Raw genomic sequence first — 113,447 nt, 5'->3', positions numbered from 1 at the left:
TGCTGGCCGAGGTTGCACTCGCCCTTGACGCCCTCGCAGTACATGCCGGCCCCGTCCATGGCGCGGCGGATGTCGTGCAGCAGCGGCTCCATGCGGGTGGAGGCGAGCAGCGCGTAGTCGACGTTGTAGTCGGTCGCGGGCGTCAGGCCCTGGTACCGCCTGCTCCAGGCCTCGCGGTACGTGTCCTCGAACACGATGAACTCCAGCTCGGTGCCGACGTACGGCACGAAGCCGCGCTCGGCGAGCCGCTCCACCTGGCGCTGCAGGATGCGCCGCGGCGACTCCTCGACGGGCGAGCCGTCGAGCCACTGCAGGTCGGCCGTGACGAGCGCCGTCTTGTGCAGCCAGGGCGCGGCGCGCAGCGTCGTCAGATCGGGGATCATGGCCATGTCCCCGTAGCCGCGCTCCCAGCTGGAGATCGCGTAGCCCGAGACGGTGTTCATCTCGACGTCGACCGAGAGCAGGTAGTTGCAGCACTCGGCGCCGTGCTCCATGACGTCGTCGAGGAACAGCCGCGCGCTCACCCGCTTGCCGACCAGGCGGCCCTGCATGTCGGTGAACGCGACGATCACGGTGTCGATCGCGTCGCCGTCGATCGCGTCGCGCAGCTGCTCGGGCGTCAGGAATCCGGTGGGCGGGGTCATCCGGAGCCTCCTCGGTCATTGGTGGGAGATGGCGACCATTGAACCACAGCCGCGGTGGCGGGTGTCGGCGGATCCATGCGGCGGATCGAGGCGTGTTTCGCTCGCGTAAAACCTGGCGCCTGGGCGCGAGAAAGGCATAGCGCCCCGACCATTTCGGGCCCTATAGTGCTGGCCACGCGGTGACCCGTTCCACCGCGCCCGCTCCGCGCTCCGGCGAAAGGAACCCGAACCCATGGCCAAGGACACGCTCAAGGTCTCCGGCGTCACGTACACGACGGCCGACCAGGACTACTACGCCAAGCGCCGGCTCAAGCGCAGCGCGGGGGTGTGGGGCCTGTGGGGTCTCGCGGTCGCGGCGGTCATCTCGGGTGACTTCTCCGGGTGGAACTTCGGCATCGACTTCGCCGGCTTCGGCGGCATGCTGATCGCGTTCGCGATCCTCATCGTCATGTACTACGGCCTGATCTTCTCGATCGGCGAGATGTCCTCGGCCATGCCGCACACGGGCGGCGCGTACTCCTTCGCCCGCGCGGCGATGGGGCCGTGGGGCGGCCTGGTGACGGGGCTCGCCGAGACCATCGAGTACGTCGCGACGACCGCAGTGATCGTGTACTTCTCCGCGGGGTATGCGGACGGCGTCACGAGCAACCTCATGGGCTTCTCGCTGCCGCTGTGGGTGTGGTGGGTGATCCTCTACGTCGCGTTCATCGCGATCAACGCCGCCGGCGCGAACCTGTCGTTCCGGTTCGCGATCGTCGTGTCGATCATCTCCATCGCGATCCTGCTCGCCTTCAGCGTGATGGCGCTGTTCTCGGGGCATTTCTCCTGGGATGCGCTGTGGGACATCCAGGCCGACCCGGGCCAGAGCACGTTCCTGCCGCACGGCGTGCTGCCGATCCTGTTCGCGCTGCCGTTCGCGATGTGGTTCTTCCTCGGCATCGAGGAGCTGCCGCTCGCGGCCGAGGAGGCGCACGACCCCGTGCGCGACATCCCGCGCGCCGGCCTCATCGCCCGTGCGACCCTGATCGTCACGGGTCTGCTGGTGCTCTTCCTCAACACGGGCGTGATCGGGTCGGAGGCGACGGCCACCGCGGGCGAGCCGCTGCTCGACGGGTTCCGCGCGATCGTCGGGGAGGGGGCGGAGGCGCTCGTCGGCGTGTTCGCCCTGCTGGCGCTGATCGGCCTGCTCGCCTCGCTGCAGGGCATCATGTTCGCGTACGGCCGGAACATGTACTCGCTGTCGCGCGCCGGCTACTACCCGCGCTTCCTGTCGCTGACGGGCAAGGCGCAGACGCCGTGGGTCGCGCTCATCGCGGGCGCCGTGATCGGGTTCATCGCTCTCGTCGTGATCGACGTGCTCGCGGCGATCGACGAGGAGGGCGCGGGCGCGGTCGCCGGCGCGATCGTGCTGAACATCGCCGTGTGGGGCGCCGTGCTGGCCTACCTGATGCAGATGGTCGCGTTCGTGATCCTGCGCCGGAGGTTCCCGAACGCGTCGCGCCCGTACCGCAGCCCGTGGGGCGTCCCCGGCGCGGTGTCCGCGGCGGTGATCGCGGCGCTGATCTTCGTGGGCTTCCTGCTGAACGCGACGTTCCAGCCGGCGATCGTGGCGATCGTGATCGTGTACGCGGTCATCCTGATCGGCTTCGCCGTGTGGGGCCGCCACAACCTCGTGCTCTCGCCCGAGGAGGAATACGCCCTGTCGGGCGGCCTGCACGGCGATCCGCAGAAGGAGGGCTACGGCGGCGCGGTCGAGCAGGAGCTCCTGGCGACCGACGGAGTGGACCCGGATCCGGATCCCGTGCGCTAGTCAGCCGCTCCCCGCGGGGTCGGGCGGAGCCTCCTCCTCCGCCGGCCCCGCGCGCCGGGGGTCCGGCACGGGACTCGGCACCGGTCCGGGCTCGGGAGCGGGTGCGCGCCGCGACCGGTCGCGCACGCGGTCGACCAGCACCCGCCACGGGCCCTCGACCCGCCGCTCGGGCAGCACGGCCTCGTGCGGCTCGCACGTGATGCGGTAGACGTACCGGTCCGGCTCGCCGGACTCGTCGGCGGTCGCGTCGTCCCACGGCAGCGACTCGACGAGCTCGCGCCACTCGCGCCGGTCGGGCTGCTCCTCGACCCGCACCTCCCAGGTGACGCGGATGCCGGCGAAGCCGCCGGTCCGCACCACGATCACGTCCATGGCGGCCAGGCTAGTCCCGGCGCATCTTCTCCCGCACCCGTCCCGGAGCCACGCCGACCTCGTCCCACGCCGCCGTCACGGCCCGAGCCTCCTCGGAGTCGTCGCCGAACAGCTCGGCCGCCACCACGGACGTCGCCGCGGCGAACTGCGCGAACGTCGCGGTCGCCGTGATCCGGTCGCCCGTGAGCGTCTCGTACCAGATGCGGCCGGCCCGTTCCCACGCGTTTCCGCCGAGGGCCTCGGCCAGCACCACGAACGCCCGGTTCGGGATGCCCGAGTTGATGTGCACGCCGCCGTTGTCGTCGCCGGTCTCCACATAGCCGCTCATGTGCGCCGGCTGCGGGTCCTCGCCGAGCACCGGATCGTCGTACGCCGTGCCGGGCGCGCGCATCGACCGGATGGCCGTGCCCTGCACCTGGTCCGTGAAGATCCCGGCGCCGATCAGCCACGTCGCCTCCTGCGCCGTGTGCCCGAGCACGCGCTGCTCCACGAGCGCGCCGAACACGTCGGACACGTGCTCGTTGAGCGCGCCCGACTGGCCCTGGTAGACGAGGTTCGCGGTGCGCTCGGTCACGCCGTGCGCGAGCTCGTGGCCGATGATGCTGAGCGAGCCCGTGAAGCCGCGGAAGATCTCGCCGTCGCCGTCTCCGAACACCATGCGGGCACCGTCCCAGAACGCGTTGTCGTAGCGCTCGCCGAAGTGCACGCTCGCATCGAGCCGCATGCCGGACCCGTCGATCGAGTCCCGCGCGAACGCCTCCCAGAACATCGCGTACGTGTCGCCCAGCCCGTCGTACGCCTGCGTGACCGCGACGTCGTCCGTCGCGGGCTGACCCTCCGCGCGCACCTGGACGCCGGGCAGGTCCTCGGTGCCCTGCGCGTCGAAGATCATCCGGTCGGGGGCACCGGGCTCGGTCGAGCCCGCGACCGGCTGCTGCAGCTCGGGCCGGGCGGCGGGCCGCACGAGCCCCGGAAGCGACTCGCCGGCGCCGCGGTGCTCGCGGAACGGCTCGTCGATGCCGAGCGTGCGGCGTGCGGCCTCGGGGGCGTGGTCGTACGCGGTCTCGTCGAGCCCCGCGATGCGCGCGAGCAGGAAGGGCGGCACGATTCCCCGGCGGTGTCCGTTGCGTGTCATGCCTCGATGCTCTCAGCCGCCGCCGACATCCGCGCCCTCTTGCCGCGGATCCGCCCGGGCGCTAACCGCGCAGCTGCGCGAGGGCCGCGGCCTGGTGCCGGTGCCCGATGGCCTCGTAGCCGACGATCACGACGACCGGCGCGAGTGCGACGATCCCGATCCCGACGGTGAGCGAGGCGCCCGCCGCCACCGCGAGAACCGCGATCGCGAGCACCGCGACGGACCCCGCGAACAGCAGCATGTGGAACGGGTCGAACCGGCCCATCAGCACGGTGTACACGGTGAACAGGCCCAGGAGGAACACGCCGACCGGGATCACGACCGTCAGCAGCGCGGCCACGTCGTCGATGTGGGCCTCGTGGCGGATCGCGTTCGCCGCGACGTGCAGCCCGGCGCCCGTGGCCGCGAGCGAGGCGAACAGCACGATGTGCCCGTAGCCCCACGCGAACGAGCGCGTCCGTCGCATGGCCAGCACCTCGCCCGACGGCATCATGAAGTAGACCCACCACAGCCCGAACGCGAGCGCCGTGCCGCCGAACGCGACGACGCCGGCGGCGAGCGACCACCCCTCCTCCTCGACCACCGCGGAGATCGACAGCACGGTGCCCAGGATCACCTCGCCGAGCGTGATGATCGCCAGCAGCCCGTAGCGCTCGGCGATGTGATGCGGGTGCCACGGGGTGCCGCGGCCGCGCCGCTCGGCGATCATCGGCACGAACATCTCCGCGGTGCCGAACGCGAGGAACAGGGCGATCGCGACCGGCAGGGGCGGGTCGACGAAGATCAGCACGATCCAGCCCGCCTGCATGGCCCCCACCAGCACCGCGTACCGAACCGCCGTCTCCCGGTGCGCCCGGTCGTGCCGTGCCACGCGCAGCCACAGGCCGATGCCCGCGATCCGCATCACGACGTAGCCCGCGACCGACAGGGCGTTGTCGAGGTGATGCCCCTCGTCGATCGAGTGGAACAGCGGCGGCAGCCCGAGCGCCAGGATGATCACGCCCACCATCTGCACGAACGTCGCGATGCGGAACACCACGTCGTCGTTGTCGAACGCCGACGCGAGCCACGAGTAGTTGATCCACGCCCACACGACGCCGAACACGCCCAGGAAGAAGCCGCCGATCGCCGCGGCGAGATGACCGAGCTCGAGCAGATGCGCGGCCTGCGCGCCCGCCTGGCTGAACGCCACGACGAACGTGAGGTCGTACAGCAGCTCGAGCGGCGTGGCCGCGCGGTGGGCCTGCCGGGGGTCCCGGCCCAGCATGCGGCGCGGCCGATGCGGGCGCGACACGTCGTCTGTCACGCGCTCATCGTGCCAGAACCGCCGCGGTCAGCGCCGGGGCGCGGTGCGCAGCCGGCGCCGCTCGCGCAGGATCATCGCGACGCCGAGGACCCACAGCGGGATCTGCGTCGCGAACGCCCAGCGGAACGCCCGGTCCGTGTACAGCTCGGGGCGGGACGCGCCCTGCACGTCCATGGCGATGCCGATGAACAGGATCGCCGTGAGGCCGGCGAGGAAGCCCCCGACGTTCGTGACGCCGGTCGCGGTGCTGAGGCGGTGGGCCGGGTTGTGGGCGCGCGCGAAGTCGAAGGCGACCATGGAGGCGGGTCCGCCCGCCGCGAGCGCGACGACGAGCAGGATCAGCAGCCAGACCGGGACGGGCGCGGGCCACACGAGCACCGCCGCCCACAGCAGCAGCTGCACCGCGACCGCCGGCAGCACCAGCAGCCGGGAGCGGTGGTGCGGATGCCGCGCCGACAGCGTGCCGACCACGGGCCCCATCACGATGCCCGCCACGACGTAGACCGAGGTCACGGCCGCGGCCTGCGCGGTCGAGAGGCCCTCGCCCGCGGTCAGGAACGGCACGCCCCACAGCATCACGAAGGCGGTCCCCGCGAACGGCGTGGTGAAGTGCGTCCAGAACGCCAGGCGCGTGCCGGGCTGCGCCCACGCGGCGCGGATGCCCTGGCGCGTGTCGATCGCGCTGGTGACGACCGTGATGGTGCCGGTGTCCGTGTCGACCGAGACGTCGGCGGGCAGCTCGGGCGGGCGGTTGCGCACGAGCGCGGCGATCAGCACGGCGAACAGGATCGCCCCGCCCGCGAGCGCGCCGAACGCGACCTCCCACGATGTCGCGTGCAGCAGCAGCGGCAGCGGGATGAGCGCGACCACCTGGCCCAGCTGCCCGAAGATCCCGGTGAGCTGCATCATGAGCGAGCCGCGCTGCGCGGGGAACCACGTCGCGATCAGGCGCAGCACGCCGGGGAAGATCGCCGCGTCGCCCGCGCCGAGCAGCATGCGCGCGGCGATCGCCACGCCCACCGTGGGAGACAGCGCCATCACCACCTGGCCGAGCGCCATCAGGACCATGCCCAGCGCCATGATCGGCCGCGCGCCCCAGCGGTCCAGCCAGATCCCGACGGGCAGCTGCATGAAGCCGTAGACCGCGAGCTGCAGCACCGCGAACATCGCCAGGGTCGACGCGTCCGCGTCGAAGCGGTGGGCGGCGTCCACGCCGACCGCGGCGAGGGACGTGCGGTTGGTGATCGCGAGCACGTAGCCGACGACGCCGATGGTCCACATCAGCCACATGCGCCACGACGGGGCGGGAGCCGGCAGGGCCGTCATGCCGCGCCCGCGTCCACGATCGACGCCGCCTCGTCGACCGTGTCGACCAGGTGGATGTGCGCCTCCATGGGACGTCCCTTCGCGAGCGCCTGCAGCAGCGGCCACGCCGGCAGGGTCTCGGTCCAGTGCGCGCGGTCCACCAGCACCATCGGCGCGATGGCGTCCTCGGTCGCGTAGTGGTTCTCGCACGCGTCCTGGAAGATCTCCTGCACGGTGCCGGCCGCGCCCGGCAGGAACACGATGCCTCCCGCGCACACCTGCAGCAGGATCGCCTCGCGCAGCGCGTTGCGGAAGTACTTCGCGATCGCGGTCGCGAACAGGTTGGGCGGCTCATGGCCGTAATGCCACGTGGGCACGCCGAGCGTCTCCGTGACCGGGACGTCGGCGAGGTCGGACAGGACGGATCGCGCGCTGGCGATCCACGCGTCGACCGACGGATGGTAGGAGGGCACCGTCGCGAGCATGCCGAGCGCGTGCGCGAGCGCGGCCTCGTCGGCGCGCGCGAGCCGCGCGCCGAGGTTCGCGGCCTCCATCGCGCCGGGCCCGCCGCCCGTCGCGACCGTGAACCGGCGGCCGAGGAGGCGCCCGAGGCGCGCGGCGCCGGTGTAGTCCGCCGCGCCGCGCTGCAGCGCGTGCCCGCCCATGACGCCCACGAGGCGGCGCGATCCGGTCCACGCCGTCAGGGCGCGGTCGATACCGTCGTCGTGCAGGGCGCGGGCGAGCAGGTCGTCGGGCCCGGCTCCGCGGGATCCCGTGCCCTGCGACCACGCGTAGGCGCGGCCGTCGAGCGTGCGGCGGTAGGACGGATCGTCGTAGAGCTCGTCCGCCGTGTAGAGCGAGTCGCGGTTCGCGTCCACCGGGACCGCATCGACGGCCGGCAGCACGAGCGCACCCCGGGCGGCATGGCGCTCGGCGTCGCCCGGGGCGAACGTGCACCCCGCGAACGTCGTGTGCGACGTGTCCCGCCCGTCGAGCACCCGCGCGCGGTCCCGCAGATCCAGCCCGACCAGGCGCCAGCCCCGCAGCCGGTGCGCGCCCTGGGCGAGGCGGCGGTCGAGCTCGGTGAGCGACTCGATCGTGACGATGCGTCCCGCGCGGTGCCTCACGACGCGGCGCCCCGGCTCAGGGACTTCAGCCGGCTCAGCGTGCGAGGGAGGTCCAGGGGCGGCACGGCCGCGTCCGCCAGGGCCTCGGGGGCGCCCCCCGCGTGGAACTCGATCCGCACGCCGCGGTCGGCCGCCACGTCGACGAGGTTCGCGAAGCGCTGCGCCGCCGACGCGGTCAGGGTCTCGAGCGGCGGCACCTCGAGGATCCGCCAGCGCCCGCGCAGGTCCGCGAGTCGCGCGTAGTCCGCGGCCCCCAGCGGCCGTTCGCACAGGTCGGCGAACGTCGCGTGCAGGATCCGCTCGTCCACCGCGCGCACGACGACGTCGCGCTCGCCGCGGACGACGTGCGAGCCGCCGATCGCGCGCGTCGCGGATCCGGCGATCCAGGTCCCGGACCCGAAGCCGGTCGATCCGCCGCGCGCACGGTGATCCGCGCCGCCGTCGATCGCGATCACGTCGAAACGCGCGCGGATGTCCGCGATCGCGGGCTCGAACGTGCCGTGGAACAGCGGATTCGGCAGCAGCCGCTCGGGAGCGTAGTTCGAGGTGACGACGAGCGCGACATCGCGCGCATGCAGCGCGTCGAGCAGGCGCCGCACGAGCACGCCGTCCGCGACGTCGTGCACGTGGAACTCGTCGAAGCACAGCAGCTCGAGATCGCCGACCAGGTCGTCGAGCGCGGCGTCTAGGTCGTGCCCGTTCCGGAAGATCGCGGCGTGCAGCGCGGGGAAGAACGCGTGGAAGTGCACGCGGCGCTTCCGCGGCGTGCGTGCGGCGGCGAACGCGACGTCCATCAGCCACGTCTTGCCCCGCCCCGCCGGCCCGTGCAGATACAGCGAGCGCGAGGACGCCAGGATGCGCCGGGACGCGCGGCGCTGCGCCTCGTCGAGCGCGAACCCGTCCCGGCGCGCCGCGTCCTCGAACGTCCGCGCGCTCAGCCCCGGGAGCGTCAGGCGCATCAGCGGGGCCGGCAGCTCGGCGGCGGGCGGGGAGGGGAGCATCCCGTCCAGTCTGCCGCACGGCCCGCGGCGCCGGATCGTGTCCCACTTGCGGCCCCTTTCCGGGCCCAGAGCGGCGCGAAGTGGGACACGGATCGCCGCATTCGGGCGCGAAGTGGGACATGCCCCGGCTCTGGTTGACTGGGCGGGATGAGCGGAGAGCCGCAGAGCGGGCCGAGGGCCGCGCTGCGCGTGCCGGCGTACCGCAGGTGGTTCGCGGCCCAGATCTTCTCCGCGTCCGGTTCGGCCACGCAGCTGGTCGGCATGACCTGGCTCATCGCCTCCGCGACCGACAGCGGCGTGGCGCTCGGGGCCCTCACTTTCGCGATCTTCATCCCGGTCCTCGTGTTCGGCCCGTGGGCCGGCCGTGTCATCGACCACGTCGACCGGCGCGTCCTGCTGCTATGGACTCAGCTCGCCTTCCTGGCGATCGCGGTCGCGCTGATCGTGATGGCGATCCTCGGATCCGTGGTGGCGCCCGTCCTCTACGGCCTCGCGCTGGCGACGGGGCTGGTGAACGCGCTCGACGCGCCCGCGCGCCAGGTGTACGTCATGGATGTCCTGCCGCGGCGCATGCTGCCGTCCGCGATCGGCCTGTACGAGGTCATGATGAACAGCGCCCGCGTGCTCGGCCCGGGCATCGCGGGCCTGCTTCTGCTCAGCGGCGACACCGTGCTGTGCTTCGTGTTCAACGCGCTGGGCCTCCTGCCGGCGATCGTCGCCCTCCTGCGCAACCGCGGGCAGAGCAGCCACGCGCCGGACAGGGCGCCGGCGGGAGACCCTCCGAGCATGTGGGCCGGCCTGCGGTGGTCGTTCGCGCATCCGCGGGTGCTGATCGTGCTCGTCCTCGCCGCGACGGGCGGGATGCTGTTCAACCTCGCGCCGACCGTCCCGCTGATGGCGACGCGCTCGTTCGCACTCGGCGGCGACGGCTACGGCCTGCTCTCGGCGGTGTTCGGCGCCGGGGCGCTCCTCGGGGCGCTGTGGGCCGCCTCGCGGCACCGGCCGCCGACCGGCCGTTCCGTGGTGCGGCTCGCGTGGGGGACCGGTGCGGCCGTGGTGCTGGCAGCGGCGGCCCCCGCGTGGGGGCGGTTCGCGCTCGGGCTGGCCGTCGCCGGAGCGCTCGGCATCTGGTTCATCTCCCGTGCCAACGCCTACGTCCAGCTGGCGGCGCCCACCGGGTTGCGCGGGCAGGTCATGAGCGTCTGGAACATGGCCATCCCCGGCATGAACCCGTTCACGGGCCTGCTGGCGGGCTTCGTCGCCGACGCGGTGTCGGCCCGGGTCGGCTTCGGTCTCTCCGGAGCGCTGTTCCTCGTCTTCGGCACGGTCGCGCTCGTCGTCTCCGCGCGGGCCGCGCGCCGGTCCTGACCCTGACCGCGGATGTCGGCGGCGGATGCGAGGGTGGGGGGATGACCGACGACCTGCGCGCCTCCGCCCTCGCCGCCCTGCGCCGCCTGGTCGGGCGCGACGACGCGGTCTTCCACGAGGGGCAGTACGAGGCGATCGAGGCCCTCGTCGGCGGGCGCCGTCGCGCGCTCGTCGTGCAGCGCACCGGATGGGGCAAGTCCGCCGTCTACTTCGTCGCCACGCGCCTGCTGCGCGACCAGGGCGCAGGGCCCACGATCCTGGTGTCGCCGCTGCTCGCGCTGATGCGCGATCAGATCGCCGCGGCCGAGCGGGCGGGGGTCCGTGCCGTCGCGATCAACTCGACCAACGCGCACGAGTGGGGCGAGGTGCTGGCCCGCCTCGACGCCGACGAGGTGGACGTGCTGCTGGTCTCGCCCGAGCGTCTCAACAACCCGACGTTCCGCGACGAGCAGCTGCCCGCGCTGGTGCGCCGGATCGGGATGCTCGTCGTGGACGAGGCGCACTGCATCAGCGACTGGGGCCACGACTTCCGCCCCGACTACCGGCGCCTGCGGGACCTCATCGCGCAGATGCCGCCGTCGGTGCCGGTGCTCGCGACCACCGCGACCGCCAACAGCCGCGTGGTGGCCGACGTCGTCGACCAGCTTGGCGCGGAGGGCGTGACGACCATCCGCGGCCCGCTGGCGCGCGCCTCGCTGCGCCTGGGCGTGCTGCGGCTGCCCGACGCGACCGCCCGGCTCGCGTGGCTGCTGAGCCACCTCGGCGAGCTGCCCGGATCCGGCATCATCTACACGCTCACCGTCGCCGCGGCGGTCGACACCGCGCGGCTGCTGCGCGAGCACGGCCATGAGGTGCGCGCCTACACGGGGCAGAGCGACGCCGACGAGCGCGAGGAGTCCGAGGTGCTTCTGAAGCGCAACGAGGTCAAGGCGCTGGTGGCCACCAGCGCGCTCGGCATGGGCTTCGACAAGCCCGACCTGGGCTTCGTGCTGCACCTCGGCGCGCCGTCCTCCCCGGTGGCGTACTACCAGCAGGTCGGCCGCGCCGGCCGCGCGACCGCGTCGGCCGACGTGGTGCTGCTGCCCGGCACCGAGGACCGCGACATCTGGCACTACTTCGCCACGGCGTCCATGCCCGACCAGGAGCGCGCCGAGCGCGTGCTGTCGGCGCTGGGAGCGTCCGACCGCCCGCTGTCGACCGTCGCCCTCGAGGCGCTCGTCGACATCCGGCGCACGCCGCTCGAGCTGCTGCTGAAGGTCCTGGACGTCGACGGCGCGGTGCGCCGGGAGAAGGGCGGCTGGATCGCCACGGGCGCGCCGTGGGTGTACGACGCGGAGCGGTACGAGCGGATCGCCGCCGCGCGTCGCGCCGAGCAGGACGACATGATCGCGTACGAGGCCACGACGGGCTGCCGCATGGAGTTCCTGCAGCGGCGGCTCGACGACGACTCCGCGGCGCCGTGCGGGCGCTGCGACAACTGCGCGGGCCCCTGGCTCTCGGCCGAGCTCGGGCAGGGCGTCGCCGCGTCCGCCGCGTCGGCGCTCGACCGGGTGGGCGTGCCGATCGAGGCGCGGCGTCAGTGGCCGTCGGGTCTCGATCGCCTCGGCCTGCCGCTGAAGGGCCGGATCCCGGCCGAGGAGCAGGCGGCCGAGGGGCGCGCGCTCGCGCGCCTGACCGACCTCGGCTGGGGCGGTGCGCTGCGGGAGATCTTCCGCGCGGGCGCGGGCGACCAGGAGGTGCCGCCGCGCCTGTTCGAGGCGTGCGTGCGCGTGCTCGCCGACTGGGACTGGGACGAGCGGCCGGTCGCCGTGGCGGCCGTGCCGTCGCGCTCGCGGCCGCGGCTCGTGGGCTCGCTCGCGCGGCGGCTCGCCGAGGTCGGCCGGCTCGAGTGGCTGGGGGAGCTGGCGCTGGATCCCGCGGCCCCCGCGGGCCGCCCCGGCGGCAACAGCGCATTCCGCGTGGCCGACGTGCACGGCCGCCTCGCGGCGTCCGGCCTGCCGGTGCCCGCCGCGCCCGTGCTGCTGGTCGACGACCTGGCCGACAGCCGCTGGACGCTGACTCTCGCGGCGCGCGAGCTCCGCCGGGCGGGCGCCACGGCGGTGCTGCCGTTCGTCCTCGCGCTGCGGAGCTGAGGCGTCCCGGGTTGACACAGCGGCGGTCGGTCGCGCAAGCCCCCCGCCGAAGATCGTCCCGCTGAGAGGGAGTGCTTAGGCTCGGTTCTATGACGGACACGGCATACCGACGCGTCAACGCCCGGGTCACGGGCATCGCGATCGCGGCAGCACTGGGTGGCTTCCTGTTCGGCTTCGACACCGCTGTGATCAACGGCGCCGTCGTGGCCCTCGCCGAGGACCTCGCGGTCACGGGCGCGCTGGAGGGCTTCACCGTCTCGAGCGCCCTGCTGGGCTGCGCGGTCGGCGCGTGGTTCGCGGGCGGCATCGCCAACCGCTGGGGCCGGGTGCCGGTCATGATCGTCGCGGCGATCCTGTTCTTCGTCTCCGCGATCGCGTCCGGCTTCGCGTTCGGCGTGATCGACCTCATCCTCTGGCGCGTGGTCGGAGGCCTCGGCGTCGGCGCCGCGTCGGTCATCGTCCCGGCGTACATCGCCGAGGTCTCGCCCGCGGCGATCCGCGGGCGTCTGGGATCGCTGCAGCAGCTCGCCATCGTGCTCGGCATCTTCGCGGCGCTGCTGTCGAACGCCCTGCTCGCAGGCATCTCGGGCGGCGCCGCCGAGGCCCTGTGGTTCGGCATCCCCGCGTGGCGCTGGATGTTCGTCGTGGCAGCGATCCCGGCGCTCGTGTACGGGCTCATGGCCCTGCGGCTGCCGGAGTCGCCTCGCTACCTCGTGCTGCGCGGCGACGTGGACAGGGCCTCGCAGGTGCTGCTCGACTTCGGCGGCGCGAAGGACGTCAACCTCAAGATCCAGCAGATCCGCGACTCGCTCGAGTCGGAGGAGAAGGAGTCGCTGCGCGACCTGCGCGGCAGCGCCCTGGGCCTGCGACCCATCGTGTGGGTGGGCATCCTGCTGTCGGTGTTCCAGCAGTTCGTCGGCATCAACGTGATCTTCTACTACTCGACCACGCTGTGGCGCTCGGTCGGCTTCGACGAGTCCAGCGCCCTGCTGACGTCCGTGATCACGTCGGTCATCAACATCCTCGCGACCATCGTCGCGATCCTGCTCGTCGACCGCGTGGGCCGTCGCACGCTGCTGCTGGCCGGATCGGTCATCATGACCGTCGCGCTGGGCACCATGGCCCTGGCGTTCTCGTTCGCCCAGGTCACCGGCGGCGAGGTCGAGCTCGAGGCGCCGTGGTCGATCGTGGCGCTGCTGGCGGCCAACCTGTTCGTGATCGGCTTCGGCGCCACGTGGGGACCGGTCGTGTGGGTGCTGCTCGGGGAGATGTTCCCGAACCGGGTCCGGGCGAGCGCGCTGGCCGTGGCCGCGGCGGCGCAGTGGGTCGCGAACTTCATCGTCTCCACGACGTTCCCGGTGCTGAGCGGCATCGGCCTGTCGTTCGCGTACGGCCTGTACGCCGTGTGCGCGGCCGGATCCTTCGTGTTCGTGTGGTGGAAGGTGCGCGAGACCAAGGGCGTCGAGCTGGAGGACATGCACTGACGCGCCCGCTCCCGTGTCGTGAACGCCGGGTCGCCGCAGCCGCCGCCTATCCTCGTTACTGACGGCCGGGAGCGGGAGGCAGGCATGACCGAGTCCGAGCCGCGAGACGCGCGGGGCACGATCCCGCGCTGGTTCGCTCGCCGCCCGCGGTGGGTGCGCGTCGTCCTCGGCACGGCCGCCCTGGTGCTCGGCGCCGTCGTGCTCGTGCGCCCGACCACCTCGTTGGGCGTGCTCGCGCTGCTGATCGGCGCGGGCGTGATCCTGACGGGCGTGCTGGAGCTCACGGGCGGCGGCGATGCCGGGCGTGCGCCGCGGTGGCGCGTCGCGATCGCGGCGCTGTGGATCGGCGCCGGCATCTTCATCCTGACGTGGCCGGGCCTGACCGTCCGGGTGCTCGCGCTCGTCGTGGCGGTGGGGCTCCTCGCGAACGGCGTGTTCTCGGTCGTGTCGGCCTTCTCGAGGCGTGCCTCCGTGGATGCCAGGATCGCGTCCGGCCTGCTCGGGATCGCGGGCGTGGTGTTCGGTCTGCTGGCGCTGCTGTGGCCCGACATCACCCTGCTGATCGTCGCGGCCGTCTTCGGGGCGCGGCTGATCATCGGCGGGGCGCTCGAGATATGGCAGACGCTGCGAGGCCGAACGCGCCGCGCGCCGCGCGCACCCCGGCGCTGGGTGCGGACCACCGCGGCGGTCGTCGCCGTGCTGCTCGCCGGCGGCGCGGCCTCCCTCAGTGCGACGCTGCGCGCCGGCTCGCCCGTCGTCGACGAGTTCTACGCCGCGCCCCGCACGGTGCCTCCGGATCCCGGCGAGCTCATCCGGGCAGAGAGCTTCACGCGGAAGGTGCCGACGGGAGCCCTCGCGTGGCGCATCCTGTACACGACGACGGACGGCGACGGCGCTCCGGCGGTGGCGAGCGGCCTGGTGGTCGTGCCGGCCGCCGGCGAGGGAGACTGGCCCGTGGTCGACTGGGCGCACGGCACCACGGGCTTCGCGCAGCAGTGCGCGCCGTCTCTTCTTCCGGAGCCGTTCGAGTCCGGCGCGTTCTTCCTGCTGGACGACGTCGTCGCCCGCGGATGGGCTCTCGTCGCGACCGACTACATCGGCCTCGGCACGCCGGGCCCGCATCCGTATCTCGTCGGCGAGCCGAGCGGGCGCGCGGTCCTCGACGCCGTGAGCGCCGCCCGCGACCTCGACGAGGCCCGCCTGGGGGCGCAGACCGTCGTGTGGGGCCACTCCCAGGGCGGCGCCGCCGCTCTCTGGGCGGGGGTGCTCGCGGCCCGCGGCTACGCCCCCGAGGTCCCTCTCGACGGCGTCGCGGCGCTCGCGCCCGCGGCCGATCTGCCGGGCATGGTGGGGGAGTTCGACCGGATCACCGGCGGAAGCGTGTTCGCGTCCTTCGTGATCGCCGCGTACGCGCAGCTCTACGACGACGTCGCGTACGGCCGGTACGTGCGGCCGGGCGCCGAGGTCGCCGTGCGGCAGATGGCCGGGCGGTGCCTGGCCGAGCCCAGCACCGGGGTGTCGGTGCTCGCCCTGCTCGGCATGCGACGGGATCCCGACATCTTCGCGGCCGACCCGACAACCGACCCCCTCGGGGCGCGTCTGCGCGAGAACATCCCGCCGGCGTCGATCGCGGCGCCGCTCCTGATCGGTCAGGGAGCGGACGACGAGCTGATCTCCCGTGCGGTGCAGGACGGCTACGTCGGCGGGCTCTGCGCCGCAGGACAGCGCGTGGACTACCGGCTGTACCCGGGCCGCGGCCATGTGCCGCTCGTCGAACCCGGCTCGCCCCTGGTGCCGGACCTGTTCGCGTGGACCGCGGCGCGCTTCGCCGGGGAACCCGCCGAGCCTGGCTGCCGCACCACCGAGCGCTGATCCCGCGCGCCTGCGGCGCACCGGTCTGGGCGCGCCGGGTGTCGCTCCCTGCCTCGCGGGGGTCGGCGCTTAGTCTCGGTACGCCATGATCCGGTTCGAACACGTCACCAAGCGATACCGGGGGACCGCGAAGCCGGCCCTCGACGATGTCGACTTCGAGGTCCAGCGGGGGGAGTTCGTATTCCTGGTCGGCGCATCGGGATCGGGGAAGTCCTCCTGCCTGCGTCTGATCCTGCGCGAGGACACGCCCAGCGACGGCCGCGTGGTCGTGCTCGGCCGCGACACGAAGACGCTCTCGCATCGCCGCACCCCGTACTTCCGCCGCCATATCGGGTCGGTCTTCCAGGACTTCCGGCTGCTTCCGGCCAAGACCGTCTTCCAGAACGTCGCCTTCACGCTGCAGGTGATCGGGTCCTCCCGCGCCTTCATCAAGCAGGCCGTGCCGGAGGCGCTCGAGCTCGTGGGCCTGGCAGACAAGGCCAAGCGCCTGCCGCATGAGCTGTCGGGCGGGGAGCAGCAGCGCGTCGCGATCGCCCGCGCGCTGGTCAACCGGCCGCAGGTGCTGCTGGCCGACGAGCCCACCGGAAACCTCGACCCGGCGACGTCCGTCGACATCATGATGCTGCTCGAGCGCATCAACGCGTCGGGCACCACGATCCTGTGCGCCACCCACGAGGCGACCTACGTCGACCAGATGCAGCGCCGCGTGCTCGAGCTGAAGGACGGTCGCCTGATGCGCGACGAGCGCCACGGCGGCTACGGCGACCGCTCGCACGTCAAGACGCTCGAGCCGCAGGTCGAGCGCGGAGCCGCCGCGGTCGCGGCGCTCACCGCCGTGCTCGAGCTGCAGCGCGAGATCACGGGCAATCCGTCGGGCGCGGTCGAGGAGACCGCGGCCGCCGAGCCCGAGGTGGTCCGGCCCGAGGTCGTCGAGGCCGCGCAGCGTCAGCTCTTCGCCGATCTGCTGACCGACGAGCCCCAGCCCGACGCGCCGGCCGCACCGTTCGCCGAGCCGGCGGAGGAGCCCCGGCCGGAGCCGGCCGCCGCCGACGAGGCGCCGCGGCCCGAGCCGCTCACGACCGAGCCGGCCGCGGACGCCGAGACGCCGGCGCCGCGCACGGGCGTCGTCCCGCTCCCGGACATCCCGCTCTCGGACGCGGACATGGCGGAGCTCGGCATGGCGGATCGCCTCGGGCTGCGCGATGCCGACGACGACGAGGTGGGTCCGACGACATGAGGCTGGGACTGATCCTGTCCGAGGTGCTGACGGGACTGCGGCGCAACGCGTCCATGGTCGTGTCGGTGATCCTCGTGACCTTCGTGTCGCTGACGTTCGTGGGCGCCGCGATCCTGATGCAGGCGCAGATCGCCACCATGCGCGACTACTTCGAGGACCGCGCGCAGGTCGACGTCTACATGTGCTCGTCGCTGTCGAACACCGACACCTGCACGGGCGGCACCGCCACCGAGGAGCAGATCGCCGCGGTGCAGGCCGAACTGCAGGGGGAGACCCTGTCGCCGCTGATCCAGGAGTCCTCGTTCCAGACGCCCGCCGAGGCCTACGCGGCGTTGATCGAGAACTTCCCGGAGAACGCCGAGGTCCTCACGGAGGAGCAGACCAGCGCGGTCTTCCACGTCACGCTGCTCGACCCCACGCGCTCCGACGTGATCGTCGAGGCCTTCAACGGGGTCGAGGGCGTAGAGCAGATCCGCGACCAGCTGCAGTACCTCGATCCGCTGTTCTCGGCGCTCACGATCGCGACGTACATGGCGGTCGGCATCGCGGCGCTCATGCTGATCTCGGCCGTGCTGCTGATCTCGACGACCATCCGGCTGTCCGCCTACGCGCGGCGCCGCGAAGTGGGCATCATGCGCCTCGTCGGAGCCTCGAACCGCTTCATCCAGACGCCGTTCGTGCTCGAGGGCGTGGTCGCCGCGCTCATCGGATCGCTGCTCGCGAGCGGCGCGGTCATCGCCGGCGTGAAGTTCGGCGTCGAGGGCTACCTGACCGAGCGCATGGGCACGATCCCGTGGGTCGGCCTGGGTGACGCCCTGCTCGTGGTGCCCGTGATCGTGCTGATCGGCGTCGTGCTGGCCGCGCTGTCGGCGGGCTTCGCGATCCGCCGCTGGCTGCGTGCCTGACGCCGGATCAGCAGGAGTCCGACCAGACGCGCCGCGGCGCGTCGGCGTCCGTGACGTCGTAGATCGCGTCGGCGGCCCCGCGGGGTGCGTCGTCGCGCACGTACCGCGCGCGCTCGGCGTATGCGTCGGGCGACAGCTCGGGGCCGCCCTCGAGCCAGATCCGGAAGTGCCAGGATCCGCGCAGCCGCAGCTGCAGCAGGAACCGGCCGTCGACGACGAGCAGCGCGTCGTCGGGGACGTCGGACCCGTCCGCCGCCGCGCCGCCGCGGAAGCGGGTCAGCACGTCGCGCACGCGGCCCGCCTCGGCGTCGGAGACGCCGGTCGTCTGGGCGGCGGCGCGGAAGACCGTCCGGTCGCGCTCCCGGAGCGCGGCGGCCAGCGCATCCGCGAACGCCCCGGTCGCGCCGGCCTCGGGGCCGTCGACCGCGATCAGGATGCGGCCGCGGCCGTAGTTGTTCAGGATCTCGGTCACGAGATCATCCAGGACGGATACGCCGATCACGTTCGCGACGCTAGCACCGCGCGGGCGCCGGGTGGCCCGCGCGTGTCATCCGCTCGTCTTGGGGATAGGATGGAGGGCTGTCCGTCGACAACGAGGAGGTGAGCACATGCCCCGCGAACAGGGTGAGAAGGTCGTCGCGACCAACCGTCGCGCGCGCCACGAGTACACGATCGAGAAGACGTACGAGGCCGGTCTCGTGCTCACCGGCACCGAGGTGAAGTCGCTGCGCCAGGGGCGCGCGAACCTCAGCGACGGCTACGCGTTCATCGACGGGGGAGAGGCCTGGCTCGACGCCGTGCACATCCCCGAGTACTCGCAGGGCACGTGGACCAACCATTCGTCCAAGCGCACCCGCAAGCTCCTGCTGCACAGGGAGGAGATCGTCAAGCTCAGCCACGCGGTCTCCGCCGGCGGCTACACGCTCGTGCCGCTGCGGCTCTACTTCCTCGACGGCCGCGCCAAGGTCGAGCTCGGCGTCGCGAAGGGCAAGCGCGAGTTCGACAAGCGCCAGACGCTGCGAGAGCGCCAGGACAAGCGGGAGGCCGAGCGCGCCATGCGCACCCGCAACCGGATGGGCGAATAGCCTCGCGCATGGGCGTGCGGATCGCGTTCGACTCGGAGGTCGTGCGCTGGGACGCGCGCACCGAGTCATGGTTCTTCGTGCACGTGCCGGCCGAGATCTCGAGCGACCTCCGCGAGCTGCCGGCCCCGCCGCGCGGCTTCGGCTCGCTGCGCGTGGAGGTGACGATCGGCGCCACGACGTGGCGCACGTCGATCTTCCCGGGACGCGACACGTACTCGCTGCCGCTGAAGCGCGCCGTGCGCGACGCCGAGGGCCTGTCCGAGGGCGACGTCGTGTCGGTGCACGTCGACGTGCTCGAGCTCTGACGGTTATCCACACCCCGCCGCGCCGGGCGGCGCGGTTTCCCTAGCCTCGTCCCGGAGGCATGGATGAGCGCAACCGCGGTTCTGCTGGCCGCATCGCACGCGGCGCTCCTCGTGGTGTCGCTCATCCTGATCCGCGTCGACATCCGCGAGCACCGCCTGCCCGACGCGATCGTGCTGCCGTCGGCGGTGGGCCTGGCCGGCGCGCTCGCTGTCGCTGCGGCCCTCGCAGGCGACACGACGCCGCTCGGCCGCGCCGCCGTGGGAGGGCTCGCGCTGTTCGGCCTCTACCTCCTGCTGCGGCTCGCGGTCCCCGCGGGGCTGGGCGGCGGAGACGTCAAGCTCGCGGCGCTGCTGGGCCTCCTGCTCGGCTGGCACGGCTGGATCGAGCTCGCCGCGGGAGCCGCCGCGGCGTTCGCGCTGGGCGGCGTGCACGCGATCGCGCTGCTCGCGACCGGCCGCGCGAGCCGCGAGACGCACATCGCCTTCGGTCCCTGGATGATCGTGGGCGCGTGGGCGGGGCTGCTCGCGTAGCGGCATGTCAAGCGCCTGCGCCCGTGCCGGAGCGCCGCTAACGTGAGGCGCATGGCCGGACTCATGGCGAAGCTGAAGGTCCTCATCGCGTGGGCGCTCGCGCGCAAGCTGGTCCGCGCCTTCCTGCTCTACTCGGAGCAGCAGGGCGCGCTGCTCGCCGGGGCGGTGACGTACCGGGCGCTGTTCTCGATCTTCGCGGGCGTGCTGCTCGGATTCTCCGTCGCGGCGATCTGGCTCGCCGGGCAGCCCGACCTCTGGCAGGCGCTGCTGTCGGCCGTGGACAACGTGATCCCGGGGCTCGTCGGCGAGGGCGGCCTGATCGACGCCGACCTCCTGCGCGAGCCGGCGAGCTTCACCCTCGCGGGCATCATCTCGCTGGTCGGTCTGGTGGGCGCCGCGATCGGCGCGGTCGGCGCGCTGCGCACGTCCATCCGGATGATGGCGGGCACGACGCACGCGACGTCGTCGCCGATCGTCGTGATCCTGCGCGACCTGCTGTTCGCGATCATCCTCGGCGTGCTCCTGATCGCCGCCGCCGTCACGACGTTCCTCGGCTCGGCGTTCGTCACCACGGTGCTCGACTGGATCGGCGCGGGGCAGACGGGCATCGCGGTCGTGCTGACCCGCTCGATCACCGTGCTCGTGACGCTCGCGCTCGACGCCATGATGATCGCGGTCATGTTCTGGATGCTGTCCGGCATGAAGGCCTCGCCGCGCAACGTCTGGGCGGGAGCGATCCTCGGCGCGATCGGGCTCGTCGTGCTGCAGCAGCTGTCGAGCCTGTTCGTCAGCGGAGCCGGATCCAACCCGCTGCTGGCCTCGTTCGCCTCGCTCATCGCCCTGCTGCTGTGGGTCAACCTCTCCGCGCAGGTCATCCTGATCGCCGCGGCGTACATCATCGTCGGCGCCGAGGAGCAGCACGACCGCGTGCACGCCCGGTTCGCGGCCGAGACGTTCGCGCAGCGCCGCGTGCGCCGCGCCGAGAGCGGGGTGCAGGCCGCCGTCCTGGAGCTGCGCGAGGCGCGCCAGGTGGAGGACAAGGAGCGCGAAGCGGACCTGCGTCAAGTCCGTGAGAGCCACGAGGCCGAGAGCTAGGGTGAGGAGCATGGCTATCGCACGACTGCACGGCGGACCCCTCGATGGACAGGTCCTGCCCCTGGAGAACGACGACCTCGAGCAGCTGATCCTGCCGTACTCGGAGGGTCAGCTGGTCTACGACCGCGACGGCGGCCCCGAGCACACGGGCGACGACGACGGCCCCACGGAGGTCGCCTTCCGCTTCACGGAGGAGCCGCAGGAGGTCACCCCCGACGACGACGACGTCCGGCCCGGCGAGTGACCCCGGATCCCGTCGCGCAGGGAGAGCCGTCCCGCTCCATCGAGGTCGAGCGCAAGTTCGACGTCGACGCCGGCACGCCCGTGCCGTCCTGGGAGAGCGTGCCCGGCGTCGCCCGCGTGACGGACGGGGAGCCGCGCCACCTGGACGCGCTCTATCTCGACACCGCCGAGGCCGTCCTCGCGCGCGCCGGCGTGGCGCTGCGGCGCCGTACGGGAGGTCCCGACGCCGGCTGGCACATCAAGGGACCGCTGGTCGACGGCGGCCGGACCGAGCTGGGCTGGCCGCTCGGCGAGACGGACGAGGTGCCGGAGGCCGTCGCGGCCGAGGTCGCGCGGTGGACGACGGATCCGCTCACGCCGCTCGCGCGCATCGTCAACGACCGCACGGCGTACGCGCTGCTGGATGCGGAAGGCGGCGTGCTCGCGGAGTTCGTCGACGACCACGTGCGGACCACGGATCTCCGCGCGGGCACCGAGCGCGAGTGGCACGAGTGGGAGGTCGAGCTCGGGCCCGCCGCCCCTGCGGCGCACGAGACGCGTGAGGTGTTCTTCGCGGCGGTCGAGGAGGCCGCGATCGCGGCCGGTGCCCGGCAGGCGAGCTCGGCGTCCAAGCTCGCACGCGCGCTCGGGCACTGACCCGCGGCACGACGAAGGCCTCCGGATGATCCGGAGGCCTTCGTCGTGGAGCCGGGAAGGCTCCTACAGGTTGATCATGTGACCCGCGAGGCCGTGGAAGGCCTCCTGCAGCGCCTCCGACAGCGTCGGGTGCGTGTGCACGTTGCGGGCGGCCTCGAGGGCCGTCAGGTCCCACTTGGCGGCGAGTGTCAGCTCGGGCAGCAGCTCGGAGACGTCGGGGCCGATCAGGTGGCCGCCGATGAGCTCGAGGTGCTCGGCGTCCGCGATCAGCTTGACGAAGCCGACGGGCTCGCCCAGGCCGTTCGCCTTGCCGTTGGCGCTGAAGGGGAACTTCGCGACCTTGATCTCGCGACCCTCGGCGCGCGCCTGCTCCTCCGTGAGGCCGAAGCTCGCGACCTGCGGCGAGCAGAACGTGGCGCGCGGCATCATCCGGTAGTCCCCGAGCGTCTGCGTCTCCGCCTTTCCGATCGTCTCGGCCGCGACGACGCCCTGCGCCTCGGCCACGTGGGCCAGCTGCAGCTTCGCGGTCACGTCGCCGATGGCGTAGATGCCCTCGACGTTCGTGCGCATGTGGTCGTCGATCTCGATCGCGCCGCGCTCGGTGAGCTTGACGCCCGTCGCCTCGAGGCCGAAGCCCTCGATGTTCGGCGCGAAGCCGACCGACATGAGCACCTTGCCGGCCGTGATCTCGCCCGGCTGGCCGTCGCGCGTCTCGTACGTGACGCGCACGGACGATCCGCCGTCCTCGACCGTCTTGACCGCGGTCGAGACCAGGATGTCGATGCCGTACTTCTTGTACTGCTTCTGGATCTCCTTGGAGACCTCGGCGTCCTCGTTCGGCAGCGCGCGGTCGAGGAACTCGATGATCGTGACCTTCACGCCGTAGTTCGACAGCACGTAGGCGAACTCCATGCCGATGGCTCCCGCGCCCACGATCACGACCGACTCGGGCAGGTCGCGCGTGAGGATCTGCTCCTCGTACGTCACGACGTTGTCGCTGAGCTGCACGCCCGGCAGCAGGCGCACCTTCGAGCCGGTCGCGATGATCGCGTTGTCGAACGTGACCTCCTCGGTCGAGCCGTCCGCCTTGGCGACCGAGATGGCCTTCGGGCCCGTGAAGGTGCCGCGGCCGTCGTACTCGGTGACCTTGTTCTTCTTCATCAGGAAGTGGATGCCCTTGACGTGCGTCTCCGCGACCTTGCGGCTGCGGTCGAACGCCGTGCCGAAGTCGAAGTGCACGTCACCCGAGATGCCGAACAGCTCGGCCTTGTGGGTGAAGGTGTGGGCGATCTCCGCGTTCTTCAGCAGCGCCTTCGACGGGATGCACCCGACGTTGAGGCAGACGCCGCCCCAGTACTTCTCTTCGATGATCGCGACATTGAGTCCGAGCTGCGCGCTGCGCACGGCCGCGACGTAACCGCCGGGACCCGCGCCGAGGATGACGACGTCGTAATGAGCCATGGCTCCAGCCTAGCCCGCGGCGGGAGCGCTCAGACCTGGTCGGGACGGTCCTCGTCGGGGGCGTCGTCGTCCGAGCCGCCACGTCCTCGCGTGACGAGCACGGCGATGAGCGCGCCCACGATCGCGATGCCCGTCACGCCCAGCAGGATCCACGGGAGGACCTCGCCGAACGACCGGTCGTGGTTCTCGCTCGGCGCCGGGGCCGCGGAGGCCGTCGTGGGCGCGGCGGAGGGCGCCTCTTTGGTCGGGGTCGGCGTGACCACGGGCTTCGGGGGCGGCGCGGTCTGGGTCTCGTCGTTCTCGGGCGCCACGCCGGTTCCCTCCGAGGCCGTCGTCACCGCGAACGAGTACGACCCCTCGGTCGGATGGCCGTCGCCCGAGACGACGTGCCAGTTGACCGTGTACGCGCCGGCCCCGACCGCCTCGCCGATCGCCTGGCGCACGACCGCGCCGTCGACGACCGCGTCCCCTTCCGACACGTCCTGCCCGGATGGGGAGATCACGTCGACGACGGTGTCCTGCGGGCTCATGGTGAGCAGGGCCGACGAGAATGACAGCGAGATCTCCTCCGGCATGGTCTCCACGGTCGAATCCGTGGCCGGATCCGTGCTGATCAGCGAGTCGTGCGCGGCGGCGGGGGAGGCCGCCAGCAGCACTCCGAGGCCCACGCTGAGCGCGGCGGCGCCTGTCACGACGAGGCGGTGCGGACGGGGGGAGCGTGCGACGGGCATACCGCCACGGTACCCGCGCGTGCTGATCGCGAGCCGCGATATCCGGCATCCGGCCCGTGACCGACTTGTGACCGGCGGAAAGCGATCGGTTAGGCTGGTCCGAAAGGAGGGATGACGCGTGTCACAGAACGAGCACGGCGCCGGTTCGCCGATCCACCGCGACGGCGATACGACGCGGTTCGGCTACGACGGCTCGGGCGATTCGACCCAGACGTTCGGGCACGACTCCGACCTGTCCTTCGTCCCGTTCGCGGGTGAGCTGAACGCCGCCGAGCGCGATGCGATCGCGGCTCTGCCCTCCGGGTCCGCGCTCCTGCTGGTGCGCTCCGGCCCCACGGCCGGCGCCCGCTACCTGCTCGACACGGACGTCACGACGGCCGGGCGTCACCCGGAGGCCGACATCTTCCTCGACGACGTCACGGTCTCGCGCCGTCACGCGGAGATCACGCGCCACCGCGCGTCGTTCGAGATCGTCGACCAGCGCTCGCTGAACGGCACGTACGTGAACGGCGAGCGGGTCGACCGCTCCGAGCTGCGCAACGGCGCCGAGGTGCGCATCGGCAAGTTCCGCCTCAACTTCTTCGTCTCGCCGCTGGATCGTCAGAACGGCTCGGGTCAGAACGGGACCGGATCGGGGCAGGTCGCCTGATGGCGGCGGCCGCCGCCCGCGAGCCTGCCTCCGCTGCACGGAAGGCGCCCGCGGGCCTTCTGAGCATCGGCCAGGTGCTGTCGAAGCTCACGCCCGAGTTCCCGGCCCTGACGTCCAGCAAGCTGCGCTTCCTCGAGGTGCAGGGCATCGTGAACCCGCAGCGCACGTCGTCGGGCTACCGCAAGTTCTCCCCCCAGGACCTCGAGCGGCTCCGGCTCGCGCTCACGCTGCAGCGCGATCACTACCTGCCGCTCGTGAAGATCCGCGACTACCTCGAGGATGTCGACGCGGGCCGCGCGCCCGCGAATCCGCAGGTCCCGCCGCCGTCGATCCACCCGGCCGTCCGGCGGCACACCCGCCAGGAGCTGCTGAGCGCCGCGGGAGCCGCGCCGCAGCTGCTGAACGACGCCGTGAGCACCGGGCTGATGAAGGCCGCCGACTCGTATGACGACCAGGCGCTCGCGCTGCTGCGCGCCCTCGTGGCGCTGTCGCGCCACGGTATCGAGCCGCGCCACGTGCGGGGGCTCCGGCAGAGCGCCGAGCGCGAGGTCGCGCTCGTCGAGTCCGCCCTGTCGGCGCTGCTGCGCCGCACCGACGCGGGCTCGCGCGCGAAGGCCAGCGAGCTCGCCCCCGAGCTCGCGTCGCGCCTGGACGAGGTGCGCACGATCCTGGTCAAGAACGCGCTCGGCCGCATCGTCGGCTGAGCACGTGGGCTTCAGGTTCAGGTCGAAGGTCACTCTTGTGTAACGCGACGGCGACACGCCACCCGGATCACACGGATGTCATTGCCGGGGTGTGGGGCCTCCCATACGGTGGAACTGCAATCACCCGAGGAGGATGGATTTATGAGCGCTGACGATCCCACCGGTCGCGGCATGACCGATCTCCTCTTCACCGACGGCCTGCCCGACCTCGACCCCGAGGCCGGCTACCGCGGCGCCGTCGCCGCCCGCGCGGCGGGCATCACGTACCGCCAGCTCGACTACTGGGCCCGCACCGAGCTGGTCGAGCCCACCGTGCGCAACGCGAGCGGATCCGGATCCCAGCGCCTGTACGGCTTCCGCGACATCCTCGTGCTCAAGCTCGTCAAGCGGCTCCTGGACACCGGCATCTCGCTGCAGCAGATCCGCACGGCGGTCGAGCAGCTGCGCGCCGCCGGCATCCGTGACCTCGCCGGCACCACGCTCATGAGCGACGGCGCGTCCGTGTACCTGTGCACGTCGAACGACGAGGTCATCGACCTCGTCAGCCGCGGCCAGGGCGTGTTCGGCATCGCGGTCGGCAAGGTCCTGCATGAGGTCGAGGCCACGCTGGTCGACTTCGAGGCGACCAGCCCCGACCAGGTGGACGAGCTCGCCCAGCGCCGCGCGAAGCGCACGGCCTAGTCTCCGGCTGCACAGCCCCGCGAGGCGGGGGATGAAACCGCACCGCCCCGCGCAGCGGAGGACTATTCCGCCTTGGCCTCTTCGGCGGGGTCCGTGATGCGGCCGGCGCGCATGATGCGGTCCAGCAGCGCGTCGAAGTCGGCGGCGAGCTCCTGAGCGGACTCGCCGGGCCACACGTGCAGCGGCTTGGCGGCGCCCTGCGCCTGCTGCAGCGACGTGCGCTCGGGCAGCTGCGGCTCGAGCACGAGCGGACCGAACATGTCGCGCAGCTCCTTGATGCGGAACTGGTGCTCGACCGACTGCGGGCGCACGCGGTTCACGACGATGCCGAGGGGCTGCAGACGGGGGGAGAGGCCGCGGCGGATCTCCTCGATCGCGCGCAGCGCGCGGTCGGCGGCGGCCACCGAGAACAGCCCGGGCTCCGTGACGACCATGACGCGGTCGGACGCGGCCCACGCCGTGCGGGTGAGGGCGTTGAGCGACGGCGGGCAGTCGATCAGCACGAGGTCGTACTCCGCCTCGATCGAGGCGAGCGCCTCCTCCAGCTTCCAGACGTCCGCGACCGTGGGGTGCGGGCCGTCGAAGTTGATGGCCGACGGGCTGCCGAGCATGACGTCGATCGTGCCGTCGTGCACGCGCGTCCAGCCGCTCGAGGTGATCGCCTGGCGGACGATCTTCTCCTTGGGGCTGGTCAGCACATCGGAGACGTTGAGACGGCCGGCGATCTGGACGTCCAGACCGGTCGAGACATCCGCCTGCGGGTCGAGATCGACCACCAGCGTGCGCAGCGATCGTGCGAAGGCGGCGGACGCGAGACCGAGGGTCACGGTCGTCTTGCCGACGCCTCCCTTGAGGGAACTGACGCTGAGTACGTGCACAATCCCCAACGTTACAACGCCCTATGCTGAGAGACACTTCAGGGAACACCAGTCCCTGACGCAAACGCTCTGGCGGCCCCCGAGTCGCCGAGGCGACGGCAGCGAGGCCCGGTGACATCCCCACGCGCCGGCGCCCCGACGGAAGGACCCGCATGTTCTCGAAGATCCTTGTGGCAAACCGCGGTGAGATCGCGATCCGAGCCTTCCGTGCGGCGTACGAGCTGGGCGCGCGCACCGTCGCGGTGTACCCCCACGAGGACCGCAACTCGCTGCACCGTCTGAAGGCCGACGAGGCCTACCGCATCGGCGAGGAGGGCCACCCCGTCCGCGCCTACCTCGACGTGGACGAGATCGTGCGCGTCGCGGTCGAGGCCGGCGCCGACGCGATCTACCCGGGCTACGGCTTCCTCTCCGAGAACCCCGAGCTCGCCGCGAAGTCCGCGGCCGCGGGCATCACGTTCATCGGCCCGTCGTCCACCGTTCTCGAGATGGCCGGCAACAAGGTCACGGCCAAGGAGCACGCCATCAAGGCGGGCGTGCCGGTGCTGCGCTCGACCGAGGCGTCGGATGACGTGGACGCGCTGGTCGCGCAGTCGGACGACATCGGGTTCCCGCTGTTCGCGAAGGCCGTCGCGGGCGGCGGCGGCCGCGGCATGCGCCGCGTGGAGTCCAAGGCGGAGCTCGCCCCGGCGCTGGCCGAGGCGATGCGCGAGGCGCAGAGCGCGTTCGGCGACCCGCGGATGTTCCTCGAGCAGGCGGTGCTGCGCCCCCGGCACGTCGAGGTGCAGATCCTCGCCGACAAGTCCGGGGCGACCGTGCACCTGTTCGAGCGCGACTGCTCCGTGCAGCGCCGGCACCAGAAGGTGATCGAGATCGCGCCGGCGCCGAACCTCGACGACGGGATCCGCTCCGACCTGCACCGCTACGCCGTCGCGTTCGCCGAGTCGATCGGCTACGAGAACGCCGGCACGGTCGAGTTCCTGCTCGAGACGGCGGGGGAGCGGACGGGCGAGGTCGTCTTCATCGAGATGAACCCGCGCATCCAGGTCGAGCACACCGTGACAGAGGAGGTCACGGACGTCGACCTCGTGCAGTCGCAGATGCGGATCGCGTCGGGCGAGACGCTCGCCGACCTCGGTCTGCTGCAGGATCAGATCCAGCTGCGCGGTGCCGCGCTGCAGTGCCGCATCACCACCGAGGACCCCGCGCAGGGCTTCCGCCCCGACACCGGCAAGATCACGACGTACCGCTCCCCGGGCGGCGCCGGCATCCGCCTCGACGGCGGCACGACGGCCGCCGGCTCGCAGATCAGCCCGCATTTCGACTCGATGCTCGCGAAGCTGAGCGTGCGCGGTCGCGACTTCGGCGCCGCGGTCGCCCGCGCGCGCCGCGCCCTGGCGGAGTTCCGCATCCGCGGCGTGGCCACGAACATCCCGTTCCTGCAGGCCGTGCTGGACGACCCGGCGTTCGTCGCCGGCGATCTGTCGACCTCGTTCATCGACGAGCGCCCGCAGCTGCTGCGCGGTCGCGTCTCGAAGGACCGCGGATCGAAGATCGTGAACTGGCTGGTCGACGTGACCGTCAACAAGCCGAACGGCGACAACCCGCTCGCGATCGCACCGGCCGCGAAGCTGCCGGCGGTCGACCTGAGCTCACCCGCGCCCGCCGGCTCCCGCCAGCGCCTGCAGGAGCTCGGCCCCGCCGGCTTCGCCAAGGCCCTGCGCGAGCAGACCGCGCTCGCCGTGACCGAGACGACGTTCCGCGACGCGCACCAGTCGCTGCTGGCGACCCGCGTGCGCACGAAGGACCTGGTCGCGGTCGCGCCGCACGTGGCGCGCCTGACGCCGCAGCTGCTCTCGGTCGAGGCCTGGGGCGGCGCCACGTACGACGTCGCGCTGCGGTTCCTCGCCGAGGACCCGTGGGAGCGCCTGGACAAGCTGCGCGAGGCGCTGCCGAACGTCGCGATCCAGATGCTGCTGCGCGGCCGCAACACCGTCGGCTACACGCCGTACCCGACCGAGGTCACGGACGCGTTCGTGCGCGAGGCCGCCGCCAGCGGCATCGACATCTTCCGCATCTTCGACGCGCTCAACGACGTCTCCCAGATGCGCCCCGCGATCGACGCCGTGCTCGGCACCGGCACCTCAGTCGCCGAGGTCGCCGTCTGCTACACGGGCGACCTGCTGAACCCGGCCGAGGACCTCTACACGCTCGACTACTACCTGCGCCTCGCAGAGCAGATCGTCGACGCGGGCGCGCACATCCTGGCCATCAAGGACATGGCGGGCCTGCTGCGCCCGGCCGCGGCCGCCAAGCTCGTGGGCGCGCTGCGCGAGCGGTTCGACCTGCCCGTGCACGTCCACACGCACGACACTCCGGGTGGTCAGCTCGCGACGCTGCTCGCCGCGAGCGCGGCCGGCGCGGACGCGGTCGACGCGGCGTCCGCTCCCATGGCGGGCACCACGAGCCAGCCGTCGCTGTCGGCCCTGGTCGCCGCGCTCGCGCACACCGAGCGCGACACGGGCATCGACCTGCAGGCCGTGTGCGACCTGGAGCCGTACTGGGAGGCCGTGCGCCACCAGTACCGCCCGTTCGAGTCGGGCCTGGACGGGCCGACCGGTCGCGTGTACCGCCACGAGATCCCGGGCGGCCAGCTCTCGAACCTCCGCCAGCAGGCGATCGCGCTGGGCCTCGCGGACGACTTCGAGCTCATCGAGGACATGTACGCCGCGGCGAACGACATCCTGGGCCGCGTGCCCAAGGTGACCCCGTCGTCGAAGGTCGTGGGCGACCTCGCGCTGCACCTGGCGGCGGTCAAGGCCGATCCGGCCGACTTCGAGGAGAACCCCCAGAAGTACGACGTGCCGGACTCCGTCGTGGGCTTCATGGCCGGTGAGCTGGGCGACCTGCCGGGCGGATGGCCCGAGCCCTTCCGCACCAAGGTTCTCGCGGGCCGCGACATCAAGCCCGGTGTCACGCCGCTCGAGGCCGACGACCGGGCCGCGCTGGAGGGCGACGCCGCGACGCGCCGCGCGACGCTGAACCGCCTGCTGTTCCCGCAGCCCACGAAGGCCTTCGAGGAGGCGCGCGAGACCTACGGCGACCTGTCGGTGCTCGACACGGCCGACTACCTGTACGGCCTCGAGCAGGGTGGCGAGCACGTGGTCGAGATCGAGCGCGGCGTGCAGCTGCACGTCGGCCTCGAGGCGATCGGCGAGCCCGACGAGAAGGGCATCCGGTCGGTCATGGCCACGCTCAACGGCCAGCTGCGTCCGGTGTCGGCGCGCGACCGCGGCATCGCGGTCGAGGTGCTCTCGGCGGAGAAGGCGGACACGTCCAAGCCCGGCCACGTGGCGGCGCCCTTCTCGGGCGTCGTGACGCTCAAGGTCGAGGTGGGAGACCGGGTCGAGCCGGGCCAGGCGGTCGCGTCGATCGAGGCCATGAAGATGGAGGCCGCGATCACGTCGCCGCACGGCGGGGTCGTGGAGCGGCTCGCGATCGCCTCCACCCAGCAGGTCGACGCCGGCGACCTTTTGGTCGTCGTCACCACCGGACAGTAATCTTGGGGGGCCCGGCCTGACCGGGCTCCGGGGCGGGAGGGGCTCGCCCGGTGGGGGAGAGCCCCCGTTGGAGTGAAGCCGCAGTGGTGAAGAAGATCACGACCGAATCCGATGACGTGCCGGCGGAGGGCGAGGACCACGGCGTCCTCGCCGACGCGGGACTCGACACGACCGCCATCGGCATCCTGGGCACGCACACCGCCCAGGTGCGCGTGGTGCTGCCGCACCTGACGGAGGAGTCCGACGACGAGGTCGTCGACGACGAGTTCGAGCCGGGAGACGTCCGCGCCGGCGAGATCGTGATCGAGCTGCCCGCCGAGCAGGTGGAGGAGGCGGCCGAGGCCTTCGCGGAGGCCCGCGAGACCGGCGAGGAGCCCGCCCTCACGGGCGAGATCGTCGAGGACGTCGTGGACGCCGTGCGCGATCGCCTGGGCGAGCGCGACGAGCCCGTCGCGGAGGGCGAGGTCATCGACGTCGTCGTGGTGCCCGTCACCTCGCACGAGGACGATCGCGCGCAGGACGACGAGGGCCAGGACCAGGACGACGAGGGCGCGCTCCTCGACGACGCGCACGTCGAGGACGCGCACGACGGCTCGGCGGACCCCGAGCACGCCCCGGAGTTCGTCGAGGAGTCTCCGGTCGAGGACGACCCCGACGAGACGGCCCTCGAGCAGCACGTCGCGGACGAGTACGTCGAGGACGAGCATGCGCCGGGCGCACCCGCGCAGCCCCCCGTGGACGGATGGCGCCTCGCGGCCGCCGAGCTCGCCGCCGAGCACGCCGCGCCCCAGCCGGAGACGGAACCGGAGACCGGGGCCGACGCGGAGGTCGAGCCCGAGGCCGACGCCTCGCCCGTGACCGCGCCGAGCGCCGTGGACAAGGCGAAGTCCTACGCCCGCATCTGGGCCGAGGAGACCGCGGCCCACCGCGCCGCCTCCGCCGAGCTCGCCACCCCGACCGACCCGCAGGGGGACGCGACGCGCACGGATGCGCCGCAGCCCCAGACGACAGGAGCCCTCACGATGACCGCGCGCCGCCTCGAGGATCTCGGCAAGAACGCGGAGCGCGAGTCCAGCGACCTGCTCACCGCCGATCGCGTCCTGAATCCGCACCGGGTCGCCCGGCCCGCGCCCGAGGGCGCCTGGAGCGAGTTCGTCTACGGCCTCACCGGCGGCCGCCTCAACCTCGGCGACAGCCGCAAGGTGCGCGCGCGCAAGGCGCTCGACGCGCGCGTGGCCGCACCGCTCGCGGGCGAGACGCGCTTCGTGCCGATCCTGAGCCGCAAGGGCGGCGTGGGCAAGACGACGGTCACGACGCTCCTCGGCATGGCGCTGGCGAACGGCCGCGACGACCGCGTGATCGCGATCGATGCGAACCCCGACCGCGGCACGCTCGCCGACCGGATCGGCAAGCGCACGGAGAAGACCGTGCGCGACCTCGTGCACCGCTCGGGTGAGATCCGCGGCTTCAACGACATCTCCCGCTTCGTCGCGCGCGACGAGACCCGCCTCGACGTGCTCGCATCCGACCCGGATCCGCGGATCGCGGAGGCATTCGGCGAGGACGACTACCGCACGGTCGCCGACGTCGCCGAGCACTTCTACTCGCTCGTGCTCACCGACACCGGCACCGGCATCATCCACTCCGTGATGAGCGCGACGCTCTCGCACGCGGACCAGCTGATCATCGTGACGGGCCTGAACCTCGACGAGGTGCGCCTCGCGTCCGAGACCATCACCTGGCTGGAGTCCAACGGCTACGAGCAGCTCGCGCGTCACGCCATCGTGGTGCTGAACCAGCAGTCCGAGGGCACGCCGATGGTGCGCCTGAACGAGCTCGAGGTGCACTTCGGCAGCCGCGTGCGCGCCGTCGTGCACCTGCCGTACGACCGTGCGCTCGCGACCGGCGCGGCGATCGTCTACCGCGACCTGCAGCCCCAGACGCGCGACGCCGCCCGCGACCTCGCCGCGCGCGTCGTCGACGGCCTGCGCGAGGGCCGCGCCGCGTGACCGCGCGCGACATCCGCCTCTACGGCGACCCGGTGCTGCGCACGCCCGCGGCCGAGATCACCGCGATCGACGAGGGCGTGCGCGCCCTCGTGCAGGATCTGCTCGACTCGGTCGCGCTGCCCGGCCGCGCCGGCGTCGCCGCCCCGCAGATCGGCGTGGGCGTGCGCGCGTTCAGCTACAACGTGGACGACGTGATCGGCTACATCCTGAATCCGCGCGTCGTGGAGGTGCGCGGCGAACCCGAGCTCACGGGCGAGGGGTGCCTGTCGGTGCCGGGCCTGTGGCACGACACGCCGCGCCACCCGTACGCGCGCGTGGAGGGCATCGACCTCGACGGCGAGCCCGTCGTGCTCGAGGGCGAGGGGCTCATGGCGCAGATGCTGCAGCACGAGACCGACCACCTCGACGGCGTGGTCTACCTGCAGCGACTCCGGAAGGACGAGCGCGCCAGGGCCATGAAGGCCGTCCGCGAGAGCGACTGGTTCTGAGCCGTTTTTCCGGCTTCGCCGGGTAGTGCATCGTGCGTCATCGATCACCTCGCCCGACGCTTCGCGCCGGGACTCGGGATCGATCGCTGTCGCTGCGCTCCATCGACGGGGGATGTCGCGTTTCTTGAGATGGCCGGCATTCGCCTGCGGCTCAACGCTCGCGTCGCTCGCACAGGGGCACATCGCTCGCTTCGCTCGTACGAAACAAGGAGGCCCGATCCGCCCTGCGCGGATCGGGCCCTCTTTCCTGTGGTGATCAGCCGGCGACCGACAGGTTCGTCGTGGCGTCCTTGGCGGCGTAGAGGTCCTCGATCTCGTGCGAGAAGTCCTTCATGATCTCCGCGCGCTTGATCGACATCTTCGGCGTGAGGTGGCCCGTGGCCTCCGTCCACTCGGTGCCGAGGATGACGAACTTGCGGATGGACTCCGCGCGCGACACGCGCGTGTTCGCCTCGTCGATCGCGCGCTGCACCTCGGCGCGGACCGTGGCGTTCCTCGCGGCCTGCTCGAGCGTGAGGTCCCCACTCTCGCCGTGCGTGGCGAGCCAAGCCGGCAGCATCTCGGGGTCGAGCGTGATCAGCGCCGAGATGAACGGCTTCTGATCGCCCACCACGACGACCTGCCCGACGATCGGGTTCGCGCGGATCGGGTCCTCGAGCGCGGCCGGGGCGACGTTCTTGCCGCCGGCCGTGACGATGATCTCCTTCTTGCGGCCCGTGATCGTGAGGTAGCCGTCGGCGTCGAAGGATCCGAGGTCGCCGGTGCGGAACCACTCGCCGTCGAACGCGGCGGCCGTGGCCTCGGGGTTCTGCCAGTACTCGCGGAACACGTTGACGCCCTTGACCTGGACCTCGCCGTCGTCGTCGATGCGGATGCCGACGCCGGGGAGCGTCGGGCCGACCGTGCCGACCTTCAGCAGCTCCGGGACGTTCACGGTCGCCGGGGCGGTGGTCTCGGTCAGGCCGTAGCCCTCGAGGATCTTGATGCCCAGGCTGTGGAAGAAGTGGCCGAGACGTGGGCCCAGGGGAGCGGAACCGGACACGGCGTACTGCACGCGGCCGCCCATGAGCTCCCGCAGCTTCGAGTAGACGAGCTTGTCGAACAGCGCGAACTTGATCCGCAGAGCCAGGCCGATCTTCTCGCCGTCCTGCAGGCGGCGGGAGTGCTCGATGGCGGTGCTCGCCGCGGCGCGGAAGATGCGGCCCTTGCCCTCCGACTCGGTCTTCTGCTCCGCCGAGTTGTAGACCTTCTCGAACACGCGCGGCACGGCCAGCAGCAGCGACGGCTTGAACGAGCCGAGCGTCTTGACGAGGTTCTTCGTGTTCGGCTCGTGGCCGGTCTTCACACCGGAGTGGATGTAGAGCACCGACATGAAGCGCGCGAACACGTGCGCGGTCGTGATGAACAGGACCGTCGACGCGCCCTCCTGGCGCAGGACGCCGGCGAGGGCCGTGTCCGCGTTGCGCGCCGTGTCGACGAAGTTGCCGTGCGTCAGCACGCAGCCCTTCGGGCGTCCGGTCGATCCCGACGTGTAGATGATCGTCGCGACGTCCGTGGCCTTCGCGATGCCGCGGCGGCGCTCGATCTCGGCGTCCTCGACGGCCGCGCCGTCGGCGCTGAGGGTCGCGACCACGCCCTCGTCCATCCGCCACGTGGTCCGGATGAGCGGCAGCTCGTCCGCGACCGTCTGGAACGACGCGAAGTGCTCGGCCGTCTCGAGGATCAGGCCCACGGCGCCGGAGTCGGACAGGATCCACTGGATCTGCGCGGGCGAGCTGGTCTCGTAGACGGGCACCATGGTGGCGCCCGCGTAGAACAGCGCGAAGTCCACGAGGGTCCACTCGTAGGTGGTCTTCGCGAGGAAGCCGATCCGCTCGCCGGGCTGGACGCCCGCGGCGACGAAGCCCTTCGCGAGCGCGACGACCTGGCGCTCGAACTCGGCGGCCGTGACGTCGCGCCAGCCGTCGCCGTCCGGGACGGCGAAGATCGCCTTGTCAGGGGTGGCCCGGACCCGCTCGGCCAGCAGGCCCGCGATGTTCAGGTCGGGGTCGGTGGGGACGATCTGGGGTGTCGAGAATTCGATCACGGCAACTCCTTCGGTACCGGACAGGTCTTTGCGGGTCCGGTCGATTCTAGTGTCCCTCTAGACTCTCCCCGTGTTCTATTGGCTGGTGAAGTACATCGTGGTCGGGCCGATCGTGAAGGCGATCTTCCGTCCATGGATCATCGGCGCCGAGAACATCCCGCCCACGGGCGGCGCGATCCTGGCCAGCAATCACCTGTCGGTCGCCGACTCGGTGTTCCTCCCGCTCATGATCGAGCGGCAGATGACGTTCCTGGCCAAGGCCGAGTACTTCACGGGCAGGGGACTGAAGGGCTGGGCCACCAAGTGGTTCATGAAGGGCACCGGCCAGATCCCGATCGACCGCTCGGGCGGGTCCGCCTCCGAGGCCGCGCTCAACACGGCGCTGCAGGTGCTGGGACGCGAGCAGCTGCTCGGCATCTACCCGGAGGGCACCCGCAGCCCCGACGGCATCCTGTATCGCGGACGCACCGGCATCGCGCGCATGGCCCTCGAGGCGAAGGTCCCCGTGATCCCCGTGGTCATGGTCGACACCGACACCATGATGCCGATCGGGACGACCCTCCCGCGCGTGCAGCGGGTCGGGATGGTGATCGGCGAGCCGCTCGACTTCCGCCGCTACGAGGGCATGGAGAACGACCGCTACATCCTGCGCTCCGTGACCGACGAGATCATGGTCGCGCTGCAGCTGCTCGGCCAGCAGCGGTACCACGACGTGTATGCGTCGTCGGTGAAGAGGCAGCGCGCCGCCGGCGCCGAGGCCGTCGAGCCCCCGCAGGCCGTGGCCGATCCGCCCGAGGCCGTCGTCACGGACTGACGCGCGGTCCTCGGCACCTGCCGTGCGGCACTAGCATCGAGACATGCAAGACACGGCTCTCCTCGATCCGAGCGCTCTGGATGCCTGGCGCTCACTTCCGATCAAGCAGCAGCCGGAGTGGCCGGACTATGCCGAGGTCGAGCGCGTCTCGGCCGAACTCGCCCAGCAGCCGCCGCTCGTCTTCGCGGGCGAGGTCGACAGCCTGAAGGACCGCCTCGCGCAGGCCGCCTCGGGTCGCGCGTTCCTGCTGCAGGGCGGCGACTGCGCCGAGACGTTCGCGGGCGCCACGGCCGACAAGATCCGCAACCGGGTCAAGACGCTGCTGCAGATGGCCGTCGTGCTGACCTACGGCGCCTCGATGCCGGTCATCAAGATGGGCCGGATGGCGGGCCAGTTCGCCAAGCCCCGCTCGAGCGACTCCGAGACGCGCGGCGACGTGACGCTGCCGGCGTACCGCGGGGACATCGCGAACGGCTATGACTTCACGAGCGGCTCGCGCACGCCCGATCCGCAGCGGCTGCTGAAGGCGTACCACACGTCGGCGTCGACGCTGAACCTGATCCGCGCGTTCACGCAGGGCGGCTTCGCCGACCTCCGCGAGGTGCACTCGTGGAACAAGGGCTTCGCCCAGAACCCCGCCAACCAGCGCTACGAGCGCCTGGCCGCCGAGATCGACAGGGCCATCAAGTTCATGGAGGCGGCGGGCGCCGACTTCGACGAGCTCAAGCGCGTCGAGTTCTACACGGGCCACGAGGGCCTGCTGATGGACTACGAGCGCCCCCTCACGCGCATCGACTCGCGCACCGGCACGCCGTACAACACCTCCGCCCACTTCGTGTGGATCGGCGAGCGCACCCGCGACCTGGACGGCGCGCACGTCGACTACTTCTCGCGCATCCGCAACCCCATCGGCGTCAAGCTCGGCCCCACGACCAGCCCCGACACGGCGCTCGCGCTGATCGACAAGCTCGACCCCGAGCGCGAGCCCGGGCGCCTGACGTTCATCACGCGCATGGGGGCGGGGAAGATCCGTGACGCGCTGCCGCCGCTCCTCGAGGCCGTGAAGGACTCGGGCGCGACGCCGCTGTGGGTGACCGACCCGATGCACGGCAACGGCATCACGACGCCCACGGGCTACAAGACGCGCCGCTTCGACGACGTGATCGACGAGGTGCGCGGATTCTTCGAGGCGCACCGCGCGGCCGGCACGTACCCGGGAGGCATCCACGTCGAGCTCACGGGCGACGACGTCACGGAGTGCCTGGGCGGTTCCGAGCACATCGACGAGGCCACGCTCGCGACGCGCTACGAGTCGCTGTGCGACCCGCGCCTGAACCACATGCAGTCGTTGGAGCTGTCGTTCCTCGTGGCCGAGGAGCTCGAGAAGCGCTGACCCGTTCGCGAACGACCGAGGGCGCCCGCTGAGTCAGCGGGCGCCCTCGGCCGTTCGGCGTCAGTCGCGGACGTCGAGTGAGATCTCGACCGGCGTGCCGGCGGCGTGGAGCGAGTCGGCGGGCAGCGTCTGCGACTGCACCTCCGTGAGCTCGTTCATCGCGATGTTCCACGGGAACGGGATGCCCCCGACCTGGAAGTGGGTGGACAGCGCGGCCACCGCCTCGTCGCGCGTCAGGCCGACGACGTTCGGCACGGGGAAGAGCTCGGGGCCGAGCGATTTCACGATCGTGATCGCGTCGCCCGGGCGCCACTGGCCCGGCTCGGCGCGCGGCTCGACGCGGATGATCGAGTCGGCGGCGACGTCGGCGCTGTGCTCCTCGGCCACCGTCACCGTCAGGTGCGCGTCGGTCAGGATCTGCTGCGCCTCGGCGACGGGCCGGCCCGTGACGTCGGTGAGCGGCCCGAGGGACACGATGAAGTCGGCCGTGTCGCCCTGGTGCGCCGTGCACCCGCGGAAGCAGTCGACGCGGTCCTCGGTGCCGGCGGGCAGGATATCGAGCCCGATCACCTGGTCGGCGGGCGCGTCGGTGTAGAGCGAGAGGGTCTCGGCGTCGTCGAACGCGATGTTCTGCGCCTCGAGGAGCGCCTTCGCTTCGGCCAGGGCCGTGCCCTCGAACGACTCGAGCTGCACCTCGGCCGGGCCCGAGGAGGTCACCACGGTGACCTCGCTGCCGCGATCGACGGGCGTGCCGGGGCCGGGCTCGGTGTGCAGCGTGTCGCCCACGGGCACGTCGAGGCTCGGCGCGTGCTCCTCGACGCCCACGAGCTCGAACTCCTCGAGCTGCTGCTGGGCCTCGGCGAACGTGAGACCCGCGACATCCGGCACCTGCACCTGCGAGCCGGGGCCCGAGCCGAACCACCAGCCGGCGGCGCCGGCCGCGGCGGCGAGCAGCAGCACCAGGGCGATCAGGAACCCGCCGCGGCGGCGCCGCTGCGCGGTGCGGCGCCGCAGGCGCGAGGCGTTGTCGGGTCCGTCGGCGGCGCCCCCGTCGTCCACGTCGCCTGTCAGGTCCGCGGTGGCGGGCAGGATGCCGGGCAGGACCCTGGTCGCACCGGCCGAGCCGGCGTCGGTCGGGATCACCCGGGTCTCGAACGCGGGGGAGGCGCGCGTGGGCAGGGGAGCGATGCCGAGCTCGCGCTCGATCTCGCGCAGGCGCTCGAGCATCGTGCCCGCGTCGACGGGACGCTCGTCCGGCTCCTTCTCGGTCGCCCACAGCACGAGCTCGTCGAGCTGCTCGGGCACGCCGGGGTTCTTCACGCTGGGACGCGGCACCGAGTCGGTGGCGTGCTGGAACGCGATCTGCATGGGCTGCTCGCCCTTGTACGGCTGCTCGCCGGCGAGCATCTCGTACAGCAGGATGCCGAGCGCGTAGATGTCGCTGCGGGCATCGGCCGTGCCGCGGGTGACGAGCTCGGGGGCCAGGTACGCGATCGTTCCGAGCAGCTGCTGCCCCGTGGCGGTGTTGGCCGACGATGCGCGGGCGAGGCCGAAGTCGCCGATCTTGATGCGGCCGTCCTCGGCCAGCAGGACGTTCTCGGGCTTCACGTCGCGATGGATGAGCCCCGCACGGTGCGCGGCCGCGAGGCCCGCGAGCACGGCGTCCATGATCGTGATGGTCTGCGTGACCGTGAGGCGGCGCTGCTCCTTGAGCAGCTCACGCAGCGTGATGCCCGGCAGGTACTCCATCACCAGGTAGGCGAGCTCGCCGTCCTGGCCCTGGTCGAACACGTTCACGACGTGCGGATCGGACAGGCGCGCGGCCGAGCGGGCCTCCTGGATGAAGCGGCTCTGGAAGACGCTGTCGTCGCTCAGGTGCCCGTGCATCACCTTCAGGGCGACGCGGCGCTCGAGGCGCAGGTCCGTCGCGACGTACACCGTGGCCATGCCGCCGCGCGCGATGCGGGCGCGCACCCGGTACCGGCCGTCGACAAGCCGCCCGATGAGGGGATCGACCTGCTGACTCGTGCTCACGGTTGAATTCTACGTTCGGGCCACCTGGCAGCTCGGGAACGGCGCACCCACTGGGCGGCCTGCGCGGCTCAGCCGAGCTGGGCGAGCCAGCCGAACGCGGCGCTCTCCCACTGGCCGTAGCGGTTGGGGAAGGCGGAGATCTGCACGGCCTGGGCGGCGTCGGTGAACTCCATCTTCTCCCAGCCCCTGATGTCGTAGAGGCCGCGGGTCTTGCCCTTGTTCGGGTTCTGCGCGCCGCCGAAGAACACGCGCGTCGAGCGGACCCGGTCGCGGATCTGCTCGGGCGTGCCCCAGCCGGCGCTCGGGCGCTGCTGGAACAGGCCGAGGGAGTCGCGGTCGCCGTGGTTGAGGTTGCGGATGCCCGACTCGACCATGGCGGTGGCGAGGGCGATCGCGATGGCGCGGTCGGAGGCGCCGATCTCGCGGCCGACCTGGATGATGATCCGGGCGTTCTCGATCTGCTGGGCGTCCAGCACCGCCGAGCGCTGGATGCGCGGGTCCTCCTGCGCGGCCGCGACGGCGGGCGCCGGGGCGGGCGCGGACAGCTTCAGCTTCTGACCGGGGTAGATGATCGCGCCCTCGGACAGGCCGTTGGCCTTCAGCACCGTGGCGACGCTCACGCCGTGCTTCTGCGCGATGGCCCACAGGGTGTCGCCGGCCTTCACCTCGTGCGTGCGGCCGCCGACGGCCTTCGCGGGGGCGGAGGCGGGAGCGGGCGCCGACACGGCCGCGGGGGCGGGGCTGCCGACGTGGGGCGCGGATCCCGAGACGCGCAGCTTCTGGCCGGGGAAGATCGTCGCGGCCGAGTCCAGGCCGTTCGTCTTGATGAGCGTCGCGACGGTCGTGCCGTGCTTCTGGGCGATGCCCCAGACCGTGTCGCCGGCCTTCACGGTGTAGGTGCCGCCCGTGGCGGCGGCGATCGGCGCGGGCTTGGCGGTCGGCACCGAGGTGGACGCGGCGGGGGCCGCCGCCGGCGCGGCGACGGACGGGGAGCCGCCGCCCACCTTCAGCTTCTGACCGGGGTAGATGACCGCCGCCGAGCTCAGGCCGTTCGCGCGCAGGATGGCGTCGACGCTCGTGCGGTGGTTGTTCGCGATGCCCCAGACCGTGTCGCCGGCCTTCACCGTGTAGGTGCCGCCCGTCGAGGCGGACGCGGCGGCCGCGGGCTTCGCGGCGGCGGGCGCGCCGCCGGGGGTGAGGCGCAGGACCTGACCCGGGTAGATCGTGCTCGACCAGCTGAGCTTGTTCCACGTCAGCACGTCGATCGTGCGCAGGCCCGCGCGGATCGCGATGCGCGTGATGGTGTCGCCCGGCTGCACGACGTGCGTCGTGGGGACGGCCGCCGTGCGGACCGCGGCCTCGACACGCGGAGCGGGGGCCGCCGCGACGGCGTTCGCGCCGTGGACGACGCCGAACGCATCGGTCGTGGGCGTCTGCCCCTCGCGGACGCCGTCACGCATCTTCACGTCCGCATGTGCGGCCGGCGTCGCGCCCAGCGACAGCGCGATGGAACCCGCGATCGCCACCGGGACGGTGGTGAGCAGCGAGCGCATCGGCTGGCTGGCGCGGGCGTGGCTGGCACGTGCGGGAAGACGTCGGTGCACGGTTGGGGTTCCCCTCGGGTCGACTCCGGCCATCGTTCGGCAGAAGATTCGGCTCCAGAAACCGTGTCACGGAAGTGAAATCGTGTCAACCAGTGCTAATTAGAGTGCCCCGTGTTATCGAGGTGTCTGATGTGATTTCTGATACCACTGTTACTGAAGTGAGACCGGTGACCCCGCGCATCCAGGGACCGCGGTGTGAGGGATGAGATAGTTGCATCGTGACCGCCGACGACATCTCCCGGATCCAGACCGAGTGGCTCAGCATCCCCGACGTCGCCGAGGCGCTCGGCGAGACGCCCGGGCGCGTGCGACGCCTGCTCGACGACAACGCGCTCGTCGGGTCGCGCCGCGAGGGGTCGCTGAAGATCCCCGCGCTGTTCCTGGTCGACGGCGAGGTGCTGTCCTCGCTGCGCGGCACGGTGTTCGTGCTGCACGACGCGGGCTTCAGCGACGACGAGGCGATCGACTGGCTGCTGACGCCCGAGGAGTCGATCGGGCTCGCGCCGATCGAGGCGCTGCGCGCGGGCCGCAAGGCCGAGGTGCGCCGGGTCGCGCAGACCCTCGCCTGACGCGGAGCCCGACCCGAGGTCAGGCCCGGCGCTCGACCGCCGCGCGCGCGAGCGCGCGCAGCTCGGCCGTCGCCCCCGGCTCCAGGTCCGCCGCGTCGAGCGCGGCGTCCGCCTCGGCCGCGTAGCCGGAGATCAGGTGCTCGACCCGCTCGAGGGATCCGGTCGCGCGGATCCGCTCGCGCAGCCAGGCGACATCCTGCTCCGTCATCGCGGCGTCGCCCAGCAGCTCGTCGAACCTGACCCGCTCGCCGGGCGTCGCCGCGGCGCGCGCGAACGCGACGAGCGCAGTGCGCTTGCCCTCGCGCAGATCGTCGCCGGCGGGCTTGCCGGTCTCGGCCGTGTCGCCGAACACGCCCAGGACGTCGTCGCGCAGCTGGAACGCCATGCCGAGCGGATGACCGAACGCGGCCAGCGCGGCGAGCCGGGCGTCGTCTCCGCCCGCGAGCGCACCGCCGATCACGAGCGGCTGCTGCACGCTGTACCGCGCGGACTTGTACGAGGCCACGCGCAGCGCGCGATCGGCGTGGGCGTCGTCCGCCGCCGTGCTCCACGCCGACTCCTCGGCCACATCGAGGAACTGGCCCACCGTCACATCGCGGCGCATCCGGGCATACTCGGTGCGCGCGGCGGCGGCCGCCGCGGGGGACCCCAACTGTGCGAGCGACTCCTCGAGGAGGTCGTCGCTCCACGCGACCAGCAGGTCGCCCAGCAGCACCGAGCCCGCGCGGCCGTACGCCTGCGCGTCGCCGGACCAGCCCGCCGCGCGGTGCGCGGCCTCGAGCGCGCGGTGGGCGGACGGGCGTCCGCGTCGCGTGTCGGAGTTGTCGATGAGGTCGTCGTGCACGAGCGCCGCGGCCTGGAAGATCTCGAGCGCGGCGGCCGCGCCGACCACGGCGTCGGCGTCGGGCGAGGCGGCGTCGTCGGTCCCCGCGACCCCGCGCCATCCCCACCAGCAGAAGCGCGCCCGGAGGCGCTTGCCGCCGCGCAGACTGGCGGCCGCATGGTCGAGGAAGCCCCGGCCCTCGTCGCCGAGGTCCGCGGCCTCGTCGCGTCGCCCCTGGGTGAAGCTATCGAGACGCTGGGAGATCGCTTCGACAAGGGGGAGGGAGGCCGTCACGGGCCTAGCCTAGTTCTCCGGCCCGAGACTAGAATGATGCTCAGTCATCACTGAGGGGGACACGATGCCACTCTCCGAACAGGAGCAGCGCCTTCTCGATGAGATGGAACGCCATCTCATGCAGAACGACGCCGATGTCGTGAGCGCGCCCGCGGGCGCACAGGTTCTGAGCTACCGCAATCTGATCATCGGCGCGCTTCTCGTGCTCGCCGGCCTCGGAGCGGTCATCGCCGGCATCGCGCTGTGGCGCACCAGCCTCGCGCTGGGTCTCGTGCTCGGCGTCGTGGGCTTCGCCGCCATGCTCGGCGGCGTGATCCTCGCCGTGACGCCCGTCAAGGGCAGCGCCGCGACACCGCGCGACGGCGGCAGCGGACGCGCGCCCCGCGGGCCGCGCCCGGCCTCCTCCTCGTTCATGGACCGGATGAACCAACGCTGGGAGCGCCGCCAGAACGGCGACGGCTAGCCCGCTCCATAACCCTCCACTCAAGCGCCGACCTTCGGGTCGGCGCTTTTCTCATGCCCGCGTGCGCCCATCCGGCCCCTTTTCGGCCCGCTTCGCGCGCATCTCCCTCCACCGCGCCCCACTGGCGCTCCACCGCGGAATTCTGCGGCTCCTCAGCACGACCCAGTGGGAGGAATCCGCGATTCGCTCTAGACAGTGGGGACAAGTGGAGTAAAGTGGGGGATATCCTCGGACCGGCCGGACGAAGGGGGTGAGAGCCCGTGCTGTTGGGTACCCACACCCCCAAGCTCGACGACAAGGGTCGCGTCATCCTGCCGGCGAAGTTCCGGGAGGAGCTCGCGGGTGGCGTCGTCGTGACGCGCGGACAGGAGCGATGCCTGTACGTGTTCAGCACGGCCGAGTTCGAGCAGGTCCACGAGCGGGTCCGCCAGGCCCCGCTCAGCAACAAGCAGGCGCGCGACTTCCTGCGCATGTTCCTCTCCGGCGCCAGCGCCGAGACCCCCGATGGCCAGAACCGCATCACGATCCCGCAGCACCTGCGCACGTACGCCGGTCTCGAGAAGGAGCTCGTCGTGACGGGCGTGGGAGCGCACGCGGAGATCTGGGACGCGTCCGCATGGAACGCGTACCTGGAGAGCAACGAGGAGAGCTACTCGGAGATGGAGCAGGAGGTGATCCCGGGCCTGTTCTGACGCGAGCCCCCGGTTGTGACTCCCAGCCGCAGCCCTGACGCACTTCCCCGGCGCCAGGTCCAGCGGATGGGGATCAGAGCCGGGGGACCGTCCCCACCACCGCAGACCGGACGCATCATGAACCTCCGCGACATCCACATCCCCGTCCTGCTCGAGCGCTGCGTCGAGCTGCTCGGCCCCGCCCTGCAGGGGGACGGCGCGGTCTACGTCGACGGCACGCTCGGCATGGGCGGCCACTCGGAGGCGTTCCTCGAGCGCTTCCCGGGGATCCGGCAGGTCGGACTCGACCGCGACCCCGACGCCCTCCGCATCGCGGGCGAGCGCCTCGCGCCGTTCGCCGACCGGATCTCGCTCGTGCACACCGTGTACGACGGGATCGCCGAGGCGCTGGCGGCGTCCGGCCACGACCACGCCGACGCGATCCTGTACGACCTGGGCGTGTCGTCCCTGCAGCTGGACGAGGCCGAGCGCGGCTTCGCGTACGCGAAGGACGCCCCGCTCGACATGCGCATGGACCCCACGCAGGGCATCACCGCGGCCGACGTCGTCGCGACGTACGGCGAGGGCGACCTGCGCCGCATCTTCGAGCGCTACGGCGAGGAGAAGCTCGCCGGGCGCTACGCCCGCGCCATCATCGCGGCCCGCCGGGACGCGCCCATCGCGCGCTCCGGGCAGCTCGTCGACATCTTGCAGGCGGCCACGCCCGCGGCGCTGAAGAACGCCGGCCACCCGGCCAAGCGCGTGTTCCAGGCCCTGCGCATCGAGGTGAACGGCGAGCTCGCCGCGCTCGAGCGCGCGATCCCCGCGGCGCTCGGCACGCTCGCGGTCGGCGGTCGCCTGGTCGTGCTGTCGTACCAGTCGCTCGAGGACCGCTTCGTGAAGCGGCTGTTCGCGGAGGCGACGACGTCCACGGCGCCCGCGGGGCTGCCGTTCGAACTGCCCGAGCACGCTCCGCAGTTCCGCCTGCTCGTCAAGGGCGCGGAGCTCGCGAGCGCTGAGGAAGCCGCGCGCAACCCGCGCGCCAAGCCGGTGCGCCTGCGCGCCATCGAACGAGTGAGGGAGGCCGCATGAGTCTCGCAAGCACCGCGGCCGTCCACGCCGCCCCCGCCGTCCGGCCCGCTCCGGGAGGTGCGCCCGGCCGCCGCCTCCAGGCGCTGCCCGCGGCGACGCCCCGCCGGCGGCCCCGCGTCGGCTACGCGATCGTCGCGTTCGCCGGCGCCGTGGCCATCGCGGTCGCGCAGATGAGCCTGTCGGTGCTCACGACCCAGTCGTCCTACGAGCTCGCCTCCCTCAACCAGGAGCGCCGCACCGCGACGCTGCAGGCGCAGGAGCTGCGCGACGAGGTCGCGGGGCTCAGCTCGCCGCAGTACCTCGCGGCGAACGCCTCGGCGCTGGGAATGGTCATCGACGGCGCGCCGAGCTTCCTGCGCCTGAGCGATGGACGGATCATCGGAGACGGCGCGGCGGCGGGATCCGCCTCGACGGTCGATGCCGCCAAGCGCGGCGCGGTCGCCAACGCGCTGCTCGACCGTCGTCCGCTCACGACCGATCCGGAGGCCACCATCGCGGGCAAGAAGGAGGAGGCGAAGGAATCCGCCTCCGCCGAGGAGAAGCCCGCGGCGGAGCTGCCGCCCCCGCTGACCGAGGGCCTGCCGAGCCCCACCACCCGCTGAGACCCGCCGCACACCGCAGCCAGGGAGCCCGATGAACCCGATCGCCAAGCGCTCGTCGCGGCGTCGCACCATGATCGCCGCAGCGCTCGTGCTGGTCGTGCTGGGCGGTTTCGTCGTGCGGCTCGTCGACATCCAGGTGGTGCACGCCGAGGAGCACGTCGCCGACTCCATCAGCACCGGCAACATGGCCGGCAGCGAGACGCTCTGGGGCGCGCGCGGCACGATCGTGGACGATCACGGCGTCGTGCTGGCGAGCACCACGATGCGCTACGACGTCAACATCGATCCCACCCTCGTGGGGGACATCGATCGCGAGGCCGAGGACGGCACGGAGTACGTCCAGACCTGGGACGAGCAGGCGGAGCTGATCGCGCAGATCCTCGGCGCGGACACGGCCGAGGTGCAGCGGATCGTCGCCGACAAGAAGGCGAACGACCCCGAGTCGCAGTGGGCGCAGCTCAAGCGGGGCGTCTCCACCGCGCAGTACCAGGCGCTGCGCGAGCTCGAGGTGCCCTACCTGACGTACGACGCGCGGCCCTCCCGCGCGTACCCCAACGGCGCCGTGGCCGGGAACCTGATCGGATTCGAGTCGGCCGACGGCGAGGCCCTGGCGGGCGTCGAGCGCTGGCAGGACAGCTGCCTCGAGGCGAAGAACGGCGAGGAGACCTATCAGATCGGCGCGACCGACGGCATCCGGATCCCCGGATCCGAGAAGGTCGAGCCCGCCGTCGACGGCGGCGAGGTGAAGCTCACGGTCGACTCCGACCTGCAGTGGTACCTGCAGCAGATGATCGCCGAGGAGACGCAGAACCAGCGCGCCGTCGCCGGAACCGCGACGGTCGTCGACATCCGCACCGGCGCCATCCGCGCGGCCGCGGAGTACCCGTCGATGGACCCCAACGACGTGCTGGCCTCGGATCCCGCCTTCCGCGGCTCGCTCGTGTTCGGCACGACGTTCGAGCCCGGCTCGACGTTCAAGGCGATCACGGCCGCCTCGCTGCTGGAGGAGGGGGTCGCCACGCCGCTCACCACGACTCTCGCGGGGGACTGGGAGCAGTTCCCCAACGGCGCCCGCCTCGGCGACTCGCATCCCCACCCCGTGCAGAACTACACGCTCGCGGGCGGCCTGATCGACTCCTCGAACGTGGCCATGTCGCACTTCGGCGAGCTGCTCGCCGACGAGAAGCGCTACGACTGGCTCAAGCGGTTCGGCATCGGCGGCGGCCCCGTCGTGGGCTTCCCCGGCGAGGAGACCGGCTGGATCGAGTCCCCGGACAAGTGGGACAACCAGCAGCACTACGCGACGACCTTCGGCCAGGGCTTCACGGCCACCATCCCGCAGGTCATGAGCGCCTACCAGACCATCGCGAACGACGGCGTGCGCCTGCCGCTGCGGCTCGTGGAGTCGTGCACGTCTCCCGAGGGCGAGGTGACCGAGGCGGAGAAGGGCGAGTCCACGCGCGTGATCAGCGAGAGCACCGCGCAGCAGCTGCAGCTCATGCTCGAGAACGTCGGCTTCCAGAGCTCGGTCGCCGAGCAGATCAAGGTGCCCGGCTACAGCATCGCCGCCAAGACGGGAACGGCGCAGAAGCCCGCCCCCGGCGGCGGCTACAAGCCCGGCGTGTACTTCACGAGCATCGTGGGGTACGCGCCCGCGGACGACCCCCAGTACCTCGTCATGATTACGCTCGACGAACCGAAGCGGGTAACCTCGTCTGCGGCCACGGCACCCGCCCTGCAGAAGGCCATGAAGTACGTCCTGCAGTCGTACCGGGTCGTGCCGGGTCGCTCGGAGCCCGAGACCAAGCTCCCCGAATTCAAGTGATGCGCGCCCCCGTCAGCGGGAGTGCGCGCGTCACGGAGGTATCCGTCCGCATGATCCGTCCCGCCCTCATGATCGCGCGCACCGCATGATCGCCCTGACGCTCTCGGAGATCGCGGAGGCCGTCGGGGGAGACCTGCGCCTCCACGGCGCCGACACCGCCGACACGGTCGTGTCGGGCGACGTCGACACCGACTCGCGCACCATGGGCCCCGGCACCGTGTTCGTCGCCAAGCCCGGCGAGACCACGGACGGCCACCTGTTCGTCGGCAGGGCCGTCGCGGCCGGGGCCGTGCTCGCGCTCGTGGAGCGGATCGTGGACGAGCCGGTCACGCAGATCGTGGTGCCGGACGTCGTGCTCGCGATCGCGGACCTGGCGCGCGAGGTCGTCGCCCGGGTGCGCGGGGGCGGCGCGCTGAAGATCGTCGGGATCACCGGTTCCAACGGCAAGACGACGACCAAGAACATGCTCGCGACGATCCTGCGCCCCGAGGGCGAGACCGTCGCCCCCAAGGGGTCGTACAACAACGCCGTGGGCGCGCCGCTGACGATGCTGCGCGTCACGCACGACACGCGCTACCTGGTGTGCGAGTTCGGCGCGGACGGCCGCGGCCAGCTCGCGCGCCTGGCGGGCCTCGTCACGCCCGACGTCGGCGTCGTGCTGATGATCGGCATGGCCCACGCGGGCGGCTTCGGCGGCCTCGACGGCACCGTGCGCGAGAAGTCCGAGCTGGTTCGCGCCGTGCGCCCCGGCGGCGTCGCCGTGCTGAACGCCGACGACCCGCGCGTGGCGGGCATGGCGGCGATCGCCGAGGAGCGCGACCTCGCCGTGCGCTGGTTCGGCGAGGCCGAGAGCGCCGACGTGCGCTCCGGGAGCCTCGAGGTCACCGCGTCCGGCACCCACACGACCGTGTCGACCGAGGGACGCGAGCTGCCGCTGCACCTGCGCGTGCTCGGCGCGCACCACGTCAAGAACGCCCTCGCGGCCGTCACGGCCGCCGCTGCGCTCGGCGTGGCGCCCGCCGACGCCGTCGCGCGCCTCGAGACGCTCGAGCTCGCCGAGCGCTGGCGCATGCAGGTCGTCACGACATCGCCCCTGCGCATCATCAACGACGCGTACAACGCGAGCCCCGACGCCATGGCCGCGGCTTTGCGCACGCTGGCCCAGATCAGCGGGCCCGACGAGCGCATGGTCGCCGTGCTGGGCGCCATGAGCGAGCTCGGCGAGCACGCGGTCGAGGAGCACCAGAAGATCGGCCTGCTCGCCGTGCGGCTGCGGATCCGGCGCATCGTCGTGGTCGGGCGGGAGGCGCGCGCCCTGTACCTCGCGGCGATCGCCGAGGGGTCGTGGAACGGCGAGGCCGTGTTCTTCGAGACCGCGGACGAGGCGTTCGCGTACCTCGAGACGGAGCTGCGCCCGGGCGACTCCGTGCTCGTGAAGTCGTCCAACGCGGCGGGACTCCGGTTCCTCGGCGATCGTCTGGGAGAATCGTTCTCGTGAGATCACTCCTGACTGCGGCGGCGATCTCCCTGGCGTTCTCGCTGTTCCTCACGCCGGTCTTCCTTCGGCTGTTCAAGCGGTGGGGCTGGGCGCAGCCCATCCGCGTCGCGAGCGCGAAGATGCTGGCACCGGATCACGAGGTCAAGCGCGGCACGCCCACGATGGGCGGCACGATCTTCATCGTCGGCACCGTGTTCGGGTACCTGGTCGGCTGCTTCGCGGGCGGCAACCCCCCGACTCCGTCCGGCTGGCTCGTGATCTGGCTGATGCTGTCCTTCGGGGCGGTGGGCTTCATCGACGACTACCTGAAGGTCAAGCACGACCACTCCGACGGGCTGAGCGGCTGGCGCAAGATCGCCGGCCAGACCATCGCGATCGTGCCGTTCGCGATCGCGGCGCTGAACTTCGAGAACGCCTACAAGCAGACCCCCGGCTCGGGCTTCGTGTCGCTGTTCCGCGACATCCCGGTGCTGTCCTTCATGGCGCTCGGCCCGGTCCTCGGCTGGCTGCTGTATCTCGCGTGGCTGTCGCTGCTGGGCACCGGCTTCTCGAACAGCGTCAACCTGACCGACGGCCTCGACGGGCTCGCGGCAGGCGCCGGCGTGTTCGTGGTCGGCGCGTACAGCCTCATCGCGTTCTGGCAGTTCAACCAGGCGTGCACGCGCGTCCTGCTCGAGCCCGAGCTGCTGCAGGCCTGCTACAGCACGAGGGATCCGCTCGACCTCGCGGTCGTCGCGGCCGCCGTCGTGGGCGGGCTCGTGGGCTTCCTGTGGTGGAACGCACCCAAGGCGCAGGTGTTCATGGGCGATGTCGGATCCATGGCGATCGGCGGCGTCGTGACCGCGATGGCGGTGCTGACCCGCACCGAGCTGCTCGGCATCCTGATCGCCGGCCTGTTCGTGATGTCGTCGGGGTCGGTGATCCTGCAGCGGCTGTACTTCAAGGCCACGCGCGGCAAGCGCCTGTTCCTGATGAGCCCGCTGCACCACCACTTCGAGATGCGCGGCTGGCCCGAGGTGACGATCGTCGCCCGGTTCTGGATCATCGCCGGCCTGCTGTCGGTCGGCGGCATCGGCCTGTTCTACGTCGAGTGGCTCAGCCGCACATGAGCGAGGAGGCTCCCATGACCTCTGCCGGACGACTCGATGCGCTGACCAGCTGGCGCGCGGACTGGAAGGGCCTGCGTGTCGCGGTGCTCGGCCTGGCGTCGACCGGGTTCTCGGTCGCCGACACGCTCGCCGAGCTCGGCGCGGACGTGCTCGTGGTCACCGAGACGGCGGCCGAGGAGTACGCGCGCCTCGTGCCCGTGATCGGCGCCCGCCTGTGGGAGGGCTCCCTCGCGGACGTGCCGCGGGAGCTCGTCGACTTCGCCCCCGAGGTGGTCGTGGCCTCGCCCGGATTCCCGCCGGCGCACCCGGTGGTGGCGTGGGCCCGCGAGACCGGCGTGCCGCTCTGGGGCGACATCGAGCTGGCCTGGCGCGTGCGCGACAAGGTGCTGCGTCCCGACGGCACGCCCGCCGAGTGGGTCTTCGTCACCGGCACCAACGGCAAGACCACCACGACCCGCCTGACCGCCACGATGCTCGTCGAGGGGGGCCTGCGCGCGGCGCCGTGCGGCAACATCGGCGTGCCGATCCTCGATGCGGTGCGCGACCCCGCGGGCTTCGACGTGCTCGTGGTCGAGCTCTCCAGCCACCAGCTCTGGTATCTGGGGCTGCACGACGGCCCCGGGTCGCCGTCGCCGCACGCCGCCGTGTGCCTGAACCTCGCCGACGACCACCTGCTGTGGCACGGCTCGTTCGAGGCCTACCGCGATGCGAAGGCCGTCGTCTACCGCGGCACGAAGGCCGCCGCCGTCTACAACAAGGCGGACGGGGCGACCATGCGCATGGTCGAGGACGCGGAGGTCGTGGAGGGCGCCCGCGCGATCGGCTTCGATCTCGGTGTGCCCGGCCCGAGCGACCTCGGCATCGTGGACGGGATCCTGGTGGACCGCGCGTTCCTGGAGGAGCGCCGCACGTCGGCCCTCGAGCTGACCACGGTCGCCGCTCTCGCCGAGCGCGGCCTGTCGGCGCCGCACATCGTCGCGAACATCCTGGCCGCCGCGGCGCTCGCGCGCTCGCTCGACGTCGAGCCCGCCGCGATCCGGTCGGCGCTGGAGGGCTTCCGCCTCGACCCGCACCGCATCGAGGTCGTGGGCCGCGCGGGCGGCGTCACCTGGGTGGACGACTCGAAGGCCACGAACCCGCACGCCGCCGCCTCGTCGCTCGGGGCGTACCCCGGCGCGGTGTGGATCGTCGGCGGCCAGCTCAAGGGCGTCGACATCGGCGCGCTGGTCGCGCAGCGCGGCCCCGGGAGCCGCGCGGCGATCGTGATCGGCGTGGAGCGCGGCGAGGTGGTCGCGGCGTTCGCGCGACACGCGCCCGCGGTGCCCGTGTTCGAGGTCGACCACACGGAGACTGAGAGCGTCATGACCCGGGCCGTCGAGCTGGCGGCGGGGATCGCGCGATCCGGCGACGTGGTGCTGCTGGCACCGGCCGCCGCCTCGTTCGACCAGTTCACGGGATACGACGACCGCGGATCGCGCTTCGCCGCCGCGGTGCGCGCACGGATCGAAGGGGGAGCGCCGGATGAGCACGACGACGACGCGACCCCCGAAGGCGTCTGACGGCGGGGAGCCGCCGCGCTCGGGCGCCCTCACGGCCCGCGTCTCGCTGGGGCGCGTCTTCGCGCCCGTGCCGCTCGAGTTCCTGCTGATCGCGTCGACCGCGCTGCTGCTGACGGGCTTCGGCGTCGTCATGGTCACGTCGGCCACGACCGCGTCGGCGCTGAGCGAGGGCAAGAGCCCCTACAACGACGGCATGCAGCAGGCGATGTTCGCGGCACTCGGGCTCGCGGCGATGTTCGTCGTCAGCCGGCTGCCCGTGAGGTTCTTCCGGCGGATCGGATGGATCGCGCTCGGCGGAGCCATCCTGATCCAGCTGCTCGTGTTCGTGCCGGGTCTCGGCGTCGAGGTCTACGGAAACCGGAACTGGATCAGGATCGCCGGGTTCTCGCTGCAGCCCTCCGAGCTGCTCAAGCTCGCGCTCGCGCTGTGGGCCGGCATGATCCTGTACCGCAAGCGCAACCTGCTGACGAAGTGGCAGCACGTGTTCATCCCGCTCGTGCCCGTGAGCATCCTGGCGATCGGCACCGTGCTGGCCGGAAAGGACCTCGGCACCTCGATGGTGCTCGTGCTGATCCTGCTCAGCTGCCTGTTCTTCTCGGGCGTGAAGCTGCGGATCTTCGTGCTGCCCGTGCTCGCGGGCGCGGCGGCGGTCGCGGCGCTCGCGGTGACGAGCCCGAATCGCATGACGCGCATCCTCAGCTTCCTCGACGAGAACTGCGACTACATCAAGGAGTGCTATCAGCCGATGCACGGCCTCTGGGGTCTCGCGGGCGGCGGGCTCTTCGGCCGCGGCCTCGGCAACTCGATCGAGAAGTACAACTGGCTCCCCGCCGCGGGCGACGACTACATCTTCTCGATCGTCGGCGAGGAGCTCGGACTCATCGGCTGCGTGCTGGTGCTGCTCCTGTTCGCGACGTTCGCGGTCGGCGCGTTCCGGCTGATCCGCAACAGCGAGGACCCGTTCGTGCGGATCGCCGCGGGCGGCATCACGATCTGGATCCTCGGCCAGGCGCTCATCAACATCGGCGTCGTGCTGCGCGTGTTCCCGGTGCTCGGCGTGCCGCTGCCGTTCATGTCGGCGGGCGGCAGCTCGCTGGTCGCGGTGCTCATGGCCTGCGGCGTGCTCCTCGCGTTCTGCCGCACGCTGCCGGCTCCGGTGCCGGCACCCGGGCGTGCGGCGCGGGGCGCGGCGAGGCGGCCTGCGCGGGTGGACCAGCCTCGCGCGGGAAGATAGGCAGGTGACGACGTACCTCCTCGCCGGCGGCGGCACCGCCGGCCACGTGAACCCCCTGCTCGCCGTGGCCGACGGCCTGCGCCGCCGCGACCCCGATGCCGTCGTGCTCGTGCTCGGCACGCAGGAGGGCCTCGAGTCGCGGCTCGTGCCGGAGCGCGGCTACGAGCTGCTGATCGTCGAGAAGGTGCCGTTCCCGCGCCGTCCGGATCGGGCGGCCGCCGGCTTCCCGATGCGGTTCCAGCGCGCGGTCGGCCGCGTCCGCGGCTACATCCGCGACCGCGGCGTGGACGTCGTCGTCGGCTTCGGCGGCTACGCCTCGGCCCCCGCGTATGTGGCGGCGCGGCGCGAGCGCGTGCCGTTCGTGGTGCACGAGGCCAACGCGCGCCCCGGACTGGCGAACGTGCTCGGCGCGCGCCGCGCCGCGGCTGTCGGCGTCGCGTTCGCAGGCACGCCCATGCGTCGCGCGGAGGTCGTCGGCATGCCGCTGCGCCCCGAGATCGTCGAGCTCGACCGCGCCGCGCTGCGCGCCGAGGCGGCCGCGCACTTCGGCCTCGACCCCGCGAGGAAGACGCTGCTGGCGTTCGGCGGATCGCTCGGCGCCCTGCGCATCAACGAGGCGCTCGCGGGCTCCTGGCGCGACGTCCTCGACGCCGGCTGGCAGCTGCTGCACATCACGGGCGAGCGCTCGGACCTGCCCGACCCGGGCGTCGAGGGCTACGCGCTGCGCCGCTACGTCGACCGGATGGACCTCGCCTTCGCGATCGCGGACCTCATCGTGTCCCGCTCGGGCGCCTCGACCGTGAGCGAGATCGCCGCTCTCGGCATCCCCGCGGTGTACGTGCCGTACGCGGTCGGCAACGGCGAGCAGCGCCTGAACGCGGCGTCCTCCCTCGCGGCGGGCGCGGCGATCCTGATCGAGGACGCGGCGTTCACGCCCGACCGCGTGCGCTCGGACATCCTGCCCCTGCTGCGGGACGAGGAGCGCATCGCGCGCATGGCGGCGGCCGCCGAGACCGCCGGCACCCGCCACGGCACCGAGAACGTCATCGCCCAGATCGACCGGGCGCTCGGGCGCTGACCCCCGCGCGCCGACGGCCCGTGGACGGGTGTCGCGACCTACACTCGTAGGGCCATGATCAGACCCGACCTCAGCACCCCGATCCCCGCTCACATCGGCGCGGCGCACTTCATCGGCATCGGCGGATCCGGCATGTCGGGGCTCGCCCGGATGTTCCTCGCGCGCGGCGTGACCGTGTCCGGCTCCGACCGCGCGGACAGCCAGAACCTGCGCGACCTCGCGAAGCTCGGGGCGACCGTCCACATCGGCCACGACGCGGCCAACCTGGGTGACGCCGACACCGTGATCTTCACGGGCGCGATCTGGCCCGAGAACCCCGAGTATCTGCTCGCGAAGGAGCGGGGCCTGCCGATCATCCACCGCTCCCAGGCGCTGCACTGGCTGATCGGCGGACGCCGCCTCGTCGCCGTCGCGGGCGCGCACGGCAAGACCACCTCGACCGGCATGATCGTGACCGGCCTGCGCGGCCTGGGCGTCGACCCCAGCTTCGTCAACGGCGGCGTGATCGCGGGGCTCGGCGTCTCGAGCGACACCGGATCCGACGAGCTGTTCGTGATCGAGGCCGACGAGTCGGACGGATCCTTCCTGCTCTACGAGACGTCGATCGTGCTCATCACCAACGTGGACGCGGATCACCTCGACCACTACGGCTCGCACGACGCGTTCGACGCGGCGTTCGTGAGGTTCGCCGACGCCGCGCGCGAGGCCGTCGTGATCTCCTCCGACGACGAGGGCGCCCGACGCGTCACGGCCGGCCTCTCGCACCGCGACGTGGTGACGTTCGGCAAGGCCGAGGACGCGGATCTGCGGATCACCGACATCGTCACGGACGGGCCGGTCTCGTTCACGCTCGCGCACGAGGGTCGCAGCGCGACCGGCCGCCTGGCCGTGCCGGGCGAGCACAACGCGATCAACGCCGCCGGCGCCGTCGCGGTGCTGATCGCGCTGGGTCACAAGCTCGAGCCCGCGCTCGAGGCCGTCACCGCGGGCTTCGAGGGCACCGTGCGCCGCTTCGAGCTGCACGGCGCCGAGCGCGGCGTGCGCGTCTACGACGACTACGCGCACCACCCGACCGAGGTCGCCGCGGCGCTGTCCGCCGCCCGCACGGTCGTGGGCGACGGGCGGATCATCGCGCTCCATCAGCCGCACACCTACTCCCGCACGCAGCTGATGGCGGGGGAGTTCGCGCACGTGCTCGAGGAGCTCGCCGACCACACGGTCGTGCTGGACGTATACGGCGCGCGCGAGGACCCGATCCCGGGCGTCACGGGCGAGCTCGTGAGCGGCGCGTTCCACGACGCCGAGCGCGTGCACTTCGTCGCCGACTGGCAGGAGGCCGCCGACTACACGGCGTCGGTCGCGCGCGACGGCGACTACGTGATCACGCTCGGCTGCGGCAACGTCTACCAGATCATCCCGCAGGTGCTGGAGTCGCTCCGCACGGGAACCGGCGGCGAGTCGAAGTGAGGCGTCCCGGCCCGCTGCCCGCTCCCGCGGAGCGCGCGTCCGAGGAGCGCTCGCGGCGCGCGCTCGCCGATCCCGAGGGCCTGCCGCCGCTGACGGAGGAGCCGAGGCGCCGGGCGCCCGTCCTGCCGTTCCGGCGCACCGGACGTCCGGATCGGGAGCAGCCGGATCGCGAGGAGCTCGCTCCCGAGCCGTATGCCGCCGGTGCCGACGAGCCCGGCGCCGGCGAGCGGAGCGTCCGCTGGGGCGACGTGTGGCGCGCCACGCGCGCCCGGCGGCGCGCCCTGCGCTCCGAGATCCGCCGCTTCACGGCGCGCTCCCGCCGGCGCCGCACGATCCTGCTGGTGACGCTCGCGTCGCTCGTCCTGCTGATCGTCGGCAGCGTCGGCGCGGCCTACAGCCCGCTGTTCGCGGTGCAGCGCATCTCGGTGACGGGCGCGAAGGCCCTCGACGAGGCCGCGCTGCAGCAGGCGCTCGCGGCGCAGATGGGACGCCCCCTGCCGCTCGTCGACGACAGCGAGGTCAAGGCCGCGCTCGTCGGGTTCCCCCTGATCGAGACGTACACGCTCGAGGCCCGCCCGCCGCACGACCTCGTGGTGAAGATCGTCGAGCGCACGCCGATCGGCGTGGTGCGCTCCGATGCCGGCTTCACGGTCGTCGACGCGGCCGGCGTCGTGCTGTCGACGACCGACGCGCAGCCGGAGGGGCAGCCCGTCATCGACGCGCGCGGCGGTCTCACCTCGCACGCGTTCGCGGCCGTCGGGCAGGTGCTGCGCTCCCTGCCCGACTCGGTGCACAGCCTGGTCGCGTCCGCGCGCGCGACGACGCGAGACGACGTGACGCTCACGCTGCAGGACGGCACCGAGGTGCTGTGGGGGAGCGCGGACGACTCGGCCAAGAAGGCCACGGTGCTGCTCGTCGCCCCCGACGGCTATGCGTACTACGACGTGTCCTCGCCGAGCGCCCCGATCGTCCGCTGACGACCCCGCGCATCCGCATCGACGGATTCCGGGCGCGACTCGCGACACGCCCGCGCCCAATCCGGGCATGCGCTCCCGGCCCGCATACCTTCAGTGAAGGAATTGCATACCGGGCAATACTTTAACCCTCATCTAGAACGTGAAGGTTCAGGCGCCCGGATGAGACCAGGGTTCGGAGCAAACGGAGGCCGGCATGAGCCAGAACCAGAACTACCTCGCCGTGATCAAGGTCGTCGGCGTCGGCGGCGGTGGCGTGAACGCCGTCAACCGCATGATCGAGCTCGGTCTCCGCGGAGTCGAGTTCATCGCCGTCAACACCGACGCGCAGGCGCTGCTGATGAGCGACGCCGACGTCAAGCTCGACGTGGGCCGCGAGCTCACGCGCGGCCTGGGCGCCGGCGCCGACCCCGAGGTGGGTCGCCGCGCCGCCGAGGACCACGCCGAGGAGATCGAGCAGGCGCTCGCGGGTGCCGACATGGTCTTCGTCACGGCGGGCGAGGGCGGCGGCACCGGCACGGGCGGCGCCCCGGTCGTGGCGCGCATCGCCAAGTCGATCGGCGCGCTCACCATCGGCGTCGTGACCAAGCCTTTCTCCTTCGAGGGCCGTCGCCGCCAGAGCCAGGCCGAGGCGGGCGTCGCGCAGCTCAAGGAAGAGGTCGACACGCTCATCGTCGTGCCGAACGACCGCCTCCTCGAGATCAGCGACCGCGGCATCTCGATGATCGAGGCGTTCGCCACCGCCGACCAGGTGCTCCTCGCCGGTGTGCAGGGCATCACCGACCTCATCACCACGCCGGGCCTGATCAACCTCGACTTCGCCGACGTCAAGTCGGTCATGCAGGGCGCGGGTTCCGCGCTCATGGGCATCGGATCGGCGCGCGGCGCCGACAGGGCCATCAAGGCCGCCGAGCTGGCGGTCGAATCCCCCCTGCTCGAGGCCTCGATCGAGGGCGCGCACGGCGTGCTGCTGTCGATCCAGGGCGGATCGAACCTCGGCATCTTCGAGATCAACGACGCCGCGCAGCTCGTCAAGGAGGCCGCGCACCCCGAGGCGAACATCATCTTCGGCACGGTCATCGACGACACGCTGGGCGACGAGGTGCGCGTCACGGTGATCGCGGCGGGCTTCGACGGCGGCGAGCCGCAGACGCGCCTGGACGTGCCGACGCACGTGTCGGGCCGCGCGCCGATGCCGACGCTGCCGGGCACCTCGACCTCGTCGGACGAGCCCGCGAAGAGGGACGAGCCCGCCCGCGAGTCCGTCGCGGTCGCCGCGCAGGCCCCTGTGCTGAACGACTCGTTCGACTCGGCGTTCGGCGACGACGACCTCGACATCCCCGACTTCCTCAAGTAAGCGGGTGTCGGACCTCGCTCAGCGCCTCGCCGATGTGGATCTCCGCCTCGGCGAGGTCGCGCGTGCGGCGGGGCGCGATCCGGGCGAGCTCACCCGCATCGTGGTGACCAAGTTCCATCCGGCCTCGCTGGTGCGCGAGCTGCATGCCCTCGGGGTGCGCGACGTGGGTGAGAACCGGCAGCAGGATCTGAGCGCGAAGGCTGCCGACACGGCCGATCTCGACTCTCTCGCCTGGCACTTCATCGGCCAGGCCCAGACCAACAAGGCCCGCGCGATCCGGCGGGCCGCGCGCGCCGTGCACTCGGTGGATCGCGACCGGCTCGCGGACGCGCTCGACGCGGCCGCCGATCCGGACGATCCGGTGCTGGACGTCCTGGTCCAGATCAACCTCACGGACGATCCGGGTCGTGGCGGCGTCGCGCCCGAGTGCGTCGAGGCGCTCGCCGAGCGCATCGCCGCGGCACGCACGCTGCGACTGCGGGGAGTGATGGCCGTCGCGCCGCTCGACGAGCCGCCGGCTCCCGCGTTCGAGCGCCTGGCCGGATACGCCGCGCGCGTGCGCGCGGTCGTGCCCGACGCGACCTGGATCTCCGCCGGCATGACGGCCGATTTCGCCGAGGCGATCGCCTGCGGTGCGACACACCTGCGGATCGGATCCGCAATCACGGGACCGCGCCCGCCCCGGGCGTAGCCTCGAAACAGACGAGCAGACAACGGAGGACGCCATGGCGAACCCGCTCAAGAAGACGATGGTCTATCTCGGCCTTGCCGACGAAGAGGAGTACGAGGATGCGCACGAGCAGCAGCCTCAGCGCGCTCACCGCGACGAGCCGCAGCACGACGACGCGAAGCCCGCGCCCGTCACGCCGCTGCGCCGTCCGGCCGTCGTCCGCCAGCCTGCGGCGGCTGCCGTGAACGAGATCGTGACGGTGCATCCGAAGCAGTACCGTGACGCGCAGATGATCGCCGAGCACTTCCGCGACGGCATCCCGGTCATCATCAACCTCTCGCAGATGAGCGACGCCGACGCGCGCCGCCTGATCGACTTCGCGAGCGGCCTGTCGCTCGGCCTCTACGGTCGCATCGAGCGCGTCACGAGCAAGGTCTTCCTGCTCTCGCCCGAGAACATCGCTGTGTCGGGTGACGGTGGGATCGCGCACGCGGACCCGGAGTCCGCGCCCTTCGCGCAGGCCTGACGCGCCTCGCCTCGTCTGGTCGTGGGTCCCATCGGGCTGATCGCCTCGATCCTCAACGTCGTCGTCCTGCTCTACATCCTCGTGCTGTTCGCGAGGCTGGTGCTCGAGTACATCCCGATGTTCAACCGCGAGTGGCGCCCCAAGGGTCCGCTCCTCGTGGTCGCGGAGGTGACGTACACGCTCACCGACCCGCCGATCCGGTTCTTCCGGCGGTTCATCCCGCCGCTGCGGATGGGCGGGATCGCCATCGACTTCGCCTTCGCGCTGACGATGCTCCTGTGCTTCGTGCTGCTGTCGGTGACGCGCGCGTTCACGGGATACTGAGTTCCGCCGCCACCTCGCCTCTCGCGGGGCCGGAGGGGACGGTTATGCTTGCACACGGAGAAGTGCCCAGGGCTCGGCCCACGGCCACAGACACCCCACGGAAGAGGAGCCACCCATGGCATTGACGCCGGATGACGTCGTCACCAAGCAGTTCCAGCACGTCCGGTTCAAGGAGGGCTTCGACCCGGACGAGGTCGACGACTTCCTGGACGAGATCGTCGTCGAGTGGCGCAAGACGATCGCGGAGAACGACGAGCTGAAGGCGAAGCTCGCCAAGTACGAGTCGGGCGAGCTCGCGCCGGCCGAGGCCGCCGCTGCCGTCGAGGCGCCCGCCGCCGAGGTTCCGGCCGAGCCGGAGCCCACGCCGGCCCCCGAGCCCACGCCGGCTCCCGCGCCCGTCGCGCAGACCGACGTCTCCAGCACGGCCACCAGCGCCGCGAGCATCATCGAGCGCGCGCAGCGCCTGCACGACGAGCACGTCGCCGAGGGCCGCCAGATGGCCGAGCAGCTGGTCGACGAGGCCAAGGCCGAGGCCGACCGCATCCGCGGCGAGGCCGAGTCGAAGCAGCGCGAGCTGAACGAGAAGTACGAGCGCGAGCGCTCGACCCTCGAGGGCCGCATCACCGAGCTGCGTCAGTTCGAGCGCGACTACCGCGCCCAGATGCGCAGCTACTTCGAGTCGAAGCTGAAGGACCTGGACACCGCGGGCTCGACCTCCGGCGACACGCCGGTCTCGGCGATCGGTCTCTGAGCCGGTCTTGACCGACCGCGCACCCCTGCGTACGGCGGCGGCCAGCACCACCATCGCGATCCTCGCGATCCTGGTGCTGGCCGCCGACCAGTTCGCCAAGCATCTCGTCCTGACCTCCCTGCCGCCCGAGACGCCCGTCCCCGTCCTCGGCGAGGCGCTGCAGTGGTACCTGATCCTGAACGCCGGCGCCGCGTTCTCGATCGGCGAGGGCGTCACCTGGGTCTTCACGATCGCCCTCGCTCTCGTCGCATGCGGCATCGTCTGGCTCGCGCTCACGCGCGTGCGCTCGCGCGTGTGGGCCGTCGTCCTGGGACTGCTGCTCGGCGGCGTCCTGGGCAACCTCACCGACCGACTGTTCCGCGAGCCCGGCTTCGCGGTGGGCCACGTGGTCGACTTCATCTCCACGCCCTGGATGATGCCCGCGATCTACAACGTCGCCGACGTGTTCATCGTCTGCAGCATGATCACGATCGCCGCGCTGACGCTGTTCGGGCTCGCGCTGGACGGATCCGGCCGCAAGACGGCCGCCGAGGCCGCGGCCGAGCAGGTCGCCGACGAGGCCGCCGCGGCGGACAGCCCGCGGGAGCCCTGATGGAGTCTCGCCGCCTGCCCGTCCCCGACGGGCTCGACGGATCGCGCGTCGACGCCGCCCTCGCGAAGATGCTCGGCTTCTCGCGCACGTTCGCGGCCGAGGTCGCCGAGGCCGGCGGCGTGGAGCTCGACGGCGTCGCGGTCGGCAAGTCCGACCGCGTGATCGGCGGCGCGTGGCTGGATGTCTCGTGGCGACCGAAGGAGGAGCCGCGGATCGTCCCGGTAGAGGTGCCGGATCTCGGGATCGCGTACCAGGACGACCACATCGTCGTCGTCGACAAGCCGGTCGGCGTCGCGGCGCATCCGTCGATCGGCTGGGAGGGCCCGACCGTGCTCGGCGCGCTTGTCGCCGCCGGCGTGCGCGTGGCGACCAGCGGCGCCGCCGAGCGGCAGGGCATCGTGCACCGCCTCGACGTCGGCACGAGCGGCCTGATGGTCGTGGCCAAGACCGAGCACGCGTACACCGTGCTCAAGCGCGCCTTCAAGGAGCGCACGGTCGACAAGATCTATCACGCGGTCGTGCAGGGGCACCCGGATCCGCTCGTCGGCACGATCGACGCGCCCATCGGGCGCCACCCGAGCCACTCGTGGAAGTTCGCCGTCACGCCCGACGGCAAGGACTCCGTCACGCACTACGAGACCATCGAGGCGTTCCCGGGGGCGTCGCTGCTCGAGATCCATCTCGAGACGGGCCGCACGCACCAGATCCGCGTGCACATGGCCGCGCACCGGCATCCGTGCGTGGGCGACCCGCTGTACGGCGCCGATCCGACGCTGTCGGCCCGCCTCGGCCTCACGCGCCAGTGGCTGCACGCCCACGAGCTCTCCTTCGCTCACCCCGCCACGGGCGACTGGGTCACGTTCACGTCGGACTACCCCGCGGACCTCGCGCACGCCCTGGCGGTGCTGCGCGGGGAGTGACCCCGCCGCGGCAGGCCCGCCCGCCCACCCGCACCGAGACTGCAGCGCCCCGCCGAGACTGCAGCGCCCCGCCGAGACCGCAGGTGGCACGTGCTGTCTCGGCGGGGCGGTGCTGTCTCGCGGATGTCGGCGGTCGGTGGCACGCTGGCGGCATGGTGATCGAGGTGCGGGCGGCGACCGACTTCGAGGGCGTGCGGGTGCTGGTCGGGCCGAGGAACCCCGACGCGAACGTGTGCTGGTGCCTGAGCCACCGCGTGCCGGGCAGGGTGAACTCGTCGCTGGCGGGCCCCGAGCGCGGCGAGTACGTGCGGCGGATGTGCGCGTCCGACCTGCCGCCGGGCGTGCTCGCCTACGACGGCCACGAGCCGGTCGGATGGGCGGGGGTCGCGCCACGCGCCGACACCCAGTTCGCGCGCAGCCGCAGGATCCCGCACGTCGACGACGTGCCCGTGTGGAGCGTGTGGTGCTTCCGCGTCCGCCCGGGGCATCGCGGGCAGCGGATCCTGGACCGGCTGCTGGAGGGCGCCGTCGCGTTCGCGCGCGAGCGCGGCGCGCCGGCGATCGAGGGATACCCGGTCGACAACCGCGGTGCGAAGGTGGATCAGACGATGGCGTTCGTGGGGTTCCGGGCCCAGTTCGAGCGGGCGGGCTTCGCGAAGGCGGCCGACACCGACTCGGTCTCCGGCGGCTTCCCGCGCGTGGTGATGCGACGGGACCTGCGGTAGCGCTGTCAAGACCTGGCCGCCCGTCGCCGCGGCTCGCGAGGATGGCCTCATGGACGACCGGATCACGACGCGCGATGCGACGATCGATCGCTGGACCGCGGGCCTGGCGGAGGCGAACGGCGATCCGGGCGGGGGAGCGGCGGCGGGCGTCATGCTGGCGATCGCAGCCGGGCTGATGTCGATGGTGGCCGGGTACTCCGGGCACGACGAGGTGCGCGAGCGTGCCCGCGCGCTGCGGGAGGCCGCGCTCGTCGCCGCGGACGAGGATGCCGCCGCGTCGGCCGCGTTCGGCGCCGCGTTCCGGCGCGACGACGCCGGACGAGAGGACGCGATCCGCGATGCGTCGCTCGATGCCGCCCGCTCGTCCGCGCTCCTCGGCGACCGCGCCCGCGCGGCTATCCCGGACCTGGAGCACCTCGCCGCGCATGGCGCCCCGGCCCTGGTCGCCGATGTGGCCGTCGCCGCCGCGGCGCTGCGCGGAGCGCTGGCGAGCACGCGCACCAATCTCAGCTACGACCTCGCGACGCTGCGCTCGGCCGGCCTCTCGCTCGACGAGGTGCGCGCCGCGCATCCGGACCTGTGGGCATCCGTCGCCGGCCTCGCCGACGCCATCGCCCGCATCGACGGCCTCACCGCCCGCGTGGACGACCGCGCCGCGCCGACCGACTGATCCGCTTGCCGCGAACTGACGGCGTTCGCGCCTCTGGGGCGTCACTTCGGGGCAAGCGGCGTCACGAATCGTGCATCAGAATGATCCGCGTGAACCGGACCCGCCGATCCAGGCAATACCTGGTGTGAGCACAGACAGCGAGATCATCGCGAGCTCCGTGGGCAGCCCCGGGCTGTTCTCGGAGATCTTCGAGCGGCACGCGACGGCGATCGGAGGGTATGCCCGCCGGCGCGTGGGGCGGGACGCGGTGGACGACGTCCTCAGCGAGACGTTCCTCGTGGCGTTCCGGCGCCGCGGGTCGTTCGACACGCGCTGGGACACCGCGCGGCCCTGGCTGCTCGGCATTGCGACGCGCGTGATCAAGAAGCACCGCGCGACCGAGGCCGCGCAGTGGCGCGCGTTCGAGCACGCCGCGGGCGCCGACGACGGGATCGCCGGATCGCACGCCGGCGAGGCGGACGCGCGGATGGACGCGTCCACCGCGGTCCGAGAGCTCGGACCGCGGATCGCGCAGCTGTCGGCGAAGGATCGGGACACGCTGCTGCTCTACGCGTGGGGCGACCTCACGTACGAGCAGATCGCCGAGGCGCTCGGCGTGCCGATCGGCACCGTCCGGTCGCGGCTGAACCGCGTCCGCCGCAAGCTCGCGCCACCGGGATCGCATTCCGCGACCCGACTGACCTGGATGGCGAAGGAGGAGAGCGATGTCGCTTATGGAACGCGTGCGTGAGATCCGCGCCGACGAGGCGCAGGTGGACGGCGCGCAGCTGAACACCGCGCGGCAGGCGCTGCTGCGTGAGATCGCCCGGGCAGAGCACAAGCCCGCGCGGCGCCGGATCGGATGGATTGGCGCGGGCGGGCTGGTCGCCGCGGGGATCGTCGGCGCGCTCGTGATCGGGAACGTCGTCGCACCGCCGGAGAGCGCGGTGGCGGCGGTCCTGGAGGAGGCCGCCGATGTGGCGGTGACGGGCGAGGCGTTCGAGGTGCCGGCAGGTTCCTTCCTTCGCGTATCCGACAGCGGCGAGTGGTTCGTCCCGTGGGACGCCGACATGCCGGATGAGACGTCGCGATTCAACAACGGGGACGTGGCGGAGGCGGAGGCGGTGCTGCAGTTGCGGGGCACGACGGAGCTGTACATTCCGTCGGATCGAAGCGGGGCGTGGATCCAGGCGAGTGGCGAGACCGACCTGGTCGCCTCGTACGGCGACCAGGCGGAGCAGGCGACCCTCGAGTTCACCACACAGAACGGTGGCCGCTTCGGCGCTGCCCCGTCCGCCCTGAGCGCACCGGGCGGCGCCTACCAGGGGCCAGGGGCGTTCGGCGAGTCCGATCACACGTACTACCTCGACAACCGTGAGTACTGGGCCGACCAGCCGACGGATCCGCGCGAGTTGCTCGCATGGATGCGAACGTCGATGGGGGAGCAGGATCCCGACAGCGCCGCGTCCGACAACTCCATCGTCGAGACGCTCGCCGACAGCATCGGCAACGCCGCGGCGCCTCCCGAGCGTCGCGCCGCGTGGCTGCGCGTGCTGGCGCTTCTGGGCGGCTCGTCCATCGAATCCGTCGACGGCGACGTGACGACGATCCGGTTCTCCTGGTCGACGGAGTGGTGGGACGCGTGGACGCTGATCGAGATCGACACCGCGCGAGGAGTCGTGCTCGGCGTGACGAGGTCGGGTGCGCTGAGCGGGGGCGAGCAGGAGCTCGACGGGCTGCCGGCCTGGGCGAGCCGCTCCACCTTCGCGTACGAGGTCGTCGACTCCGCTCCCGCGCCGACCGACTGATCCAGCGCGCCCGGCGATCCCGACACCCGGGGTCGCCGGGCGCTCGTGTCGGTGGCCGAACCTAGACTCGATCCATGGCCTCCGACTCCTTCGTCCACCTGCACGTGCACAGCGAGTACTCGATGCTCGACGGGGCGGCGAAGATCGGCGCGATGACCCAGGCGGCGGCCGATTACGGCATGCCGGCGATCGCGGTGACCGACCACGGCAACACGTTCGCGGCGTTCGAGTTCTACAAGGCCGCGCAGGCGTCGGGCATCAAGCCGATCATCGGCCTCGAGGCCTACGTCACCCCGGGCACGCACCGCAGCGACAAGTCGCGCGTGCAGTGGGGCTCGCCCGACCAGAAGAGCGACGACGTCTCGGGTGCCGGTGCGTACACCCACATGACGATGTGGAGCCAGACGACCGAGGGCATGCACAACCTGTTCCGGCTCAGCTCGCTCTCGAGCATGGAGGGGTACTACTTCAAGCCGCGCATGGACCGCGAGCTGCTGCAGACGTACGGCAAGGGCCTGATCGCGACGACCGGATGCCCGTCGGGCGAGATCCAGACGCGCCTGCGCCTCGGGCAGTACGAGGCGGCGCGCGCGGCGGCCGCGGAGTTCCAGGACATTTTCGGCAAGGAGAACTACTTCGCCGAGATCATGGATCACGGCCTCTCGATCGAGCGCCGTGTCATGACGGACCTGATCAGGATCTCGAAGGACCTCGGGATCCCGCTCGTCGCGACGAACGACTCGCACTACACGCACCAGCACGAGGCCGACGCGCACGCGGCGCTGCTGTGCGTGCAGTCCGGATCCACGCTGGACGACCCGAACCGCTTCAAGTTCGACGGCGACGGCTACTACGTCAAGACCGCGCAGGAGATGCGCCACCTGTTCCGCGACAACCCCGAGGCCTGCGACAACACGCTGCTGATCGCGGAGCGCTGCGAGGTCGAGTTCAACACCGCGGCCAACTACATGCCGCGCTTCCCGGTGCCCGACGGCGAGACCGAGGACAGCTGGCTCATCAAGGAGGTCGAGGCGGGCCTGCACTACCGGTACCCCGACGGCATCCCCGACAGGGTGCGCAAGCAGGCCGAGTACGAGACCGGCATCATCCTGCAGATGGGCTTCCCGGGCTACTTCCTCGTGGTCGCCGACTTCATCAACTGGGCCAAGGACAACGGGATCCGCGTGGGTCCGGGCCGCGGATCGGGCGCCGGCTCGATGGTGGCGTACGCCATGCGCATCACCGACCTCGACCCGCTCGAGCACGGCCTGATCTTCGAGCGCTTCCTCAACCCCGACCGCGTCTCGATGCCCGACTTCGACGTCGACTTCGACGACCGCCGCCGCGGCGAGGTGATCGAGTACGTCACCCGCAAGTACGGCTCCGAGCGCGTCGCGCAGATCGTCACCTACGGCACCATCAAGTCGAAGCAGGCGCTCAAGGACGCCGGCCGCGTGCTCGGCTTCCCGTTCTCGATGGGCGAGCGCCTCACCAAGGCCATGCCGCCCGCGGTGATGGGCAAGGACATGCCGCTCGACGGCATGTTCAACCCCGAGCACCCGCGCTACAAGGAGGCCAGCGAGTTCCGCACGCTGATCGACACCGATCCCGAGGCCAAGACGGTCTACGACCGCGCGGTCGGACTCGAGGGCCTGAAGCGCCAGTGGGGCGTGCACGCGGCAGGCGTCATCATGTCGAGCGAGCCGCTGCTCGACATCATCCCGATCATGCGCCGCGAGCAGGACGGCCAGATCGTCACGCAGTTCGACTACCCGGCCTGCGAGTCGCTCGGCCTGATCAAGATGGACTTCCTGGGCCTGCGCAACCTGACGATCATCTCGGACGCGCTCGACAACATCCGGCTGAACCGGGGCGAGGAGCTCGACCTCGAGAAGCTGGAGCTCGAGGACCGCGCCGCGTACGATCTGCTCGCCCGCGGCGACACGCTCGGCGTGTTCCAGCTCGACGGCGGGCCCATGCGGTCGCTCCTGCGTCTCATGAAGCCGGACAACTTCGAGGACATCTCGGCCGTCATCGCCCTGTACCGCCCGGGCCCCATGGGCGCGAACTCGCACACCAACTACGCGCTGCGCAAGAACGGCCTGCAGCCGATCACGCCGATCCATCCCGAGCTCGAGGAGCCGCTGCGCGACATCCTCGACACCACCTACGGCCTGATCATCTACCAGGAGCAGGTCATGGCCATCGCGCAGAAGGTGGCCGGATTCAGTCTCGGCCAGGCCGACATCCTGCGGCGCGCGATGGGCAAGAAGAAGAAGTCCGAGCTCGACAAGCAGTACGAGGGCTTCTCGGGCGGCATGAAGGAGCGCGGCTTCGGCGAGGCCGCGATCAAGGCGCTGTGGGACATCCTGCTGCCGTTCTCCGACTACGCGTTCAACAAGGCGCACTCCGCCGCCTACGGCCTCGTGTCCTACTGGACCGCGTACCTGAAGGCGCACTACCCGGCCGAGTACATGGCGGCCCTGCTGACGAGCGTCGGCGACTCGAAGGACAAGATGGCGCTGTACCTCAACGAGTGCCGCCGCATGGGCATCAAGGTGCTGCCGCCCGACGTCTCCGAGTCGATCAACTACTTCGCCGCCGTCGGCACCGACATCCGCTTCGGCCTCGGGGCGGTCCGCAACGTCGGCACGAACGTGGTCGACGGCATCGTGGCCTCGCGCGAAGACGGGCCGTACACGTCGTTCCATGACTTCCTGCACCGCGTGCCGCTGCACGTGGCGAACAAGCGCACGGTCGAATCGCTCATCAAGGCCGGGGCGTTCGACTCGACCGGATCGACGCGCCGCGCGCTCGTCGAGATCCACGAGAGCGCGGTCGAGGTCGCGGTCACCGACAAGCGCAACGCCGCGGGCGGCGCGATCGGGTTCGACTTCGACAGCCTGTGGGACGAGCCTCAGACCGTGCAGAAGGTGCCGGATCGGCCGGAGTGGACGAAGAAGGACAAGCTCGGGTTCGAGCGCGAGATGCTCGGCCTGTATGTGTCCGACCACCCGCTCGCGGGCCTCGAGGTGCCGCTGGCCAAGCACCGCTCCATCACCATCAGCGCGCTGCTGGCGTCGGAGGACCTTCAGGACGGCGACCAGGTCACGGTCGCGGGCCTCGTCACGAGCGCCCAGCACCGCGTGGCGAAGTCGAGCGGCAACCCCTACGGCATGATCACGATCGAGGACTTCGAGGGCGAGGTCACGGTCATGTTCATGGGCAAGACCTACACCGAGTTCCAGCCGGTGCTGCAGCAGGACGCGATCCTCGTCGTGAAGGGGCGCGTGTCGCGCCGCGACGACGGCATGAATCTGCACGCGCAGTCGGCGTTCGCGCCTGACATCGGCTCGTTCGACGAGGCGGGTCCCCTCACGCTGGTGCTGCCCGAGCAGCGCGCGACCGAGCAGATCGTGCAGGATCTCGCGGACACCCTGCGCCGTCACGCGGGGGAGACCGAGGTGCGGCTCAAGATGCACCGGGGCCGCTCGGCCAAGGTGTTCGAGGTGCCGATGCCCGTTCAGGTCACGGCGGACCTCTTCGGCGACCTGAAGTCGCTACTGGGTCCGCAGTGCCTCGGCTGAGTCGCGCGCGCACCGAGCGAACTGCCCCGTGAGGCCGACCTGACCCGCCGGTAGGATCGTCCGCATCCGAGCCGCGTATCGAGAGGATCAGCGTGACCGATCAGCCCCAGCAGCCGCCCGCTCCCGAGCAGGCCCCGGCCGAGGAGTCCGCGGGCGACGGAGCGGCGCCGCTGCACGGCGTCGGGCCGTTCACGGTCCGGGAGGCGATCCTCGTCGGGCTCGCGGCCCTGATCTTCCTGCTGTCCTTCTTCTCGATGTACGACTTCGGGTACGCGCCGATCTGGACGGCGTCGCTCGACTGGATCCTCGCCGTCGGCCTGCCGGTCGCGGCGGGCGTGCTGCTCCTGATCCGCCGGCTCTCGAGCTCGGCGCGCGGGCGCATCGGCTCGCTGTCCGCCGATCAGTTCGCGTCGGTGGCGTTCTCGATCGCCGCGGCGATGTGGCTGAGCACCGTCGGCTACGGCTTCCAGAACATCTTCGACGAGTTCGGCTTCGGAATCACGTGGGTGGTGTGGCTGGAGCTGCTGCTGAGCCTGGCGGGCGTCTTCTTCACCGTCGTGGCGCCGTTCGTGGGACCGTTCAAGGAGGACTTCGCGGGCCGTCCGGAGTCCGCCGCGCACCCCGTCGCGCGGGATCCGCGTCGGGTGGCGCGGCGTCCCCGCCCCGAGCCGCAGGCGCCCGCGCCCCCCTGGGGACAGCCCGCCCAGGCCGCGCAGCCTCATGGCCGGCAGTACGGGCAGCCGCCGCACGGCTACGGTCAGCAGGCGTACGGCGAGTCGCCGCAGGGCCAGGCGCCGTACGGTCAGCCCGTATGGGGCCAGCCGCCTCATGGCCAGCCCGCGTACGGCCAGCAGGCGTACGGCCGTGCGCCGCAGGCGCCCTACGGTCAGCAGCCCTACGGCCAGCAGCCCTATGGCCAGCCGCAGTACGGCGCGCCCCACGGGCAGCCGCCGGCCTACGGCCAGCAGTTCCCGCTCGCGACGGGTCCCGTTGAGCCCTTCCCGGCCGAGCAGCCCGCGACGGCTCCCGGGTACACGTCCGAGGCCGAGGCGATCGCGGAGCAGGTCGTCGACCACACGGCCGCCACCGAGTCGTCCGCGCCACTCGATCAGGCGGTGCCCGCGCCGGCCGGCGACGAGATCGATGACATCACGACGACGGCCGTCCGCATCCCCTCCGACCCGACCGTCGAATACGCGGCCGAGCCCGAGCCCGAGCCCGAGCAGGTGCCCGAGCCCGCCACCGCGCCCGACCCGGTGCTCGACGCCGACGCCGGCGCCGTGACCAACCCCGAGCCCGCGGCGGCCGCGCCGCAGGCGTTCTGGGCCCTCGCCCCGGAGGAACGGGATGTGGTCGACGCCTACGGCTCGCCCCTGTTCCGCATCGGACCGACCGCGTGGGCCCTCGTCATCGAGGACCGCGGCGAGTCGTACGTGGTCCGTCACGACGACGGCCGCATCGGGTACCTGCACGACGTCTCGGGCATCACGCGCGGCTGAGCGCACCCACGGCCCGCACGGCCGACGGAGCGCGGCTGACAGAATAGAGGGATGCGCACCATCGATCTCCGCGGCCGGGCGCTCCGGGTCGCGGAACTGCTCGCCGTCGTCCCTCGCGCCGCGGAGGCCCGCGCGACCGCGCTGCATGTCGCGGCCGAGATCGTCGACGACGTGCGTGTGCGCGGCGAGGCCGCGCTGCGCGAGCAGGCCGAGCGCTTCGACGGCGTCTCGGGACACGCCGTGCGCGTGCCCGCCGAGCACATCGCCGACGCGGTCGCCTCCCTGGATCCCGACGTCCGCGCGGCGCTGGGCGAGGCGATCCGGCGCGTGCGCGAGGCGTCCGCCGCGCAGATCCCGGCACCCCGCGTGACCGAGCTCGCGCCCGGCGCCCGCGTGACGCAGCGCTGGCAGCCGGTCTCGCGCGTGGGCGTCTACGTGCCGGGCGGCAAGGCCGTCTACCCGTCGAGCGTCGTGATGAACGTCGTGCCCGCGCAGGTCGCGGGCGTGCGCAGCGTCGCGCTCGCGTCTCCTGCGCAGCGCGGTCACGACGGGCGGGTGCACCCCACGATCCTCGCCGCGGCGGGCCTGCTCGGCATCGAGGAGGTCTACGCCATGGGCGGCGCGGGGGCGATCGGCGCGCTGGCCCACGGCGTCGCCTCGCTCGACCTCGAGCCCGTCGACGTGGTCTCGGGCCCGGGCAACAACTTCGTCGCGGCCGCCAAGCGCGCCGTGGCGGGCGTCGTGGGCACCGACTCCGAGGCGGGCGCCACGGAGATCCTGATCATCGCGGACGACACGGCCGATCCGCGCCTGGTCGCCTACGACCTCGTGAGCCAGGCCGAGCACGACGAACAGGCCTCCGCCGTGCTCGTGACTCCGTCCGCGCGGCTTGCGGACGCCGTCGTCGCCGAGGTCGAGCGCGTCGCGGCCGCCACGCGCCACCGGGAGCGCGTCGCGGCCGCCCTGGCGGGGGAGCAGTCGGCCATCGTGCTGGTCGACGACCTCGCGGCGGCCGAGGCCTTCAGCAACGCCTACGCTCCCGAGCACCTCGAGATCCACGCCGCGGACGGGGCCGCGTCGGCCGCGCGCTGCACGAGCGCCGGTGCGGTGTTCGTCGGGTCGTACGCGCCCGTGAGCCTCGGCGACTACCTCGCCGGATCCAACCACGTCCTGCCGACCGGGGGACAGGCGCGCTACGCGGCCGGTCTCGGGTCGCACACGTTCCTGCGCCCGCAGCAGGTCATCGAGTACGACCGGGCGGCGCTCGCGCAGGTGCGGGGCGCCATCGTGGCGCTCGCGGAGGCGGAGGCGCTTCCCGCGCACGGCGAGGCGGTCACGGCGCGCTTCGCCGGCGCGGACCTCCCAGGCGCCGGCGCGTAGGCTGTCGCGTTATGCACTGCCCGTTCTGCCGTCACGGCGACTCCCGTGTCATCGACTCCCGCACGAGCGACGACGGTCTCTCGATCCGCCGACGTCGGCAGTGCCCGAAGTGCGGCGGACGCTTCTCGACGATCGAGACCGCGAGCCTGAACGTCATCAAGCGCTCGGGCGCGGTGGAGCCGTTCAGCCGAGACAAGGTGATCTCGGGCGTGCGCAAGGCGTGCCAGGGCCGCCCCGTCACGGACGCGGATCTCGCGATCCTCGCCCAGCGGGTGGAGGAGGCCGTCCGCCAGACCGGTCTGAGCCAGATCGACGCGAACGAGATCGGGCTGGCGATCCTGGGGCCACTGCGCGAGCTCGACGAGGTCGCCTACCTGCGGTTCGCGAGCATCTACCAGGCGTTCGAGTCGCTCGAGGACTTCGAGGCGTCGATCGCCGAGTTGCGGGCCGACCACGCACGCGGCGCGCTGGGCGACGCGGCGGCCGTCGCCGGCGGATCCGACTGACGCCACCGCGACCGATAGCCTGGAGCGGATGTATCCCCTCCTCTTCCGTCACGTCCTGACGCGCTTCGATCCCGAGACGGCCCACCACCTCGGCATGGCCGTGATCCGCGCGGCGGGCATCGCGCCGGTCGCCGCCGTCGCGCGCCGCCTCACGCGGCCCGCACCCGAGCTCGCCGTCGCGGCGCTCGGCCACGTCTTCCCGTCGCCGTTCGGCGTCGCCGCCGGCTTCGACAAGAACGCCGTCGGGGTGCGCGGGCTCGAGGCCCTCGGCTTCGGCCACGTCGAGGTCGGCACCGTCACGGCGATCCCGCAGGACGGCAACCCGAAGCCGCGGCTGTTCCGGCTCGTCGCCGACCGCGCGGTGATCAACCGGATGGGCTTCAACAACCGCGGCGCCGCGGCCGCGGCCCGCCGCCTGGCGCGGCTGCGCCGTACGGGCGCGATCGTCGGCGCCAACATCGGCAAGAGCCGCGTCGTGGATGTGGACGAGGCCACCGCGGACTACGTCGCGAGCGCCCGGATGCTCGCCCCGCTCGCCGACTACCTCGCGGTCAACGTGTCGTCGCCGAACACGCCGGGCCTGCGCGGCCTGCAGGCCGTCGCGACGCTGGCTCCGCTGCTGCGCGCGGTCCGCGACACGGCGGGATCCACGCCCGTCCTGGTCAAGATCGCGCCGGATCTGCCGGACGACGAGATCGCCGCGATCGCGCGCCTGGCCGTGTCCGAGGGCCTCGCCGGCATCATCGCGAACAACACCACGATCTCGCGCGCGGGCCTGCGCACCGACGCGGCCGAGGTCGAGGCGATGGGAGCCGGCGGCCTGTCCGGCGCGCCGTTGAAGGAGCGCTCGCTCGAGGTGCTGCGCGCCGTGCGCGGCGCCGTTCCCGACGACTTCTGCGTGATCTCGGCCGGCGGCGTCGAGACCGCCGCGGACGTGCAGGAGCGCCTCGACAACGGCGCGACCCTCGTCCAGGGCTACACGGCCTTCCTCTACCGCGGCCCGCTCTGGGCCAAGCAGATCAACGACGGCCTGCGGGACCTCCGCGCCGCCCGCTGACCTCGAAACAGAACCGCCCCCGTGCCTCGACAGGCACGGGGGCGGTTCTGCAGGCGAATCAGGAAGCCGGGCGCTCGCCGCGCTTGACCTGAGGCTTCGGCAGGCGCATGAAGCGCATCTGCACCGAGCGCATCGCGGCGTACCAGCCGAGGCCCTTCTCGAGCTTCTCCTTGCCGCCGAACTTCGCGGCGGCCTTCCGCTTGACCGTCGTGGACAGGATGATCATGTCGCCCACCACGAAGAAGATGAACACCCACAGCGCCACGAACGCGTAGTACTGGAAGAACTCCATGGGGATGAACGTCGCGATGATCACCACGATCATGGCGGGCATCAGGAACTCGCCGAGGTGCCAGCCGGAGTCCGTGTAGTCGCGCGCGAAGCGCTTCTGCGGGCCCCTGTCGCGGGCCGGCAGGAACTTCTCCTCGCCGTTGGCCATGCCGACGCGGGCGCGGTCCTGGCGCTCGCGCAGCTCGGCGCGGGCGCGCGCCTTGGCCTCCTTGGTGTTCGCGACGAGCGGGCGGCGGTTCGCGGCCTCGCGCTCGGCGCGTGTCGGAGTCGGCCGGCCCTTGCCGGTGGCGATCTCGCCGATCACCTCGCCGTTCAGGCTCGAGCCCTTGGAGAGGCCCTCAGAGGGGGCGGGGGTCTTGCTCACGTCAATGCACCTCGGATCGGTGGAGGGGGATCGACCTAAGATTACCCGCATGACTTCGGTGCCTCCTGTGGATCAGTCGCTCCTCGACGCAGCGGAAGGAGGCATCCCGGCGGCGCTCGCCGACCTCGGCCGGCTCGTGCGCATCCCGGGCATCGCCTGGCCCGCGTTCGACCAGGAGCAGCTGCAGCGCGGCGCGCGCGCGATCGCCGAGCTCGCGGAGGGCACCGGCGTGTTCGACGAGGTGCGCATCCTGACCGCGCGGATCCCGGGGACGGATGAGCAGGGCCAGCCGGCGATCCTCGCCACGCGGGCCGCCCGCAACGGCCGGCCCACCGTGATGCTCTACGCGCACCACGACGTGCAGCCCCCGGGCGACGAGGCGCTGTGGGAGACGCCGCCGTTCGAGCCCACCGTGCGCGACGGACGCCTGTACGGCCGCGGCGCCGCCGACGACAAGGCGGGCGTGATGGCGCACATCGCGTCGTTGCGGGCGCTGCGCGAGGTCGCCGGCGACGACCTGGATCTCGGCATCGTGCTGTTCATCGAGGGCGAGGAGGAGTTCGGATCCCGCTCGTTCGGCGCCTTCCTCGCCGACAATGCCGACGCCATGCGCAGCGACGTGATCGTCGTGGCCGACTCGGGCAACTGGGACTCCGAGACCCCGGCCGTCACGGTGTCGCTGCGCGGCAACGCGACGTTCCACCTCACCGTGCGCACGCTCGAGCACGCGTCGCACTCCGGCATGTTCGGGGGAGCGGTGCCCGACGCGATGCTCGCGACCATCAAGCTGCTGGCCACCCTGTGGGACGACACCGGTGCGGTGGCCGTGGAGGGGCTCACGGTGCGCGAGACCGAGACGCCGGAGTACACCGAGGCGACACTGCGCGACGAGGCCGGCCTGCCCGTCGGCGTCCAGCCGATCGGCGAGGGCGCCATCCTGTCGCGCATCTGGAACAAGCCGTCGATCACCGTCACGGGCATCGACTTCACGAGCGTCGCGGCGGCGTCCAACACGCTCTCGCCCGAGGTCACCGTCGTGGTCAGCGCGCGCGTCGCGCCGGGGCAGGATGCGACCGAGGCGTACGCCGCGATCGAGGCGCATCTCCGCGCGCACGCGCCGTTCGGCGCGCAGCTCACCTTCAGCGACGTCGACCTGGGCGACGGGTTCCTCGTGGACACGAGCGGCTGGGCGGTCGCCGAGGCCCGCGACGCCATGCGCGACGGCTACCGCAAGGACGCCGTCGACCTCGGCGTGGGCGGATCCATCCCGTTCATCGCGGATCTCGTGCGTCAGTTCCCGGGCGCGCAGATCCTGGTCACGGGCGTGGAGGACCCGCACTCGCGCGCGCACAGCCCGAACGAGTCGCTGCACCTCGAGACGTTCCGCAACGCCGTGCGCGCCGAGACGCTGCTGCTCGGCCGGATCGACGCGCGCACCGCATGATCCGATCCCCTCGCCGCCGACGGGCGGTAGAATCGACGCAACCGACCGCATCCCCGTTAGGAGCGTCATGACCGACACGACACTGTCCGCCGCCGATCTGGCCGGCACCACCGTCGCCGACACGCGCGCTCACGGCGTGGGCCTCACGGACGCCGCGGCGACCAAGGTGAAGAACCTCCTCGACCAGGAGGGTCGCGACGACCTGCGCCTGCGCGTCGCCGTCCAGCCGGGCGGCTGCTCGGGCCTGATCTACCAGCTCTACTTCGACGAGCGCTACCTCGAGGGCGACGAGACCGTCGACTTCGACGGCGTCGAGGTCATCGTCGACAGCATGTCCGTGCCGTACCTGGACGGCGCCATGATCGACTTCAAGGACACGATCTCGGAGCAGGGGTTCACGATCGACAACCCCAACGCCTCGGGCAGCTGCGCCTGCGGCGACAGCTTCCACTGAGCGGTCTCGCGAAGAGCCCCAGCCCTCGTGGCCTGGGGCTTTTTCGCGTGCTCGCGCGGCCTCTCCGGACACGCCCCGGCCTGGGCGGTTGTCCTGAAGACGGTGAGAGGTTGCCCTAGACTGGCATGTGCCTCATCCACGTTCGAAAGGTGAATTCGTGCCGTCGAAACGCCGTCTCCGCTGGGCCGCGATCCCGGTCGCCGTCGCCGCAGCCGTGGCCCTAGCCGGATGCACTCCCACGGAGCTGCACGGATACCTTCCCGGGTTCGAGGTGGACGGCCAGGCCGCAGCGCCTGCGACCAACCAGGTCGAGCGCGTCGCGTCGCTGTGGACCAGCTCGTGGATCGTCCTGCTGGCCGTCGGCATCATCACCTGGGGCCTGATGCTCTGGGCCATGGTCGTGTACCGCCGCCGCAAGGGCCAGACCGGCCTGCCGGTGCAGCTGCGCTACAACATGCCGATCGAGATCTTCTTCACGACGGTCCCGCTGATCCTGGTGCTCGGCATGTTCGCCTTCACGGCGCGCGATCAGACCGAGATCGAGACGCAGTGGCCCGATCCCGACGTCGAGATCACCGCCATCGCGAAGCAGTGGTCGTGGGACTTCCAGTACGACGGCGAGGCGGAGGACAACTCCGACGCCGTCTGGACCATGGGGATCCAGGCCCAGCCCGACGCCGAGGGCGACATCGACGAGTCGCAGCTGCCGACACTGGTGCTTCCGGTCGACCAGAAGGTGACCATCCACCTGCAGTCGCGCGACGTCATCCACTCGTTCTGGATCATCGACTTCCTCTACAAGAAGGACATGTACCAGGGCCGCGACAACTCGTGGTCGTTCACGCCGACGCGCGAGGGCGAGTACAAGGGCAAGTGCGCCGAGCTCTGCGGCGAGTACCACGCCATGATGCTCTTCAACGTCGAGGTCGTCAGCCAGGACGAGTACCAGGACTACCTCGCCGAGCTCGAGGCCGCCGGCCAGACCGGTGACGTGAACGACGCCTACGACCGCCTGGCGAACGCGCCGGGCACCACGGGTGCCGCCCCCGACACGACCGATTCCGAGGGAGAGGGCCACTGATGGCGACCACACTCCAGGAGCACCGCACCACGCTCCCGCCGCGTCAGGCCGCTCTGCTCAGCGCATCGCGCACCGAGCAGAAGGGCAACATCGTGGTCAAGTGGATCACCTCCACCGACCACAAGACCATCGGCTACATGTACCTGATCGCGTCGGTGATGTTCTTCGCGATCGGCGGCGTGATGGCGCTGATCATCCGCGCCGAGCTGTTCGCGCCGGGCATGCAGATCCTGCCGACGAAGGATCAGTACAACCAGCTGTTCACGATGCACGGCACGATCATGCTGCTGATGTTCGCGACGCCGCTGTTCGCGGGCTTCGCGAACGCGATCCTGCCGCTGCAGCTGGGCGCGCCCGACGTGGCGTTCCCGCGTCTGAACGCGTTCGCGTTCTGGCTGTTCCTGTTCGGCTCGACCATCGCGGTCGCCGGCTTCCTGACGCCGTCGGGCGCCGCCTCGTTCGGCTGGTTCGCGTATCAGCCGCTCGCGAACGCGACGTTCTCGCCGGGCGTCGGCGGCAATCTCTGGATGCTGGGCCTCGGCCTGTCGGGCTTCGGCACGATCCTCGGCGCGGTGAACTTCATCACGACGATCATCACGATGCGCGCCCCCGGCCTGACCATGTGGCGCATGCCGATCTTCACGTGGAACACGCTCATCACGAGCCTGCTGATCCTCGTGGCGTTCCCCGTGCTCGCCGCCGCGATCTTCGCCGCCGGCGCGGATCGCGTGCTCGGCGCCCACATCTACGACCCGGCCAACGGCGGCGTCCTGCTCTGGCAGCACCTGTTCTGGTTCTTCGGCCACCCGGAGGTGTACATCATCGCGCTGCCGTTCTTCGGCATCGTCTCCGAGGTGTTCCCGGTCTTCAGCCGCAAGCCGATCTTCGGCTACAAGACGCTGGTCTACGCGACCATCGCGATCGCCGCGCTGTCGGTGGCCGTGTGGGCGCACCACATGTACGTCACCGGCGCCGTGCTGCTGCCGTTCTTCGCCCTGATGACGATGCTCATCGCGGTGCCGACCGGCGTGAAGATCTTCAACTGGATCGGCACGATGTGGCGCGGCTCGATCACGTTCGAGACCCCGATGGTCTTCGCCCTCGGCTTCCTCGTCTCGTTCGTCTTCGGCGGTCTGACCGGCGTGATCCTGTCGTCGCCCCCGCTCGACTTCCACCTGTCGGACTCGTACTTCGTCGTGGCGCACTTCCACTACGTCGTGTTCGGCACGGTCGTGTTCGCGATGTTCTCCGGGTTCTACTTCTGGTGGCCGAAGTGGACGGGCCGCATGCTCAACGAGCGCCTCGGCTACGTGCACTTCTGGATGCTGTTCATCGGCTTCCACATGACGTTCCTCATCCAGCACTGGCTGGGCGTGGACGGCATGGTGCGCCGCTACGCGGACTACTCGTACGCCGACGGCTGGACCTGGGAGAACCAGCTCTCCACCGTGGGCGCGATGATCCTGGGCGCCTCGCTGCTGCCGTTCTTCCTGAACGTGTGGATCACGGCGCGCACCGCCCCGAAGATCACGGTGAACGACCCGTGGGGTTACGGCGGTTCGCTCGAGTGGGCCACGTCCTGCCCGCCGCCGCGCCACAACTTCACGTCGATCCCGCGCATCCGCAGCGAGCGTCCCGCCTTCGACCTGAACCACCCCGAGGCCGGCATCCCGGTCGGCGTGGGGCCGGCGAAGGACGCGCCCGACGCGCCCGTCATCGACGCGGCGGACGGAAAGGTCAAGTAATGCGCTCCAACATCGGCCTGTGGTGGCTGCTGAGCGGCTTCTTCGCCCTGATGGCGATCGTCTACACGATCTGGAGCATCCTGGCCCAGCCTCAGCTGCCCTGGTACCAGGCGATCGAGTGGGCGGGTTCGACCGCGCTGGGCTTCGGCATCTTCATGTCGGCGATGATCGCGTTCTACATCCAGGTGATCCACAAGGGCCAGCACGGCGTGGCCCTGCCGGAGGACCGTGACGACGCCGACATCGACGACGGCGACACGGAGCTCGGCGAGTTCAGCCCCTGGTCCTGGTGGCCCCTCGTGCTCGGCGCCTCGGCGGCGATCATGATCGTGGGTCTGGCCGTGGGCCACTTCCTGATCCCCATCGCGCTCGGCATCTTCGCCGTCGCGATCGTGGGTTGGGTCTACGAGTACTACCGCGGCTACTTCGCCCGCTGACGCGCGCAGCCGACACGGCCCCGGCGGACCTCGGTCCGACCGGGGCCGTTCTGCGCGTGCCTCGTGACCGCTGGCGGCCGCGTACAGGCTCGATGTTGCGGGAGTGAGCTTCTGGGACGCCTGAGCCTGCATCGGGATCAGGCGCCCTGTACACGGGCGATGAATGATGCCGCCCACTCGTCCACAGGATCGCCATTCGCCCGGTCCCATCCACGATCGCGAGATCGGCGGATCCGGAAGGGCCGGATCCGCGACGCTGGGCGCGTGATGAAGCCGATGACGGCGGGGGAGTCCGCTCAGCTGCGGATGTGGACCACCGCCCAGTTGCGTGCGGCGGGCATGTCGAAGCACGACCTCGCGCGGGCGGTCGGCACGGGCGCGCTGATCCGCGCGCGCCCCGGCAGGTACGTGTCGGGGGAGGCGCATCCGGACGTCCGGATCGCGGCCGCGCTGTCGGCGCGCCTCACCTGCGTCTCGCTGCTCGCCAAGCGGGGCGTGTTCGTGCGCGACGCCCCGACCGGAGTGCACGCGCACGTGCCCCGGACGGCCTCCCGGACGCGCTCACCCGCGAAGGGCGTGCTGCACTGGCGCCCGCTCGTCATGGCGGCTCCGAAGGAGCTCTGCGCCGTCAGCGTCCTGGACGCGCTCATCCATGCGTGCGAGTGCCTCGACGACGTCGCCTTCGTCGCGGCGGTGGACTCCGCGCTCCACCTCGGGCTGATCGGCCGGTCGGAGCTCGTGACCCTGTTCGGCGCGATCGCGCCACGGAAGCGGCTGCTGCGACGCCTGGTGGACGGGCGCTCCGAGTCGGGGACCGAGACGATCGTGCGACTGCTCGCGATCGAGCTCGGATTCAGCGTCGAGGTCCAGAAGAGGATCGACGGCGTCGGGCGCGTGGATCTCCTCCTCGACGGCTGGCTCGTGGTGGAGTGCGACAGCAAGGCGCACCACTCGAGCTGGGAAGAGCAGCGCGCGGACCGGCGACGTGATCAGGAGCTCGCGAAGCGCGGGTACGCGACGTACCGGGCGCTGGCCGAGGACATCCTGTTCCATCTCGAGCGCGTCGCGGCGGCGCTGCGCGGATACCGCGAGGGCGGCCGCGCACAGGCTGCCCGGGCGTGATGCAGGCTCAGCGGGCGCAGCAGGCGTCTCCAGCCACATCCGGCCTGTATCCGGGCGCATCAAGCGGCCGACGCGCCCGGAAACGCGGATGCCCCCGGTCCGAAGACCGGGGGCATCCGCGTACGGGGCTCAGTGCGAGTCGTGACCCGACTCGAGCTCCCGCGGGCTGGGGCCGTAGCCGTGCAGCTCGTGGTGCTGGTGCGAGACCGCGGCGTCGAGCTCGGACTGCGAGAGCGGTGCGAGGCGGTCCTCGAAGAACCAGCGCGAGAGTCCCGCGCGCACCTTCTCGCTGAAGGGGATCCGGCCGCGCTCGTTCGGGCGCAGGATGAGGGGAGCGTAGGTCTCCACGTCGACCAGCTTCCAGCGCTGGTACTCGTTGACCGGGCGGTGCACCTCGCGGTACTCGCCGCCGGGCATGCGCACGATGCGACCCGACTCGTAGCCGTGCAGCGCGATCTCGCGGTCCTTCTTCTGCAGCGCGATGCAGACGCGCTTCGTGACGAAGTAGAACAGGATCGGCAGCAGGATCAGGCCGAACTGCAGGAAGCGGATCACGCCCTCCATCGTGAGCATGAAGTGCGTCGCGATGATGTCCGACGAGGCGGCGGCCCACAGGACCGCGTAGAACACGACGCCGGCGGCGCCGATCGCGGTGCGGGTCGCTGCGTTGCGCGGGCGCTGAGCGATGTGGTGCTCGCGCTTGTCGCCGGTGATCCACGCCTCGAGGAAGGGGTAGATCGCGACGAGCACGATGAACAGGCCGAGCACGATGACGGGGACGAAGATGCCCATCGACAGCGTGAACTCGCCGAGCGGGATGTCCCAGTTCGACGGGGCCAGACGCAGCGCGCCGTCGGCGAAGCCGATGTACCAGTCGGGCTGCGTGCCGGCCGACACGGGGGACGGGTCGTACGGCCCGTACGCCCAGATCGGGTTGATCTGGATCTGCGAGGCGATCAGCACGATCACGCCGAAGACGATGAAGAAGAACCCGCCCATCTTGGCCATGTACACCGGCATCATCGGGTAGCCGACGACGTTGCCGTTGGTGCGGCCGGGGCCCGCGAACTGCGTGTGCTTGTTCACGATCATGAGCAGCAGGTGCACCGCGACGAGCGCGATGACGAGCAGCGGCAGGATCAGGATGTGCAGCGTGTAGAGGCGGCCCACGATCTGGTCGCCGGGGAACTCGCCGCCGAACAGCAGGAACGACGTCCACGTGCCGATGATCGGGATGCCCTTGATGAGGCCGTCGATGATGCGCAGGCCGTTGCCCGAGAGCAGGTCGTCGGGAAGCGAGTAGCCCGTGAAGCCCTCGCCCATGACGAGGATGAACAGCACGAAGCCGATCACCCAGTTCAGCTCGCGCGGCTTGCGGAACGCGCCCGTGAAGAACACGCGCAGCATGTGCACGCCGATGCCGGCCACGAAGACCAGGGCGGCCCAGTGGTGGATCTGGCGGACCAGCAGGCCGCCGCGGATGTCGAAGGACAGGCGCAGCGTCGACTCGAGCGCCGACGACATGGCGATGCCGCGCATGGGCTCGTACGCGCCGGTGTAGTGCGTCTCGGCCATGGACGCCTGGAAGAAGAACGTCAGGAACGTGCCCGACAGCAGCACCACGACGAACGACCACAGCGCGATCTCGCCGAGCATGAACGACCAGTGGTCGGGGAAGACCTTGCGACCGAGGGCCTTGACGAAGCCCGAGATGCTCGTGCGCTCGTCGATGTAGTTCGCGGCGGCGCCGACGAACCTGCCGCCCAGGGGCGCGTCGGACGTCGTGGTTCCGGGCTTCTCAGTGACGGTGGTGGTGCTCATCAATGACGCTCCCAGAAGCTCGGGCCGACGGGCTCGGTGAAGCCCATCTGCGCGACGAGGTAGCCCTCGTCGTCGACGGTGATCGGCAGCTGCGGCAGCGGGCGCGCGGCGGGGCCGAAGATGACCTTGGCGTGCTCGGTGACGTCGAACTGCGACTGATGGCACGGGCACAGCAGGTGGTGCGTCTGCTGCTCGTACAGGGCGACGGGGCAGCCGACGTGCGTGCAGACCTTGGAGTACGCGACGATGCCGTCGTACGACCAGGACTTCTTCGACTCCTCCTCCTTGAGCTGCTCGGGAAGCAGGCGCATCAGGAGGACGATGGCCTTGGCCTTCTCCTCGAGGTAGCCGTTGCTGTGGTCGAAGTCGTTGAGCGCCTCGGGGATCACGTGGAAGGCGGAGCCGAGCGTGACATCCGACGCCTTGATGGGAAGGCCGCTCGGGTCGTGCACGAGTCGCTCGCCCTCCTTCCACAGCGTCTGGTTCAGCAGCGCGACCGGGTCGCCCGCGATCGGGTTCGCCGGCGTGGAGTGCGGAGCGAGGCCGCGGAACAGCGTGAGGCCGGGCAGGATCGACGCGCCGACGGCCGCGAACAGCGAGTTGCGGATCATCTTGCGACGTCCGAAGCCCGACTCCTCGTTGGCGATCGTGAACGCCTCGACGGTCGCGGCGCGGGTCGCCTCGGAGCCGCGCGTGGAATGGCGGTCCTCGACGTACTCCCGGTCGCTCATGAGCGCCTTGGACCAGTGGATGGCGCCGACGCCGATGGCCAGCAGCGCGAAGGCGATGCCGATGCCGATCCACATGTTGTTGTTGCGGATCGCCAGCATCGACTGGTCCTCGATCGGGAACAGCATGTAGGCGGCGACCGCCCAGATGCTGGCCGCGACCGAGATGTAGAACAGCGTGTAGACCGTGCGATCGGCCCGGCGGTCGGCCTTCGGATCCTTGTCCGTCACGCGGACCCGGTGCGGCGGCAGGCCGGGGTTCTGCAGGGGGTCGGCAATGGAAACGGCCAGGCCGGGGGAGGGCGTGAACGCCTCCACCTCGTGCGCGTCGCCTTCGTTCGCCATGGTGTTCCTCGTCAATTCGTTCGTCATGCTCAGTGCGCCCGCGTCAGTTCGACTTCGCCGTGATCCACACGGTGATCGCGATCAGCGCGCCGATGCCGAAGATCCACACGAACAGGCCCTCGGAGACGGGGCCGAGCGCGCCGATCGTCTGGCCGCCGGGGGCCGGCTCGTTCTGCTGGTAGAGCAGCGCCGAGATGATGTCGCGCTTGTCCTCGGGAGTGAGGTTCATCTCGTTGAACACGGGCATGTTCTGCGGGCCGGTGACCATGGCGGCGTACATGTGCAGCGCGCTGGTGTCCATGATGTCCGGGGCGTACTTGCCCTCGGTCAGGGCGCCACCGGCGGCGGCCACGTTGTGGCACATCGCGCAGTTGATGCGGAAGAGCTCGGCTCCCTTGGCGACATCGCCGCCGCCGTCGAGCAGGTGCTCCTCGGGGAAGTCGGGGCCCGGCGCGACGGACTGCACGTACTCGGCCATCGCCAGGATCTGCTCGTGCGAGAACTGCACGGGCTTCTGCGGAGCCTGCACGTCCTGGTGCTGCATGGGCATGCGGCCCGTGGCGACCTGGAACTCGACCGCGAGCGCGCCGACGCCGTAGAGCGACGGGCCGTTGTCGGTGCCCTGCAGGTCGAGACCGTGACAAGTGGCGCAGTTCGACTGGAACAGCTTCTGGCCGTCGTCGGCGGTGAGGGCGGTCTGGGCGCTGGTCTCGGACGTCGCGGCGACCGCGGCGGTCGCGCCGGCGTAGACCCCGCCCGTCAGCAGCAGGCCGATGCCGATGAGGGCGGCTGCCGCGAGGGGGGAGCGTCGGCCGTTCGAGCGGCTCTTCTTCTCTCGTGCCATAAGGGTGATGTAGCTCCGCTCTTACTTGAGGAAGTAGATGACCAGGAACAGCGCGATCCACACGACATCGACGAAGTGCCAGTAGTACGACACGACGATGGCGGTGACGGCCTCCTTGTGACGGGCGCGCTTGACCGCGTAGAAGCGGCCGATGGTGAGCAGGAACGCCACGAGGCCACCGGTCACGTGCAGGGCGTGGAAGCCCGTCGTGAGGTAGAACGCCGAGGCGTAGGAGTCGGCGCTGATCGGCATGCCCTCGGTGACGAGCGTCGCGTACTCCCAGACCTGGCCCGAGACGAAGAACGCGCCCAGGGCGAAGGACACCCAGAACCACGGGACGACGCCCCAGCCGACGAGGCGCTGCAGCAGCGGGCTCTTGAACTTCAGGCCCTCGGCCGCGAAGACGCCCATCTGGCACGTGACACTCGAGAGCACCAGCACGATCGTGTTGACGAGCGCGAACGGGACGTTCAGCAGCTCGGTGCGCTGAGCCCACAGCTCCGGGGAGGTGCTGCGGAGCGTGAAGTAGATGGCGAACAGGCCCGCGAAGAACATGACCTCGCTGCCGAGCCAGACGATCGTGCCGACGGCGACAGGGTCGGGTCGCTTGACTGTTCTCGGTGCCGGGGCGAACGTAGCTGGTGCAGTCACCCGTCCATTATTGCCGATCCTGAACGTGGTTTTCGGCAACTTCGACACCGCGTCGAAGTAAGGACCGCCTAAGTGCCGGCTGTGGCCCCCGCGTGAGATCACCGTGAATCCGCCTGACTAGGATCGCTCGTATGGCGGAACCGACCTGGCCGGATGTCCTCACGACCGTTCTCTCGCGCGCGAACCTCAGCGTGTCGGAGGCGACCTGGGCCATGCGACAGGTGATGGAGGGCCGCGCCACGCCCGCCCAGCTGGGCGGATTCCTGCTCGCGCTGCGCGCCAAGGGCGAGTCGGTGGAGGAGATCATCGGCTTCCGCGACGCGATCCTCGAGGCCGCCGTGCCGCTGGACGTCGACCCGAACGTGCTCGACATCGTCGGCACCGGCGGGGACCGCGTCGGCACCGTGAACATCTCGTCGACCGCGTCCATCGTGATCGCCGCGACGGGCGTGCCCGTGGTCAAGCACGGCAACAAGGCCGCCAGCTCGCAGTCCGGATCATCGGATGTGCTGAGCGCGCTGGGCATCGACCTGCGCCTGCCGCCCGAGGCCGTCGCGGGCGTGCTGGACCGCGCGGGCATCACGTTCGCGTGGGCGGCGGCGTTCCATCCGGGCTTCCGGCATGCGGGCCCGACGCGCGCCGAGCTCGGCGTGCCGACCGTGTTCAACTTCCTGGGGCCTCTCGTGAACCCGGCGCGCGCCGAGGCGAACGCCGTCGGCGTCGCGAACGCGGATGTCGTGCCGCTCATCACCGGCGTGTTCCGCACGCGCGGCGCGACCGCGCTGGTGTTCCGCGGCGAGGACGGCCTCGACGAGCTCACCACCACGGGGTACAGCCGGATCTGGGAGATCTCCCGCGGCGACGTGCACGAGTTCGACATCCATCCGCGCGACGTCGGCCTCGCCACGGCGCAGCTCGAGGACCTGCTGGGCGGCTCGCCGGAGCACAACGCCGACATCCTGCGCCGCACGCTCGCGGGAGAGCCCGGCGCCGTGCGCGACATCGTGCTGCTGAACGCCGCCGCCGGCATCGTCGCGTTCCGGCTGTCGCAGGATCCGTCGCAGGTCCAGCGCGGCATGATCGAGCGCCTGGCCGAGGCGCTGGTCGACGCGGCCGCCGCGATCGACGACGGCCGGGCGACCGCGAAGCTCGAGCAGTGGATCGCCGCGACCCGGGAGCTGAGCGCGCAGCACTCGCAGGACTGAGCCGGCCGGACAGGAGGGGCGATGGATCCGATCGAGGCGCTGAACGAGATCGCCTTCCTGCTCGAGCGCGAGCGCGCCTCGAAGTTCAAGGCGAAGGCGTTCCGCACCGCCGCCGCGACGGTCGCCGGCCTCGACGAGGCGACGCGGCAGGATCCGGATCGCCTGCGTCGCGCGAAGGGCATCGGCGCGTCCACGTTCGCCGTCATCGAGCAGGCCCTCGCCGGACGCGTGCCCGACTACCTCACGGCCCTGCGCGAGCGGGTCGGCGACGTCCAGCAGTCGGAGCTGCGCGGCAGGCTGCGGGGAGACCTGCACTCCCACAGCGACTGGTCGGACGGCACGACGCCGATCGATCAGATGGTCGCCGCGGCTCGGGCGCTCGGCCACGACTACCTCGCGCTCACGGATCACTCGCCGAGGCTCAAGGTCGCGCGCGGGCTGACGGCCGAGCGGCTGCGGCAGCAGCTCGAGGTGGTGGCGGACCTCCACGACGAGCGGTTCACGCTGCTGAGCGGCATCGAGGTCGACATCCTGAGCGACGGCGCGCTCGACCAGGAGCCGGAGCTGCTCGACGAGCTCGACATCGTGGTCGCCTCGGCGCATTCCGAGCTGCGGATGGAGGCGCCCGCGATGACGCGGCGGCTGGTCGCCGCGGTCTCCAACCCGCGCGTGACGGTGCTGGGGCACGTGACCGGTCGGCTGGTGTCGGGGTCGCGCGGGACGCGGCCGCCGTCGACGTTCGATCCGCGGGCCGTGTTCGAGGCCTGCGCGGAGCACGGCGTGGCCGTCGAGATCAATTCGCGCCCCGAGCGCGAGGACCCGCCGGACGAGCTGATCCTGCTCGCACTGGAGACCGGATGCCTGTTCTCGATCGACAGCGACGCGCACGCGCCGGGCCAGCTGTCGCTGCTCGACCACGGCGCCGAACGCGCCGAGCGGCTCGGCGTGCCGGCCGAGCGCATCGTGACGACCTGGCCCCTCGCGAAGCTGCGGGCCTGGGCGTGGGGCGCATGACCGCGCGCCGCGCCTTCCCGTGGCTCGTCATCGCCGGCGTGCTGGTCGCGGCGCTCAGCCTGCGCGGGCCGATTCTGTCGGTCACGCCCGTGCTGCGGGACATCGCGCGCGACTACGCGCTGGACGGTGCCACGGCGTCGCTGCTGACGACCTTCCCCGTGCTGATGTTCGCGGTGCTGACCCCCGTGGCGGCGCTGATCATCCGGCGCGCGGGCCCGGAGCTCGCGCTGATGGCGTGCCTCATCGCGGTCGCCGCGGGCACGCTGATCCGGGCTCTGCCGGGATTCGGATGGATGCTCGTCGGGATGCTCGTGATCGGCGCCGGCATCACGATCGGCAACGTCGTCATCCCGGTGATCATCGGGCGCGACGTGCCCGCACCGCGGGTCGCGACCGTCACCGCCGCGTACACCGCGGCGCTGAACGCCGGGTCGCTCGTCACGACGCTGACCACGGCGTCGATCGCGGCGGTCACCGGCTGGCCGCTCGCACTGCTGCTGTGGATCGCCCTCACGGCGATCGGCATCCTGATGTGGGCCCTGCACCTGTGGCGCGACAGGATGCCAGGGCAGCCCTGGGACGAGCGGTCGCTCGGCGAGACGCCCCTGACGACCGCGACCGTGCCGATCGTCGCGTCGCGGCCGCGCGCCGTGCTGCGTCAGCCGGTCGTGTGGCTGCTGCTGGCCGCGTTCGCGTGCCAGTCTGCGGCGTACTACGGCATGTCCACCTGGCTGCCGGCGATCCTCGGCGACCTGATCGGCGCCGACGCGACGCTGGCGGGCGCCCTGGCATCTCTGTTCCAGGGCGTCGCGATCCTGGGCCCGTTCGTCGTGCCCGTGCTGGCCCGGCGGCTGCCGCTGGCGGTGCCGGCGGTGCTGATCGCGGTGTGCTGGCTGGGGTTCTCCGGCGGGATGCTGTTCGCGCCGCAGCTGTTCGCGCTGTGGGTCGTGCTCGGCGGGGTCGCCCATTCGGGCGGCTTCGTCGTGATCTTCACCGTGATGGTCGGGGTCTCGCGCTCCGCGGAGGAGACCGCGACGATGTCGGCGATCGTGCAGGGCGGGGCCTACGTGGTCGGTGCCGCGAGCGCGCCCGTGCTCGGCGCGCTGCACGACGCCACGGGCGCGTGGGATCTCCCGCAGACCGTCATCGTGGCGCTGACGGCCGGCTTCGCGGCCTGCCTGCTGACCGCGGTCGCGCGCGTGCGCCGCTGACGCGCGTCCGCGGATCCGGATCAGGCCAGGGCCGCGAGGACCCGATCCATCGACGTGCCGAGGCTCCAGCGCCCAGCGAAGTCCCGCGCGCGCGCCGTGGCGGTCTCGTCGGGGCGGGGGAGCGCCGCGTCGATCTCGCCCAGGTCCAGATCGGTCGCGACGGCGACGACCTTCGGCGCCACGTCGAGGTAGTCGGCCGCGGCGGCGAACTTCGCGCGCACGCCCGCGGACATGCCCTCGCCCGCCTCGGCGGCCGCGCGGATCCCGGTCAGGTCGCCGTGCGCGGCGAGCAGCGTCGCGGCGGTCTTCTCGCCGACGCCCTTCACGCCCGGGAGGCCGTCCGACGCGTCGCCGCGCATCGTCGCGAAGTCGGCGTACTGCGCGGCGTGGACGCCGTACTTGGCGACGACGACCTCGTCCGTGACGACCTCGAGATTGCTCATGCCGCGCGCGGTGTAGATCACGCGCACGTCCCGTTCGTCGTCGACGAGCTGGAACAGGTCGCGGTCGCCCGTGACGATGTCGACCGGCCGCGTCGCGCGCGTCGCGAGCGTGCCGATGACGTCGTCGGCCTCGTGCCGCGCCGCACCCACGGTCGCGATGCCGAGCGTCGCGAGCGCCTCGCGGATCACCGGCACCTGGACCTCGAGCGGATCCGGGACCTCCTCGACATCCGCGCCGCCCGAGACCACCTCGACCACGCGGTGCGCCTTGTAGGACGGGATCAGGTCGACCCGCCACTGGGGCCGCCAGTCGTCGTCCCAGCAGGCGACGAGATGCGTCGGCTCGTACGCCGTGACGAGCTTCGCGATGATGTCGAGCAGCCCGCGCACAGCGTTCACGGGCGTGCCGTCGGCGGATCGCACGGTGTCGGGCACCCCGTAGAACGCCCGGAAGTAGAGGCTGGCGGTGTCGAGCAGCATGAGGCGCGAGGTCACGGCTTCAGTGTGTCATCCCGCGTCAGTGGAAGTCGCGGGCCGCGTGCTTGACGCCGACGCGGAGGTCCTCGAAGGCGTCGGCGACGATGTTCGTCACGCCCTCGGGGGAGCGCTCGAGGATGCCGCGGGCGATGAGGGCGGGGCTGTCGCGCACGATGCGGCGGTAGCGGTTCCAGACGCCGACCGAGCAGATCACGTTCACCAGGCCGTGCTCGTCCTCGAGGTTGAGGAAGGTCACGCCCGACGCGGTCGCCGGGCGCTGCCGATGGGTGACGAGCCCGGCGACCTCGATCCGGCGGCCCGTCTCGTGCGAGCGCAGATGCGCGGACGGCAGCACACCGCGCGCGTCGAGCGCCTCACGGAAGTGGGTGAGCGGATGATCCGTGGTCGAGATGCCGGTCGCCCACAGGTCGGCGGCGAGCTGCTCGTAGCTGGTGGGGTCGGCGAACAGCGGGGGCTGCACGCCCTCCGCGCCGATCGGGGTCATGGTGTGCGGCAGGAACTCCGGGCGGTCCTGTGCAGCGGATCCGGCCAGCCAGATCGCCTCGCGTCGTGACAGGCCGAGGCACTCGAAGGCCCCGGCGGTCGCCAGCGCCTCGAGGTGCCTCTGCGCGATGCCGGTGCGCCGCACCAGCTCGTGCAGGCCGCGGTACGGGCCGCCGCGCTCGCGCTCGGCGACGATCCGCGCCGCCGTGTCGGCGCCGATCCCGGTGACGCCGGCCAGGCCCAGCCGCACCGCGAAGGCGCCGTCACGGCGGTGCGCGGCCGAGTCGTCGGGGGCGCTGCGGTCGAACTTCCGGGGCGCCGGATGCACGCGGACGAGACACGTGTCGAGGCCCGTCGTCCCGGCGTCGCCGATCGCCTCGAGCACCTCGGTCGCGCCCGAGCGGTTCAGGTCGGGGCGACGCACCTCGACGCCGTGGCGCCGCGCATCGGCCGTGAGCGACGCGGGCGAGTAGAAGCCCATCGGCTGCGCGCGCAGGAGGCCCGCGAGGAACGCGGCGGGATAGTGCAGCTTGATCCACGACGACGCGTAGACCAGCAGCGCGAACGACAGGGAGTGCGACTCGGCGAAGCCGAAGTTCGCGAACGCCTGGATGCGCGCGTAGATGGCGTCGGCCACGTCCGGCGCGATGCCGTTGGAGGCCATCCCGGCGTAGAGCTTGTCCTTCAGCTTGTCGATCCGCTCGAGCCCGCGCTTGGATCCCATCGCGCGCCGCAGCTGATCGGCGTCCTCGGGCGTGCACTCCCCGACGGCCACCGCCATCTTCATGAGCTGCTCCTGGAACACCGGGATGCCCAGCGTGCGCTGCAGCACCGGCTCCAGGTCGGGGTGGTCGTACGTGACCTTCTCGTCGCCCATCTTGCGGCGCACGAACGGGTGCACGGCGCCGCCCTGGATGGGGCCGGGACGGATCAGCGCGATCTGGATCGCGAGGTCGTAGAACTCGCGGGGCTGCAGGCGGGGCAGCAGGCCCATCTGCGCGCGCGACTCGACCTGGAACACCCCGATGGAGTCGGCGCGGCACAGCATGTCGTAGACCGCGGCCTCCTCCTTCGGCAGGGTGTCGAGCGCCCACTCCTCGCCCGTGGCGTCGCGGATCAGGTCGAAGCAGTGCTGCAGGGCCGACAGCATGCCGAGTCCCAGCAGGTCGAACTTCACCAGCCCCATGGACGCGGCGTCGTCCTTGTCCCACTGGATCACGGTGCGCTTCTCCATGCGGGCGTGCTCGATCGGCACGACCTCGCCGATCGGGCGCTCCGTGAGCACCATGCCGCCCGAGTGGATGCCCAGGTGGCGCGGTGCCTTCAGCAGCTCGGTCGCATAGAGGATCACCTGATCCGGGATGTCGTGGTCTGCGCCCGTCTCGAGGCCGGCGCCCCAGCCCTCCACCTGCTTCGACCACGCATCCTGCTGCCCGGGGGAGTAGCCGAGCGCGCGGGCCATGTCGCGCACGGCGTTCTTGGGGCGGTACTGGATGACGTTCGCGACCTGGGCGGCGTTCTCGCGTCCGTACTCGTCGAACACCCACTGGATGATCTCCTCGCGCCGGTCGGAGTCGAAGTCGACGTCGATGTCCGGCTCCTCGTCGCGCAGCGACGACAGGAAGCGCTCGAACGGCAGGTCGTAGGCGATCGCGTCGACCGCCGTGATGTCCAGCAGGTAGCAGACGGCGCTGCTGGCCGCGGAGCCGCGGCCCTGGCACAGGATGCCCCGGTGGCGGGCCTCCTGGACGATGCCGTGCACGATGAGGAAGTAGCCGGGGAAGTCCTTCTGCTCGATGACGTCCAGCTCGCCCGCGATGCGCCGGCGGTCCTCCGGCGTGAGGTCCGGGTACTTCCTCGGAACCGCGGCCCAGACGAGCTCGCGCAGGTGCGACATCGGGGTGCGCCCCTCGGGCACCTTCTGCTTCGGCAGGGCCGGTCTCATGGTGCGCAGCGCGAAGGCGAGCTCATCCGCGAGCGGCACGGTGCGCGCGACCGCGCCGGGATAGCGGGCGAAGCGGGCGGTCATCTCGGCGCCGTCGCGCAGGTGCGCCGCGCCGTGGGCGGTCAGCCAGCCGTCGAGATCGGCCATGCTGCGCGTGGCGCGCACGGCGGCGACCGCCTCGGCCAGTCGAGCCTTCCCGGGGGTCGCGTAGTGCACGTTGTTGGCGGCGATCAGCGGCAGCCCACGCTCGGCCGCCAGCGCCGCGAGCACGTCGTTGCGGCGCGTGTCGAGCGGATCGCCATGGTCGGTGAGCTCGACGTGCACGCTGTCCTGGCCGAACAGGTCGACGAGCCGGTCGAGGGCGGCGGCCGCCTGCGCGGGCGCATCCGCCGCGTCGTCCCGCGCCAGCGCCCGGCGCACCGAGCCCTTGCGGCATCCGGTGAGGATCACCCAGTGCCCATCGGCGCGCTGCGCGAGCTCGTCGAGGTCGTAGAGCGGGCGCCCCTTCTCGGCGCCGCGCAGCTGGGCGTGCGTGATCGCGGCGGCGAGGCGGTGGTATCCCTCCTCGCCGCGGGCCAGCACGAGCAGGTGCTCGCCCGCCGGATCCGGGACGCCGTTCTGCGGGGCGGGCAGGCCGAACGACAGCTCGGCGCCGAACACGGTCTTCACGGCGGTCGCCTCGGCGGCCTCGGCGAAGCGCACCAGGCCGTAGAAGCCGTCGTGGTCGGTGAGCGCCAGGCCGTGCAGTCCCAGGCGCTCGGCCTCCTCGACCAGCTCCTCGGGCGACGAGGCGCCGTCGAGGAACGAGAACGACGAGTGCGCGTGCAGCTCGGCGTAGGGCACGGCGTCCTCGGGACGCACGATGGGCGGCGCCTGGTACGCGCCGCGCTTGCGGCTCCACGCGGGGCTGTCCCCGCCGTCCGCGCCGGTCGGACGCGCGTCGGGGCGGCGGCCGCTGAGCGCCCGCTCCAGCTCGGACCAGGAGATCGGAGGATTCTGCCAGCCCATCAGCAGCCGCCGTTCACGTGTAGCGTCCCTCGAGCCACCAGCGGTCGTCCTCGAGCACGAGCAGCCAGGCCGTCTGATCCGCGTCGACCACCTGGAAGCGGTGGGCGCGGCGGGCCCTCGCCGGATCCCACTGCCGCTCGATCACGGGCCACGGGCCGGCCCACGCGGCGATCCGGCGCCCGTCGAGCACGGCCGGGGGCGCGGACATCCCGCCGCGTTCGTCGACCGCGACGGGGGAGCCGTCGGACGCCGCGACGGCCGCGGGCCGGGGCGTGCGGTACACCTCGCTGGGCAGGGGCTGCGGGAGGCTGCCCGGCCACGGCAGGTCGCGGGGGTGGGCAGGCCGCTCGGCATCGCCCCACGGCACGCGCCGCTCGCGCTCGCCGAGCCAGCGGCCGCCCGCGAGCAGGGGCGTGACGACGCCGCGGTGGCCGAGCATCGCCTGCACGCGCGACATGGCGTGGTGCAGGCGCTCGTCCGGGCCCTGCCCGAGCAGCGCGGGCTGGTGGTGCACGGTGTCGTCGACCGCCTCGGGCTCGATGCGCACGAGGGCGACGCCGCCGTTCTCGCCGCCGAAGGCCCCCTCGCCCTCGAGCGTCGCCTGCAGCTGCCAGCGCACGCGGTCGACGAGCGCGGCCGCGTCGAAGCACGTCGGATGCAGCCACACCCGCTCGCTGCGGCCGCCGCGGTCGTCGAGCAGGGTGATCCGCACCTCGGTGCACACCAGCCCGGCCTCGTCGAGCCCTGTGATGACGTCCTCGGTCGTGGTGCGCACGGCGAACGCGACCTGCTCCGAGAGATCGAGCGGCGGCTCGAACTCGATCTCGCGCGCCAGCTCGGGCGGAGGCACGCGCGGCACCACGGGGCGGGAGTCGGATCCGCCGGCCAGCGCGTGCAGGCGCGCGCCGTGATCGCCCAGGCGGTCGCGCACCGCCGCGAGGTCGAGCGCGGCGAACTCACCCAGGGTCTGCACCCCCAGGCGGGCCAGCAGCGCGACGAGGTCGTCGTCGCCGCCCACGGGGGAGAGCGCCGCGACCGTGAGCGGCGACAGGAACGCCGCGGATGCGCCGCGCGGGACGACCCGGATGGATGCGGGGCTCATCAGGCGCGCCGCCTGCTCGGCCGTGAACAGGCCGTCGGCCACGCCCGCGCGGGCGTCGGGGACGCCGCAGGCCGCGAGCTCGTCGAGCAGCGCGCTCGCCGCGTCCTCCTCGCCGCCGTAGAACCGGGCGGGACCGCGCGCGCGGATGGCGCACAGCCCGGGACGCAGCGGCTGCACGCCGGGGGTGAGCTGCTCGAGCCGCGACAGCACGGGGCTGAAGGCGCGCTCGTCCCGCCCGGGATCGGCGGGCACGAGCCGCAGCCGCGGGCATGCGCCCTGGGCGTCGCGCCGACGCTGGCCGCGGCGCACGCCCTCGCGGCGGGCGGAGGCCGAGCAGGCCACGATCCGGTTCGCGCGCATGATCGCGATGGGGGCGTCATCCGGATCCGGGCCGGGAACGGCCTCGCCGTCGAGTGCCCGGGCCGCCGCGCGCGCCTCGCTGCGCCGCAGCGCGGCGACCGGCCAGTCGGGCAGCCACAGGACGATGACCCGGGTGGGAGGGACGCTCATCCCGCCACCGCCTCGAGCCGGCCGACCGCGCGCCACTCCGGCCGCCGGGTCGCGGTGCTGGTCGCGACCGGGGCGCCGAGCGGGCCCGGCAGCTGCACCCGCACCGAGCGTGGCACGGGGAAGCGACGCCCGACCGCCTCGATCGTGACCTCCCGCGCGGCGAGCAGCCCGTGCCCCTGGCCGAGGCCCGTCCATTCGGGGTCGCGCAGGCGCAGCGCGGCCTCCGCCTGCGGCCATGCGCCCTGCACGAGCAGCACGCCGCCGCGGTCGCGCAGCTTGGCGCCGAGGCGGGCGGTGTCGGCCTCCCGCGCCGCGCGGGGCGGGCGCACGGCGACCACGGGGAACACCTCGGCCACCGCCGAGGCGACCGCGAGCCAGCGGTCGCCCGGATCCGGCACCAGGGCGAAGCGCTCGAGGTCGACGCCGTAGCCCTCGGCCGCCTCGGCGGCCAGCTCGGGCATCCCGATCGCGGCGCACCACGACCCGGCGCGCGAGGGAGCCGCCATCAGCGCGAGCAGCAGGCTCGTGGACGCGTCGAGGCTGTAGACCGCGCCGGGGCGCAGTCCGCGCTCGGGGAACAGGGGAGCGAGTGCGGCGTGCACCGGCATCGCGTCGATCTGCGCGCTGCGGCGCTGCATGCGGGTGATCTGGGCCCGCAGGCGCTGCACCTCTGCGGCGGTCTGCGCTCGCGGACCGGCCGCCTCGGCCGGCGCTGCCCCCCAGCGGGAGGCCGTCTCGTGAAGTGCCATCCCCATCCCTCAAGAATAGAACTGATGTTCGAAGAAGTCGATCTCGCTTCGAACGCTAGTTCGTACATCCGACATCCGGGATCCGGATGCCCGAGGGGTGGGGTCGCGGGGCGGGATCAGCCCCGGATCAGCGCGGTGACGCCCGCGATCGCCGATGCGACGGCGAGCAGCAGGGCGATGCCGATCAGCACGGCGTGCACGGTGAGGAACCGCGTCGGCCGCCCGGCCGCGTCCCGGGCGCGCGGGTCGCGGGACACGCGACGGTAGAAGGTCGGCCAGACGAGCACGTTGAAGACGGCGTTCGCGAGCAGCAGCACGGCCAGGAGGAGCATCACCCGACGAGCCTAAGCCGCCGGGTGGGCAGAGGTGCCCACCCCGGCGCGCGGAAACATCGTCACCATGAGGGGCATGACCGAACCGAGTCCCCAGGAGCGCCTGGTCGATCCGCACTCGGCCGCCGCCGCGAAGGTCGGAGAGCGGATCGCCGAGCTGCGTCGCCGCGCGCGGCTGAGTCGTCCCACCCTCGCGGACTGCGCCGACCTCGATGTGCGTCATCTGCAGCGCATCGAGCGCGGGCATGGAAACCCCACGCTGCTGAGCCTCATGCAGATCGCGATCGCCCTGGAGGTGCCGCTGGCCTACCTCGTCGACGAGGTGACGCCGGAGGACATGCCCGGCACCCGCCGCCCCTACGGGTACAGCACACGCGACATGCAGACCCGCCGCCGCTACTACGCCGGCAACGGGGCGCTCGACCTCTGAGTCCGCCCGGGCGGATCAGGCAGCACCACCTCTACCGTCGCCGACAGCCGCGGCGCGCGACCGAGACCGACTAGAAGCCGGGCGGTTCGCCGGGGTCGGGCGGCGGATCGACGTCGTCGGTCGGGACGAAACGCACGACCGGCGCGGGGATGTCCTGCATCCGGCGACCGGTGGGACTGCGCCACGTGATCGTGCCGTCGGGGCCGTGCTCGGCGGTCCAGTTGCCGTAGTGCTTGAGCAGGTGGTGGCTCCGGCACAGCGCCCCGAGATTGGACACGGCCGTGGGGCCGCCCTCGGCGTGGGCGATCGTGTGGTCGAGGTCGCACCGCGCCACGGACCGTCGGCAGCCGGGGAACCGGCAGTGCTCGTCTCGTGCGCGCAGGAACCGCTTCTGCTCCGCCGTGGGGACGTACGAGTCGACGGTCCGCAGGCATCCGGTGCCGGGATCGATGAACAACCGCGACCAGAGGGTGGCGCCGCCGGCCAGGCGCCGAGCGGTCTCGGGGTCGATCGGTCCGTGCCCGGCGAGGAAAGCCGCGTCGTCCCCGATGCCCGTGAGCGTGGTGGCCGGGATGGTGACCTGCACCGTCGCGCGGATCGCCGCCAGCGCGTTGCCGCCCGACTCGTCCGCCACGTGCGCGGACGGGATGCCGGTGAGCATCACATCCGCGAGCACATCCGCGCGGATCTGGTCGAGCGTCCGCTCGTCCGCGACGTCATCGGCGCCGGCATCGGCCCGGCGGGCACGTCGGACGGTGATCGCCATGCTCGTCCCGCGATTCTGGATCGCGTGCGCCTCAGCCGTCCCGGTCAGGAGGCAGAACAGGCCCATGCCGTCCTCGCGGTCCTCCACCCAGGACCTCCGGTCGGCGAACGCGACGTCGTGCCGCTCGACGACGGTCGTGGGCTCGCACTCCTCGGCGATGGCCTTCGCGATCACGCGCAGTCGACCCGGTGACTGACCGGCCGACCGCTCCAGCACGAGCTGCTCATAGCGGCCCCGAGCGCTCGGATCCGTCAGTCGCAGACCCTCGTCCGTGATCGCGGTGGCGTGCGCGCGGGACAGGCGCCCGTCCACGAGCGCGGAGAACGTGCCGGGGAACTGCTCGATCAGAACGGCGGCGTCGTCCATGCGGCCGCGGATCGTCCGATCCGACGCGTTCGTGGCCGCCGCGATGTCGGCGGCGATCGCCCGCACGGGCAGCACCCACCCGGAGGGGGCGCCCATCTCGGCCATGATCTCCAGCCCGTTGTCCTGCGCGGCCTTCAGCAGCATCGCCTTCGCGGCCTCCGCGTTCGCGATGATCAGGTCGGCCGACGCGACGGCGTCGATGATCGTGGACAGCACCTCACGACGCGCGGGATCGAGGTCCCATCGCTCCGCGAATGACGTCCTGGCCATGACTCCAGTGTCCCACCGGCCTCGGACATTCCTTCGAGACTCAGATCACGAACGACCACGCCCACTCCCGCGCGTCGTCCGGGCGGAACCACGCGATCGTGACCGTCGTGTCGTCGAGATCGCAGCCGCACAGGCACAGTTCGCGCGACTCGCCGGGGCGCATCCGCCCCCACGTCTCGAGGTCTGGCGGGGCCGTGCCGTCGGCGACGTAGACGCGGACGAACTCCGCCGCATCCGCGCCTTCGTTGCACAGCAGCGGATGCGCGGGATCGTCGCGGTCCACATGCCAGGGCACGCGGTACGCGTCGGGAACGGGGGGCTCGGCGGGGTCGAGGGCTCGCAGCATGCGGCCGACCGTACGAGCGGCCGGCGACGCGCGACGGCCTCAGGACGCGTCGGAGGACGGATCCGTGGACGACTCGATCGAAGAGGGCGCTGGGGACGAACGATGCGGGATCACGCGCCCCACGGCGCCGCCCACGATCGCGCCGATCTTCTTCGCGCCGTGCAGGGCCGAGTGCTCGAGTCGCTGGGCGCCCGGCAGAGGCTCGAGCTCCGACGCGAGCACGGCCGGCGCGGCGCCGAACGCCTTCCGCGAGGAGACCACGACGCGGCGGCCGAGGATGTGGTTGCCCGCGCCGCCGATCACGGCGCCCACGCCGAACGGCATCGCCTTGCCGATCAGCGACGCGCTGCCCTTGGCCGCGAAGCGGTGCAGGAACGACTTCTTCAGGCGTTCGAGCAGCGGACCCACGCTGGCGCGGGGGAGCGACTTGGTCACGAGCTCGCCCCAGTAGGCCGAACGGCTGCCGGTGCCGGCGGCCTGACCAGCCAGCTGCTTCACGAGGTTCACGGCGTCGTCGCCGAGCATCATCGTCAGGACGAGCGCGCGGGCCCGATCCGGCGAGTCGATCGCGATGCCGTGCACCTCGGCGAGCGACTGCGCGAACAGCGCGGTCGCCTCGAGGAAGCCGACCGTCTCGGCACTCGCGAGCCCGAGCGTCACCGCGGTGCCGACGCCCGGCACCACAGCGGTGGCGCCGACCGCGGCACCGCCCGTCGTGACCGCGGTGAGGTAACGGTTCTCGAGGATCCGGACGATCTGATCCGGCGTCGCATCGGGGTGACGCAGCCGGACCGACCGGATGTTCGCGATCACGGCGGGACGCTGGATCCGGATCACCCGATCGAGGGTCCGCACGAGGAACGGATGCTCGTCGTGACCAGCGGGCGGCAACCCGCCCTTCCAGGCGGCGTCGTCGGGCAGCGAGTGGATCTTGTGGACCTTGGCGGACACGCGCGAGATCCTAAACGGCGGACGCGAACGGCGCCTGAGCGGACTCAGACGTACTCGTTGGCGTGCACCAGGTCTTCGGCGGTGTCGATCTCGACCGCGTACAGGTCGGAGATGTCCATGGGCTGCAGCTTCACGCCGTCGTGCTGGATCGCCAGCTCGAGACCGCGCTCGAAGTAGTCCTGGTCATCCACGCGCGCGAGGTGGCGCATGAACGCCGGCTTGTCGGCGCGCGAGATGTAGTTGATGCCCACGGCCTCGCCGATCCCGCCCACGACGGTCTTCGAGAGCTCGGCGATGTGGCCGGTCTCGTCGATCGTGTACTTGACCTCCTCGTCGCTCACCTTGGCCGTGTTGACGGTGACGAAGGAGCGGTCCTGCTCGATGAACGAGATGGCGCGGCCGAGCACGCGCGGGTCGAAGACGACGTCGCCGTTCATCCAGAGCACGCCCTTCTTGCCGGTCGCCTGCAAGGCGCGCAGGAGGCTCTTGGACGTGTTCGTCTGGTCGTAGCGCTCGTTGTGCACGTAGGTGGCGTCGGGGAACGCGTCGATGATCGTCTCGGCGCGGTAGCCGACGACCTTCGTGATCTTGACGTCGGATCCGAACGCGGCGTGGATGTTGTCACGCTGCTGCTGCATGATGGAGCGGCCGTCGCTGAGCTCTGTGAGCGGCTTGGGCAGCGCGCGGCCGAGCCGCGAGCCCATGCCCGCGGCGAGAATGACGATTCGGAAAGACATCTGTTGCGCCCCCTGCAGTGCTTTGTTCGCGATCGGTTCACCGACCGGTCACCTCGATGTGCGCCTCCATGTTAGCCAGGGATGCCTGAGAACGGCCAGAGATGGCCTCTGATCGGCAATTCTGTTTGCGCAACGTCACGGATCGAGCACATCCGGGCGCGTGTCGGTGGCGGTTGCTACGGTGAAGCGGTGACGACTTCGCCCCTGGATGACGACGCCGGCGCCACGAGCTCGGGCGGTGGTGCGGCGGCCGCCCCGGGCGGACCGGCGCAGCGCCCGGCGGCGAAGCGTCCCGCGGGCAAGCGCCCGGCACGACGGCCCGCGTCCCCGCGGCCCGCGGCGAAGCAGGAGCAGGACGACGCGCATGCCCCGGCGGCCGCTCAGCCGCGCAAGCCCGCCTCTCCGCGCAAGCCGGCGGCGAAGCGGCCCGCGACCCCGGCGAAGCCCCGCTCGGGCACGAAGACCTCCGCGGCGCGCAACGCGACCGGGCGCTCCGCGGTCGCGCAGCCCGCGGCGCTCGACTCGGCCACCGAGGCGGAGGGTCCCGCGACGCTCGTCGCTGTGCTCGAACCGCCCGCTCCGACGGACGAGGCGGTGCAGGATGCGCCTCCGGCGGCGGAGGAGGACACGGTGCAGGATGCGCCTCCCGCGGCGGAGGAGGACGTCCCCGCGGACGAGCCGAGCACGGAGGTCGTGGAACCCGCAGCGGAGGAGGACGCCCCTGCGGACGAGCTGAGCACGGAGGTCGCGGAACCGGCAGCGGATGACCCGCCGACCGTGGACGAGGCGCCGGCGCCGGTGGTCGACGAGGCACCCGCACCAGCCGTCGCGGATCCCGAGCCCGAGGCCGACGAGAACGCCACCGCGATCCTCGACGTCGAAGAGGAGAGGGGGGCGGATCCTGCCCCCGAGGGGGCCACCGCGCCGCGTCCCGACGCCGCGCCCGCGCTCGTCCTGCGCGGGGTGTCGCGGTCGTACGGCGGCACGACGGCCGTGGCGGGCATCGACCTCACCGTGCCCGCCGGATCCTTCTACGGACTCGTCGGTCCCAACGGCGCGGGCAAGACCACCACGATGTCGATGATCGCGGGCCTGCTGCGCCCCGACCGCGGCGAGATCACCGTGGCCGGCATCGACATGGCGAAGAAGCCGCGGGCGGCGAAGGCCCTCATGGGCGTGCTGCCCGACCGCCTCCGGACGTTCGACCGCCTCACGGGGCGCCAGCTGCTCTACTACTTCGGCGTGCTGCGCGGGCTGAAGCCCGACGTCGTCGCCCGGCGCACCGCCGACCTCGCGCGCGCGTTCGACCTCACCGACGCCCTCGGCCGCGTGGTGTCCGACTACTCGGCGGGCATGACGAAGAAGGTCATGCTGGCGGGCGCGATGATCCACTCGCCGCGCCTGCTCGTGCTCGACGAGCCGTTCGAGGCAGTCGACCCGGTCTCGTCGGCGAACATCCTCGAGATCCTGAGCGCGTACGTCGCCCACGGCGGCACCGTGCTGCTCTCGAGCCACGGCATGGATCTGATCGAGCGCGTCTGCACGCGCGTCGCGGTGATCGTGGCGGGGCAGCTGCTCGCGGAGGGCACGGTCGCCGAGGTGCGCGGCGAGCTGACGCTCGAGCAGCGGTTCGTCGAGCTCTCCGGAGAGGTCAGCAGCATGGAGGGCCTCGAGTGGCTGCACACGTTCTCCGACTGAGGCTCGCCCTGATGGCGGGCTCCCTCCGGGGGACCGCACCGCAGATCGTCTCGCGCGGCCTCGGCCTGCTCGTGCTCGCCGCCGTCGTCGTGGCGGTGTGCGCGGGCACCCTGACGCTCGTGGACGCGCCCGCGCCCGTCGCCTTCGCCCTGCTCGTGCTCGCAGGTTCCGCGGTCGCGCTCTCGTTCGCGGCCGCGCCGATCGTCGCCGGAGCCGTCGACCCGCTCGATCCGCGGCGCTTCGCCGTGCTGGGGCTCGAGTCGCAGCCCCTCGCGTGGCTGCTCGCCGGGGCTGGGTTCCTCAGCGTGCCGGTGCTCGCCGTGCTGGCGTTCGACGTGTGCGCGGCCGTCGTGTGGGCGGCCCACGGCGTGCCCGGTCTCGTGAGCGCGCTCACGGCGATCCTGCACATCGCGACGTGCGTGATGCTCGCGCGGCTGAGCACCGCGTTCGGCTCGGCCGTGCTGCGTCCGCGGCGCACGCGCGAGCTCTCGGGGCTCTTCGTGCTCGGCATCGTCGTCGTCCTCGTCCCCGTGATCGTGTTCCTGTCGTCCCTCGAATGGGAGGGGCGCGTGCCGAGCGCTCTGGCCACGGCGGCCGAGGTGCTCGGTCGCACGCCGATCGGCGCGGCCGCGGCCGTGCCCGGCGCGCTCGCGCTCGACGACGGCGCGGCGGCGTGGCTGTCCACGCTCGTCGCGAGCGCGACGCTCGCCCTGGCCGCCGCCGGATGGCTCCTCGCCGTCGAGCGCGCGCTCACCACGGTCGACAACCCGGCGGCCGCGACCGGACGGGGCGGTCTCGGCTGGTTCGCCCTGGTCCCAGGGACGCCGGCGGGCGTCATCGCGGCGCGCGGGCTCGTGTACTGGCTGCGCGACAGCCGGTACATCGTGAACTTCGCGATCATCCCGGTCGCGGGCCTCCTGCCGACCGTGCCGCTGCTGGTCGCGGGCGTGCCGGAGCCCATCGTGGCGCTGGTGCCCGTGCCGATCATCGCGCTGTTCTTCGGGTGGCTGCCGCACAACGACGTCGCCTACGACTCCAGCGCCGTGTGGATGCACATCGCGGCGGGGGTGCGTGGCGTGTCCGACCGGCTCGGGCGGCTCGTGCCCGTGCTGGTCATCGCGCTCCCGGTGCTCGCGATCGCGATCCCGATCGCCACCGCGCTGTACGGGCGGTGGGCCGTGCTGCCCGCGATCTCCGGCGTCGCCGCGAGCCTGTTCCTGACGGGCCTGGGCCTGTCGAGCGTCGCCTCGGTCATCGCGCCCTACGCGGTCTCGCGCCCGGGCGATAGCCCGTTCCAGCAGCCGCAGCGGGCGGACTCGACCGGCGTCGCGGCGCAGGCGATGGTGATGCTCGGCACCATCATGCTCAGCGCGCCGGCGCTGTGGCTCGGCTGGCTCACGGTCACGGAGGACGTCGAGCGCGCCATGGCCACGATGTGGACCGGGATCGGCGTCGGACTGGGCGTCCTGCTGGTCGGCGTGGTGCTCGGATCCTGGATCTTCGAGCGCCGCGGCGAGCGGATCATGGCGTTCGCCGGCACGACCTGAGGCCCCGGTCGCGGCGTAGACTCGGGCGCTATGAGCACCCCCCTCGACACCCCTGGCGACGGCGGCACGGCCCTTCTCGACCGCGAGCTCGAGAAGCTCCTCGAAGAGGAGAACATCGAGCCGGGCGATCACGAGCGCTTCTCGCACTACGTGAAGAAGGAGAAGATCCTCGAGTCGGCGCTCACCGGCAAGCCCGTGCGCGCCCTGTGCGGCAAGAAGTGGACGCCGGGGCGCGACCCGGAGAAGTTCCCGGTCTGCCCGACGTGCAAGGAGATCTACGAGTCGCTGAACTCGTAGTCAGCTGTCCCCGGCGTCGATGTAGACGGTCGGGATCGCCGGATCGGAGCGGCTGAGCGCGAGGGCGCGGATCGGCAGCTCCTCGCGGACGCGCAGGTGGTGCGCGCGCGCGGCCCTCACTCCCGCGGAGCCCTCGTGCTCCGCGACCGGCTCGCCGTCGATCACGAGCGGCACCTGCAGGTGACGCGCATCCGGGTACTCGGACGGCTCGGGGAGCTGCTCGAATCCGTCGGCGACCTCGATGAGCTCCTGCGTGGCGACGCCGTTCTCGAGCGTGCGGAACGCGCTCTTGCGTCCGCCCTGAGATCCCTTGCCCTCCGCGGTCTTGGAGACCGAGACCCAGCCGCCGTCGGAGCCCTGCCGCGCGACGAGCTTGTAGACCATGCCCGCCGTGGGGTGGCCGGATCCGGTGACGACCGACGTGCCGACGCCGTACGCGTCGACCGGAGAGGCCGCCAGTGCGGCGATCGCGTACTCGTCGAGGTCGCTTGTCACCGTGATCCGGGTGCCCGTCGCGCCCAGCTCGTCCAGCTGCTCGCGCACCGACGCCGCGACGGTCGGCAGGTCGCCCGAGTCGATCCGCACGCCGCCGAGGCCGGTGCCGGCGACGCGGACGGCCGTCTCCACGCCCCGCGCGATGTCGTAGGTGTCCACGAGCAGGGTCGTGTCGGTGCCCAGCGCCTCGATCTGCGCGCGGAAGGCGTCCTCCTCGCTGTCGTGCAGCAGAGTCCAGGCGTGCGCGGCGGTGCCCATGGTCGGGATGTCCCAGCGGCGCCCGGCCTCGAGGTTGCTGGTCGCGCCGAAGCCCGCGATGTACGCCATGCGCGCGGCGGCGACGGCCGACGACTCGCCCGCGCGCCGCGATCCCATCTCCGCCAGCGGACGGTCGCCCGCCGCGATGCTCATGCGCGTCGCGGCCGTCGCCACGGCGGAGTCGTGGTTGAGCACGCTCAGGGCGAGGGTCTCGAGGATCACGGCGTCGGCGAAGCGGCCCTCGACCGTCAGGATCGGCGAGCCGGGGAAGTACAGCTCGCCCTCGCGGTAGCCGGTCATGGATCCGCCGAAGCGGTAGTCCTCGAGGTATGCGACCGCCTCGGCGCTGACCATCTTCTCGTCGCGCAGGTAGCGCAGCTCGTCCTCGGCGAAGCGGAAGTCGCGCAGCAGCGCGAGCAGACGCCCGGTGCCTCCCACCACGCCGAAGCGGCGTCCGCCGGACAGGCGCCGGGCGAACAGCTCGAACACGCAGTGCCGCTGGGCGGTGCCGTCGCGCAGCGCGGCGTCGAGCATGGTGAGCTCGTAGCGGTCGGTCAACAGGGCCGTCGAGGCGCTCATATCCAAACCCTAGCTCGACGCAGGACCGGTGGTTCGCGGCCTGGCGCGGACGCCGCGGGTACGCTGGGTCATCATGAACGACGCGCCGATCGGGATCTTCGACTCCGGAGTCGGCGGGCTGACGGTGGCGCGGGCGATCGGCGATCAGCTGCCGCGCGAGTCGCTTCTCTACATCGGCGACACCGCGCACTCGCCCTACGGGCCGAAGCCCATCGCCGACGTGCGGCGCTACTCGCTCGAGGTGCTCGACACGCTCATGGACCAGGGCGTGAAGATGCTCGTGATCGCGTGCAATACGGCGTCGGCCGCGATGCTGCGCGACGCGCGCGAGCGCTACTCGGTGCCGGTGGTCGAGGTCATCGGCCCCGCGGTGCGCACCGCGATGTCGACGACCCGCAACGGCCGGATCGGCGTGATCGGCACCGTCGGGACGATCGGATCCGGCGCGTACCAGGACATGCTCGAGGTCAACCCGGGCATCCAGGTGTCGACCGCGGCGTGCCCGCGGTTCGTGGAGTTCGTCGAGGCGGGCGACACCGACTCGGCGGAGGTGCTCGCCGCCGCTGAGGACTACCTCGCGCCCCTGCGTCACGCCGGCGTCGACACCCTCGTGCTGGGCTGCACGCACTATCCGTTCCTCAAGGGCGCGATCAGCTACGTCATGGGCCCGGATGTCTCGCTCGTCTCGAGCGACTCCGAGACCGCCAAGGACGTCTACCGCCAGCTCGTCAGCCGCGACCTGCTCGCCGGCCCCCAGGCGACGCCGCGCCACGAGTACGAGGCGACGGGGGCGGCGACCGCCGACTTCATCGCGCTCGCCAACCGCCTGCTCGGCCGCGAGGTGCGCGACGTGCGCCTCGTCCGCACGGGCGCGATCGACCTGACCGCGCTGGACGCGCGATCCTGACCCGCTTCGATCCGAGCGGATCCGATCCGACCCGCTCCGACAGGAAAGAGACCCGATGACGACTCGCGCCGACGGCCGCACGCCCGACCAGCTCCGCCCCATCACGATCGAGCGCGGGTGGAGCAGCCAGGCCGAGGGCTCGGCGCTGATCAGCTTCGGCGGCACGAAGGTGCTGTGCACGGCGTCGTTCACGAACGGCGTGCCGCGCTGGCTCTCGGGCAAGGGCAAGGGCTGGATCACGGCGGAGTACGCGATGCTGCCGCGCGCCACGAACGACCGCAACGACCGCGAGAGCGTGAAGGGCCGCATCGGTGGACGCACGCATGAGATCTCGCGCCTGATCGGCCGGGCGCTGCGCGCCGTGGTCGACACCAAGGCGCTCGGCGAGAACACCATCGTGATCGACTGCGACGTGCTGCAGGCGGACGGCGGCACGCGCACGGCGGCCATCACGGGCGCCTACGTGGCGCTGGCCGACGCGATCGAGTGGGGCCGCGGGAAGAAGTTCATCGGCCAGAAGGCGCAGGTGCTGCGCGACTCCGTCGCCGCCGTGTCGGTGGGGATCATCGACGGCGTGCCGATGCTCGACCTGCCGTACGTCGAGGACGTGCGTGCGGAGACGGACATGAACGTCGTCGTGACGGGCGGCGGCAAGTTCGTCGAGGTCCAGGGCACCGCCGAGGGCGCGCCGTTCGACAAGGCCGAGCTCGACGCCCTGCTCGAGCTCGCGGTCGCCGGCGCCGCCGAGCTGCGCGTGCACCAGCTCGCCGCGCTCGACGAGCCCGCCGCGGGAGCCTGACCCGTGCCGCAGATCGTCCTTGCGACCCACAACGCCCACAAGGTCGCGGAGTTCCAGGCGATCGTGGCCCGCGTGCGCCCGGATCTCGAGGTCGTCTCGTACGACGGTCCGGAGCCGGTCGAGGACGGCACGACGTTCGCCGAGAACGCGCTGATCAAGGCGCGCGCCGCGGCGGCGCACACGGGCCTTCCCGCGCTCGCCGACGACTCGGGGATCTGCGTGGACGTGCTCGGCGGATCGCCCGGCGTGTTCTCGGCCTACTGGGCCGGGCACGCGAAGGACGACCGCGCGAACCTCGCGCTGCTGCTGGACCAGCTGTCGGATGTCCGCGATCCGCATCGGGGCGCGCACTACAACTCGACCATCGCGCTCGTGACCCCCGCGGGCGCCGAGCACACGGTGGAGGGCCTCTGGCCCGGCCGCCTCGCCGATGCGCCGCGCGGCGAGGGCGGCTTCGGCTACGACCCCGTCTTCGTCCCCGCGGAGCGGGACGGCGCGGATCGCGACGGCGGGGGGCGCACCGTGGCGGAGTGGACCGCCGACGAGAAGAACGCCGTCTCGCACCGGGCCCGCGCGTTCGTCGCGCTGGAGCCCCTACTCGCGACCCTCTAGGTGCCGCGGGTCAGTGCACGGCGGCGAGCAGGACGCCGACGCCGACGAACAGCGATCCGAACACGCGACCGAGGGCCTTCTGGCCCTTCTCGCTGCGGGTGAGTCGGGCGATCCCGCGCGCGGCGGTCGCGAAGAAGAACCACATCACGACGATGTCGATCACGACGACGGTCGCCGACAGCACCGCGTACTGCGTCAGCAGCGGCTGATCCGGACGGATGAACTGCGGCACGAACGCGAGGAAGAACACGATCGCCTTGGGGTTCGTGAGGTTCACCAGCAGCCCGCGCCGGAACATGGACCAGGCGCTCTCGCGCACCATCACCGCGGAGCCGTCCTCGGTCCCCTCCGTCGGGCGCGCGAGGAACTGCCGCACTCCGAGGTAGATCAGGTAGGCGGCGCCGACGTAGCGGATGACCTCGAACACGATCGGCGAGCTCGCGACCAGCACGCCCAGGCCCGCGGCGATGATCGCGATGTGCGCGACGAGGGCCACCTGCTGACCGAGAATGCCCCACAGCGAGCGGCGCCAGCCGGACGCGATCGAGTTCGCCATGGTGTTGACGGCACCCGCACCGGGCGTCAGGGAGATGACGACTCCGGCGCCGACGAGGGCCAGCCAGAGCGAGAGGGTCACGGCTCGATTGTACGAGCGAGGGGCGCCGCTGCCGCGCAGGCGGACGGTGCCGCGCATCGATCGAAGTGAGAACCGGACTCATTCCCGAGTTCGTGAAGGCGGCCGGACCGGGGCTTTCCCGCGCGTAGCCTGAGGGCATGCACGACCACGCGCACGGGATCCGGGAGGGCGACAGCCGTCGCCTGCTCGCCGTGTCGCTCGCGCTGACCGGCACGGTGCTCGTCGTTCAGGTGGTCGGCGCGATCCTGACCGGATCGCTCGCTCTCCTCGCGGATGCCGCGCACATGCTGATGGACGGCGCCGCGCTCGTGGTCGCGCTGATCGCGAGCGTCGTGGCCGCGCGGCCCGCGGACGACCGGCGCACCTACGGGTACCAGCGCGCGGAGGTGCTGGGTGCCCTCGTGAACGGCCTCGTGCTGCTGGGGCTGTGCGTGTGGATCGGGATCGAGGCGATCACGCGGATCGCGTCGCCCGCCGGCACCGAGGTGTCCGGCGGCTGGATGCTCGCCGTGGCCGCGGTCGGGCTCGCCGCGAACATGGTGGCGGCCTGGCTGCTGCGCCACGCGCAGAAGCACAGCATGAACGTGCGCGGCGCGTATCTCGAGGTGCTGGGCGACATGCTCGGATCGGTCGCGGTCATCGTGGCGGCCGTCGTGATCCTGGTCACCGGATGGACGCTCGCCGACGCGATCGCGTCCCTCCTGATCGCCGCGTTCATCGTGCCCCGCGCGATCGGCCTGCTGCGCGAGGTGTTCTCGGTGCTGTCCGAGTCGGCGCCGCAGGGGACGCGCGTCACGGAGATCCGGGAGCACCTGCGGGGCGCCCCGGGCGTGCGCGATGTCCACGACGTGCACGTGTGGCAGCTGACCCGCGGCGCTCCGGTGTTCACGGCGCACGTGGTGGTCGAGCACGACGTGCTCGAGCGGGGCGGATCCGCGGCGCTGCTGACCTCGCTGCAGGGCTGCCTGGCGGAGCACTTCGACGTCGCCCACTCGACCTTCCAGCTCGAGACCGTGGGCCACGAGGATCGCGACGCCGCGCACCACTGACCTTGCATCGCCGGGCCGAGACTGCATACCCCCGCCGAGACTGCACAGCTACACCGCAGTCTCGGCGGGGCGATGCTGTCTCACGACTCGCGGACCACGTCCCCGGGGGCCTTGTCGGGGCGCAGGCCGCGCCAGCGAGGGTGGCGCATGCTGCCGCCGGGCGTCCACTCCGAGAACTCGACCTCGCCCACCAGCTCGGGGCACACCCACAGCGCATCCCGCGCGTCCAGGGGCGGGACGCCGTGCAACGGAGACTCCTCGACGCGCAGCGGCTCCAGCTGCTGCGACAGCCGACCCAGCGCGCGCTCGCTGAAGCCCGTGCCCACGCGGCCCACGTAGCGGATGCCCTCCTCATCCGGGATGCCGAGCAGGAGCGAGCCGATGGATCCGGATCGCCCGCCCTTGCCCGGGCGGATGCCCGCGATCACGACCTCCTGCGTGCGCGTGAGCTTGAGCTTCAGCCAGCGCTCGGATCGGCCCGCGCGGTAGCGCGCATCCGGATCCTTCGCCATCACCCCCTCGAGGTCGTGCTCGCGCGCGATCGCGAGGGCCGCATCCAGGTCGTCGAACACGGGCGGGACGTCGATCGCCGCGCCCGCGCTCGCCGCGATGCGCTCGAGGACCTCGCGGCGCTCCGCGAGCGGGCGGCCCGTGAGGTCCTCGCCGTCGGCGGCCAGGACGTCGAAGAGGTACAGCCGCGCGGGTGTGCGGCGCGACTCGGCCGCGATCTCGGCCGACTTCGTCAGGTGCATCCGGTTCTGCAGCAGCGAGAAGCTCGGGCGCCCGCGCTCGTCGAGGGCGACGATCTCGCCGTCGACGATCGCGTCCGCGGCCGCGAACGTCGCCGCGCCCCGCCGCGTGAACTCGGGGTAGCGGGCGGTGATGTCGGTGCCGCGGCGCGCGAACAGGCGCAGCTCTCCGCCGGACCACACGCCGAGCGCGCGCACGCCGTCCCACTTCATCTCCGCCCAGGATCCGGCGCCCATCGCGCGGGCGAGCGCGGGGGTGCCGTTGGTGGCGAGCATGGGCTCGGGGACGGCGGTCGGTGCGGGCTTCGGCTCCGGGACGACGGTCGGAGATCCGCTCCTACCGACGACCGGAGACCCGACGACCGGAGACCCGACGGCCTCGTGCTGATCCTTCATGCGGTGCAGCAGCCACTGCGACTTCTCGCCCTCGCCGCTCGTGCGCAACAGGGCGAGGCGCACCGGCTCCCGGCGGCCGTGCAGCGTGAAGATGACCTCGTCCGCGCGCCACTTCTCGAGGGCGTACGTGCCGGTGTCCCAGATGTCCATGTGGCCGGCGCCGTATTCGCCCCGGGGGATGTCGCCCTCGAACGTCGCATACGCGAGCGGATGATCCTCGGTCTGCACCGCGAGATGGTTCCTCCCCGTGGTCTCGGGCACGCCCTTCGGCACGGCCCAGCTCGCGAGCACCCCGTCGCGCTCGAGCCGCAGGTCGTAGTGCAGGCGCCGCGCCTCGTGCCGCTGGATCACGAAACGCGCCTCCCCGCTCGCCGCGGGCGTGACGGATCCGCCCATCGGCTCGGGCGTCTTCGCCGCGTCGCGCTTGGCGACGTACGGCGCGAGCGCGGCATCCGGATCCGGCGCATCGACCGGGGCGAGGGGGTCGCCGATCCGCTCGACGCGCTCCAGCACCTCGTCGAACAGCAGGTGCCGCAGGTCCGGGTCGTCGAGCTCGTCCCACGTGCGGGGCGCGGCCACCCAGGGCCGCTCCCGGCCGCGCAGCGAGTACGGCGCGATCGTGGTCTTCTTGCCGTTGTTCTGGCTCCAGTCCACCAGCACGCGGCCCGGGCGCACCGACTTGCTCATCGAGCTGACCACGAGATCCGGTTGATCGGCCTCGAGCGCCTGCGCGAGCGCCTTCGCGACCGCCGAGACCTGGGCGCTGGTCTGCGAGCCGGGCAGGCGCGCGTAGAGGTGGATGCCCTTGCTGCCGCTCGTGACGGGCAGCGGATCGAGCCCCATGTCCGTCAGGATCGCCCGCGCCCGGCGCGCCACCTCCGCGCACTGCGCGAGGCCCACGCCGGGACCCGGATCCAGGTCCAGCACGAGGCGATCGGGATTGCCGGGAGATCCGTCCGGCGCGAACCGCCACTGCGGCACGTGCAGCTCGAGGCTCGCGACCTGCGCCAGGTAGGCGAGCGCGGCGACGTCCTCGACCAGCGGATACGCCTTCGGCCCGGTGGAGTGCCGGATCTCCTGGCGCCGGATCCAGTCGGGCGCGCCGCGCTCGAGATCCTTCGCGAAGAAGGACGGGAGAGGATCCCGTGCGGTGCCGACGCCCTCGACCCAGCGCTTGCGGGTCACCGGGCGGCCCGCCACGTGGGGGAGCAGGACGGGCGCGATGCGCGTGACGTAGTCGATCACCTCGCCCTTGGTCGTGCCGGTCTCGGGGTACAGCACCTTGTCGAGGTTCGTGATGCGCAGTCGACGGTCGCCGATCCGCACCATCTGCTCGCCTGCCATGTGCTCAGCGTATTCAGCCGGTCGGCCCCGGAATCAAGCCCCTGGCCGTGACGGGTGTGACAGGTGTTCACTGTTGTCATGAGATCGATCTGGAAGGGCGCGCTGACGTTCGGGCTCGTGAACGTCCCCGTCAAGGTGTACGCCGCGACCGAGGATCACGACGTCAGCCTGCACCAGGTGCACAACGCGGACGGCGGTCGGATCCGGTACCAGCGCCGCTGCGAGGTGTGCGGCGAGATCGTGGCGTACTCGGACATCGACCGCGCCTACGACGACGGCGACCGCACCGTCGTGCTGACGGACGAGGACCTGAAGTCGCTGCCCTCGGAGCGCAGCCGCGAGATCGACGTGGTGGAGTTCGTCCCGAGCGACCAGGTCGATCCGATCACGTACGACAAGTCGTATTTCCTCGAGCCGGACTCGGCCTCGCCCAAGGCGTACGTGCTGCTGCGCCGGACGCTCGAGCAGACCGACCGCACGGCGATCGTGCGGTTCTCGCTGCGCCAGAAGACGCGGCTCGCGGCGCTGCGCGTGCGCGGCGACGTGCTCATGCTGCAGACGCTGCTGTGGGCCGACGAGGTGCGCGAGGCGTCCTTCCCGTCCCTGAACGAGTCGGTGCGGATCTCCGGCAAGGAGCTGGAGCTGTCGGCCAGCCTCGTGGAGAGCTTCTCGAGCGACTTCGATCCGGACGAGTTCGTGGACGAGTACCAGAAGGAGCTCAAGACGCTCATCGCGGCCAAGCTTGAGAAGGGCGACGCGATCGACACGGATGCGACCTTCGGCGAGCAGGAGGAGGAGGGCGGCGAGGTCATCGACCTGATGGCCGCCCTGCGCGCGAGCGTCGAGCGCTCCCGCGCGTCGCGCGGCAAGAGCGACGACGCCGGCGAGGCGGAGCCGGAGGCAGAGCCCGAGAAGCCGAAGCGGAAGCGGTCGACGAAGAAGGCGTCCTGATCCGGGTCAGAACCGGATGTCGGGCTTGCCGTCGCCGTCGACATCGGCGCCGCGCTCGAACACCTCGGGTTCGAGCACGAGCTCCTCGACGGGCGGCGGCGAGACGCGGTGCGCCTTGCGGCGCTCGGCGAGGTAGTGCCACAGCGTGATGATCGCGGTGCCGGCGACCGCGACGATCAGGATCACGTCGATGTACTCGGTGACGAGGTCGCGTACGAAGGGGATGTACGCGATCACGTAGCCCACCATCGTGAGGCCGAAGCCCCACAGCAGCGCGCCGATGAGGTTGTAGAGCGAGTACTTCTTCCACGGCATGTGGCCGACGCCCGCCGCGACGGGCGCGAACGTGCGCACGACGGGCACGAATCGCGCGAGCACGATCGTGATGCCGCCGAACCGCTCGAAGAACGCATTCGTGCGCTCCACGTTCTTGGTGCTGAACAGGCCCGATTCTCGTCGTTCGAACACCGCGGGGCCGCCCTTGTGGCCGATCAGATAACCGGCCTCTCCGCCGATGAATGCCGCCAGGGCGATCAGGCCGCTCACGACCCAGATGTTCATGTGGAAGACGTCGTTGGTGTGGGTGAGCAGGCCCGAGATGATCAGCAGCGTGTCGCCCGGCAGCAGGAATCCGACGAGCAGGCCCGTCTCCGAGAAGACGATGAGGCAGACCACGAGCAGGGCCCAGGGCCCGGCCGCGTCGATGATGGCCTGAGGATCCAGCCAGGGGAGGAGGGCGAGGGGTCGCACCGGTGATCCTGTCTTCGATTACTGCTGCTGCGGGGGGAGGTCACTGCGGAGGAGGGTGCGGAAGGTGGGACTCGAACCCACACGCCGTGAGGCACAGGAACCTAAATCCTGCGTGTCTGCCGATTCCACCACTCCCGCGAAGTGCGATCAGTCTACTTATTCGTGCGGACGTTCCCGGCGACGGATGACCCTCCCATGTCCGCGGGTTCTCCCAGTTGTGGATAACTTCCCTGGCCGCCCCGCTGCGCTTGTCATCATGACCGGGTGACGCAGCTTTATCCGGATCGGGGGCTCCCGACGACCTCCCTCGTCGATCGGGTGCGCGAGCGGCTGCGGGCCGACCGCACCGATCCCACGGCCGAGCCCGACGCTGTGGCCCGCCTGGCGCAGGCCGAGGTGCGTCGCCACAACGATGTGGCGCTCGCGCGCGGCGCCGCCCCGATCGACGACGAGGCGGCCCGGGTGCGCGAGGTGTTGGCCGCCGTCACCGGATACGGGCCGCTTCAGCCTTACCTCGACGACCCCGAGATCGAGGAGCTGTGGATCAACGCCCCGGACAAGGTGTTCGTGGCCCGCGGCGGGGTGTCCGAGCGCGTGCCGGTGCAGCTGACGGACACGACCGTGAGGGATCTCGTGGAGCGGATGCTGCACTCCACGGGACGCCGTGTGGACCTCAGCCAGCCGTTCGTGGACGCGTCGCTTCCGGACGGCTCCCGCCTGCACGTCGTGATCGGCGGGATCGCGCGCCGGCACTGGGCCGTCAACATCCGGAAGTTCGTGGCGGGCTATCGATCGCTCGACCGCCTGGTGGCGCTGGGGTCGCTGACGCCGGGAGCCGCCGATCTGCTGCGCGCCGCGATGCGCGACGGGCGCAGCGTGCTCGTGAGCGGCGCGACGCACGCGGGCAAGACGACGCTGCTCGGCGCCCTGGTCGGCGCGAGCCCCGCCGGGCACCGGATCGTCACCGTGGAGGAGACGTTCGAGCTCGGCGTCGACGCCGCCGACCTCGTCGCGATGCAGGGCCGCCAGCCGAGCCTCGAGGGCACGGGCGAGATCACGCTGCGGCGCCTGGTCAAGGAGGCGCTGCGCATGCGGCCCGACCGGCTGGTCGTCGGAGAGGTGCGCGACGCCGAGGCGCTGGATCTGCTGCTGGCGCTGAACACGGGCGTGCCGGGCGCCGCCACGATCCACGCGAACTCCGCCGTCGACGCGCTGGGCCGCCTCGCGGCCCTGCCGCTGCTGGCCGGGCGGAACATCGACCGCGGCTTCGTGCTGCACGCCGTGGCGACGAGCGTCGACCTCGTGGTGCACTGCGAGCGCACGGACGACGGCTTCCGCCGCGTCGCCGAGATCATCGAGCCGACCGGCCGGATCGCGGGAGAGCTGCCCGAGGTGCGATCGGTGTACCGGGCGCCGGGAGCGGGGTGGACCGCATGACGGTGCTGTGGGGCGCGATGCTCGGCGGCGGGCTGGTGCTGATCCTGTCCCCGTGGCTGTGGCCGGCTCGCACGACCAAGCGCGTGCGGCCGAGGCGCGAGGGGGCGCTCACGCGGCTGCTCGCCGGAGCGGGGCTCTCGCACGTGTCCGAGCGGGTCGTGCTGCTCGCCGGCGCCGTGTGCGCGCTGGTGTGCGCCGCGGTCGCGTGGCTCGGGACGGGCGTCGGCACGCTCGCGCTGCTGGGCCTCATCGCGGGCGCCGCCGCGCCCGTCGTGTGGCTGCGCGCGCGGCGGTCGCGGCTGATCCGGGCCCGACGGGCGCTGTGGCCCGACGTGTGCGACCTCCTGATCGCCTCGGTGCGCGCGGGCATGTCGCTGCCCGATGCGATCGCGAGCCTGTCGGTCTCGGCGCCGCCGGCCCTGCGCGCGGCCTTCGCGCGCTTCGACCGCGACATGACCGCGTCGGGGCACTTCGATTCGAGCGCCGACCGTCTGAAGACCGCGCTGGCCGACCCCATGGCGGATCGGATCGTGGAGACCATGCGGATGGCGCGACAGGTGGGCGGCACCGAGCTGGTGCCGGTGCTGCGCGCGCTGTCGGCCTCGGTGCGCGCGGATGCCGCGCTGCGTGCGGAGGTCGAGTCGCGCCAGTCCTGGACCAAGGGCGCCGCGGTGCTCGGCGTCGTCGCGCCGTGGGCGATCCTCGCCCTGCTCGCGCTGCGCCCCGAGGGCGCCGAGGCGTACTCGAGTCCCGAGGGGATGCTGCTCGTCATCGTCGGCGCGGCGGTGTCCCTGGTCGCGTATCGCGTCATGATCCGGATCGGCCGTCTCCCCGAGCCGCGGAGGTGGTTCGCGTGACGTGGGCGACCGACGCGGCGCTCGCGGTGCTGCTCGGCGGCGGGCTGGGCGGCGGCATCTGCCTGCTGCTCGTGCTCGTCCCCCGGATCGGCGCGCCA

103 protein-coding genes, 1 tRNA gene and 1 pseudogene (2 of these 105 cut by a window edge) are annotated in these 113,447 nt (G+C 71.9%); 71 read left to right on the top strand and 34 right to left on the bottom strand.

The window, feature by feature from the left end:
• Positions 1-644, bottom strand: the beginning of a protein-coding gene (locus AAD528_RS03625; RefSeq protein ID WP_345750656.1) for a glutamine synthetase family protein. 724 nt of this gene lie to the left of the window's left edge; the window shows 644 of its 1,368 coding nt (coding positions 1-644); it begins with the start codon at positions 642-644; its stop codon lies off the left edge, out of view.
• 232 nt (positions 645-876) lie between these two features.
• Between AAD528_RS03625 and AAD528_RS03620 the strand changes: the two genes are divergently transcribed.
• Positions 877-2,454 carry an amino acid permease gene (locus tag AAD528_RS03620; RefSeq protein ID WP_345750655.1) on the top strand — a complete coding sequence of 526 codons (1,578 nt, stop codon included), beginning with the start codon at positions 877-879 and terminating at the stop codon, positions 2,452-2,454.
• On the opposite strand, the gene AAD528_RS03615 is transcribed toward AAD528_RS03620, so the two are convergent.
• From AAD528_RS03615 to zapE, 6 genes are all read right to left on the bottom strand, one after another.
• Positions 2,455-2,826 carry a protealysin inhibitor emfourin gene (locus tag AAD528_RS03615; RefSeq protein WP_345750654.1) on the bottom strand — a complete coding sequence of 124 codons (372 nt, stop codon included), beginning with the start codon at positions 2,824-2,826 and terminating at the stop codon, positions 2,455-2,457. It abuts the gene before it with no gap.
• Between the two features lie 10 nt (positions 2,827-2,836).
• On the bottom strand, positions 2,837-3,961 hold the full coding sequence (locus AAD528_RS03610; protein ID WP_345750653.1) for a M4 family metallopeptidase: 1,125 nt from the start codon (positions 3,959-3,961) through the stop codon (positions 2,837-2,839).
• Between the two features lie 61 nt (positions 3,962-4,022).
• Entirely contained in the window at positions 4,023-5,267 is a 1,245-nt protein-coding gene (locus AAD528_RS03605) for a low temperature requirement protein A (RefSeq protein WP_345750652.1), read from the bottom strand.
• 27 nt (positions 5,268-5,294) lie between these two features.
• On the bottom strand, positions 5,295-6,593 hold the full coding sequence (locus tag AAD528_RS03600) for an MFS transporter (RefSeq protein WP_345750651.1): 1,299 nt from the start codon (positions 6,591-6,593) through the stop codon (positions 5,295-5,297).
• The gene (locus tag AAD528_RS03595; protein WP_345750650.1) at positions 6,590-7,699 is read right to left on the bottom strand and encodes an LOG family protein; all 1,110 of its coding nucleotides are present in this window, start codon (positions 7,697-7,699) and stop codon (positions 6,590-6,592) included. The genes AAD528_RS03600 and AAD528_RS03595 overlap by 4 nt, the downstream gene beginning before the upstream one ends.
• Complete coding sequence (zapE, locus tag AAD528_RS03590; protein WP_345750649.1) at positions 7,696-8,700, bottom strand: cell division protein ZapE; 1,005 nt, start codon at positions 8,698-8,700, stop codon at positions 7,696-7,698. The genes AAD528_RS03595 and zapE overlap by 4 nt, the downstream gene beginning before the upstream one ends.
• Before the next feature lie 147 nt (positions 8,701-8,847).
• Here zapE and AAD528_RS03585 point away from each other — a divergent pair, with 147 nt between their 5' ends.
• The 6 genes from AAD528_RS03585 to ftsX all read left to right on the top strand — a co-directional run bounded on the left by AAD528_RS03585 (position 8,848) and on the right by ftsX (position 17,698).
• Positions 8,848-10,068, top strand: coding sequence for an MFS transporter (locus tag AAD528_RS03585; RefSeq protein ID WP_345750648.1), 1,221 nt, complete (start codon positions 8,848-8,850; stop codon positions 10,066-10,068).
• 41 nt (positions 10,069-10,109) lie between these two features.
• Positions 10,110-12,200, top strand: coding sequence for a RecQ family ATP-dependent DNA helicase (locus AAD528_RS03580; protein ID WP_345750647.1), 2,091 nt, complete (start codon positions 10,110-10,112; stop codon positions 12,198-12,200).
• 89 nt (positions 12,201-12,289) lie between these two features.
• Positions 12,290-13,684: a sugar porter family MFS transporter gene (locus AAD528_RS03575; protein ID WP_345750646.1), complete on the top strand. Its 1,395-nt coding sequence runs from the start codon at positions 12,290-12,292 to the stop codon at positions 13,682-13,684.
• Positions 13,685-13,768: 84 nt separating this feature from the next.
• Positions 13,769-15,556 carry a lipase family protein gene (locus AAD528_RS03570; RefSeq protein WP_345750645.1) on the top strand — a complete coding sequence of 596 codons (1,788 nt, stop codon included), beginning with the start codon at positions 13,769-13,771 and terminating at the stop codon, positions 15,554-15,556.
• A gap of 85 nt (positions 15,557-15,641) precedes the next feature.
• Positions 15,642-16,793, top strand: a complete 1,152-nt coding sequence (gene ftsE / locus AAD528_RS03565; RefSeq protein ID WP_345750644.1) for a cell division ATP-binding protein FtsE — start codon at positions 15,642-15,644, stop codon at positions 16,791-16,793.
• The gene (ftsX, locus tag AAD528_RS03560; RefSeq protein ID WP_345750643.1) at positions 16,790-17,698 is read left to right on the top strand and encodes a permease-like cell division protein FtsX; all 909 of its coding nucleotides are present in this window, start codon (positions 16,790-16,792) and stop codon (positions 17,696-17,698) included. Before ftsE ends, ftsX begins: the two co-directional genes overlap by 4 nt.
• A 7-nt stretch (positions 17,699-17,705) precedes the next feature.
• Here the strand turns inward: ftsX and AAD528_RS03555 are convergent, their stop codons facing one another.
• Entirely contained in the window at positions 17,706-18,200 is a 495-nt protein-coding gene (locus AAD528_RS03555; RefSeq protein ID WP_345750642.1) for a nucleoside/nucleotide kinase family protein, read from the bottom strand.
• A gap of 106 nt (positions 18,201-18,306) precedes the next feature.
• On the opposite strand from AAD528_RS03555, the gene smpB reads away from it, so the two are divergent.
• The 6 genes from smpB (at position 18,307) to AAD528_RS03525 (ending at position 21,593) form a co-directional block, all read left to right on the top strand.
• Positions 18,307-18,783 (top strand): SsrA-binding protein SmpB, encoded by a 477-nt coding sequence (smpB, locus tag AAD528_RS03550; RefSeq protein ID WP_345750641.1) that lies wholly within the window; start codon positions 18,307-18,309, stop codon positions 18,781-18,783.
• Between the two features lie 8 nt (positions 18,784-18,791).
• A complete protein-coding gene (locus tag AAD528_RS03545) occupies positions 18,792-19,088 on the top strand; it encodes a DUF1905 domain-containing protein (RefSeq protein WP_345750640.1) in 297 nt (98 codons plus the stop codon).
• A 63-nt stretch (positions 19,089-19,151) separates the two neighbouring features.
• Entirely contained in the window at positions 19,152-19,619 is a 468-nt protein-coding gene (locus AAD528_RS03540; RefSeq protein ID WP_345750639.1) for a prepilin peptidase, read from the top strand.
• 51 nt (positions 19,620-19,670) lie between these two features.
• Positions 19,671-20,714, top strand: coding sequence for a YihY/virulence factor BrkB family protein (locus tag AAD528_RS03535; protein WP_345750638.1), 1,044 nt, complete (start codon positions 19,671-19,673; stop codon positions 20,712-20,714).
• A gap of 10 nt (positions 20,715-20,724) precedes the next feature.
• Positions 20,725-20,958, top strand: coding sequence for a response regulator (locus AAD528_RS03530; RefSeq protein ID WP_345750637.1), 234 nt, complete (start codon positions 20,725-20,727; stop codon positions 20,956-20,958).
• Complete coding sequence (locus tag AAD528_RS03525; protein ID WP_345750636.1) at positions 20,955-21,593, top strand: CYTH domain-containing protein; 639 nt, start codon at positions 20,955-20,957, stop codon at positions 21,591-21,593. The genes AAD528_RS03530 and AAD528_RS03525 overlap by 4 nt, the downstream gene beginning before the upstream one ends.
• A gap of 63 nt (positions 21,594-21,656) precedes the next feature.
• Here the strand turns inward: AAD528_RS03525 and lpdA are convergent, their stop codons facing one another.
• Both lpdA and AAD528_RS03515 read right to left on the bottom strand, forming a co-directional pair.
• Positions 21,657-23,054 (bottom strand): dihydrolipoyl dehydrogenase, encoded by a 1,398-nt coding sequence (lpdA, locus tag AAD528_RS03520; RefSeq protein ID WP_345750635.1) that lies wholly within the window; start codon positions 23,052-23,054, stop codon positions 21,657-21,659.
• A 29-nt stretch (positions 23,055-23,083) separates the two neighbouring features.
• Complete coding sequence (locus AAD528_RS03515) at positions 23,084-23,785, bottom strand: copper resistance CopC family protein (protein WP_345750634.1); 702 nt, start codon at positions 23,783-23,785, stop codon at positions 23,084-23,086.
• 118 nt (positions 23,786-23,903) lie between these two features.
• Between AAD528_RS03515 and AAD528_RS03510 the strand changes: the two genes are divergently transcribed.
• The 3 genes from AAD528_RS03510 (at position 23,904) to AAD528_RS03500 (ending at position 25,819) form a co-directional block, all read left to right on the top strand.
• A complete protein-coding gene (locus tag AAD528_RS03510; RefSeq protein WP_375339572.1) occupies positions 23,904-24,434 on the top strand; it encodes an FHA domain-containing protein in 531 nt (176 codons plus the stop codon).
• Positions 24,434-25,138 (top strand): transcriptional regulator FtsR, encoded by a 705-nt coding sequence (gene ftsR / locus AAD528_RS03505; protein ID WP_345750633.1) that lies wholly within the window; start codon positions 24,434-24,436, stop codon positions 25,136-25,138. Before AAD528_RS03510 ends, ftsR begins: the two co-directional genes overlap by 1 nt.
• A gap of 141 nt (positions 25,139-25,279) precedes the next feature.
• The gene (locus tag AAD528_RS03500; RefSeq protein WP_345750632.1) at positions 25,280-25,819 is read left to right on the top strand and encodes a MerR family transcriptional regulator; all 540 of its coding nucleotides are present in this window, start codon (positions 25,280-25,282) and stop codon (positions 25,817-25,819) included.
• A gap of 62 nt (positions 25,820-25,881) precedes the next feature.
• Here AAD528_RS03500 and AAD528_RS03495 read toward each other — a convergent pair whose 3' ends face one another.
• Positions 25,882-26,697, bottom strand: coding sequence for a ParA family protein (locus tag AAD528_RS03495; RefSeq protein WP_345750631.1), 816 nt, complete (start codon positions 26,695-26,697; stop codon positions 25,882-25,884).
• Between the two features lie 152 nt (positions 26,698-26,849).
• On the opposite strand from AAD528_RS03495, the gene AAD528_RS03490 reads away from it, so the two are divergent.
• The 3 genes from AAD528_RS03490 to AAD528_RS03480 all read left to right on the top strand — a co-directional run bounded on the left by AAD528_RS03490 (position 26,850) and on the right by AAD528_RS03480 (position 32,754).
• Positions 26,850-30,257 carry a pyruvate carboxylase gene (locus AAD528_RS03490; RefSeq protein WP_345750630.1) on the top strand — a complete coding sequence of 1,136 codons (3,408 nt, stop codon included), beginning with the start codon at positions 26,850-26,852 and terminating at the stop codon, positions 30,255-30,257.
• A gap of 86 nt (positions 30,258-30,343) precedes the next feature.
• Positions 30,344-32,266 carry a MinD/ParA family ATP-binding protein gene (locus AAD528_RS03485; RefSeq protein ID WP_345750629.1) on the top strand — a complete coding sequence of 641 codons (1,923 nt, stop codon included), beginning with the start codon at positions 30,344-30,346 and terminating at the stop codon, positions 32,264-32,266.
• Positions 32,263-32,754: a peptide deformylase gene (locus tag AAD528_RS03480; protein WP_345750628.1), complete on the top strand. Its 492-nt coding sequence runs from the start codon at positions 32,263-32,265 to the stop codon at positions 32,752-32,754. Before AAD528_RS03485 ends, AAD528_RS03480 begins: the two co-directional genes overlap by 4 nt.
• Before the next feature lie 256 nt (positions 32,755-33,010).
• Here the strand turns inward: AAD528_RS03480 and AAD528_RS03475 are convergent, their stop codons facing one another.
• Positions 33,011-34,840 (bottom strand): AMP-dependent synthetase/ligase, encoded by a 1,830-nt coding sequence (locus AAD528_RS03475; RefSeq protein ID WP_345750627.1) that lies wholly within the window; start codon positions 34,838-34,840, stop codon positions 33,011-33,013.
• A gap of 70 nt (positions 34,841-34,910) precedes the next feature.
• Here AAD528_RS03475 and AAD528_RS03470 point away from each other — a divergent pair, with 70 nt between their 5' ends.
• Entirely contained in the window at positions 34,911-35,654 is a 744-nt protein-coding gene (locus AAD528_RS03470; RefSeq protein ID WP_345750626.1) for a lysophospholipid acyltransferase family protein, read from the top strand.
• A gap of 43 nt (positions 35,655-35,697) precedes the next feature.
• Positions 35,698-37,047, top strand: coding sequence for a class II 3-deoxy-7-phosphoheptulonate synthase (locus tag AAD528_RS03465; protein WP_345750625.1), 1,350 nt, complete (start codon positions 35,698-35,700; stop codon positions 37,045-37,047).
• 60 nt (positions 37,048-37,107) lie between these two features.
• Here AAD528_RS03465 and pknB read toward each other — a convergent pair whose 3' ends face one another.
• Together pknB and AAD528_RS03455 are read right to left on the bottom strand one after the other, a co-directional pair.
• Entirely contained in the window at positions 37,108-39,081 is a 1,974-nt protein-coding gene (gene pknB / locus AAD528_RS03460; protein ID WP_345750624.1) for a Stk1 family PASTA domain-containing Ser/Thr kinase, read from the bottom strand.
• A 68-nt stretch (positions 39,082-39,149) separates the two neighbouring features.
• Positions 39,150-40,685 (bottom strand): muramidase family protein, encoded by a 1,536-nt coding sequence (locus AAD528_RS03455; RefSeq protein WP_345750623.1) that lies wholly within the window; start codon positions 40,683-40,685, stop codon positions 39,150-39,152.
• Positions 40,686-40,903: 218 nt separating this feature from the next.
• On the opposite strand from AAD528_RS03455, the gene AAD528_RS03450 reads away from it, so the two are divergent.
• A complete protein-coding gene (locus tag AAD528_RS03450) occupies positions 40,904-41,254 on the top strand; it encodes an Rv2175c family DNA-binding protein (protein ID WP_345750622.1) in 351 nt (116 codons plus the stop codon).
• 19 nt (positions 41,255-41,273) lie between these two features.
• On the opposite strand, the gene AAD528_RS03445 is transcribed toward AAD528_RS03450, so the two are convergent.
• Positions 41,274-42,371: a polyprenyl synthetase family protein gene (locus AAD528_RS03445; protein ID WP_345750621.1), complete on the bottom strand. Its 1,098-nt coding sequence runs from the start codon at positions 42,369-42,371 to the stop codon at positions 41,274-41,276.
• 64 nt (positions 42,372-42,435) lie between these two features.
• On the opposite strand from AAD528_RS03445, the pseudogene AAD528_RS15505 reads away from it, so the two are divergent.
• The 28 genes and pseudogenes from AAD528_RS15505 to AAD528_RS03305 all read left to right on the top strand — a co-directional run.
• A pseudogene (locus tag AAD528_RS15505) lies at positions 42,436-42,759 on the top strand (DUF3040 domain-containing protein); the annotation flags it as partial.
• Positions 42,760-43,094: 335 nt separating this feature from the next.
• Positions 43,095-43,526: a division/cell wall cluster transcriptional repressor MraZ gene (mraZ, locus tag AAD528_RS03435; protein ID WP_345750619.1), complete on the top strand. Its 432-nt coding sequence runs from the start codon at positions 43,095-43,097 to the stop codon at positions 43,524-43,526.
• Between the two features lie 117 nt (positions 43,527-43,643).
• Positions 43,644-44,597: a 16S rRNA (cytosine(1402)-N(4))-methyltransferase RsmH gene (gene rsmH / locus AAD528_RS03430; protein WP_345750618.1), complete on the top strand. Its 954-nt coding sequence runs from the start codon at positions 43,644-43,646 to the stop codon at positions 44,595-44,597.
• A complete protein-coding gene (gene ftsL, locus AAD528_RS03425) occupies positions 44,594-45,199 on the top strand; it encodes a cell division protein FtsL (RefSeq protein ID WP_345750617.1) in 606 nt (201 codons plus the stop codon). Before rsmH ends, ftsL begins: the two co-directional genes overlap by 4 nt.
• 31 nt (positions 45,200-45,230) lie before the next feature.
• Complete coding sequence (locus AAD528_RS03420; RefSeq protein ID WP_345750616.1) at positions 45,231-47,024, top strand: peptidoglycan D,D-transpeptidase FtsI family protein; 1,794 nt, start codon at positions 45,231-45,233, stop codon at positions 47,022-47,024.
• Positions 47,025-47,109: 85 nt separating this feature from the next.
• Positions 47,110-48,522, top strand: coding sequence for a UDP-N-acetylmuramoyl-tripeptide--D-alanyl-D-alanine ligase (locus AAD528_RS03415; RefSeq protein ID WP_345750615.1), 1,413 nt, complete (start codon positions 47,110-47,112; stop codon positions 48,520-48,522).
• The gene (gene mraY, locus AAD528_RS03410) at positions 48,519-49,631 is read left to right on the top strand and encodes a phospho-N-acetylmuramoyl-pentapeptide-transferase (RefSeq protein ID WP_345750614.1); all 1,113 of its coding nucleotides are present in this window, start codon (positions 48,519-48,521) and stop codon (positions 49,629-49,631) included. Before AAD528_RS03415 ends, mraY begins: the two co-directional genes overlap by 4 nt.
• Before the next feature lie 14 nt (positions 49,632-49,645).
• On the top strand, positions 49,646-51,190 hold the full coding sequence (gene murD, locus AAD528_RS03405; RefSeq protein WP_345750613.1) for a UDP-N-acetylmuramoyl-L-alanine--D-glutamate ligase: 1,545 nt from the start codon (positions 49,646-49,648) through the stop codon (positions 51,188-51,190).
• Positions 51,153-52,424, top strand: coding sequence for a putative lipid II flippase FtsW (gene ftsW, locus AAD528_RS03400; RefSeq protein ID WP_345750612.1), 1,272 nt, complete (start codon positions 51,153-51,155; stop codon positions 52,422-52,424). The genes murD and ftsW overlap by 38 nt, the downstream gene beginning before the upstream one ends.
• 4 nt (positions 52,425-52,428) lie before the next feature.
• On the top strand, positions 52,429-53,502 hold the full coding sequence (locus AAD528_RS03395) for a UDP-N-acetylglucosamine--N-acetylmuramyl-(pentapeptide) pyrophosphoryl-undecaprenol N-acetylglucosamine transferase (protein ID WP_345750611.1): 1,074 nt from the start codon (positions 52,429-52,431) through the stop codon (positions 53,500-53,502).
• A 54-nt stretch (positions 53,503-53,556) separates the two neighbouring features.
• Complete coding sequence (gene murC / locus AAD528_RS03390; RefSeq protein ID WP_345750610.1) at positions 53,557-54,969, top strand: UDP-N-acetylmuramate--L-alanine ligase; 1,413 nt, start codon at positions 53,557-53,559, stop codon at positions 54,967-54,969.
• On the top strand, positions 54,966-55,946 hold the full coding sequence (locus AAD528_RS03385) for a cell division protein FtsQ/DivIB (RefSeq protein ID WP_345750609.1): 981 nt from the start codon (positions 54,966-54,968) through the stop codon (positions 55,944-55,946). The genes murC and AAD528_RS03385 overlap by 4 nt, the downstream gene beginning before the upstream one ends.
• A gap of 193 nt (positions 55,947-56,139) precedes the next feature.
• Positions 56,140-57,300, top strand: coding sequence for a cell division protein FtsZ (ftsZ, locus tag AAD528_RS03380; protein WP_345750608.1), 1,161 nt, complete (start codon positions 56,140-56,142; stop codon positions 57,298-57,300).
• Positions 57,301-57,304: 4 nt separating this feature from the next.
• Positions 57,305-57,991: a YggS family pyridoxal phosphate-dependent enzyme gene (locus AAD528_RS03375; RefSeq protein ID WP_345750607.1), complete on the top strand. Its 687-nt coding sequence runs from the start codon at positions 57,305-57,307 to the stop codon at positions 57,989-57,991.
• A gap of 34 nt (positions 57,992-58,025) precedes the next feature.
• Complete coding sequence (locus AAD528_RS03370) at positions 58,026-58,496, top strand: cell division protein SepF (protein WP_345750606.1); 471 nt, start codon at positions 58,026-58,028, stop codon at positions 58,494-58,496.
• Between the two features lie 21 nt (positions 58,497-58,517).
• Positions 58,518-58,820 (top strand): YggT family protein, encoded by a 303-nt coding sequence (locus tag AAD528_RS03365; RefSeq protein WP_345750605.1) that lies wholly within the window; start codon positions 58,518-58,520, stop codon positions 58,818-58,820.
• Between the two features lie 115 nt (positions 58,821-58,935).
• Complete coding sequence (locus AAD528_RS03360) at positions 58,936-59,571, top strand: DivIVA domain-containing protein (protein ID WP_345750604.1); 636 nt, start codon at positions 58,936-58,938, stop codon at positions 59,569-59,571.
• Between the two features lie 7 nt (positions 59,572-59,578).
• Positions 59,579-60,163 carry a signal peptidase II gene (gene lspA, locus AAD528_RS03355; protein WP_345750603.1) on the top strand — a complete coding sequence of 195 codons (585 nt, stop codon included), beginning with the start codon at positions 59,579-59,581 and terminating at the stop codon, positions 60,161-60,163.
• A complete protein-coding gene (locus tag AAD528_RS03350; RefSeq protein WP_345750602.1) occupies positions 60,163-61,083 on the top strand; it encodes an RluA family pseudouridine synthase in 921 nt (306 codons plus the stop codon). Before lspA ends, AAD528_RS03350 begins: the two co-directional genes overlap by 1 nt.
• 152 nt (positions 61,084-61,235) lie before the next feature.
• The gene (locus AAD528_RS03345) at positions 61,236-61,808 is read left to right on the top strand and encodes a GNAT family N-acetyltransferase (protein ID WP_345750601.1); all 573 of its coding nucleotides are present in this window, start codon (positions 61,236-61,238) and stop codon (positions 61,806-61,808) included.
• A gap of 49 nt (positions 61,809-61,857) precedes the next feature.
• On the top strand, positions 61,858-62,478 hold the full coding sequence (locus AAD528_RS03340; protein ID WP_345750600.1) for a cyclodeaminase/cyclohydrolase family protein: 621 nt from the start codon (positions 61,858-61,860) through the stop codon (positions 62,476-62,478).
• A gap of 124 nt (positions 62,479-62,602) precedes the next feature.
• On the top strand, positions 62,603-63,208 hold the full coding sequence (locus AAD528_RS03335) for an RNA polymerase sigma factor (protein WP_345750599.1): 606 nt from the start codon (positions 62,603-62,605) through the stop codon (positions 63,206-63,208).
• The gene (locus AAD528_RS03330; protein WP_345750598.1) at positions 63,183-64,265 is read left to right on the top strand and encodes a hypothetical protein; all 1,083 of its coding nucleotides are present in this window, start codon (positions 63,183-63,185) and stop codon (positions 64,263-64,265) included. Before AAD528_RS03335 ends, AAD528_RS03330 begins: the two co-directional genes overlap by 26 nt.
• Before the next feature lie 74 nt (positions 64,266-64,339).
• Complete coding sequence (gene dnaE / locus AAD528_RS03325; protein ID WP_345750597.1) at positions 64,340-67,852, top strand: DNA polymerase III subunit alpha; 3,513 nt, start codon at positions 64,340-64,342, stop codon at positions 67,850-67,852.
• Positions 67,853-67,944: 92 nt separating this feature from the next.
• Complete coding sequence (locus tag AAD528_RS03320; protein ID WP_345750596.1) at positions 67,945-69,351, top strand: hypothetical protein; 1,407 nt, start codon at positions 67,945-67,947, stop codon at positions 69,349-69,351.
• A gap of 51 nt (positions 69,352-69,402) precedes the next feature.
• Positions 69,403-70,731, top strand: a complete 1,329-nt coding sequence (gene hisD / locus AAD528_RS03315) for a histidinol dehydrogenase (protein ID WP_345750595.1) — start codon at positions 69,403-69,405, stop codon at positions 70,729-70,731.
• A gap of 11 nt (positions 70,732-70,742) precedes the next feature.
• Positions 70,743-71,237 (top strand): transcriptional regulator NrdR, encoded by a 495-nt coding sequence (nrdR, locus tag AAD528_RS03310; protein WP_345750594.1) that lies wholly within the window; start codon positions 70,743-70,745, stop codon positions 71,235-71,237.
• Positions 71,238-71,265: 28 nt separating this feature from the next.
• The gene (locus AAD528_RS03305) at positions 71,266-72,294 is read left to right on the top strand and encodes a quinone-dependent dihydroorotate dehydrogenase (protein ID WP_345750593.1); all 1,029 of its coding nucleotides are present in this window, start codon (positions 71,266-71,268) and stop codon (positions 72,292-72,294) included.
• 58 nt (positions 72,295-72,352) lie between these two features.
• Here AAD528_RS03305 and AAD528_RS03300 read toward each other — a convergent pair whose 3' ends face one another.
• Complete coding sequence (locus tag AAD528_RS03300) at positions 72,353-72,949, bottom strand: DUF3043 domain-containing protein (protein ID WP_375339571.1); 597 nt, start codon at positions 72,947-72,949, stop codon at positions 72,353-72,355.
• 49 nt (positions 72,950-72,998) lie between these two features.
• On the opposite strand from AAD528_RS03300, the gene AAD528_RS03295 reads away from it, so the two are divergent.
• The 6 genes from AAD528_RS03295 (at position 72,999) to AAD528_RS03270 (ending at position 79,232) form a co-directional block, all read left to right on the top strand.
• On the top strand, positions 72,999-74,393 hold the full coding sequence (locus tag AAD528_RS03295) for a dipeptidase (RefSeq protein WP_345750592.1): 1,395 nt from the start codon (positions 72,999-73,001) through the stop codon (positions 74,391-74,393).
• A gap of 67 nt (positions 74,394-74,460) precedes the next feature.
• A complete protein-coding gene (gene erpA, locus AAD528_RS03290) occupies positions 74,461-74,847 on the top strand; it encodes an iron-sulfur cluster insertion protein ErpA (protein ID WP_345750591.1) in 387 nt (128 codons plus the stop codon).
• A 157-nt stretch (positions 74,848-75,004) separates the two neighbouring features.
• The gene (gene ctaC, locus AAD528_RS03285) at positions 75,005-75,928 is read left to right on the top strand and encodes an aa3-type cytochrome oxidase subunit II (RefSeq protein WP_345750590.1); all 924 of its coding nucleotides are present in this window, start codon (positions 75,005-75,007) and stop codon (positions 75,926-75,928) included.
• Complete coding sequence (ctaD, locus tag AAD528_RS03280) at positions 75,928-77,673, top strand: aa3-type cytochrome oxidase subunit I (RefSeq protein WP_345750589.1); 1,746 nt, start codon at positions 75,928-75,930, stop codon at positions 77,671-77,673. Before ctaC ends, ctaD begins: the two co-directional genes overlap by 1 nt.
• The gene (ctaF, locus tag AAD528_RS03275) at positions 77,673-78,110 is read left to right on the top strand and encodes an aa3-type cytochrome oxidase subunit IV (RefSeq protein WP_345750588.1); all 438 of its coding nucleotides are present in this window, start codon (positions 77,673-77,675) and stop codon (positions 78,108-78,110) included. The genes ctaD and ctaF overlap by 1 nt, the downstream gene beginning before the upstream one ends.
• Positions 78,111-78,377: 267 nt before the next feature.
• Positions 78,378-79,232 (top strand): endonuclease domain-containing protein, encoded by an 855-nt coding sequence (locus AAD528_RS03270; RefSeq protein WP_345750754.1) that lies wholly within the window; start codon positions 78,378-78,380, stop codon positions 79,230-79,232.
• A gap of 129 nt (positions 79,233-79,361) precedes the next feature.
• Here the strand turns inward: AAD528_RS03270 and qcrB are convergent, their stop codons facing one another.
• Genes qcrB through ctaE form a run of 4 tightly spaced genes read right to left on the bottom strand, consistent with a single transcriptional unit; the run spans position 79,362 to position 83,621 of the window.
• A complete protein-coding gene (gene qcrB, locus AAD528_RS03265; RefSeq protein WP_345750587.1) occupies positions 79,362-81,053 on the bottom strand; it encodes a cytochrome bc1 complex cytochrome b subunit in 1,692 nt (563 codons plus the stop codon).
• Entirely contained in the window at positions 81,053-82,126 is a 1,074-nt protein-coding gene (gene qcrA / locus AAD528_RS03260) for a cytochrome bc1 complex Rieske iron-sulfur subunit (RefSeq protein WP_345750586.1), read from the bottom strand. Before qcrA ends, qcrB begins: the two co-directional genes overlap by 1 nt.
• 43 nt (positions 82,127-82,169) lie before the next feature.
• A complete protein-coding gene (gene qcrC, locus AAD528_RS03255; RefSeq protein ID WP_345750585.1) occupies positions 82,170-82,970 on the bottom strand; it encodes a cytochrome bc1 complex diheme cytochrome c subunit in 801 nt (266 codons plus the stop codon).
• A 21-nt stretch (positions 82,971-82,991) separates the two neighbouring features.
• Complete coding sequence (ctaE, locus tag AAD528_RS03250; RefSeq protein WP_345750584.1) at positions 82,992-83,621, bottom strand: aa3-type cytochrome oxidase subunit III; 630 nt, start codon at positions 83,619-83,621, stop codon at positions 82,992-82,994.
• Positions 83,622-83,752: 131 nt separating this feature from the next.
• Here ctaE and trpD point away from each other — a divergent pair, with 131 nt between their 5' ends.
• The 3 genes from trpD to AAD528_RS03235 are packed head-to-tail and all read left to right on the top strand — an operon-like array spanning position 83,753 to position 87,051.
• Positions 83,753-84,826, top strand: coding sequence for an anthranilate phosphoribosyltransferase (gene trpD / locus AAD528_RS03245; protein ID WP_345750583.1), 1,074 nt, complete (start codon positions 83,753-83,755; stop codon positions 84,824-84,826).
• 21 nt (positions 84,827-84,847) lie between these two features.
• A complete protein-coding gene (locus AAD528_RS03240; protein WP_345750582.1) occupies positions 84,848-85,840 on the top strand; it encodes a PHP domain-containing protein in 993 nt (330 codons plus the stop codon).
• Positions 85,837-87,051 carry an MFS transporter gene (locus tag AAD528_RS03235; RefSeq protein WP_345750581.1) on the top strand — a complete coding sequence of 405 codons (1,215 nt, stop codon included), beginning with the start codon at positions 85,837-85,839 and terminating at the stop codon, positions 87,049-87,051. The genes AAD528_RS03240 and AAD528_RS03235 overlap by 4 nt, the downstream gene beginning before the upstream one ends.
• Positions 87,052-87,071: 20 nt before the next feature.
• On the opposite strand, the gene AAD528_RS03230 is transcribed toward AAD528_RS03235, so the two are convergent.
• The 5 genes from AAD528_RS03230 to AAD528_RS03210 form a co-directional block, all read right to left on the bottom strand.
• Positions 87,072-87,989 carry a 5'-3' exonuclease gene (locus AAD528_RS03230; protein WP_345750580.1) on the bottom strand — a complete coding sequence of 306 codons (918 nt, stop codon included), beginning with the start codon at positions 87,987-87,989 and terminating at the stop codon, positions 87,072-87,074.
• A gap of 22 nt (positions 87,990-88,011) precedes the next feature.
• Entirely contained in the window at positions 88,012-91,428 is a 3,417-nt protein-coding gene (locus tag AAD528_RS03225) for an error-prone DNA polymerase (RefSeq protein WP_345750579.1), read from the bottom strand.
• 13 nt (positions 91,429-91,441) lie between these two features.
• A complete protein-coding gene (locus AAD528_RS03220) occupies positions 91,442-93,040 on the bottom strand; it encodes a DNA polymerase Y family protein (protein ID WP_345750578.1) in 1,599 nt (532 codons plus the stop codon).
• Complete coding sequence (imuA', locus tag AAD528_RS03215) at positions 93,037-93,789, bottom strand: DnaE2-dependent mutagenesis accessory factor ImuA' (protein WP_345750577.1); 753 nt, start codon at positions 93,787-93,789, stop codon at positions 93,037-93,039. Before imuA' ends, AAD528_RS03220 begins: the two co-directional genes overlap by 4 nt.
• Positions 93,790-93,905: 116 nt before the next feature.
• Entirely contained in the window at positions 93,906-94,121 is a 216-nt protein-coding gene (locus AAD528_RS03210) for an SCO4848 family membrane protein (RefSeq protein ID WP_375339582.1), read from the bottom strand.
• A gap of 76 nt (positions 94,122-94,197) precedes the next feature.
• On the opposite strand from AAD528_RS03210, the gene AAD528_RS03205 reads away from it, so the two are divergent.
• Positions 94,198-94,551 carry a helix-turn-helix domain-containing protein gene (locus AAD528_RS03205; protein ID WP_345750575.1) on the top strand — a complete coding sequence of 118 codons (354 nt, stop codon included), beginning with the start codon at positions 94,198-94,200 and terminating at the stop codon, positions 94,549-94,551.
• A gap of 70 nt (positions 94,552-94,621) precedes the next feature.
• On the opposite strand, the gene AAD528_RS03200 is transcribed toward AAD528_RS03205, so the two are convergent.
• The 4 genes from AAD528_RS03200 to AAD528_RS03185 are packed head-to-tail and all read right to left on the bottom strand — an operon-like array spanning position 94,622 to position 97,987.
• Positions 94,622-95,953 (bottom strand): HNH endonuclease signature motif containing protein, encoded by a 1,332-nt coding sequence (locus tag AAD528_RS03200; protein WP_345750574.1) that lies wholly within the window; start codon positions 95,951-95,953, stop codon positions 94,622-94,624.
• A gap of 40 nt (positions 95,954-95,993) precedes the next feature.
• On the bottom strand, positions 95,994-96,299 hold the full coding sequence (locus AAD528_RS03195; protein WP_345750573.1) for a hypothetical protein: 306 nt from the start codon (positions 96,297-96,299) through the stop codon (positions 95,994-95,996).
• Positions 96,300-96,338: 39 nt separating this feature from the next.
• On the bottom strand, positions 96,339-97,250 hold the full coding sequence (locus AAD528_RS03190) for a hypothetical protein (RefSeq protein ID WP_345750572.1): 912 nt from the start codon (positions 97,248-97,250) through the stop codon (positions 96,339-96,341).
• A 44-nt stretch (positions 97,251-97,294) separates the two neighbouring features.
• Positions 97,295-97,987 carry a phosphocholine cytidylyltransferase family protein gene (locus AAD528_RS03185; RefSeq protein ID WP_345750571.1) on the bottom strand — a complete coding sequence of 231 codons (693 nt, stop codon included), beginning with the start codon at positions 97,985-97,987 and terminating at the stop codon, positions 97,295-97,297.
• 189 nt (positions 97,988-98,176) lie between these two features.
• Between AAD528_RS03185 and AAD528_RS03180 the strand changes: the two genes are divergently transcribed.
• Genes AAD528_RS03180 through AAD528_RS03170 form a run of 3 tightly spaced genes read left to right on the top strand, consistent with a single transcriptional unit; the run spans position 98,177 to position 101,529 of the window.
• Positions 98,177-99,685 carry an ATP-binding cassette domain-containing protein gene (locus AAD528_RS03180; RefSeq protein ID WP_345750570.1) on the top strand — a complete coding sequence of 503 codons (1,509 nt, stop codon included), beginning with the start codon at positions 98,177-98,179 and terminating at the stop codon, positions 99,683-99,685.
• Between the two features lie 11 nt (positions 99,686-99,696).
• Positions 99,697-101,232: a hypothetical protein gene (locus tag AAD528_RS03175; RefSeq protein ID WP_345750569.1), complete on the top strand. Its 1,536-nt coding sequence runs from the start codon at positions 99,697-99,699 to the stop codon at positions 101,230-101,232.
• A 30-nt stretch (positions 101,233-101,262) separates the two neighbouring features.
• On the top strand, positions 101,263-101,529 hold the full coding sequence (locus AAD528_RS03170) for a DUF3039 domain-containing protein (protein WP_055991854.1): 267 nt from the start codon (positions 101,263-101,265) through the stop codon (positions 101,527-101,529).
• On the opposite strand, the gene AAD528_RS03165 is transcribed toward AAD528_RS03170, so the two are convergent.
• Positions 101,530-102,861, bottom strand: coding sequence for a nicotinate phosphoribosyltransferase (locus AAD528_RS03165; protein WP_345750568.1), 1,332 nt, complete (start codon positions 102,859-102,861; stop codon positions 101,530-101,532). It lies immediately after the preceding gene.
• Positions 102,862-102,934: 73 nt separating this feature from the next.
• On the opposite strand from AAD528_RS03165, the gene murI reads away from it, so the two are divergent.
• The 3 genes from murI to rdgB are packed head-to-tail and all read left to right on the top strand — an operon-like array spanning position 102,935 to position 105,179.
• A complete protein-coding gene (gene murI / locus AAD528_RS03160) occupies positions 102,935-103,768 on the top strand; it encodes a glutamate racemase (protein WP_345750567.1) in 834 nt (277 codons plus the stop codon).
• Between the two features lie 55 nt (positions 103,769-103,823).
• Entirely contained in the window at positions 103,824-104,567 is a 744-nt protein-coding gene (gene rph / locus AAD528_RS03155) for a ribonuclease PH (protein ID WP_345750566.1), read from the top strand.
• Positions 104,568-104,570: 3 nt separating this feature from the next.
• Positions 104,571-105,179, top strand: a complete 609-nt coding sequence (rdgB, locus tag AAD528_RS03150; RefSeq protein WP_345750565.1) for an RdgB/HAM1 family non-canonical purine NTP pyrophosphatase — start codon at positions 104,571-104,573, stop codon at positions 105,177-105,179.
• Positions 105,180-105,189: 10 nt separating this feature from the next.
• On the opposite strand, the gene AAD528_RS03145 is transcribed toward rdgB, so the two are convergent.
• Positions 105,190-105,816, bottom strand: coding sequence for a LysE family transporter (locus AAD528_RS03145; protein ID WP_345750564.1), 627 nt, complete (start codon positions 105,814-105,816; stop codon positions 105,190-105,192).
• Positions 105,817-105,953: 137 nt separating this feature from the next.
• Between AAD528_RS03145 and AAD528_RS03140 the strand changes: the two genes are divergently transcribed.
• Entirely contained in the window at positions 105,954-106,865 is a 912-nt protein-coding gene (locus AAD528_RS03140) for a cation diffusion facilitator family transporter (protein ID WP_345750563.1), read from the top strand.
• 80 nt (positions 106,866-106,945) lie between these two features.
• Here AAD528_RS03140 and AAD528_RS03135 read toward each other — a convergent pair whose 3' ends face one another.
• Positions 106,946-109,354 (bottom strand): ATP-dependent DNA ligase, encoded by a 2,409-nt coding sequence (locus AAD528_RS03135; RefSeq protein WP_345750562.1) that lies wholly within the window; start codon positions 109,352-109,354, stop codon positions 106,946-106,948.
• Positions 109,355-109,432: 78 nt separating this feature from the next.
• Between AAD528_RS03135 and ku the strand changes: the two genes are divergently transcribed.
• Positions 109,433-110,305 (top strand): non-homologous end joining protein Ku, encoded by an 873-nt coding sequence (gene ku / locus AAD528_RS03130; RefSeq protein WP_345750561.1) that lies wholly within the window; start codon positions 109,433-109,435, stop codon positions 110,303-110,305.
• A 6-nt stretch (positions 110,306-110,311) separates the two neighbouring features.
• Here ku and AAD528_RS03125 read toward each other — a convergent pair whose 3' ends face one another.
• Together AAD528_RS03125 and AAD528_RS03120 are read right to left on the bottom strand one after the other, a co-directional pair.
• Positions 110,312-111,055 carry a DedA family protein gene (locus AAD528_RS03125; protein WP_345750560.1) on the bottom strand — a complete coding sequence of 248 codons (744 nt, stop codon included), beginning with the start codon at positions 111,053-111,055 and terminating at the stop codon, positions 110,312-110,314.
• A gap of 56 nt (positions 111,056-111,111) precedes the next feature.
• Positions 111,112-111,193: transfer RNA gene (locus AAD528_RS03120), tRNA-Leu, on the bottom strand.
• A gap of 126 nt (positions 111,194-111,319) precedes the next feature.
• On the opposite strand from AAD528_RS03120, the gene AAD528_RS03115 reads away from it, so the two are divergent.
• The 3 genes in view from AAD528_RS03115 to AAD528_RS03105 are tightly spaced (each overlapping or abutting the next) and all read left to right on the top strand, a layout consistent with a single transcriptional unit that may run on beyond the window.
• The gene (locus AAD528_RS03115) at positions 111,320-112,492 is read left to right on the top strand and encodes a TadA family conjugal transfer-associated ATPase (RefSeq protein WP_345750559.1); all 1,173 of its coding nucleotides are present in this window, start codon (positions 111,320-111,322) and stop codon (positions 112,490-112,492) included.
• Positions 112,489-113,349 carry a type II secretion system F family protein gene (locus AAD528_RS03110; protein ID WP_345750753.1) on the top strand — a complete coding sequence of 287 codons (861 nt, stop codon included), beginning with the start codon at positions 112,489-112,491 and terminating at the stop codon, positions 113,347-113,349. Before AAD528_RS03115 ends, AAD528_RS03110 begins: the two co-directional genes overlap by 4 nt.
• Positions 113,346-113,447: the start of a type II secretion system F family protein gene (locus tag AAD528_RS03105; protein WP_345750558.1), read on the top strand. It continues 843 nt past the right edge of the window; only the first 102 of its 945 coding nucleotides appear in the window; the start codon lies at positions 113,346-113,348; its stop codon lies off the right edge, out of view. Before AAD528_RS03110 ends, AAD528_RS03105 begins: the two co-directional genes overlap by 4 nt.

This window comes from Microbacterium rhizophilum, from assembly GCF_039605615.1.
Taxonomy (GTDB): domain Bacteria; phylum Actinomycetota; class Actinomycetes; order Actinomycetales; family Microbacteriaceae; genus Microbacterium; species Microbacterium rhizophilus.
This window is presented reverse-complemented; position numbering and strand designations above follow the sequence as displayed.

Excerpts from the sequence above, each read along its gene's own strand:
- AAD528_RS03620 (WP_345750655.1), top strand. The coding sequence starts at position 877 with ATGGCCAAGGACACGCTCAAGGTCTCCGGCGTCACGTACACGACGGCC.
- AAD528_RS03615 (WP_345750654.1), bottom strand. The coding sequence starts at position 2,826 with ATGGACGTGATCGTGGTGCGGACCGGCGGCTTCGCCGGCATCCGCGTC.
- AAD528_RS03610 (WP_345750653.1), bottom strand. The coding sequence starts at position 3,961 with ATGACACGCAACGGACACCGCCGGGGAATCGTGCCGCCCTTCCTGCTC.
- AAD528_RS03600 (WP_345750651.1), bottom strand. The coding sequence starts at position 6,593 with ATGACGGCCCTGCCGGCTCCCGCCCCGTCGTGGCGCATGTGGCTGATG.
- zapE (WP_345750649.1), bottom strand. The coding sequence starts at position 8,700 with ATGCTCCCCTCCCCGCCCGCCGCCGAGCTGCCGGCCCCGCTGATGCGC.
- AAD528_RS03585 (WP_345750648.1), top strand. The coding sequence starts at position 8,848 with ATGAGCGGAGAGCCGCAGAGCGGGCCGAGGGCCGCGCTGCGCGTGCCG.
- AAD528_RS03580 (WP_345750647.1), top strand. The coding sequence starts at position 10,110 with ATGACCGACGACCTGCGCGCCTCCGCCCTCGCCGCCCTGCGCCGCCTG.
- AAD528_RS03575 (WP_345750646.1), top strand. The coding sequence starts at position 12,290 with ATGACGGACACGGCATACCGACGCGTCAACGCCCGGGTCACGGGCATC.
- AAD528_RS03570 (WP_345750645.1), top strand. The coding sequence starts at position 13,769 with ATGACCGAGTCCGAGCCGCGAGACGCGCGGGGCACGATCCCGCGCTGG.
- ftsE (WP_345750644.1), top strand. The coding sequence starts at position 15,642 with ATGATCCGGTTCGAACACGTCACCAAGCGATACCGGGGGACCGCGAAG.
- ftsX (WP_345750643.1), top strand. The coding sequence starts at position 16,790 with ATGAGGCTGGGACTGATCCTGTCCGAGGTGCTGACGGGACTGCGGCGC.
- smpB (WP_345750641.1), top strand. The coding sequence starts at position 18,307 with ATGCCCCGCGAACAGGGTGAGAAGGTCGTCGCGACCAACCGTCGCGCG.
- AAD528_RS03545 (WP_345750640.1), top strand. The coding sequence starts at position 18,792 with ATGGGCGTGCGGATCGCGTTCGACTCGGAGGTCGTGCGCTGGGACGCG.
- AAD528_RS03540 (WP_345750639.1), top strand. The coding sequence starts at position 19,152 with ATGAGCGCAACCGCGGTTCTGCTGGCCGCATCGCACGCGGCGCTCCTC.
- AAD528_RS03535 (WP_345750638.1), top strand. The coding sequence starts at position 19,671 with ATGGCCGGACTCATGGCGAAGCTGAAGGTCCTCATCGCGTGGGCGCTC.
- AAD528_RS03530 (WP_345750637.1), top strand. The coding sequence starts at position 20,725 with ATGGCTATCGCACGACTGCACGGCGGACCCCTCGATGGACAGGTCCTG.
- lpdA (WP_345750635.1), bottom strand. The coding sequence starts at position 23,054 with ATGGCTCATTACGACGTCGTCATCCTCGGCGCGGGTCCCGGCGGTTAC.
- AAD528_RS03515 (WP_345750634.1), bottom strand. The coding sequence starts at position 23,785 with ATGCCCGTCGCACGCTCCCCCCGTCCGCACCGCCTCGTCGTGACAGGC.
- ftsR (WP_345750633.1), top strand. The coding sequence starts at position 24,434 with ATGGCGGCGGCCGCCGCCCGCGAGCCTGCCTCCGCTGCACGGAAGGCG.
- AAD528_RS03500 (WP_345750632.1), top strand. The coding sequence starts at position 25,280 with ATGAGCGCTGACGATCCCACCGGTCGCGGCATGACCGATCTCCTCTTC.
- AAD528_RS03490 (WP_345750630.1), top strand. The coding sequence starts at position 26,850 with ATGTTCTCGAAGATCCTTGTGGCAAACCGCGGTGAGATCGCGATCCGA.
- AAD528_RS03465 (WP_345750625.1), top strand. The coding sequence starts at position 35,698 with ATGCAAGACACGGCTCTCCTCGATCCGAGCGCTCTGGATGCCTGGCGC.
- rsmH (WP_345750618.1), top strand. The coding sequence starts at position 43,644 with ATGAACCTCCGCGACATCCACATCCCCGTCCTGCTCGAGCGCTGCGTC.
- ftsL (WP_345750617.1), top strand. The coding sequence starts at position 44,594 with ATGAGTCTCGCAAGCACCGCGGCCGTCCACGCCGCCCCCGCCGTCCGG.
- AAD528_RS03420 (WP_345750616.1), top strand. The coding sequence starts at position 45,231 with ATGAACCCGATCGCCAAGCGCTCGTCGCGGCGTCGCACCATGATCGCC.
- AAD528_RS03415 (WP_345750615.1), top strand. The coding sequence starts at position 47,110 with ATGATCGCCCTGACGCTCTCGGAGATCGCGGAGGCCGTCGGGGGAGAC.
- murD (WP_345750613.1), top strand. The coding sequence starts at position 49,646 with ATGACCTCTGCCGGACGACTCGATGCGCTGACCAGCTGGCGCGCGGAC.
- ftsW (WP_345750612.1), top strand. The coding sequence starts at position 51,153 with ATGAGCACGACGACGACGCGACCCCCGAAGGCGTCTGACGGCGGGGAG.
- murC (WP_345750610.1), top strand. The coding sequence starts at position 53,557 with ATGATCAGACCCGACCTCAGCACCCCGATCCCCGCTCACATCGGCGCG.
- ftsZ (WP_345750608.1), top strand. The coding sequence starts at position 56,140 with ATGAGCCAGAACCAGAACTACCTCGCCGTGATCAAGGTCGTCGGCGTC.
- AAD528_RS03370 (WP_345750606.1), top strand. The coding sequence starts at position 58,026 with ATGGCGAACCCGCTCAAGAAGACGATGGTCTATCTCGGCCTTGCCGAC.
- AAD528_RS03360 (WP_345750604.1), top strand. The coding sequence starts at position 58,936 with ATGGCATTGACGCCGGATGACGTCGTCACCAAGCAGTTCCAGCACGTC.
- AAD528_RS03350 (WP_345750602.1), top strand. The coding sequence starts at position 60,163 with ATGGAGTCTCGCCGCCTGCCCGTCCCCGACGGGCTCGACGGATCGCGC.
- AAD528_RS03345 (WP_345750601.1), top strand. The coding sequence starts at position 61,236 with ATGGTGATCGAGGTGCGGGCGGCGACCGACTTCGAGGGCGTGCGGGTG.
- AAD528_RS03340 (WP_345750600.1), top strand. The coding sequence starts at position 61,858 with ATGGACGACCGGATCACGACGCGCGATGCGACGATCGATCGCTGGACC.
- AAD528_RS03330 (WP_345750598.1), top strand. The coding sequence starts at position 63,183 with ATGTCGCTTATGGAACGCGTGCGTGAGATCCGCGCCGACGAGGCGCAG.
- dnaE (WP_345750597.1), top strand. The coding sequence starts at position 64,340 with ATGGCCTCCGACTCCTTCGTCCACCTGCACGTGCACAGCGAGTACTCG.
- hisD (WP_345750595.1), top strand. The coding sequence starts at position 69,403 with ATGCGCACCATCGATCTCCGCGGCCGGGCGCTCCGGGTCGCGGAACTG.
- nrdR (WP_345750594.1), top strand. The coding sequence starts at position 70,743 with ATGCACTGCCCGTTCTGCCGTCACGGCGACTCCCGTGTCATCGACTCC.
- AAD528_RS03305 (WP_345750593.1), top strand. The coding sequence starts at position 71,266 with ATGTATCCCCTCCTCTTCCGTCACGTCCTGACGCGCTTCGATCCCGAG.
- AAD528_RS03295 (WP_345750592.1), top strand. The coding sequence starts at position 72,999 with ATGACTTCGGTGCCTCCTGTGGATCAGTCGCTCCTCGACGCAGCGGAA.
- erpA (WP_345750591.1), top strand. The coding sequence starts at position 74,461 with ATGACCGACACGACACTGTCCGCCGCCGATCTGGCCGGCACCACCGTC.
- ctaD (WP_345750589.1), top strand. The coding sequence starts at position 75,928 with ATGGCGACCACACTCCAGGAGCACCGCACCACGCTCCCGCCGCGTCAG.
- ctaF (WP_345750588.1), top strand. The coding sequence starts at position 77,673 with ATGCGCTCCAACATCGGCCTGTGGTGGCTGCTGAGCGGCTTCTTCGCC.
- AAD528_RS03270 (WP_345750754.1), top strand. The coding sequence starts at position 78,378 with ATGAAGCCGATGACGGCGGGGGAGTCCGCTCAGCTGCGGATGTGGACC.
- qcrB (WP_345750587.1), bottom strand. The coding sequence starts at position 81,053 with ATGAGCACCACCACCGTCACTGAGAAGCCCGGAACCACGACGTCCGAC.
- qcrA (WP_345750586.1), bottom strand. The coding sequence starts at position 82,126 with ATGGCGAACGAAGGCGACGCGCACGAGGTGGAGGCGTTCACGCCCTCC.
- qcrC (WP_345750585.1), bottom strand. The coding sequence starts at position 82,970 with ATGGCACGAGAGAAGAAGAGCCGCTCGAACGGCCGACGCTCCCCCCTC.
- trpD (WP_345750583.1), top strand. The coding sequence starts at position 83,753 with ATGGCGGAACCGACCTGGCCGGATGTCCTCACGACCGTTCTCTCGCGC.
- AAD528_RS03240 (WP_345750582.1), top strand. The coding sequence starts at position 84,848 with ATGGATCCGATCGAGGCGCTGAACGAGATCGCCTTCCTGCTCGAGCGC.
- AAD528_RS03235 (WP_345750581.1), top strand. The coding sequence starts at position 85,837 with ATGACCGCGCGCCGCGCCTTCCCGTGGCTCGTCATCGCCGGCGTGCTG.
- AAD528_RS03225 (WP_345750579.1), bottom strand. The coding sequence starts at position 91,428 with ATGGGCTGGCAGAATCCTCCGATCTCCTGGTCCGAGCTGGAGCGGGCG.
- AAD528_RS03220 (WP_345750578.1), bottom strand. The coding sequence starts at position 93,040 with ATGAGCGTCCCTCCCACCCGGGTCATCGTCCTGTGGCTGCCCGACTGG.
- imuA' (WP_345750577.1), bottom strand. The coding sequence starts at position 93,789 with ATGGCACTTCACGAGACGGCCTCCCGCTGGGGGGCAGCGCCGGCCGAG.
- AAD528_RS03210 (WP_375339582.1), bottom strand. The coding sequence starts at position 94,121 with ATGCTCCTCCTGGCCGTGCTGCTGCTCGCGAACGCCGTCTTCAACGTG.
- AAD528_RS03205 (WP_345750575.1), top strand. The coding sequence starts at position 94,198 with ATGACCGAACCGAGTCCCCAGGAGCGCCTGGTCGATCCGCACTCGGCC.
- AAD528_RS03200 (WP_345750574.1), bottom strand. The coding sequence starts at position 95,953 with ATGGCCAGGACGTCATTCGCGGAGCGATGGGACCTCGATCCCGCGCGT.
- AAD528_RS03195 (WP_345750573.1), bottom strand. The coding sequence starts at position 96,299 with ATGCTGCGAGCCCTCGACCCCGCCGAGCCCCCCGTTCCCGACGCGTAC.
- AAD528_RS03185 (WP_345750571.1), bottom strand. The coding sequence starts at position 97,987 with ATGTCTTTCCGAATCGTCATTCTCGCCGCGGGCATGGGCTCGCGGCTC.
- AAD528_RS03175 (WP_345750569.1), top strand. The coding sequence starts at position 99,697 with ATGGCGGGCTCCCTCCGGGGGACCGCACCGCAGATCGTCTCGCGCGGC.
- AAD528_RS03170 (WP_055991854.1), top strand. The coding sequence starts at position 101,263 with ATGAGCACCCCCCTCGACACCCCTGGCGACGGCGGCACGGCCCTTCTC.
- AAD528_RS03165 (WP_345750568.1), bottom strand. The coding sequence starts at position 102,861 with ATGAGCGCCTCGACGGCCCTGTTGACCGACCGCTACGAGCTCACCATG.
- murI (WP_345750567.1), top strand. The coding sequence starts at position 102,935 with ATGAACGACGCGCCGATCGGGATCTTCGACTCCGGAGTCGGCGGGCTG.
- rph (WP_345750566.1), top strand. The coding sequence starts at position 103,824 with ATGACGACTCGCGCCGACGGCCGCACGCCCGACCAGCTCCGCCCCATC.
- AAD528_RS03140 (WP_345750563.1), top strand. The coding sequence starts at position 105,954 with ATGCACGACCACGCGCACGGGATCCGGGAGGGCGACAGCCGTCGCCTG.
- AAD528_RS03135 (WP_345750562.1), bottom strand. The coding sequence starts at position 109,354 with ATGGCAGGCGAGCAGATGGTGCGGATCGGCGACCGTCGACTGCGCATC.
- ku (WP_345750561.1), top strand. The coding sequence starts at position 109,433 with ATGAGATCGATCTGGAAGGGCGCGCTGACGTTCGGGCTCGTGAACGTC.
- AAD528_RS03110 (WP_345750753.1), top strand. The coding sequence starts at position 112,489 with ATGACGGTGCTGTGGGGCGCGATGCTCGGCGGCGGGCTGGTGCTGATC.